This is a genomic window from Streptomyces sp. 6N223, from assembly GCF_052246635.1.
GTDB lineage: Bacteria > Actinomycetota > Actinomycetes > Streptomycetales > Streptomycetaceae > Streptomyces.
Map to the genome: position 1 here is coordinate 1 of NZ_JBQQCA010000008.1, position 112,303 is coordinate 112,303.

General features: G+C 73.9%; 103 protein-coding genes, 2 rRNA genes and 3 pseudogenes (1 of these 108 cut by a window edge). 63 read left to right on the plus strand and 45 right to left on the minus strand.

Annotated features, from left to right (window positions below; translation table 11 throughout):
• From ACTWQH_RS07685 to ACTWQH_RS07695, 3 genes are all read left to right on the plus strand, one after another.
• Positions 1-106 (plus strand): 23S ribosomal RNA (locus ACTWQH_RS07685); the annotation flags it as partial.
• A gap of 91 nt (positions 107-197) precedes the next feature.
• Positions 198-314 (plus strand): 5S ribosomal RNA (gene rrf / locus ACTWQH_RS07690).
• A gap of 365 nt (positions 315-679) precedes the next feature.
• Positions 680-1,396 (plus strand): hypothetical protein, encoded by a 717-nt coding sequence (locus ACTWQH_RS07695; protein WP_443285715.1) that lies wholly within the window; start codon positions 680-682, stop codon positions 1,394-1,396.
• On the opposite strand, the gene ACTWQH_RS07700 is transcribed toward ACTWQH_RS07695, so the two are convergent.
• Positions 1,350-2,672: a DUF1015 family protein gene (locus tag ACTWQH_RS07700; protein ID WP_443285607.1), complete on the minus strand. Its 1,323-nt coding sequence runs from the start codon at positions 2,670-2,672 to the stop codon at positions 1,350-1,352. The genes ACTWQH_RS07695 and ACTWQH_RS07700 overlap by 47 nt on opposite strands.
• Positions 2,673-2,733: 61 nt before the next feature.
• Between ACTWQH_RS07700 and ACTWQH_RS07705 the strand changes: the two genes are divergently transcribed.
• Positions 2,734-3,837 carry an HAD-IIA family hydrolase gene (locus ACTWQH_RS07705; RefSeq protein WP_443285608.1) on the plus strand — a complete coding sequence of 368 codons (1,104 nt, stop codon included), beginning with the start codon at positions 2,734-2,736 and terminating at the stop codon, positions 3,835-3,837.
• A 17-nt stretch (positions 3,838-3,854) separates the two neighbouring features.
• Here the strand turns inward: ACTWQH_RS07705 and ACTWQH_RS07710 are convergent, their stop codons facing one another.
• The 3 genes from ACTWQH_RS07710 to ACTWQH_RS07720 are packed head-to-tail and all read right to left on the minus strand — an operon-like array spanning position 3,855 to position 6,891.
• On the minus strand, positions 3,855-4,706 hold the full coding sequence (locus ACTWQH_RS07710) for a siderophore-interacting protein (protein WP_443285609.1): 852 nt from the start codon (positions 4,704-4,706) through the stop codon (positions 3,855-3,857).
• 26 nt (positions 4,707-4,732) lie between these two features.
• Positions 4,733-5,779, minus strand: coding sequence for an ABC transporter substrate-binding protein (locus ACTWQH_RS07715; protein ID WP_443285610.1), 1,047 nt, complete (start codon positions 5,777-5,779; stop codon positions 4,733-4,735).
• Positions 5,780-5,820: 41 nt separating this feature from the next.
• The gene (locus ACTWQH_RS07720) at positions 5,821-6,891 is read right to left on the minus strand and encodes an ABC transporter substrate-binding protein (protein ID WP_443285611.1); all 1,071 of its coding nucleotides are present in this window, start codon (positions 6,889-6,891) and stop codon (positions 5,821-5,823) included.
• A gap of 134 nt (positions 6,892-7,025) precedes the next feature.
• Between ACTWQH_RS07720 and ACTWQH_RS07725 the strand changes: the two genes are divergently transcribed.
• The 8 genes from ACTWQH_RS07725 (at position 7,026) to ACTWQH_RS07760 (ending at position 15,480) form a co-directional block, all read left to right on the plus strand.
• Positions 7,026-8,039, plus strand: coding sequence for a FecCD family ABC transporter permease (locus ACTWQH_RS07725; protein WP_443285716.1), 1,014 nt, complete (start codon positions 7,026-7,028; stop codon positions 8,037-8,039).
• 53 nt (positions 8,040-8,092) lie between these two features.
• Positions 8,093-9,157, plus strand: a complete 1,065-nt coding sequence (locus tag ACTWQH_RS07730) for a FecCD family ABC transporter permease (protein ID WP_443285717.1) — start codon at positions 8,093-8,095, stop codon at positions 9,155-9,157.
• A gap of 38 nt (positions 9,158-9,195) precedes the next feature.
• Entirely contained in the window at positions 9,196-10,074 is an 879-nt protein-coding gene (locus tag ACTWQH_RS07735) for an ABC transporter ATP-binding protein (protein ID WP_443285612.1), read from the plus strand.
• A gap of 10 nt (positions 10,075-10,084) precedes the next feature.
• Positions 10,085-10,510 carry a hypothetical protein gene (locus tag ACTWQH_RS07740; protein ID WP_443285613.1) on the plus strand — a complete coding sequence of 142 codons (426 nt, stop codon included), beginning with the start codon at positions 10,085-10,087 and terminating at the stop codon, positions 10,508-10,510.
• A gap of 31 nt (positions 10,511-10,541) precedes the next feature.
• Complete coding sequence (locus ACTWQH_RS07745) at positions 10,542-11,345, plus strand: TlyA family RNA methyltransferase (RefSeq protein ID WP_443285718.1); 804 nt, start codon at positions 10,542-10,544, stop codon at positions 11,343-11,345.
• Positions 11,342-12,289: an NAD kinase gene (locus ACTWQH_RS07750; RefSeq protein WP_443285614.1), complete on the plus strand. Its 948-nt coding sequence runs from the start codon at positions 11,342-11,344 to the stop codon at positions 12,287-12,289. Before ACTWQH_RS07745 ends, ACTWQH_RS07750 begins: the two co-directional genes overlap by 4 nt.
• Before the next feature lie 37 nt (positions 12,290-12,326).
• Entirely contained in the window at positions 12,327-14,141 is a 1,815-nt protein-coding gene (gene recN / locus ACTWQH_RS07755; protein ID WP_443285615.1) for a DNA repair protein RecN, read from the plus strand.
• A 172-nt stretch (positions 14,142-14,313) separates the two neighbouring features.
• Positions 14,314-15,480 carry a glycosyltransferase family 4 protein gene (locus tag ACTWQH_RS07760; protein ID WP_443285616.1) on the plus strand — a complete coding sequence of 389 codons (1,167 nt, stop codon included), beginning with the start codon at positions 14,314-14,316 and terminating at the stop codon, positions 15,478-15,480.
• A 131-nt stretch (positions 15,481-15,611) separates the two neighbouring features.
• On the opposite strand, the gene ACTWQH_RS07765 is transcribed toward ACTWQH_RS07760, so the two are convergent.
• Complete coding sequence (locus ACTWQH_RS07765) at positions 15,612-17,417, minus strand: glycoside hydrolase family 15 protein (RefSeq protein WP_443285617.1); 1,806 nt, start codon at positions 17,415-17,417, stop codon at positions 15,612-15,614.
• Between the two features lie 350 nt (positions 17,418-17,767).
• Here ACTWQH_RS07765 and ACTWQH_RS07770 point away from each other — a divergent pair, with 350 nt between their 5' ends.
• The 13 genes from ACTWQH_RS07770 (at position 17,768) to der (ending at position 33,002) form a co-directional block, all read left to right on the plus strand.
• On the plus strand, positions 17,768-19,423 hold the full coding sequence (locus tag ACTWQH_RS07770; RefSeq protein WP_443285618.1) for a CTP synthase: 1,656 nt from the start codon (positions 17,768-17,770) through the stop codon (positions 19,421-19,423).
• Positions 19,420-20,076 (plus strand): NUDIX domain-containing protein, encoded by a 657-nt coding sequence (locus tag ACTWQH_RS07775; RefSeq protein WP_443285619.1) that lies wholly within the window; start codon positions 19,420-19,422, stop codon positions 20,074-20,076. The genes ACTWQH_RS07770 and ACTWQH_RS07775 overlap by 4 nt, the downstream gene beginning before the upstream one ends.
• Positions 20,077-20,180: 104 nt before the next feature.
• Positions 20,181-22,439 carry a tetratricopeptide repeat protein gene (locus ACTWQH_RS07780; protein ID WP_443285719.1) on the plus strand — a complete coding sequence of 753 codons (2,259 nt, stop codon included), beginning with the start codon at positions 20,181-20,183 and terminating at the stop codon, positions 22,437-22,439.
• The gene (ald, locus tag ACTWQH_RS07785) at positions 22,436-23,569 is read left to right on the plus strand and encodes an alanine dehydrogenase (RefSeq protein WP_443285720.1); all 1,134 of its coding nucleotides are present in this window, start codon (positions 22,436-22,438) and stop codon (positions 23,567-23,569) included. The genes ACTWQH_RS07780 and ald overlap by 4 nt, the downstream gene beginning before the upstream one ends.
• A 456-nt stretch (positions 23,570-24,025) precedes the next feature.
• Positions 24,026-25,108 carry a ParA family protein gene (locus ACTWQH_RS07790; protein ID WP_443285721.1) on the plus strand — a complete coding sequence of 361 codons (1,083 nt, stop codon included), beginning with the start codon at positions 24,026-24,028 and terminating at the stop codon, positions 25,106-25,108.
• Positions 25,093-25,680, plus strand: coding sequence for a hypothetical protein (locus tag ACTWQH_RS07795; RefSeq protein WP_443285620.1), 588 nt, complete (start codon positions 25,093-25,095; stop codon positions 25,678-25,680). Before ACTWQH_RS07790 ends, ACTWQH_RS07795 begins: the two co-directional genes overlap by 16 nt.
• A 6-nt stretch (positions 25,681-25,686) precedes the next feature.
• A complete protein-coding gene (locus ACTWQH_RS07800; protein ID WP_443285621.1) occupies positions 25,687-27,072 on the plus strand; it encodes a segregation/condensation protein A in 1,386 nt (461 codons plus the stop codon).
• A complete protein-coding gene (gene scpB / locus ACTWQH_RS07805; protein WP_443285622.1) occupies positions 27,069-27,785 on the plus strand; it encodes an SMC-Scp complex subunit ScpB in 717 nt (238 codons plus the stop codon). Before ACTWQH_RS07800 ends, scpB begins: the two co-directional genes overlap by 4 nt.
• Before the next feature lie 23 nt (positions 27,786-27,808).
• The gene (locus ACTWQH_RS07810) at positions 27,809-28,849 is read left to right on the plus strand and encodes a pseudouridine synthase (RefSeq protein ID WP_443285623.1); all 1,041 of its coding nucleotides are present in this window, start codon (positions 27,809-27,811) and stop codon (positions 28,847-28,849) included.
• A 2-nt stretch (positions 28,850-28,851) separates the two neighbouring features.
• A complete protein-coding gene (locus ACTWQH_RS07815; RefSeq protein WP_443285624.1) occupies positions 28,852-29,937 on the plus strand; it encodes a prephenate dehydrogenase in 1,086 nt (361 codons plus the stop codon).
• Positions 29,938-30,092: 155 nt separating this feature from the next.
• Complete coding sequence (gene cmk / locus ACTWQH_RS07820; protein WP_443285625.1) at positions 30,093-30,797, plus strand: (d)CMP kinase; 705 nt, start codon at positions 30,093-30,095, stop codon at positions 30,795-30,797.
• The gene (locus tag ACTWQH_RS07825; RefSeq protein ID WP_443285626.1) at positions 30,794-31,435 is read left to right on the plus strand and encodes a lysophospholipid acyltransferase family protein; all 642 of its coding nucleotides are present in this window, start codon (positions 30,794-30,796) and stop codon (positions 31,433-31,435) included. The genes cmk and ACTWQH_RS07825 overlap by 4 nt, the downstream gene beginning before the upstream one ends.
• A gap of 91 nt (positions 31,436-31,526) precedes the next feature.
• On the plus strand, positions 31,527-33,002 hold the full coding sequence (der, locus tag ACTWQH_RS07830; RefSeq protein WP_443285722.1) for a ribosome biogenesis GTPase Der: 1,476 nt from the start codon (positions 31,527-31,529) through the stop codon (positions 33,000-33,002).
• Positions 33,003-33,020: 18 nt separating this feature from the next.
• Here the strand turns inward: der and ACTWQH_RS07835 are convergent, their stop codons facing one another.
• Both ACTWQH_RS07835 and ACTWQH_RS07840 read right to left on the minus strand, forming a co-directional pair.
• Positions 33,021-33,410 (minus strand): hypothetical protein, encoded by a 390-nt coding sequence (locus tag ACTWQH_RS07835; RefSeq protein WP_443285627.1) that lies wholly within the window; start codon positions 33,408-33,410, stop codon positions 33,021-33,023.
• A gap of 128 nt (positions 33,411-33,538) precedes the next feature.
• On the minus strand, positions 33,539-34,396 hold the full coding sequence (locus tag ACTWQH_RS07840; protein ID WP_443285628.1) for a hypothetical protein: 858 nt from the start codon (positions 34,394-34,396) through the stop codon (positions 33,539-33,541).
• A gap of 427 nt (positions 34,397-34,823) precedes the next feature.
• Between ACTWQH_RS07840 and ACTWQH_RS07845 the strand changes: the two genes are divergently transcribed.
• Positions 34,824-35,039 (plus strand): I78 family peptidase inhibitor, encoded by a 216-nt coding sequence (locus tag ACTWQH_RS07845; RefSeq protein WP_443285629.1) that lies wholly within the window; start codon positions 34,824-34,826, stop codon positions 35,037-35,039.
• 37 nt (positions 35,040-35,076) lie between these two features.
• Here ACTWQH_RS07845 and ACTWQH_RS07850 read toward each other — a convergent pair whose 3' ends face one another.
• Positions 35,077-36,060 (minus strand): phosphatase PAP2 family protein, encoded by a 984-nt coding sequence (locus ACTWQH_RS07850; RefSeq protein WP_443285630.1) that lies wholly within the window; start codon positions 36,058-36,060, stop codon positions 35,077-35,079.
• A gap of 313 nt (positions 36,061-36,373) precedes the next feature.
• On the opposite strand from ACTWQH_RS07850, the gene ACTWQH_RS07855 reads away from it, so the two are divergent.
• Together ACTWQH_RS07855 and ACTWQH_RS07860 are read left to right on the plus strand one after the other, a co-directional pair.
• Complete coding sequence (locus ACTWQH_RS07855; RefSeq protein ID WP_443285631.1) at positions 36,374-37,981, plus strand: MFS transporter; 1,608 nt, start codon at positions 36,374-36,376, stop codon at positions 37,979-37,981.
• A 61-nt stretch (positions 37,982-38,042) separates the two neighbouring features.
• Positions 38,043-39,270 (plus strand): annotated as a pseudogene (locus tag ACTWQH_RS07860) (acyl-CoA dehydrogenase family protein); the annotation flags it as partial.
• 32 nt (positions 39,271-39,302) lie between these two features.
• On the opposite strand, the gene ACTWQH_RS07865 reads toward ACTWQH_RS07860, so the two are convergent.
• On the minus strand, positions 39,303-39,746 hold the full coding sequence (locus tag ACTWQH_RS07865) for a cell division protein SepF (RefSeq protein ID WP_443285632.1): 444 nt from the start codon (positions 39,744-39,746) through the stop codon (positions 39,303-39,305).
• Between the two features lie 420 nt (positions 39,747-40,166).
• Here ACTWQH_RS07865 and ACTWQH_RS07870 point away from each other — a divergent pair, with 420 nt between their 5' ends.
• The 3 genes from ACTWQH_RS07870 (at position 40,167) to ACTWQH_RS07880 (ending at position 43,995) form a co-directional block, all read left to right on the plus strand.
• Positions 40,167-41,099: a S1 family peptidase gene (locus ACTWQH_RS07870; RefSeq protein WP_443285633.1), complete on the plus strand. Its 933-nt coding sequence runs from the start codon at positions 40,167-40,169 to the stop codon at positions 41,097-41,099.
• Positions 41,100-41,640: 541 nt separating this feature from the next.
• A complete protein-coding gene (locus ACTWQH_RS07875; protein ID WP_443285634.1) occupies positions 41,641-42,720 on the plus strand; it encodes a S1 family peptidase in 1,080 nt (359 codons plus the stop codon).
• A gap of 123 nt (positions 42,721-42,843) precedes the next feature.
• Positions 42,844-43,995, plus strand: coding sequence for a DUF5685 family protein (locus tag ACTWQH_RS07880; protein ID WP_443285635.1), 1,152 nt, complete (start codon positions 42,844-42,846; stop codon positions 43,993-43,995).
• 48 nt (positions 43,996-44,043) lie between these two features.
• Here ACTWQH_RS07880 and ACTWQH_RS07885 read toward each other — a convergent pair whose 3' ends face one another.
• Positions 44,044-45,069, minus strand: coding sequence for an aspartate-semialdehyde dehydrogenase (locus ACTWQH_RS07885; protein ID WP_443285636.1), 1,026 nt, complete (start codon positions 45,067-45,069; stop codon positions 44,044-44,046).
• A gap of 183 nt (positions 45,070-45,252) precedes the next feature.
• Between ACTWQH_RS07885 and ACTWQH_RS07890 the strand changes: the two genes are divergently transcribed.
• From ACTWQH_RS07890 to ACTWQH_RS07920, 7 genes are all read left to right on the plus strand, one after another.
• The gene (locus ACTWQH_RS07890) at positions 45,253-45,555 is read left to right on the plus strand and encodes an urease subunit gamma (RefSeq protein ID WP_443285637.1); all 303 of its coding nucleotides are present in this window, start codon (positions 45,253-45,255) and stop codon (positions 45,553-45,555) included.
• Between the two features lie 29 nt (positions 45,556-45,584).
• Positions 45,585-45,896 carry an urease subunit beta gene (locus ACTWQH_RS07895; RefSeq protein ID WP_443285638.1) on the plus strand — a complete coding sequence of 104 codons (312 nt, stop codon included), beginning with the start codon at positions 45,585-45,587 and terminating at the stop codon, positions 45,894-45,896.
• Positions 45,889-47,610, plus strand: a complete 1,722-nt coding sequence (locus ACTWQH_RS07900; protein ID WP_443285639.1) for an urease subunit alpha — start codon at positions 45,889-45,891, stop codon at positions 47,608-47,610. The genes ACTWQH_RS07895 and ACTWQH_RS07900 overlap by 8 nt, the downstream gene beginning before the upstream one ends.
• A 10-nt stretch (positions 47,611-47,620) precedes the next feature.
• On the plus strand, positions 47,621-48,313 hold the full coding sequence (locus tag ACTWQH_RS07905) for an urease accessory protein UreF (RefSeq protein WP_443285640.1): 693 nt from the start codon (positions 47,621-47,623) through the stop codon (positions 48,311-48,313).
• Positions 48,314-48,326: 13 nt separating this feature from the next.
• The gene (ureG, locus tag ACTWQH_RS07910; protein WP_443285641.1) at positions 48,327-49,031 is read left to right on the plus strand and encodes an urease accessory protein UreG; all 705 of its coding nucleotides are present in this window, start codon (positions 48,327-48,329) and stop codon (positions 49,029-49,031) included.
• A complete protein-coding gene (locus ACTWQH_RS07915; RefSeq protein ID WP_443285642.1) occupies positions 49,028-49,789 on the plus strand; it encodes an urease accessory protein UreD in 762 nt (253 codons plus the stop codon). Before ureG ends, ACTWQH_RS07915 begins: the two co-directional genes overlap by 4 nt.
• Before the next feature lie 86 nt (positions 49,790-49,875).
• Positions 49,876-52,572: a hypothetical protein gene (locus ACTWQH_RS07920; RefSeq protein WP_443285643.1), complete on the plus strand. Its 2,697-nt coding sequence runs from the start codon at positions 49,876-49,878 to the stop codon at positions 52,570-52,572.
• Here the strand turns inward: ACTWQH_RS07920 and ACTWQH_RS07925 are convergent.
• Both ACTWQH_RS07925 and ACTWQH_RS07930 read right to left on the minus strand, forming a co-directional pair.
• Positions 52,569-53,351, minus strand: a complete 783-nt coding sequence (locus ACTWQH_RS07925) for an SDR family oxidoreductase (protein WP_443285644.1) — start codon at positions 53,349-53,351, stop codon at positions 52,569-52,571. The two genes, ACTWQH_RS07920 and ACTWQH_RS07925, sit on opposite strands and share 4 nt — an antisense overlap.
• Positions 53,352-53,449: 98 nt before the next feature.
• Positions 53,450-54,814 (minus strand): RNA-guided endonuclease InsQ/TnpB family protein, encoded by a 1,365-nt coding sequence (locus ACTWQH_RS07930; protein WP_443285645.1) that lies wholly within the window; start codon positions 54,812-54,814, stop codon positions 53,450-53,452.
• Between the two features lie 28 nt (positions 54,815-54,842).
• Between ACTWQH_RS07930 and ACTWQH_RS07935 the strand changes: the two genes are divergently transcribed.
• Positions 54,843-55,046, plus strand: coding sequence for an Arc family DNA-binding protein (locus ACTWQH_RS07935; RefSeq protein WP_443285646.1), 204 nt, complete (start codon positions 54,843-54,845; stop codon positions 55,044-55,046).
• Between the two features lie 227 nt (positions 55,047-55,273).
• On the opposite strand, the gene ACTWQH_RS07940 is transcribed toward ACTWQH_RS07935, so the two are convergent.
• Positions 55,274-56,206: a helix-turn-helix domain-containing protein gene (locus tag ACTWQH_RS07940; protein ID WP_443285647.1), complete on the minus strand. Its 933-nt coding sequence runs from the start codon at positions 56,204-56,206 to the stop codon at positions 55,274-55,276.
• A gap of 35 nt (positions 56,207-56,241) precedes the next feature.
• On the opposite strand from ACTWQH_RS07940, the gene ACTWQH_RS07945 reads away from it, so the two are divergent.
• Positions 56,242-57,084 carry a phytanoyl-CoA dioxygenase family protein gene (locus ACTWQH_RS07945; protein WP_443285648.1) on the plus strand — a complete coding sequence of 281 codons (843 nt, stop codon included), beginning with the start codon at positions 56,242-56,244 and terminating at the stop codon, positions 57,082-57,084.
• A gap of 153 nt (positions 57,085-57,237) precedes the next feature.
• On the opposite strand, the gene ACTWQH_RS07950 is transcribed toward ACTWQH_RS07945, so the two are convergent.
• Complete coding sequence (locus ACTWQH_RS07950) at positions 57,238-57,885, minus strand: HAD family hydrolase (protein WP_443285649.1); 648 nt, start codon at positions 57,883-57,885, stop codon at positions 57,238-57,240.
• A gap of 22 nt (positions 57,886-57,907) precedes the next feature.
• Here ACTWQH_RS07950 and ACTWQH_RS07955 point away from each other — a divergent pair, with 22 nt between their 5' ends.
• From ACTWQH_RS07955 to ACTWQH_RS07970, 4 genes are all read left to right on the plus strand, one after another.
• Positions 57,908-58,498, plus strand: coding sequence for an AAA family ATPase (locus tag ACTWQH_RS07955; RefSeq protein ID WP_443285650.1), 591 nt, complete (start codon positions 57,908-57,910; stop codon positions 58,496-58,498).
• Positions 58,499-58,666: 168 nt separating this feature from the next.
• Positions 58,667-62,209 carry a DNA polymerase III subunit alpha gene (locus tag ACTWQH_RS07960; RefSeq protein WP_443285723.1) on the plus strand — a complete coding sequence of 1,181 codons (3,543 nt, stop codon included), beginning with the start codon at positions 58,667-58,669 and terminating at the stop codon, positions 62,207-62,209.
• Positions 62,206-63,210: a DNA polymerase Y family protein gene (locus ACTWQH_RS07965; protein WP_443285651.1), complete on the plus strand. Its 1,005-nt coding sequence runs from the start codon at positions 62,206-62,208 to the stop codon at positions 63,208-63,210. The genes ACTWQH_RS07960 and ACTWQH_RS07965 overlap by 4 nt, the downstream gene beginning before the upstream one ends.
• Positions 63,211-63,298: 88 nt before the next feature.
• On the plus strand, positions 63,299-64,147 hold the full coding sequence (locus tag ACTWQH_RS07970) for an esterase/lipase family protein (protein ID WP_443285652.1): 849 nt from the start codon (positions 63,299-63,301) through the stop codon (positions 64,145-64,147).
• Here ACTWQH_RS07970 and ACTWQH_RS07975 read toward each other — a convergent pair.
• Entirely contained in the window at positions 64,144-64,914 is a 771-nt protein-coding gene (locus ACTWQH_RS07975) for a dioxygenase family protein (RefSeq protein ID WP_443285724.1), read from the minus strand. The genes ACTWQH_RS07970 and ACTWQH_RS07975 overlap by 4 nt on opposite strands.
• A gap of 10 nt (positions 64,915-64,924) precedes the next feature.
• Complete coding sequence (locus ACTWQH_RS07980; RefSeq protein WP_443285653.1) at positions 64,925-65,482, minus strand: DoxX family protein; 558 nt, start codon at positions 65,480-65,482, stop codon at positions 64,925-64,927.
• Between the two features lie 81 nt (positions 65,483-65,563).
• Between ACTWQH_RS07980 and ACTWQH_RS07985 the strand changes: the two genes are divergently transcribed.
• The gene (locus ACTWQH_RS07985) at positions 65,564-66,064 is read left to right on the plus strand and encodes a MarR family winged helix-turn-helix transcriptional regulator (RefSeq protein ID WP_443285725.1); all 501 of its coding nucleotides are present in this window, start codon (positions 65,564-65,566) and stop codon (positions 66,062-66,064) included.
• 89 nt (positions 66,065-66,153) lie between these two features.
• The gene (locus ACTWQH_RS07990) at positions 66,154-66,519 is read left to right on the plus strand and encodes a GntR family transcriptional regulator (protein WP_443285654.1); all 366 of its coding nucleotides are present in this window, start codon (positions 66,154-66,156) and stop codon (positions 66,517-66,519) included.
• A 10-nt stretch (positions 66,520-66,529) separates the two neighbouring features.
• On the opposite strand, the gene ACTWQH_RS07995 is transcribed toward ACTWQH_RS07990, so the two are convergent.
• Positions 66,530-68,212 (minus strand): glycoside hydrolase family 13 protein, encoded by a 1,683-nt coding sequence (locus ACTWQH_RS07995; protein WP_443285655.1) that lies wholly within the window; start codon positions 68,210-68,212, stop codon positions 66,530-66,532.
• Positions 68,213-68,351: 139 nt separating this feature from the next.
• Positions 68,352-69,395: a LacI family DNA-binding transcriptional regulator gene (locus tag ACTWQH_RS08000; protein ID WP_443285656.1), complete on the minus strand. Its 1,044-nt coding sequence runs from the start codon at positions 69,393-69,395 to the stop codon at positions 68,352-68,354.
• Positions 69,396-69,873: 478 nt separating this feature from the next.
• On the opposite strand from ACTWQH_RS08000, the gene ACTWQH_RS08005 reads away from it, so the two are divergent.
• Positions 69,874-70,137, plus strand: coding sequence for a hypothetical protein (locus ACTWQH_RS08005; protein ID WP_443285657.1), 264 nt, complete (start codon positions 69,874-69,876; stop codon positions 70,135-70,137).
• Between the two features lie 126 nt (positions 70,138-70,263).
• Here ACTWQH_RS08005 and ACTWQH_RS08010 read toward each other — a convergent pair whose 3' ends face one another.
• The 6 genes from ACTWQH_RS08010 to ACTWQH_RS08035 all read right to left on the minus strand — a co-directional run bounded on the left by ACTWQH_RS08010 (position 70,264) and on the right by ACTWQH_RS08035 (position 75,810).
• A complete protein-coding gene (locus ACTWQH_RS08010) occupies positions 70,264-71,037 on the minus strand; it encodes a GntR family transcriptional regulator (protein WP_443285658.1) in 774 nt (257 codons plus the stop codon).
• 143 nt (positions 71,038-71,180) lie between these two features.
• The gene (gene hmgA, locus ACTWQH_RS08015) at positions 71,181-72,482 is read right to left on the minus strand and encodes a homogentisate 1,2-dioxygenase (RefSeq protein ID WP_443285659.1); all 1,302 of its coding nucleotides are present in this window, start codon (positions 72,480-72,482) and stop codon (positions 71,181-71,183) included.
• Between the two features lie 59 nt (positions 72,483-72,541).
• Positions 72,542-73,849: a hypothetical protein gene (locus ACTWQH_RS08020; protein WP_443285660.1), complete on the minus strand. Its 1,308-nt coding sequence runs from the start codon at positions 73,847-73,849 to the stop codon at positions 72,542-72,544.
• Positions 73,850-74,320: 471 nt separating this feature from the next.
• Complete coding sequence (locus ACTWQH_RS08025; protein WP_443285661.1) at positions 74,321-74,695, minus strand: DUF202 domain-containing protein; 375 nt, start codon at positions 74,693-74,695, stop codon at positions 74,321-74,323.
• Positions 74,688-75,083 carry a YidH family protein gene (locus ACTWQH_RS08030; protein ID WP_443285726.1) on the minus strand — a complete coding sequence of 132 codons (396 nt, stop codon included), beginning with the start codon at positions 75,081-75,083 and terminating at the stop codon, positions 74,688-74,690. The genes ACTWQH_RS08025 and ACTWQH_RS08030 overlap by 8 nt, the downstream gene beginning before the upstream one ends.
• Before the next feature lie 40 nt (positions 75,084-75,123).
• A complete protein-coding gene (locus tag ACTWQH_RS08035; protein WP_443285662.1) occupies positions 75,124-75,810 on the minus strand; it encodes a GntR family transcriptional regulator in 687 nt (228 codons plus the stop codon).
• A 182-nt stretch (positions 75,811-75,992) separates the two neighbouring features.
• On the opposite strand from ACTWQH_RS08035, the gene ACTWQH_RS08040 reads away from it, so the two are divergent.
• Positions 75,993-77,648, plus strand: a complete 1,656-nt coding sequence (locus ACTWQH_RS08040) for an FAD-binding dehydrogenase (protein ID WP_443285663.1) — start codon at positions 75,993-75,995, stop codon at positions 77,646-77,648.
• A 71-nt stretch (positions 77,649-77,719) separates the two neighbouring features.
• Here the strand turns inward: ACTWQH_RS08040 and ACTWQH_RS08045 are convergent.
• The 8 genes and pseudogenes from ACTWQH_RS08045 to gvpO form a co-directional block, all read right to left on the minus strand.
• A pseudogene (locus tag ACTWQH_RS08045) lies at positions 77,720-77,977 on the minus strand (gas vesicle protein K); the annotation flags it as partial.
• A complete protein-coding gene (locus tag ACTWQH_RS08050; RefSeq protein WP_443285664.1) occupies positions 77,970-78,170 on the minus strand; it encodes a gas vesicle protein in 201 nt (66 codons plus the stop codon). The gene ACTWQH_RS08050 and the pseudogene ACTWQH_RS08045, both read right to left, overlap by 8 nt.
• Positions 78,167-79,039, minus strand: coding sequence for a GvpL/GvpF family gas vesicle protein (locus ACTWQH_RS08055; RefSeq protein ID WP_443285665.1), 873 nt, complete (start codon positions 79,037-79,039; stop codon positions 78,167-78,169). The genes ACTWQH_RS08050 and ACTWQH_RS08055 overlap by 4 nt, the downstream gene beginning before the upstream one ends.
• Positions 79,036-79,380: a gas vesicle protein gene (locus tag ACTWQH_RS08060; protein WP_443285666.1), complete on the minus strand. Its 345-nt coding sequence runs from the start codon at positions 79,378-79,380 to the stop codon at positions 79,036-79,038. Before ACTWQH_RS08060 ends, ACTWQH_RS08055 begins: the two co-directional genes overlap by 4 nt.
• Entirely contained in the window at positions 79,377-79,643 is a 267-nt protein-coding gene (locus tag ACTWQH_RS08065) for a gas vesicle protein GvpG (protein WP_443285667.1), read from the minus strand. The genes ACTWQH_RS08060 and ACTWQH_RS08065 overlap by 4 nt, the downstream gene beginning before the upstream one ends.
• Positions 79,643-80,386 carry a GvpL/GvpF family gas vesicle protein gene (locus ACTWQH_RS08070; RefSeq protein ID WP_443285668.1) on the minus strand — a complete coding sequence of 248 codons (744 nt, stop codon included), beginning with the start codon at positions 80,384-80,386 and terminating at the stop codon, positions 79,643-79,645. Before ACTWQH_RS08070 ends, ACTWQH_RS08065 begins: the two co-directional genes overlap by 1 nt.
• Positions 80,387-80,393: 7 nt before the next feature.
• Complete coding sequence (gene gvpJ / locus ACTWQH_RS08075) at positions 80,394-80,864, minus strand: gas vesicle protein GvpJ (protein WP_443285669.1); 471 nt, start codon at positions 80,862-80,864, stop codon at positions 80,394-80,396.
• A 117-nt stretch (positions 80,865-80,981) separates the two neighbouring features.
• Positions 80,982-81,323, minus strand: coding sequence for a gas vesicle protein GvpO (gene gvpO / locus ACTWQH_RS08080; RefSeq protein ID WP_443285670.1), 342 nt, complete (start codon positions 81,321-81,323; stop codon positions 80,982-80,984).
• Between the two features lie 109 nt (positions 81,324-81,432).
• Here gvpO and ACTWQH_RS08085 point away from each other — a divergent pair, with 109 nt between their 5' ends.
• Complete coding sequence (locus ACTWQH_RS08085) at positions 81,433-82,575, plus strand: DUF2330 domain-containing protein (RefSeq protein WP_443285671.1); 1,143 nt, start codon at positions 81,433-81,435, stop codon at positions 82,573-82,575.
• Between the two features lie 64 nt (positions 82,576-82,639).
• Here the strand turns inward: ACTWQH_RS08085 and ACTWQH_RS08090 are convergent, their stop codons facing one another.
• Positions 82,640-84,328 carry a BCCT family transporter gene (locus tag ACTWQH_RS08090; protein ID WP_443285672.1) on the minus strand — a complete coding sequence of 563 codons (1,689 nt, stop codon included), beginning with the start codon at positions 84,326-84,328 and terminating at the stop codon, positions 82,640-82,642.
• A 298-nt stretch (positions 84,329-84,626) separates the two neighbouring features.
• Between ACTWQH_RS08090 and ACTWQH_RS08095 the strand changes: the two genes are divergently transcribed.
• A complete protein-coding gene (locus ACTWQH_RS08095; protein ID WP_443285673.1) occupies positions 84,627-85,193 on the plus strand; it encodes a glycoside hydrolase family 3 N-terminal domain-containing protein in 567 nt (188 codons plus the stop codon).
• A gap of 94 nt (positions 85,194-85,287) precedes the next feature.
• The gene (locus tag ACTWQH_RS08100) at positions 85,288-86,946 is read left to right on the plus strand and encodes a SpoIIE family protein phosphatase (protein ID WP_443285674.1); all 1,659 of its coding nucleotides are present in this window, start codon (positions 85,288-85,290) and stop codon (positions 86,944-86,946) included.
• A gap of 7 nt (positions 86,947-86,953) precedes the next feature.
• Here ACTWQH_RS08100 and ACTWQH_RS08105 read toward each other — a convergent pair whose 3' ends face one another.
• Positions 86,954-87,460, minus strand: a complete 507-nt coding sequence (locus tag ACTWQH_RS08105; protein WP_443285675.1) for an ATP-binding protein — start codon at positions 87,458-87,460, stop codon at positions 86,954-86,956.
• 199 nt (positions 87,461-87,659) lie between these two features.
• Between ACTWQH_RS08105 and ACTWQH_RS08110 the strand changes: the two genes are divergently transcribed.
• Both ACTWQH_RS08110 and ACTWQH_RS08115 read left to right on the plus strand, forming a co-directional pair.
• The gene (locus ACTWQH_RS08110; RefSeq protein ID WP_443285676.1) at positions 87,660-88,517 is read left to right on the plus strand and encodes a helix-turn-helix domain-containing protein; all 858 of its coding nucleotides are present in this window, start codon (positions 87,660-87,662) and stop codon (positions 88,515-88,517) included.
• Positions 88,518-88,543: 26 nt separating this feature from the next.
• Positions 88,544-88,783: a DUF397 domain-containing protein gene (locus ACTWQH_RS08115; RefSeq protein ID WP_443285677.1), complete on the plus strand. Its 240-nt coding sequence runs from the start codon at positions 88,544-88,546 to the stop codon at positions 88,781-88,783.
• Between the two features lie 187 nt (positions 88,784-88,970).
• On the opposite strand, the gene ACTWQH_RS08120 is transcribed toward ACTWQH_RS08115, so the two are convergent.
• From ACTWQH_RS08120 to ACTWQH_RS08130, 3 genes are read right to left on the minus strand one after another with little or no spacing between them, the layout of a single operon-like run.
• Positions 88,971-90,155 (minus strand): glycosyltransferase family 4 protein, encoded by a 1,185-nt coding sequence (locus ACTWQH_RS08120; RefSeq protein WP_443285678.1) that lies wholly within the window; start codon positions 90,153-90,155, stop codon positions 88,971-88,973.
• A 25-nt stretch (positions 90,156-90,180) separates the two neighbouring features.
• On the minus strand, positions 90,181-90,624 hold the full coding sequence (locus tag ACTWQH_RS08125; protein ID WP_443285679.1) for a hypothetical protein: 444 nt from the start codon (positions 90,622-90,624) through the stop codon (positions 90,181-90,183).
• Positions 90,624-91,589, minus strand: coding sequence for a sulfotransferase family protein (locus ACTWQH_RS08130; RefSeq protein ID WP_443285680.1), 966 nt, complete (start codon positions 91,587-91,589; stop codon positions 90,624-90,626). The genes ACTWQH_RS08125 and ACTWQH_RS08130 overlap by 1 nt, the downstream gene beginning before the upstream one ends.
• A 248-nt stretch (positions 91,590-91,837) precedes the next feature.
• On the opposite strand from ACTWQH_RS08130, the gene ACTWQH_RS08135 reads away from it, so the two are divergent.
• Entirely contained in the window at positions 91,838-92,791 is a 954-nt protein-coding gene (locus ACTWQH_RS08135; RefSeq protein WP_443285681.1) for a sulfotransferase family protein, read from the plus strand.
• A gap of 70 nt (positions 92,792-92,861) precedes the next feature.
• On the opposite strand, the pseudogene ACTWQH_RS08140 reads toward ACTWQH_RS08135, so the two are convergent.
• Together ACTWQH_RS08140 and pip are read right to left on the minus strand one after the other, a co-directional pair.
• Positions 92,862-93,632: pseudogene (locus tag ACTWQH_RS08140) on the minus strand (sporulation protein); the annotation flags it as partial.
• Positions 93,633-93,725: 93 nt separating this feature from the next.
• Positions 93,726-94,682, minus strand: a complete 957-nt coding sequence (pip, locus tag ACTWQH_RS08145) for a prolyl aminopeptidase (protein ID WP_443285682.1) — start codon at positions 94,680-94,682, stop codon at positions 93,726-93,728.
• Positions 94,683-94,725: 43 nt separating this feature from the next.
• Between pip and ACTWQH_RS08150 the strand changes: the two genes are divergently transcribed.
• The gene (locus ACTWQH_RS08150; protein ID WP_443285683.1) at positions 94,726-95,262 is read left to right on the plus strand and encodes a MarR family transcriptional regulator; all 537 of its coding nucleotides are present in this window, start codon (positions 94,726-94,728) and stop codon (positions 95,260-95,262) included.
• On the opposite strand, the gene ACTWQH_RS08155 is transcribed toward ACTWQH_RS08150, so the two are convergent.
• The 4 genes from ACTWQH_RS08155 to ACTWQH_RS08170 are packed head-to-tail and all read right to left on the minus strand — an operon-like array spanning position 95,249 to position 101,017.
• A complete protein-coding gene (locus ACTWQH_RS08155; RefSeq protein ID WP_443285684.1) occupies positions 95,249-97,531 on the minus strand; it encodes a dipeptide ABC transporter ATP-binding protein in 2,283 nt (760 codons plus the stop codon). The genes ACTWQH_RS08150 and ACTWQH_RS08155 overlap by 14 nt on opposite strands.
• Positions 97,528-98,427 carry an ABC transporter permease gene (locus tag ACTWQH_RS08160; RefSeq protein ID WP_443285685.1) on the minus strand — a complete coding sequence of 300 codons (900 nt, stop codon included), beginning with the start codon at positions 98,425-98,427 and terminating at the stop codon, positions 97,528-97,530. Before ACTWQH_RS08160 ends, ACTWQH_RS08155 begins: the two co-directional genes overlap by 4 nt.
• A 31-nt stretch (positions 98,428-98,458) precedes the next feature.
• On the minus strand, positions 98,459-99,406 hold the full coding sequence (locus tag ACTWQH_RS08165; protein ID WP_443285686.1) for an ABC transporter permease: 948 nt from the start codon (positions 99,404-99,406) through the stop codon (positions 98,459-98,461).
• 15 nt (positions 99,407-99,421) lie between these two features.
• Positions 99,422-101,017: an ABC transporter substrate-binding protein gene (locus ACTWQH_RS08170; RefSeq protein ID WP_443285687.1), complete on the minus strand. Its 1,596-nt coding sequence runs from the start codon at positions 101,015-101,017 to the stop codon at positions 99,422-99,424.
• A gap of 180 nt (positions 101,018-101,197) precedes the next feature.
• Between ACTWQH_RS08170 and ACTWQH_RS08175 the strand changes: the two genes are divergently transcribed.
• A complete protein-coding gene (locus ACTWQH_RS08175) occupies positions 101,198-102,019 on the plus strand; it encodes an SAM-dependent methyltransferase (RefSeq protein ID WP_443285688.1) in 822 nt (273 codons plus the stop codon).
• Between the two features lie 27 nt (positions 102,020-102,046).
• On the opposite strand, the gene ACTWQH_RS08180 is transcribed toward ACTWQH_RS08175, so the two are convergent.
• Entirely contained in the window at positions 102,047-103,108 is a 1,062-nt protein-coding gene (locus ACTWQH_RS08180; protein ID WP_443285727.1) for a LacI family DNA-binding transcriptional regulator, read from the minus strand.
• 155 nt (positions 103,109-103,263) lie between these two features.
• On the opposite strand from ACTWQH_RS08180, the gene ACTWQH_RS08185 reads away from it, so the two are divergent.
• From ACTWQH_RS08185 to ACTWQH_RS08215, 7 genes are all read left to right on the plus strand, one after another.
• A complete protein-coding gene (locus tag ACTWQH_RS08185; protein ID WP_443285689.1) occupies positions 103,264-104,190 on the plus strand; it encodes a carbohydrate ABC transporter permease in 927 nt (308 codons plus the stop codon).
• Positions 104,191-104,199: 9 nt separating this feature from the next.
• The gene (locus ACTWQH_RS08190) at positions 104,200-105,153 is read left to right on the plus strand and encodes a carbohydrate ABC transporter permease (protein WP_443285690.1); all 954 of its coding nucleotides are present in this window, start codon (positions 104,200-104,202) and stop codon (positions 105,151-105,153) included.
• A 58-nt stretch (positions 105,154-105,211) separates the two neighbouring features.
• Entirely contained in the window at positions 105,212-106,549 is a 1,338-nt protein-coding gene (locus tag ACTWQH_RS08195) for an ABC transporter substrate-binding protein (RefSeq protein WP_443285691.1), read from the plus strand.
• A 34-nt stretch (positions 106,550-106,583) separates the two neighbouring features.
• On the plus strand, positions 106,584-108,662 hold the full coding sequence (locus tag ACTWQH_RS08200) for a beta-galactosidase (RefSeq protein WP_443285692.1): 2,079 nt from the start codon (positions 106,584-106,586) through the stop codon (positions 108,660-108,662).
• 132 nt (positions 108,663-108,794) lie between these two features.
• Positions 108,795-110,033, plus strand: coding sequence for a DUF4032 domain-containing protein (locus ACTWQH_RS08205; RefSeq protein ID WP_443285693.1), 1,239 nt, complete (start codon positions 108,795-108,797; stop codon positions 110,031-110,033).
• Positions 110,034-110,109: 76 nt separating this feature from the next.
• A complete protein-coding gene (locus ACTWQH_RS08210; protein WP_443285694.1) occupies positions 110,110-111,090 on the plus strand; it encodes an ATP-binding cassette domain-containing protein in 981 nt (326 codons plus the stop codon).
• Entirely contained in the window at positions 111,087-111,902 is an 816-nt protein-coding gene (locus ACTWQH_RS08215; protein ID WP_443285695.1) for an ABC transporter permease, read from the plus strand. Before ACTWQH_RS08210 ends, ACTWQH_RS08215 begins: the two co-directional genes overlap by 4 nt.
• A 30-nt stretch (positions 111,903-111,932) precedes the next feature.
• On the opposite strand, the gene ACTWQH_RS08220 is transcribed toward ACTWQH_RS08215, so the two are convergent.
• Positions 111,933-112,303, minus strand: the final stretch of a protein-coding gene (locus ACTWQH_RS08220) for an aldo/keto reductase (RefSeq protein WP_443285696.1). 613 nt of this gene lie beyond the right edge of the window; only the last 371 of its 984 coding nucleotides appear in the window; the start codon falls outside the window, past its right edge; the stop codon is at positions 111,933-111,935.

Here is a 112,303-nt window from a genome sequence, read left to right on the forward strand (position 1 = left end):
TTTGAGGGGGTAAGGCCCCCGGGAGACGACCGGGTTGATAGGCCTGAGGTGGAAGCCCAGTGATGGGTGGAGCTGACGGGTACTAATAGGCCGAGGGCTTGTCCGCAGATGCTCGCGTCCACTATGACATTTCACCAAACGACACGTTCGAGAATTGAAGAGTGTGCTTGTTCGCTTGGTGCACTTTGACTGAGTGTGCCGGTGGTCATGGCGGGAGGGAAACGCCCGGTTACTTTCCGAACCCGGAAGCTAAGCCTCCCAGCGCCGATGGTACTGCATGGGGGACCGTGTGGGAGAGTAGGACACCGCCGGACAATTATTGAGAGACCTCGGGTCTGCCAGCGTGCATGCTGGCAGACCCGAGGTCTTTTTTTGTTTTTCATGAGCGACAGGAGTCACGTCGATGTCCGAGTCGGATTCTTCCGAGCACCACGGGGGAGAGCGTCCTCGCCGCGAGCGCGGTGAACGCCCTGATCGCGGTGGTCGCGGTGATCGCGGTGAATTTGATCGGCGGCAGCCGAGAGGCGAGCGGCCGAAGCGCAGGGAGTTCCAGGGACGCCGCGACGAGCGTGGCGGGCCGCGGGGGGGCGGCCCCCGGCGGGATGGGCGCTGGCAGCGGCGTGACGAGGGCGGGCAGCGGCGGGATCGTGACCGCGAGCGTGACCGCGATCGGGAGCCCATCAGGCGCCCGCCCATTCCGGAGGACGTGACGGGGGAGGAGATCGACGCCGAGGTGCGTCAGGAACTGAGAAGTCTGCCGAAGACCCTCGCCGCCGACGTCGCCAAGAACCTCGTCATGGTCGCGCGGCTCCTCGACGACGATCCTCAGCGGGCGTACGAGCACGCACGCACCGCGCTGCGGCTCGCCTCCCGGGTCGGGGCGGTGCGCGAGGCCGCCGGTTTCGCCGCGTACGCCGTGGAGAAGTACGGCGAGGCGCTCAGCGAGTTCCGCGCCGCCCGCAGGATGTCGGGATCCGTGCACCTGTGGCCGATCATGGCCGACTGCGAGCGTGGCCTGGGACGCCCGGAGCGGGCCCTGGCCATGGCCGGCGAGCCGGAAGTGCGCCGGCTCGACAAGGCCGGGCAGGTGGAGATGCGGCTCGTCGCCGCCGGGGCGCGGCGCGACATGGGGCAGGCCGACGCGGCCGTCGTCACCCTGCAGAGCCCTGAGCTGGCGTCCCCCACCACCCACCCGTGGACCGCCCGCCTGCGGTACGCCTACGCCGACGCGCTGCTCGCCGTCGGCCGGGAGGCCGAGGCCCGGGACTGGTTCGGCAAGGCCCTGGAGGCCGACCAGCAGGGCACCACCGACGCCTCCGACCGGCTCGCCGAGCTGGACGGCCTGGAGTTCATCGACGCGCTCGACCCGGAGTCCGAGGAGCGGGGGGAGGGCTGAGGGGCGGGTCGCCCAGGAGGCGCAGCACCAGGCCGGAGGCGGGCTTCGGGCCGAAGGACGTCGACTTGTGCGGCATGGTGACGCCCCGCTCCGCGAGCGTGCGGACCGTCTCCTCCGCGACCGGCCGCATCAGCACCGCGCAGCCTCCCGACGCCTTCGCCTGGCCGACGGCGGCGGCCGCGTCGTGCAGGTAGCCGATCCGCGACGGGGCCGCGTCCGGCAGCCGCCACACCTCGCGCAGCAGCGCGGCGTTCAGCACGGTGGCGTCCAGCTCCCGCCAGGCGCGGGGGCGGTCCCGTGGCACGGCCCGTGCCAGCAGCCCGGGCGCGGGCCGGTTCAGCAGGTACAGCTCGCCGCCCCCGGCCAGCACGAAGGCGTTGCCGGGCGTCGAGGCCAGCTCGGCCAGGGCCTTCCGCGGCGGGCCGGAGAGGCGGCGCACCCGGAAGGCCCCCGCCGCCTCGCGCAGCCGGGCCAGGGCCGTCCCAAGCGGCAGGCCGGCCAGCACCCGGTGGATGGGCTGCACCCGCAGCGGGTGCCGCGCCGTGTCGACGAGCAGGACCAGGCCCCGGTCCCAGGGCGGGCGGCCGCCGTGTTCCTGGGCGAGCCGCAGGCAGGTGGCCCACCGGTGGTGGCCGTCGGCGATCAGCGCCCGTCGGCGCGCCAGGTCGCCGGTGGCCTCGGCGATTCCGGCCGGGTCGGTCACCGCCCACAGCCGGTGGCGGATGCCGTCACCCGCCCTGAACTCCAGCAGCGGGGTACGGCCGGCCGCCGCCTCGACGACGGCGGCCGCGCCCGCGAGTCGGCCGTCGCTGCGGTAGGAGAGCAGCAGCGGCTCCAGGTTGGCGGCGGTGGACCGCATGAGCGAGGCCCGGTCGGCCACCACCTCCGGCATCACGTCCTCGTGCGGCAGCACCACGCCCTGCCGGGGCGGGGTCAGCCGCAGCGCGCCGATCAGCCCGCGCTGCACCGGCCCTCCCTCGCCGGGGCGCTGCTCGTAGACGTACAGCGCGGGCTCGGGATCCTGCGCCAGCACGCCCTCGGCCAGCCAGCGGCGCAGCGCGGCGGCGGCCCGCCGGTGGCCCTCCGCCGGGTCGTCGGCCTGCGGCAGGGTGAGGCGGACGATGTTGTACGGATCGGCGGTCTCCAGCTCGCGCAGCCCATCGGGCCTGACCACCACGTCGTAGGGCGGGGAGGTCACCGCGGCCAGGCTGCTGACGCGGGCCGGCGCGTACCGGAGGGCCCGGAAGGGCGCCAGGTCGAGACCGGAGGTACGCATCTTCGCATCGTAAGCCGGGTGGGTGAGTGGCGTTCCGGCCCATGGGGGATGATCGGGGGCGATGACGAAGCATGCTGAGAACGGCGCGCCCGTGAGCGCGCCCCGCGCGTCGGACGGCGCGCTGTGCGAGGCGTACGACACGGCGCTGCTCGACCTGGACGGCGTGGTGTACGCCGGTGGGGAGGCCGTGCCGCACGCGGTGGCGTCGCTGCGGGCGGCGCGGGAGGCCGGGATGCGGCTGGCGTACGTCACCAACAACGCCGCCCGCACCCCGCAGACCGTGGCCGAGCACCTCGTCCGGCTCGGGGTGCCCGCCGACGCCGACGAGGTCGTCACCTCCGCGCAGGCCGTGGCCCGGTTGATGGCGGAGCGGCTGCCGGCGGGCGCGCGGGTGCTGTGCGCCGGCGGCGAGGGGCTGCGGGTGGCGCTGCGGGAGCGCGGGCTGACGCCGGTCGACTCGGCCGACGACGACCCGGCGGCCGTCGTGCAGGGCTACGGCGGCCCCGGCATGGCATGGGGCGTGCTGGCCGAGGCGGCGCTCGCGGTGGGGCGGGGCGTGCCCTGGTTCGCCTCCAACACGGACCTGACGATTCCCAGCGGGCGCGGCATCATGCCGGGCAACGGCACGGCCGTGGAGGTGGTCCGGATCGCGACCGGGCGCACCCGCGAGCCGGTGGTGGCGGGCAAGCCCGCGCCGCCGATGCACCGCGAGACGATCATCCGGACCGGGGCCCGCCGCCCGCTGGTGGTCGGCGACCGGCTCGACACCGACATCGAGGGCGCGCACGCCGGGGGTGTCGACTCGCTGCTGGTACTGACGGGAGTCACGGACCCGGCGACGCTGCTCGCGGCCCGGCCCGACCACCGGCCGACGTACGTCGCCGCCGACCTGCGGGGGCTGCTGGCGCCGCAGCCCGCGGTGGCGCGCGTGGGCGAGGGCTTCGCCTGCGGCGGGTGGCACGCGGTGGCGCGGGCGGCGGAGCTGAAGCTGACCGGGCCGGGGGACGGGGAGACGGTCGGCGAGTCGGGCGGCGAGACGGGTGGGGCGGACCCGGTGGACGGGCTGCGAGCGCTGTGCGCCGCCGCCTGGGCCTGGGCCGGGGCCGGGCCGGGAGGCGGCGGCGTTCCGCAGGCGGACAAGGCGCTCGCGCGGCTGGGCTGGTGAGCGGACGGCCGACGGCGTTACGCCGCCGCCTCCGCCGCGATCGCCTGCTGGATCAGGTCGTCCTCGGTGGTGCCGCGCCGCCAGTAGCCGCAGAAGGCGATGCGGCGGCGGTCGATGCCGCGCGCGTCCACCAGGTGGCGGCGCAGGGTCTTGACGGTGCCCGCCTCGCCCGCCAGCCAGGCGTACACGGTGTCGGTGTCCCCGGGCGGCGCGGTGGCGCGGACCGCGTCGGCGAGCGGGGCGGCCGGGCGTCCGTCCATCTCGTCCAGGCACAGCCAGGTGATCTCGGCGCCGGCCTTGGTCGGCAGCTCCTGGCGGTCGGCCGCGTGCGGCACCTCGATCCAGACCTTCGCCGGGGTGCCGGGCGGGAGCCAGGCCAGGATGCCGGCCACCGCGGGGAGGGCGGTGGCGTCGGCGGCGAGGAGGATGGCCGTCGCGTCGGCGGGCGGGCGGAAGTCGACGCCCGGGTTGTCCTCCTCGACCGGGCCGAGGACGGTCACCGGGTCGCCGGGGTGGGCGGTGGCGGCCCAGCGGGAGGCCGGGCCGGTGTCGCCGTGGAGCGCGAAGTCGATGTCGAGCTCGCCGGGGTCGCGGCGCCGTTCGCGCACGGTGTAGGTGCGCATGACGGCCCGCTCGTCGGGGTCCATCCGCTGCCAGGCGGGCCACCAGTTCTCGGCGCCCTCCCCGCGGGGCACGGAGATCTCGCGAGCGCCCGGGCGCGGCAGGAACAGCTTGAAGCGCTGGTCCCGGCCGCCGCTGGCGAAGCGGGCGAGGCTCGGGCCGCCGAGGGTGACGCGGACGAAGGTGGGGGTGATGCGTGCCGTCCGCAGCACGTTCAGGTCGAAGAATTCCCAGGGTGCGGCGGTCATGGCTGTCGTTCGTCCTCTCGGCTCGGTCAGCTGAGCTTGCGGGCGTCGCGGATGGCGTCGGCGAGCTGTTCGACGACGGGGGCGTAGCCCGCGTGCGTGTAGCGCTCCTCCATCGACCACGGGACGGTCTGGCCCGCGGCCACGGCGGGGAGCCGGTTCCAGGTGGGCTTGGTGGCCAGCTCCTCGGGAGTCAGTGCCTGAGTGCGGTTGTCGATCATGATCAGGTCGGCGTGGTACGTGTCGGCGTTCTCCCAGCTCAGGAACTCCCAGAAGCCCCACTCGTCGACCTTTCTGCCCTCCACGAGCTCGACGCCGAGGTCCTTGAAGTAGTGCAGGTCGGTGTAGGAGTCGGGGACGGCGACGTACAACTGCTGGTCGTCGCCGGTGACGGCCATCACGCGCAGGCCGGGGTTGTCGCGGGCGGCCTGGCGCAGGCCCTCGGACGCCTCCTCGAAGCGGGTCCGGGCCTGGGTGACGGCGTCGGCGTTCATGTCGGCGCCCAGGGACTCGGCGAGGTCGGCGTAACGCCGCAGCGGGTCCAGGAGGGAGGTGCGGGCCCCGGCGATGCCGACGCTGGGGGCCAGGGAGAGGATCTCGTCCCGGCCCTCCTCGGGGACGAACCACAGGTCCGGCGGCGGGAACATGTTGCTGACCAGCAGGTCGGGTTCGAGGCGGGCGTAGGTCTCGATGTCGAACTCGCCCCACGCCTCGCCGAGGCTGGTCAGCCGGGACACGTCGAGGTCGCCGGCCTGCGGGTTGGGCTCGCCGTCGATGGGGCTGCTCGGGCCGAAGATGCCGGCGCACTCGATGCCGTAGTCGTGGAGGGCGGCGGCGGAGCTGACGAAGGCGACGATGTTCCGGGGGGCCTGGTCGAGGGTGACGGTCTCGCCGCGGTCGTCGGTGAACGCCCAGCCGCCGGAGTCACCGGGGCCGCCGGATTCGCCGGACGGGGACGAGCCGTCGGTCTCGTCGTCGCTGCCGCAGGCGGCGAGCAGCGCGCCGCCGCCCAGGGCGCCGCCCGCGGCGAGCAGGGCGCGGCGGGAGGGCGCGGGCAGGGCACGTCGGGGGATCAACGCGGTGGCTCCTTGTCTCAATTTGTCTCAGTTTGTCTCAGTCAGCTCAGCGGCCGGGCGGACCGGACGGCCTCGGCGAGGTCCGTCAGCAGCGGGGCGCAGCCGGCGTAGGAGTAGGTCGGCTCGGCGGTCCAGGAGGCGACCTGTCCGGCCCGCACGGCGGCGAGGTTGCGCCAGGTCGGCTTGGAGCCGTCGAGGTCGGCGGGCTGGAGGTTGCCGGTGCGGTTGTCGACCAGCAGCAGGTCGGCCGGGTAGAGATCGGCGTTCTCCCAGCTCAGGCTCTGGAAGAAGCCGCCCTCTTCGGGGTCGTCGGGGACGACGAACTCCACGCCGAGGTCCCGGTAGTAGGCCAGGTCGGAGAAGTCGCCTGGGACGCAGCACCACAGGGCGTCCTCGGTGGCGGACAGCGCCAGCACCCGCAGCCCGGCGTTGTCGCGGGCGGCCCGGCGCAGCGTCTCGGCGGCGTCGTCGAAGCCGGCCCGTGCCCGGGTGACGGCGTCGGCGTTGATGTCGGCGCCGAGGGCCTCGGCGAGCTCGGCGTACCGCTCGACCACCTCGCGCAGCAGTACCCCGGACTGGGTGAGGATGCCGATGGCGGGAGCGAGGGCGAGGATCTCGTCGGCGCTGTCCTCCGGCACGTACCACAGCTGCTCGCCGGGCGCGTGCAGGTCGCTGATCAGCAGGTCGGGTTCGAGGCGGGCGTAGTCCTCGACGCTGAACTCGCCCCAGGCGTTGCCGAGGACGGTGAGCTTGTCCACGTCGAGGCCGTCGGCCTGGATGTCGGGTCCGCCGCCCGGAAGGACCGTCGGGCCGAAGACGCCGGCGCACTCGACGCCGTAGTCGTGGAGGGCGGCGGCCGAGCCGACGTAGCCGACGACGGTGCGCGGCGTCGCGTCGAGGGTGGCGGTCTCGCCGCGGTCGTCGGTGAAGGTCCAGCCGCCGGAGCCGCCGGAACCCTCGCCGCCGCCGGTGCCGTCGGTGCCGTCGGTGGTGTCGGCGTCGCCGCCGCCGCAGGCGGTGAGCAGCGCGGCGGCGCCAAGGGCCCCGCCCGCCGCGAGCAGGGAACGGCGGGAGGGGTGCGGGACGCGGGGACGGCGGGGAGGGGTGCTCATGAGCTGCCTTGGTCTCTCAACTGTCATTTGGGAAGGTTAGGCTAACCTAAGTCCATGTCGTGTGAGAGTGCCACCGGAGGGGAAGCAGCGTGACCGTGGTGAAATCCGCCGCGCCCGCCGCTCCGCCTCCCGCGGTGGAAGAGCCCGCCACGCCCCGGCGTACGCCGCACCGCGCGGCCGGCCTGGTGGCGGCGTTCGGCGTGCTGCTGCTGGTGTCCGCCGCCAGCGTCGCCTTCGGCGCCAAGTCCCTCTCGGCGAGCGAGGTCTGGCACGGGCTGTTCGACTACGCCGGAACCGACGCCGACGTGGTCGTCCGCGACCTGCGGCTGCCGCGCACCATGCTGGGCCTGCTGGTGGGCGCGTCGCTCGGGCTGGCCGGCGCCGTGATGCAGGCGCTCACCCGCAACGCGCTGGCCGAGCCCGGCCTGCTGGGCGTCAACGCCGGGTCGGCGGCGGCCGTCGTCTCCGGCATCAGCTTCTTCGGCGTCACCTCGACCACCGGCCTGGTGTGGTTTGCCTTCGCCGGCGCCGCCGTCGTCTCGGTCGTGGTCTACAGCCTGGGCGGCGCGCGTTCGGCCACGCCGGTGCGGCTGGTGCTGGCCGGCACCGCCATGACGGCCGCGCTCTTCGGCTACATCAACGCCGTCGTGCTGCTGGACACCGCCGCGCTGGACCGGATGCGTTTCTGGACCGTCGGCTCGCTCGCGTCCGCGAACGGCGACGTGATCCGGCAGGTGCTGCCGTTCCTCGCGGTCGGCATGGTCATCGCGCTGACCCTGGCCCGGCCGTTGAACGCCATCGCGCTGGGCGACGACACCGCCCGCGCCCTCGGCGCCCACCTCACCCGCACCCGCGTGCTGGCCGCGATCGCGGTCACGCTGCTGTGCGGCGCCGCCACGGCCGCCTGCGGGCCCATCGTCTTCGTCGGGCTGATGGTGCCCCACATCGTCCGCGCCCTCACCGGGCCCGACATGCGCTGGATCCTGCCGTACGCCATGGTGCTCTCGCCGGTGCTGCTGCTCGGCTCGGACGTGATCGGGCGGCTGGTGACCCGGCCGTCGGAGCTGCAGGTCGGCATCGTCACCAGCCTCATCGGCGGGCCCGTCTTCATCTACCTCGTGCGGCGGCGAAGGATGGCCAAGCTGTGAACGCCGTGGACAAGGCCGTGGACACCGCCGTGGACAAGGCTGTGGACACCGCCGTGGACAGGCCCCTGACGCGGCGTTCTTCCGGCGGCGTGCTGGTGCTGCGTACGCCGGGCGGCCGGTCCCTGCGCGTGCGGACCCGCGCCGCCGTCGCCGGGCTGGTGCTGACGCTGCTCTCCCTCGCCATGGCGGTGGTGCTCATCGGCACCGGCGGCTACCCACTGAGCCCGGTCGAGGTGATCCGCGCCATCGCCGGAAACGGCTCCGTCGCCCAGGAGTTCATCGTCCGCGAGCTGCGGCTGCCGCGCGCGCTGCTCGCCCTGACCGTCGGCGTCGCCCTGGGAATGGGCGGCGCGGTCTTCCAGGCCGTCTCGCGCAACCCGCTGGGCAGCCCCGACATCATCGGCTTCACCCAGGGCTCGGCCGCGGGCGCGCTCACCGTCATCGTGCTGTTCACGGGCAGCAGCGGCGCGGTCGCCGCGGGCGCGCTCGTCGGCGGGCTGGCGTCCGGGCTCGCCATCTACCTGCTCGCCTGGCGGCGCGGCGTCCACGGCTACCGCCTGGTGCTGGTCGGCATCGGCGCCGCCGCGATCCTCACCGCCGTCAACGGCTACCTCCTCACCCGCGCCAACCTCGTCGACGCCGCCCGCGCCGTGCTGTGGCTCACCGGCTCCCTCAACGGCCGCGACTGGGAGCACTTCTGGCCGCTGCTGATCGCCTGCGCCGTGCTCGTGCCGCCGATTCTGGTGCTGGCCAGGCCGCTGCGGATGCTGGAGATGGGCGACGACACCGCCGGCGCGCTGGGCGTGCGCGTGGAGCGGACGCGGATGGTGCTGGTGATCACCTCGGTGCTGCTGATCGCCGCGGCCACCGCCGCTGCCGGACCCATCGCGTTCGTCGCGCTCACCGCGCCCCAGCTCGCCCGCCGCGTGACCCGCGCGACCGGCCCCAACCTGGTGTCCGCGGGCGCCATGGGCGCGCTGCTGATGGTGGCGGCCGACTTCCTCGGGCAGTGGGGGTTCTCCGACCGCGAGCTGCCGGTCGGCGCCGTGACGGGGATGCTCGGCGGCGTGTACCTGCTGTGGCTGCTCGTCACCGAACGCCGGGCGGGGCGCATATGAGTTCCGAGACGGCTTCCGAGAAGAGCCGGACGAGCCGGATGAGCCCGCGAGCCCCGAAAGATCAGGAGAAAGAGATCGTGACCGCCTCCGCCGACGGCAGCCGCCTGGCCGCCGAGTCCGTCACGCTCGCGTACGAGCAGCGGGTCATCGCCGAACGCCTCTCGGTGCGGATCCCCGACCGCTCCTTCACCGTGATCGTCGGCCCCAACGCCTGCGGCAAGTCCACACTGCTGCGCGCCCTGTCGCGCATGCTCAAGCCCGCCGAGGGCGCCGTGCTGCTCGACGGCCGGGCCATCGGCCGCATCCCCGCCAAGGTGCTGGCCCGCGTCCTCGGGCTGCTGCCGCAGTCGCCCATCGCGCCCGACGGCATCAGCGTCACCGACCTGGTCGCCCGCGGCCGCTACCCCCACCAGGGGCTGCTGCGGCAGTGGTCGCCGGAGGACGAGCGCGTCGTCAACGAGTCCATGGCCGCCACCGGCGTCGCCGAGCTGGCCGACCGCTACGTCGACGAGCTCTCCGGCGGCCAGCGGCAGCGGGTCTGGATCGCCATGGCCCTGGCCCAGCAGACCCAGCTGCTGCTGCTCGACGAGCCCACCACCTACCTCGACATCGCCCACCAGATCGAGGTGCTCGACCTGTGCGCCCGGCTCCACGAGGAGCGGGGCCGCACGCTGGTCGCGGTGCTCCACGACCTCAACCACGCCGCGCGCTACGCCACGCACCTCATCGCCCTGCGCGACGGGACGGTCGTGGCCGAGGGCGCCCCGGGCGAGATCGTCACCGCCGGGCTCGTCGAGGAGGTCTTCCGGCTGCCCTGCCGCGTGATCGAGGACCCGGAGAGCGGCACCCCCCTCGTGGTGCCGGCGGCGCGGCGCCGCTCCGCCCGGGGGACGGCCCTCGGAGCCGCCACCCGGTAGCGTCGGGCGTATGAGCGACCCCCAAGCCCACGCCGTCCCGGCATCGGCGCCGGCAGCGGCGCCCGACCCCGCGCCGCCGCCGGTGGCGGTGGCGGAGCAGGACCCCCACCCCGAGCCGCCGGAGCCGCCGAAGCCGGAGGAGCCGTCGGCACCGCCCGAGGCTTCCGAGCCGCCCGAGGCGCCCGAGCCGCTGGACGACGAACCGCGCCCCCTCGGCATCGGCGTCCAGCCCACCGGCCACGCCGGCGTCGACGCCCAGCTCGCGCGTCTGGCCGACACCGACCGCCTCCCGGTCGCCGAGCACCTGGAGGTCTACGAGGACGCCCACCGCGCGCTGCGCGACACCCTGACCACCCTGGACCAGCCGCGCCCCGGGCCGCCGTCCCCCGTTCCGTCCCCCGGTCCGACCCCCGGCCCCGTCCCCCGCAGGAGCTGAACGCCCCGTGGCAGCAGCGACCCACCGCCGCCTGGCCCGCCTCGACGCCGAGCTGGTGCGCCGGGGGCTGGCCCGCTCCCGGGAACAGGCCAGGAGCCTCATCACCGCCGGCCGGGTCACCGTCGACGGCTCGACCGCCAGCAAGCCCGCCACCCAGGTGGCCACCGGCGCCGCCCTCGTGGTCCGCGCCGAGGACGACGGCCGCCCCGACTACGTCTCGCGCGGCGGGCACAAGCTCGCCGGCGCGCTCGCGGCGTTCACCCCGCGCGGGCTGCTCGTCGCCGGGCGCCGCGCCCTGGACGCGGGCGCCTCCACCGGCGGCTTCACCGACGTGCTGCTGCGCGCCGGCGCCGCCCACGTCGTGGCCGTCGACGTCGGCTACGGCCAGCTCGCCTGGTCGCTGCGGGCCGACGAGCGGGTCACCGTCCTGGACCGCACCAACGTGCGCGACCTCACGCCCGAGATGCTCGGCGGCCCGCCCGTCGACCTGGTGACCGGCGACCTCTCCTTCATCCCCCTCGGCCTGGTGCTGCCCGCCCTCACGCGGTGCGCCACGCCCGACGCCGACCTGCTGCTCATGGTCAAGCCGCAGTTCGAGGTGGGCAGGCAGCGGCTCGGCAGCGGGGGAGTGGTGCGCAGCCCGGAGCTGCGCGCCGAGGCGGTCCACGGCGTCGCGGGCCGGGCGGCGGAGCTCGGGCTCGGCGTGCTCGGCGTCACAGCCAGCCCCCTGCCGGGACCCTCGGGCAACGTCGAATACTTTCTGTGGCTGCGCGCCGGGGCGCCTCCCCTCGACCCGGCCGAGCTTCAACGCGCCGTAACGGAAGGGCCCCAGTGACGACCAACGCCGACGCCGGCACCCGCACCGTCTTCCTGCTCGCCCACACAGGGCGCCGCGCCGCCATCCGCAGCGCCGAACTCGTCGTGCAGGGCCTGCTGGCCCACGGCATCGGGGTGCGGGTGCTCGCCCAGGAAGCCAAGGACCTGCCCCTGCCCGACCAGGTCGAGCGGGTCGAGAAGCCCGACACGCCCCAGCCGCTGGAAGCCAAGCGCGGCGTGCTGGACGGCTGCGAGCTGCTGATCGTGCTCGGCGGCGACGGCTCCCTGCTGCGCGGCGCGGAGTTCGCCCGCGCCTCCGGCGTCCCCATGCTCGGCGTCAACCTCGGCCGCGTCGGCTTCCTCGCCGAGGCCGAGCGCGACGACCTCGACCAGGTGGTGAGCCGCGTCGTCGCCCGCTCCTACGAGGTCGAGGAGCGCATGACCCTGGACGTCGTGGTCCGCGCCGACGCCGGCACCGGGCACGTCGTGCACACCGACTGGGCGCTGAACGAGGCGACGGTCGAGAAGGCCGCCAGGGAACGCATGCTGGAGGTCGTCACCGAGGTCGACGGCCGCCCGGTCTCGGCGTTCGGCTGCGACGGCGTGGTCTGCGCCACCCCCACCGGCTCCACGGCGTACGCCTTCTCCGCGGGCGGCCCGGTGGTGTGGCCGGAGGTGGCGGCGCTGCTGATGGTGCCGATCAGCGCGCACGCCCTCTTCGCCAAGCCCCTGGTGACGGCGCCCGACTCGGTGCTCGCGGTCGAGGTCAGGCGCCACACTGGGCACGGCGTGCTGTGGTGCGACGGCAGGCGCAGCATCGAACTGCCCGCCGGCGCGCGCGTCGAGGTGCGGCGCGGCGCCGTCCCCGTGCGGCTCGCGCGGCTGCACCGCGCGCCCTTCACCGACCGGCTGGTGGCGAAGTTCGCGCTGCCGGTCGCGGGTTGGCGCGGCGCCCCGCACTGACGGGGGCGGCCGGGGACAACGGACCTGTCTACCTCGTATGGTCGTATCCGTGTTGGAGGAGATGCGGATCAGGGACCTCGGCGTGATCGACGACGCCGTCGTGGAGCTGTCCTCGGGCTTCACCGCGGTGACCGGCGAGACCGGCGCGGGCAAGACCATGGTCGTCACCAGCCTGGGCCTGCTGCTGGGAGGGCGCGCGGACGCCGGCCTGGTGCGGCTGGGGGCGCCCGCCGCCGTCGTGGAGGGCCGTATCGCCGTGGAACCGGACGCCCCCGCCGCGCGCCGGGCCGAGGAGGCCGGCGCCGAGCTGGACGAGGGGGCCCTGCTCATCAGCCGCACCATCTCGGCCGAGGGCCGCTCCCGCGCCCACGTCGGCGGGCGCTCGGTGCCCGCCGGGCTGCTGGCCGAGCTCGGCGAGGAGCTGGTCGCCGTCCACGGCCAGACCGACCAGCAGGGGCTGCTGCGCCCGGCGCGGCAGCGCCAGGCCCTGGACCGGTACGCCGGCGAGGCCGTCGCCGGGCCGCTCGCGGCGTACCAGGAGACCTACGCCCGGCTGCGCGCCGTCGCCGCCGAGCTCGCCGAGCTGACCACCCGGGCGCGGGAGCGCGCCCAGGAGGCCGACCTGCTGCGCTTCGGCCTCGAGGAGATCGCCGCCGCCGAGCCCCGGCCCGGGGAGGACGCCGAGCTGGCCGCCGAGGCCGGACGCCTGGGCCACGCCGAGGCGCTGGCCGCCGCGGCCGCCGCCGCGCACGCCGCGCTGGCCGGCGACCCGGCCGACCCGGACGGCCGGGACGCCGTCACGCTGACCGGCGGCGCGCAGCGGGCGCTGGAGGCCGTGCGGGCCCACGACCCGGCGCTGGCCCAGCTCGCCGACCGGCTGACCGAGGTCGGCATCCTGCTGGCGGACGTGGCGGGCGACCTGGCCGGGTACGCCGACGGGCTGGACGCCGACCCGCTGCGGCTGGCGGCGGTCGAGGAGCGCCGCGCCGTCCTGGCCCACCTGATCCGCAAGTACGGGGACCCCGAGGGGCCGGACGGTGACGGCTGTGCCGCCGTGCTGGCCTGGTCCGAGCGGGGCGCCGCCCGCCTGGCCGAGCTGGACGGCGACGACGACCGGATCGGCGAGCTGGCCGCCGAGCGCGACGCGCTGCGCTCCCGCCTCGCCGCGCTGGCCCTGACCCTGACCGAGGCCAGGACCGAGGCCGCGAAGCGGTTCGCCGACGCGGTCACCGAGGAGCTGGTGCAGCTGGCCATGCCGCACGCCCGGATCCAGGTGGACGTGCGGCAGACCGAGGCGCCGGGCGGCGGGGACGCCGACGACGACGCCATCGACCTGGCCGGCCGCAGCGTGGCGTTCGGGCCGCACGGCGTGGACGAGATCGAGCTGCTGCTCGCCCCGCACCCCGGCGCCCCGGCCCGGCCCATCGCCAAGGGAGCCTCCGGCGGCGAACTCTCCCGCGTGATGCTGGCGGTCGAGGTCGTCTTCGCGGGCGCGGCGCCCGTCCCGACGTACCTCTTCGACGAGGTGGACGCCGGCGTCGGCGGCAAGGCGGCCGTCGAGGTCGGCCGCCGCCTGGCGCGGCTGGCGGACAGCGCGCAGGTCGTGGTCGTCACGCACCTGCCGCAGGTGGCGGCGTTCGCCGACCGGCACCTGGTGGTGGAGAAGACCAGCGAGGGGTCGGTCACCCGCAGTGGGGTGCGGTCGGTCCACGGGGAGGGCCGGGTCAGGGAGCTGTCCCGGATGCTGGCCGGACAGGAGGACTCCCGGCTCGCCCGCGCCCACGCCGAAGAACTGCTGGCCACCGCTGCGAAGCTGGGCCATGGCACCGGCGACGGCCGGGGGCCGTCATAGCCCATGCGAGTGGCGCGCGCTATCGCCAGGCATGGCACGGCTGGCATGCTGGACGGCGCGATTCCACTCCCAGCGAACAAGGAGTAGCCGTGAGCGACGCCGACAGCGCCACCGGGCGGTGCCGCGGCGAGGCGCGCACGGCGACGCGGAGTGGGGCGGACGAGGGGGTGCCGTGAGTGGTACGACGACCGTGCCCGCGCGCGGCCGTGCCCCGCTGCACGTGGTGCAGCTCCTGGGCGGCGGCGGCGCGGGCACCGGCGTGCACGTGCGGTCGCTCGCGGCCGGGCTGGTAGCCCGCGGGCTGCGCGTCACCGTGTGCGCCCCGCCGTCCGCCGAGCGGCGTTACGGCCTCTCCCGCACGGGGGCGCGTTTCGTGCCGGTCGTCGCCCGGTCCCGGCTCCAGGCGGTCGGGGCGCTGCGGGCGGTCTGCGCGGACGCGGACCTGGTGCACGCCCACGGCATGCGGGTCGGCATGCTCGCCTCGCTGGCGCTGCGCCGCCGCGACACGCCCCTCGTCGTCACCTGGCACACCCTGCCCCAGCCGGCGCCCGGGGCCGCGCGTCCCCTCGCGCTGCGGGGCGTGCGCGGGCGGATGCGCGGCCTGACGGAGAGCTGGGTGGCCCGCACGGCCTCGGTGGTGCTGGCCGCGACCTCCGACCTCGTGGAGCGGGCGCGGCGGCGCGGGGCGCGCGACGCGCGGCTGGCGCCGGTGGCGCTGCCCGCGCAGCGCACCGCGTCCGGCTCCCCGGCCCGGGAGGGCGAGACACACAAGCTGCGGGCCGAACTCGGCGCCATCGACCGGCCGCTGCTGGTCACCTCGGTCCGGCTGGAGGCCGGGCAGGACCCCCAGGCGCTGGAGACGCTGCTCGCCGCCGCCCGCGCCTGGCGCACGCTGACGCCGCAGCCGCTGCTGGTCATTGCCGGGGAGGGGCCGCAGCGGGCCGCCGTGCAGGGGCGCGTCGAGCGCGAGGAGCTGCCGGTGCGGCTGCTCGGCCGCCGGGAGGACGTGACGCGGCTGCTGCGGATCGCCGACCTCGCGGTGCTGCTGGTGCGCTGGGCGGCGCGCGCGCCGCTCGCGCAGGAGGCGCTGCGCTCCGGCGTGCCGCTGGTGGGCACCGCCGTCGGCGGGGTGCACGAACTCGTCGGCGACGCGGCGGTCCTCGTGCCGTACGGGGACCCGGGCGCGCTGGGCACGGCGGTGCGTTCGCTGCTGCGCGACCCCGCCCGGCGCGCGGCGCTGGCCGAGGCGGGCCGCGCCCGGGCCGGGAGCTGGCCGACGGAGGACACGACCGTCGCCCAGGTGCTCAGCGTGTACGACGAGCTGGCCGACGCCTGCTGAGCCGCGCCGAGCGCCGCGCGCGGCGGCGCGGCCCCGGCCACAGCCCGGCATCCCACCCCGGGGTGGCCCGGGGGGAGCGGGCCGGGTTGCCGGAAGAGGCCACGGCCCGCACGGGGCAGCGTATGACGGCCTCAGCCGCCGTACGCGCCCGACGCGGTCAGCCGCAGCGCGGTGTCGATCAGCGGCACGTGGCTGAAGGCCTGCGGGAAGTTGCCGACCTGCCGCATCCGGCGCGGGTCCCACTCCTCCGCGAGCAGGCCCAGGTCGTTGCGGAGCGCCAGCAGCTTCTCGAACAGCTTCCGCGCCTCGTCGACCCTGCCGATCATCGCCAGGTCGTCCGCCAGCCAGAACGAGCAGGCCAGGAAGGCCCCCTCGTCCCCCTCCAGGCCGTCCACGCCCGTCCGGGCGCCCGCCGTCGGGTAGCGCAGGATGAAGCCGTCCAGCGTGGACAGCTCCCGCTGGATCGCCTCGATCGTGCCGATGACCCGCTTGTCGTCCGGCGGCAGGAAGCCCATCTGCGGGATGAGCAGCAGCGAGGCGTCCAGCTCCTTGGAGCCGAAGGACTGGGTGAAGGTGTTGCGCTCCTTGTCGTAGCCCCGCTCGCACACGGTGCGGTGGATCTCGTCGCGCAGGTCGCGCCAGCGCTCCAGCGGGCCGTCCACCTCACCGGACTCGATCAGCTTCACGGTGCGGTCCACCGCCACCCAGGCCATGACCTTCGAGTGCACGAAGTGCCGCCGCGGGCCGCGCACCTCCCAGATGCCCTCGTCCGGCTCGTGCCAGTGCTCCTCCAGGTACTGGATGAGCTTGAGCTGGAGAAGATTGGCGTGATCGTTTCGGGCCAGGCCCGTCATGTGCGCCAGGTGCAGCGCCTCGGTCACCTCGCCGTAGACGTCGAGCTGGAGCTGGCCGGCGGCGCCGTTGCCGATCCGCACCGGCTGGGAGTTCTCGTAGCCCGGCAGCCAGGCCAGCTCCGCCTCGGCCAGCTCGCGCTCGCCCGCGATGCCGTACATGATCTGCAGGTTCTGCGGGTCGCCCGCGACCGCGCGCAGCAGCCACTCGCGCCAGGCCCGCGCCTCCTCGTGGTAGCCGGTGCGCAGCAGCGAGGAGAGGGTGATGGCCGCGTCCCGCAGCCAGGTGAAGCGGTAGTCCCAGTTGCGGGAGCCGCCGATCTCCTCCGGCAGCGAGGTGGTGGGCGCGGCCACGATGCCGCCGGTCGGCTCGTAGGTGAGCGCCTTCAGCGTGATCAGCGAGCGGACCACCGCCTCCCGGTACGGGCCGTGGTAGGTGCACTGCGCCACCCACTCCCGCCAGAAGTCCTCGGTCTCGGCCAGCGCCTCCTCCGGCCACGGCAGCGGCGGCTGCTGCTTGTGGGAGGGCTGCCAGGTGATGGCGAACGCCACCCGGTCGCCCGGCGCCACGGTGAAGTCGGAGTACGTCGTGAGGTTGCGGCCGTAGGTGTCGGCGTCGGTGTCCAGCCACACCGAGTCGGGCCCGGCCACCGCCACCGTGCGGTCGCCGACCTTGTGCACCCACGGCACGACCCAGCCGTAGGAGAACCGCATCCGCAGCGCCGAGCGCATCGGCACCCGGCCGCTGACGCCCTCCACGATCCGGATCAGCTGCGGGGCGTCCCGGCCGCGCGGCGGCATGAAGTCGGTCACCCTGACCGTGCCGCGCGGCGTGTCCCACTCGGACTCCAGGACCAGTGAGTCGCCCTTGTAACGCCGGCGGCTGGCCGGCGGCGGCGGCACGCCCTTGCTGTGTGCGGGGCCCAGGCGCCAGAAGCCGTGGTCCTCGGTCCCCAGCAACGCGGCGAAGATCGCATGGGAGTCGAAGCGCGGCAGACACAGCCAGTCGGCCGATCCGTCACGGCCGATGAGGCCGGCCGTCTGCATGTCTCCGACGAGTGCGTAATCCTCGATGCGCCCGGCCACTTGCTTCTCCAGTCGAACAGTGGGTCCGCCCCCGTGGGACGTGCGTTTTTCCATCGCCCATTCGAGCGTCCGAGCAGGATACGACGAGGTTTCGGGATCTGCTCGACAGTGGCATGAGATCCAGCTAAGGCGGTGGGGTTTCTTGTCGGATATTGATACTAAAGGTCGGAACTCCCGTTAGGGTGCGATTCGCCGTGCGCGCCCCCCGGCCCGGTGCCCGCTGATACCCTGGTAGCCCGTGGAGCGGAGGGCAGCGCAACCCCCGAACCTCAGCGATGGCGCCCCCTCGAAGACCCCTGACGGAGGCCGTCGCCCATCCGACCTCGCGACCACGGGAGCTCCTTTTGGCCATGCCGCCCAGCACCAAGTTCATCTTCGTCACCGGAGGAGTCGCCTCCTCACTCGGCAAGGGACTCACCGCCTCAAGCCTAGGAGCCCTCCTCAAGGCTCGTGGCCTGCGCGTCACCATGCAGAAGCTGGACCCGTATCTGAACGTCGATCCGGGCACCATGAACCCCTTCCAGCACGGTGAGGTCTTCGTCACCAACGACGGCGCGGAGACCGACCTGGACATCGGCCACTACGAGCGCTTCCTCGACGTGGACCTCGACGGCAGCGCCAACGTCACCACCGGCCAGATCTACTCCACGGTGATCGCCAAGGAGCGCCGCGGCGAGTACCTGGGCGACACCGTCCAGGTCATCCCGCACATCACCAACGAGATCAAGCACCGCGTCCGCCGCATGGCCTCCGGCGACGTCGACGTCGTCATCACCGAGGTCGGCGGCACCGTCGGCGACATCGAGTCCCAGCCCTTCCTGGAGGCCGTGCGCCAGGTGCGCCACGAGGTCGGGCGGGACAACGTCTTCGTCGTCCACATCTCCCTGCTGCCCTACATCGGCCCCTCCGGCGAGCTGAAGACCAAGCCCACCCAGCACTCGGTCGCGGCGCTGCGCAGCATCGGCATCCAGCCCGACGCCATCGTGCTGCGCGCCGACCGCGAGGTGCCCGCCGCCATAAAGCGCAAGATCTCCCTCATGTGCGACGTCGAGGAGGCCGCCGTGGTGGCCGCCATCGACGCCAAGTCGATCTACGACATCCCGAAGGTGCTGCACGGCGAGGGCCTCGACGCGTACGTGGTGCGCCGCCTGGACCTGCCGTTCCGCGACGTGAACTGGACGCGGTGGAACGACCTGCTGCGCCGCGTCCACCACCCCGAGCACGAGGTGACCGCCGCCCTGGTCGGCAAGTACATCGACCTGCCCGACGCGTACCTCTCGGTGACCGAGGCGCTGCGGGCCGGCGGCTTCGCCAACAACGCCCGGGTGCGGATCAAGTGGGTCACCTCCGACGACTGCAAGGCGCCCGGCGGCGCCGCCCGCCAGCTCGGCGACTGCGACGCGATCTGCATCCCCGGCGGCTTCGGCGAGCGCGGCGTCGAGGGCAAGATCGCCGCCATCACCTACGCCAGGGAGCACGGCGTTCCCCTGCTGGGCCTGTGCCTGGGCCTGCAGTGCATCGTGATCGAGGCCGCCAGGAACCTCGCCGGCGTCAAGGACGCGAACTCCACCGAGTTCGACCAGGGCACCGCCCACCCCGTGATCTCCACCATGGCCGAGCAGCTCGACATCGTCGCAGGCGAGGGGGACATGGGCGGCACCATGCGCCTGGGCCTGTACCCGGCGAAGCTCGCCGAGGGCTCCATCGTGCGCGAGGTCTACGGCGGCGAGCCCTACGTCGAGGAGCGCCACCGCCACCGGTACGAGGTGAACAACTCCTTCCGCGCCGAGCTGGAGAAGAAGGCCGGCCTGGTGTTCTGCGGCACCTCGCCCGACAACAAGCTGGTGGAGTACGTGGAGTACCCCCGCGACGTCCACCCCTACCTCGTCGCCACCCAGGCCCACCCGGAGCTGCGGTCGCGCCCGACGCGGCCCCACCCCCTGTTCGCCGGGCTGATCCGGGCCGCCATCGAACGCCAGGCACGGCCAGGCACACTGGGCGCATGACCGACAGCACCGCCCCCGCCCCCGCCGCGCCCCTCGCCGACACGCCCGCCAGCTGGCCCGTCGCCGCCTCCGCCACCCCCTTCACCGGCAGCAAGACGAGCGTCCGCGCCGACGAGGTGGTGATGCCCGACGGCACCACCGCCCGCCGGGACTACCAGGTGCACCCCGGCTCCGTGGCCGTCCTCGCCCTCGACGAGCACGACCGGGTGGTCGTCATCGAGCAGTACCGCCACCCGGTGCGCCACAAGCTGTGGGAGATCCCGGCGGGCCTGCTCGACGTGCCCGGCGAGAACCCGCTGCACGCCGCCCAGCGCGAGCTGTACGAGGAGGCGCACGTCAAGGCGGAGGACTGGCGGGTCCTCGCCGACGTGTACACCACCCCCGGCGGCTGCGACGAGGCGGTGCGCGTCTTCCTCGCCCGCGAGCTGTCCGAGGCCGACGGCGAGCGCTTCGAGGTCGCCGAGGAGGAGGCCGACATGCGGCTCGCCCGCGTCCCGCTGGCCGACCTCATCCAGGGCGTCCTCGCCGGCCGCCTCCACAACAACTGCCTGGCCGTCGGCGCGCTCTCCCTCGCCGCCGCCCGCGCCGGCGACGGCCTGGACGCGCTGCGCCCGGCCGACGCCCCCTGGCCCGCCCGGCCCTTCCACGCCTGACGCCTGACGCCCCTCGACCCCGCCCGGCACCGCCTGACGTGTCCTGACTCCCTATCAGGAGCGCCCTGGCATACGCTCGGGCCGTGAGCGACGAGGGCACGGTGATGGCACGGACGGCGCGGGGAGACGGGCCGGCGGACGGTCACACGGGCACCCCGGCGGGCGGCACGGCGGGGACGGCCGCGCGCGCGGCGTTCCTCGGCCGGCGCGAGGAGCTGGCCCGGCTCCGCGCCGACGTCGAGGCCGCGGGCCTCGACACCATGGCCGGGCGGCCGGCACCCCGCGCCCGCGTGCTGCTGGTGGCGGGCCGCCCCGGCAGCGGCCGGACCGCGCTGGCCGAGGAGTTCGCCCGCGAGATGCTGGCCTCGGGCCGCTACCCCGACGGGCTGCTGCGCGCCCGCCTCACCGACCCAGCCGGCAACCCCGCCCCCACCGAACGCACCGTCCGCGAGCTGCTGCGCGGCCTGGGCCTCGCCACGACCGCCGGCGCCGACGAGGACGAGCTCACCGGCGAGCTGCGCGACGCCCTCAGCCGGCGCCGCGCCGTGCTGCTGCTGGACGACGTCGGCTCCGCCGCCCAACTCGACGGGCTGATCCCCGACACGCGCCACTGCCTGGTCCTCGCGGTGGCGCGCGGCCCGCTCACCGGCGTGCCCGACGTCCGCCCCTGCACCCTCGGCGGGCTGCGCTCCTCCTCCGCCCTGCGGCTGCTGGAGCGCGGCGCCGGGGAGGTCCGCGTCACCGTCGACCCCACGGCGGCCGAACGCCTCGCCGAGGAGTGCGCCCACCTGCCCGCCGCCCTCACGCTGGCCGGCGGATGGCTGGCCGCCCACCCCGAGGCCGCCGTCGTGGACGCCGTGCGCCGTATCAACGAGCCCCTCGACGAGCCCCCCGCCGCCGACGACGACCCGTACGCGCCGCTCCCGGCCCCGGCGGGCGAGGCGGACCCCGACGACGAGCCCGAACCCGAAGCCGAGCCCGAGCACGGTCCCGATCCCGCCCCGGTCGACGACGCCCTGCGCCGGGCGTTCCTCATGGCCCACGCCGCCCTGCCCGCCCCCGCCGCCCGCCTGCTGCGGCTGCTCGCCCTCGCACCCGACGGGCTCGCCGACCCCCACACCGCCGCCGCCCTCGCCGGCTGCCCCGTCGCCACCGCGCGCACCCTCCTCGCCCACCTCGCCCTGCTCGGCCTCCTCCACCCCGTCGGCCCCCACCCCGGCCCCGGCCACCCCACGGACGCGACCGCCGCCCCGTCGGGCCCCGAGGGCGGGCTCGAACACCACTACCAGGTGCCGGGCTGCCTCCACCCCCTGATGCGGGAGCGGCTCGCCGCCCGCGAGAAGCCCGCCGACGCGCTGCTGGCCCGCGCCCGGATGCTGGAGCGCACCGTGCGCCTGCTGCGCGGCTGCGAGGCCGTCACCGAGCCCCCGGGCTCGCCCGCCCGCCAGTGGCTGGCCGAGCAGCCCGCCGCCGTCCGCTTCGCCGACCGCGCCACCGCCGCCGGCTGGCTGGAGGCCCGGCTGCCCGGGCTGCTGGCCGCCGCCCGCCTCGCCGCCGACGACGGGCAGCTCGACACACTGGCCCGGCGGCTCGTCGCGGCCCTCAGCCGGGCGTTGATCACCCACCGGGGCGCCGAGCACGCCGGGCCCGAGCTCTACCGGCTGCACGAGCTGGTGCTGCGCGTGGCCGAACGCCAGCGCCTGCCCCGCGAGAAGGCCGCGGCCCTCCTCAGCCTCGGCGACCTCGACGCCCGCGCCGGCCGCCACACCGTGGCGCTCGACCGGTACCGGGCCGCCCTGGAGGCCGCCCGCGCCCAGCGCGATCACGCCGCCGACCCGGCGGCCCTCGGCCGCGCGCTGGAATCCCTCGGCGACACCTACACCGAACTCGGCGACTGGCAGCGCGCCGCCGACTGGTACGGCCGGGCCCTGTCGCACCGCCAGTCCCGCGAGGACACCGCCGGGGCCGCCCGGCTGCACGGCAGGATCGGCACCGTCCTCGGCCGCGGCGGGGACTGGCGCGAGGCGCTGCTCGCCTGGCGTTCGGCCGCCGCCGCGCACCGGCGCCTCGGCGACACCGGCGCCCACGCCGGCGCGCTGGCGGAGGCGGCCAGGGCGCAGGAGCGGGCCGGGCGTCCGCAGGAGGCGCTGCGCACCGGCCAGGAGGCGCTGCGCCAGGCCGAGCGCGCCGGCGACCGGCGGCTGGTGGCCACCCTGCGGCTGCTGCTGGCCGACTGCGCCGAACGCCTGGGCGAGACCCAGGCCGCCGCCTCCCACCGCGCCGCCGCCGAGCGGCTGCTCGCCGACGACCGGGCGCTGGAGGAGTCAGAGGAATCCCCACCACTCCGAGTCCAAGGACCCTGATCGACGTGAAGGTCGGCATCCCCCGCGAGGTCAAGAACAACGAGTTCCGGGTGGCGCTCACCCCGGCCGGCGTGCGCGAGCTCGTCTCGGAAGGACACCAGGTGTGTGTGGAGTCCGGCGCCGGGCTCGGCTCCGCCATCAACGACGAGGAGTACGCCCGCGCGGGCGCCGCCGTCCTCGGCACCGCCGAGGAGGTGTGGGCCGCCGCCGAGCTGCTGCTGAAGGTCAAGGAGCCGCTCCCCGAGGAGTATCCGAGGCTGCGCAAGGGCCAGATCCTCTTCGCCTTCCTCCACCTGGCCGCCTCCCGCGCGTGCACCGAGGCGCTGCTGTCCTCCGGCGCGACCGCCCTCGCCTACGAGACGGTCGAGACCGCCGGGCCCGCCGGGCGCGCGCTGCCGCTGCTGGCCCCGATGTCCGAGGTGGCCGGCCGCCTCGCGCCGCAGGTCGGCGCGTACCACCTGATGCGCTCCGAGGGCGGCCGCGGCGTCCTGCCCGGCGGCGTCCCCGGCACCGCCGCGGGCCGCGCCGTCGTCATCGGCGGGGGCGTCGCCGGCTGGAACGCCACCCGCGTCGCCGTCGGCATGGGCTTCCACGTCACGCTGCTCGACAAGGACGCCGGCAAGCTGCGCGAGGCCGACCGGGTCTTCTCCACCCGCGTCCAGACCGTCGCCGCCAACGCCTTCGAGGTGGAGCGGGCCGCGCTTCAGGCCGACCTCGTCATCGGCGCGGTGCTCGTCCCCGGCGCCCGCGCGCCGAGGCTGGTGACGCGGGAGATCGTCTCCCGGATGAGGCCGGGAAGTGTCCTTGTCGACATCGCGATCGACCAGGGCGGCTGCTTCGAGGGCTCCCGCCCGACCACGCACGCCGACCCCACCTTCAGGGTCCACGACTCGATCTTCTACTGTGTCGCCAACATGCCGGGCGTGGTGCCGAACACCTCGACCCACGCGCTGACCAACGCCACGCTGCCCTACGTCGTGGCGCTGGCCCGCCACGGCTGGCCTGGTGCGCTGCGCCGTGATCCGGCGTTGGCGCGCGGGCTCAACGTGCACGACGGGCAGGTCGTGCACGGGCCGGTCGCGCAGGCCCACGGGCTGCCGCAGGCCGAGCCCCTGAGCGTGCTCGGCTGACGGCGCGACCGGCCGTCAACTGCGGGACAACGGCCGGTCAACGGCCCGGCCACCGGCGTCAACATCGCGAACATCACAGCAGGGGGACCGACTTGCCCGGCAAGGCGACCGCACGGTCGCGCGGCGCGGCGCGCCCCGCCCGCGCCAACTCGTCGCGAAGGTGGCTCTTTCAGCCGATTCGTGAGCTGCGGAATCGTCCCACTGGAGAGGCTTGTGCCCTTGACAAGTGATTGTTCGACGGCCGACACATCCATGCCGGTCCGGTGGATTGTGTTGCTGCGAACCGCCGACACGCCATAGAGTCGCCAAACGTCGGCATGGTGAACGCTGACCCTATCTAGAAGTTTCCTGGTCCCCAAGGAGGTAAGACGACTTGTGAATGAGTCGACAATTACTCCCGGGGAAGGACAACCAGGGGTCCCCGAGCGGCGTCAGAGCGCCTCGGATCTGACGGGCATCGGCTCCGTCGCTGTCCACACCTACGCAACCCACCAGAGCCCACTGAGCATGACAGCGCATCAGAGCACGGACGGCCATGAGATGAACACCATGGCACCAGACCCCAAGGGCGGCGAGACCGGCCCCTACACCGACTACGACCTCCCCGACGGGCAGTTCTTCGACCCGGACGCGGAATACGAGCCCGACCCCGAGTACGCCGCCACCATCGCGCCCGACGCCGCCCGGCAGCGCCGCGAGCGCATCGGCCCCACCGGCCGGCCACTGCCGTACTTCCCCATTCCCGGCCCGCTGACCGAGCGCGGCCCGGCCAAGATCATCGCCATGTGCAACCAGAAGGGCGGCGTCGGCAAGACGACCTCGGCCATCAACCTGGGCGCGGCCCTGGCCGAGTACGGACGCCGCGTGCTGCTGGTCGACTTCGACCCGCAGGGCGCCCTCTCCGTCGGCCTCGGCGTCAACCCCATGGAGCTCGACCTCACCATCTACAACCTGCTGATGGAGCGGGGCATGGCCCCCGACGAGGTCCTGCTGAAGACCGCGGTGGCCGGCATGGACCTGCTGCCGAGCAACATCGACCTCTCCGCCGCCGAGGTGCAGCTCGTCAGCGAGGTCGCCCGCGAGTCGACCCTCCAGCGGGCCCTGCAACCGCTGCTCGGCGACTACGACTTCATCATCATCGACTGCCAGCCCTCGCTCGGCCTGCTCACGGTGAACGCCCTCACCGCCGCGCACAAGGTGATCGTGCCGCTGGAGTGCGAGTTCTTCGCGCTGCGCGGCGTGGCGCTGCTGACCGAGACGATCGAGAAGGTGCAGGAGCGGCTCAACCCCGACCTGCGGCTCGACGGGATCCTCGCGACGATGTACGACTCCCGCACCGTCCACAGCCGGGAGGTGCTCGCCCGCGTCGTCGAGGCGTTCGACGACAACGTCTACCACACGGTCATCGGCCGCACCGTCCGGTTCCCCGAGACCACGGTCGCCGGCGAGCCCATCACCACCTACGCGTCCAACTCCGTCGGCGCCGCCGCCTACCGCCAGCTCGCCAGGGAGGTGCTCGCCCGGTGCCACGCCGAGTGAGTCTCCCGGCGGCCGACGAACTGTTCCGTAGTACCGGAGGGGCCGCCGTGCAGCCCTCGACCCCTCCCGAGCACGCGAGTGGCACCGCTGAGAACTCCGCGAACTCCGCGACCGCGAACTCCGCCAACTCCGTGAACGCCGCGCCGCGGGTGCCCGCCCCGGCGGGCGAGCGGCGCCCGGCAGGGGCGGGCCCGTCGGGCGAGGGCGGCGGTGAGGAGGAGACCGCGGCCGGAAAGCCGGGGGCGGAGCGGGCCGTGCCCGGACAGGGCAAGCGGGCGGCCGGCACCCGGGCGGCGGGCGCCAAGGGCGCGGCCGGCGCATCCGAGCCCTCCCGGCGAGGCCGCGCCGCGCGCCGCCCCAGCGGGCGGGAGCGCCACGACGAGAAGATCACCGTCTACGTCTCCGCCGAGGAGCTGATGGACCTGGAGCACGCCCGGCTCGTGCTCCGGGGCGAACACGGCCTGGCCGTGGACCGGGGCAGGATCGTCCGGGAGGCCGTCGCCGTGGTCCTCGCCGACCTCGAATCACGCGGCGAGGCGAGCATCCTCGTACGCCGCCTGCGCGGCCGCTAGGCCGCCATGAGCGGCCCCGAACCCCGCCGCCGCGCCCTGGGCCGGGGCCCCGGCACCGCCGCGCCACCTGCCCGGCCACCCGAGCCGCACCGCGCGGCGGAGACGGCCCCGTCCGCGGGTGGGGAGCCCCCGGCCGCCGATCCGGCCCCGGCCATCGAGCGGGCCGCGGCCGGCGACCCGGCCACGGGCGTTACGCCGGCTCCGCGCAGCGACTCCGCCGCGGCCGGCGACCGCGCCGCGAGCGTGGTCCAGGACACCGCGAGGGCGGCCGTCGCCACCGATTCGCCTCCGGGGTCAGTTCCCGCCCAGGCGGCGGAGGATCCGGCCCCGGCGGTTCCGGTCTCGGCCGCGGATCTCGCTCCGGACCGGGCCGGAGGGCCGGCGCACGCCGCAGACGTACCCTCCCCTCGCAGGGCCCCGGCCCCCGGCCGAGACCCCGCGGGCGGCGAGGCCACAGCGGCGGATCGCGGCGCCTTCGCCGCGGCCACCGACCCGCTGGCCACCGACCCGCCGGCCACCGGCGAGGCCGCCGCGGACGACGCGCGTTTCCGTGTCGTCCTGGAGAACTTCGAGGGCCCCTTCGACCTCCTCCTCCAGCTCATCTCCAAGCACCGGCTGGACGTCACCGAGGTCGCCCTCTCCCGGGTCACCGACGACTTCATGGCGCACATCCGCGCCATGGGGCCCGATTTCGATCTCGACCAGACCACCGAGTTCCTCGTCGTCGCCGCGACCCTGCTGGACCTGAAGGCGGCGCGGCTGCTGCCCGCCGCCGAGGTGGAGGACGAGGCCGACCTCGCGCTCCTGGAGGCCCGCGACCTGCTCTTCGCGCGCCTGCTGCAGTACCGCGCGTACAAGCGGGTCGCCGACATCTTCTCCGAACGCCTCTCCGCCGAGGCCCTCCGCCACCCGCGCACCGTCGGCCTGGAGCCGCACCACGCCCAGCTGCTGCCCGACGTCGTGATCAGCCTCGGCGCCGAGGGCTTCGCCCGCCTGGCCGTCAAGGCCATGCAGCCCAAGCCGAAGCCGCAGGTCTACGTCGACCACATCCACGCCCCCCTGGTCAGCGTCCGCGAGCAGGCCGAGGTGCTCGTCGCCCGGCTCCGCGCGAGCGGCGAGGCCCGCTTCGCCGAGCTCGTGGCGGACGCGCCCGACACCCTCACCGTGGTCGCGCGCTTCCTCGCCCTCCTGGAGCTCTACCGCGAGCGGGCCGTGGCCCTCGACCAGGAGCAGGCGCTGGGGCCGCTCACGGTCCGCTGGTGCGGCCCGGAGGAGGGGCCCACGCGGGTGACCGACGAGTTCGACCGGCAGCCCGACGCCGAAGCCGGAGAAGACGAGCCAGGAGAAGGCGAGCCAGGAGAAGGCGAGCAAGAGGTGCCGGAACGCCCATGACGCAGCAGACCGAGCAGCTGACGCAGCAGACCGAGCAGCAGACCGAGCAGGCGCCACCGCGCCCCGACGCGCCCCCCGCCGAGACCGGGGCCGCCGCGCTGGAGCTCAAGCCCGCCCTGGAGGCGGTGCTGATGGTCGTCGACGAGCCCGCCACCGAGGAGCACCTCGCCAAGGTGCTGGGCCGCCCCCGCCGGGCCGTCGCCGACGCGCTGCGCGAGCTCGCCGACGAGTACGCCCAGCAGCGGCGCGGCTTCGAGCTGCGGCTGATCGCCGGCGGCTGGCGTTTCTACACCCGCCCCGAGTACGCCGAGGCGGTCGAGAGCTTCGTGCTCGACGGCCAGCACGCCCGGCTCACCCAGGCCGCCCTGGAGACCCTGGCCGTGATCGCCTACCGCCAGCCGGTCACCCGCTCCCGCGTCTCCGCCGTGCGCGGCGTCAACTGCGACGGCGTCATCCGCACCCTGCTGCAGCGCGGGCTGGTGGAGGAGGCGGGCAGCGAACCCGAAACAGGTGCGATCCTGTATGTGACGACGAACTACTTCCTGGAGCGGATGGGCCTGCGCGGCCTCGACGAGCTTCCGGAGCTGGCTCCCTTCCTCCCCGAGGCCGACCAGGTGGAGGGCGAGAGCCAGGAGGGAGTGCCGTCGTTCGACGTTGACGCCGACGCCGATGAGGGCGGCGAGCGCGGCGGCGGCTCCACCACCGACCACTAGACCACTACACACACGGACCAGCGATGCGAAGCAGCGGCAGCGGCGGCAGGGCCGGCAGCGGCAGGAACGGCGACCGGAACCCCAGGGGGGCGGCCGGTGGCCGGAACGCCGGACGGCGGGCGACGGGGCGGCCGCGCCCCGAGGAGCGCCGCCACGGGAAGGGCGGCGCCCCCCGGCAGGCGGCGGAGCCGCCCAAACGCGGCCGCGGCGGGCGTACGCCCTCGCGCCCCGCGCCCGTGGCCCGCCCGCGCGAGTACGAGGCGCAGTTCGAGGAGCGCGGCCGCGCCCGGCAGGAGGAGTCCGCCCGGCGTACGCCCCGGCTCCCCAAGACCTTCGGCGAGCCGGAGGGCGAACGCCTGCAGAAGGTCCTGGCCCGCGCCGGGCTCGGCTCCCGCCGCGCCTGCGAGGAGCTCATCGAGTCGGCCAGGGTCGAGGTCAACGGCAAGGTCGTCACCACCCAGGGCCGCCGCGTCGATCCCGAGCGCGACGAGATCAAGGTGGACGGGCTGACCATCGCCGCCCAGAAGTACCTGTTCTTCGCCCTCAACAAGCCAGCCGGCGTGGTCTCCGCCATGGAGGACCCCGAGGGCCGCCAGTGCCTGGGCGACTACGTCACCAACCGCGAGACCCGCCTCTTCCACGTCGGGCGGCTCGACACCGAGACCGAGGGCCTCATCCTCCTCACCAACCACGGCGAGCTCGCCCACCGCCTCACCCACCCCCGGTACGGCGTCACCAAGACCTACCTCGCCGCGATCCAGGGCCCCGTCCCGCGCGACCTCGGCAAGCGGCTGAAGGAGGGCGTGCAGCTGGAGGACGGCTTCGCCAGGGCCGACCACTTCCGGGTCGTGGAGAACACCGGCCGGAACTACCTGGTCGAGGTCGCGCTGCACGAGGGCCGCAAGCACATCATCCGCCGGATGCTCGCCGAGGTGGGCTTCCCCGTCGACCGGCTGGTCCGCACCCGCTTCGGGCCCATCGCGCTGGGCGACCAGAAGTCCGGCTGGCTGCGCCGGATGACCAACACCGAGGTCGGCCGCCTGATGAAGGAGGTCGGGCTGTAGCGATGCGCACCGCACTCGTCATCGGCACCGGCCTGATCGGAACCTCCGCCGCCCTCGCGCTCACCTCGCGCGGAGTCCGCGTCCACCTGCGCGACCGTGACCCGGACGCGCCGCGCACCGCCGCCGCCCTGGGCGCGGGCACCGAGGAGCCGCCCGAGGGCCCGGTGGATCTCGCCGTCGTCGCCGTGCCGCCGGCGTACATCGCCCCGACCGTGGCCGAGTCGCAGCGGCGCGGCGACGCCCGGGCGTACGTCGACGTCGGCAGCGTCAAGGGCGGGCCGCGCCAGGACCTGGTCGCGCTCGGCGGCGACCTGTCCCGCTACCTCGGCACCCACCCGCTCTCGGGCCGCGAGCGGTCCGGGCCGCTGGCGGCCACCGCCGACCTCTTCGAGGGCAGGCCCTGGGTGCTCACGCCCACCGCCGAGACCGACACCGAGGTGCTCAACCTCGCGCTTGAGCTGATGGCGCTGTGCCGGGCCGTGCCGGTGGTGATGGACGCCGACGCGCACGACCGCGCCGTCGCCCTCGTCTCGCACACCCCGCAGCTCGTCTCCAGCCTGGTCGCCGCGCGCCTGGAGGGCGCCGAGGAGAGCGCGGTGCGGCTGGCGGGGCAGGGCATCCGCGACGTCACGCGGATCGCCGCCTCCGACCCCGCGATGTGGGTGGACATCCTCTCCGCCAACCCCGGGCACGTCGCCGAGGTGCTCGCGGAGATCGCCGCCGACCTGGACGAGACGGTGCGGGCGCTGCGCGCGCTGCAGTCCTCGGACGAGGCCAAGCGCGAGGGCGGCGTGGCGGGCATCGAGGCGGTGCTGCGGCGGGGCAACGCCGGGCGCGAGCGCGTCCCGGGCAAGCACGGCGCGGCGCCGGCGGCGTACGAGACGGTGGCGGTGCTCATCACCGACCGGCCCGGAGAGCTGGCCCGTATCTTCGCCGACGCCGGCCGGGCCGGGGTGAACGTCGAGGATGTGCGGATCGAGCACGCCACGGGGCAGCAGGCGGGTCTCGTCCAGCTCATGGTCGAGCCGACCGCCGCGCCCGTGCTGATCGCCGCCCTGCGTGAACGCGGCTGGTCGATCCGGCAGTAGCAGGCCCCGGGGTACAGGTACCCTTCTCTTCGACCAGTCGTCGACGGGCAGTCGGCGCTGGCGAGAACAACCGAGAACAACCGAGACCGCGGACAACCGCGAACGTCGAGAACGTCGACAACAGCAGAGAACCGTCGAGAAAGGTGCCCTCCGCCGTGGCCGTACCCCCCGTCATCGTCGCTATCGACGGCCCCTCCGGCACGGGCAAGTCCAGCACATCCAGGGCGGTCGCCGCGCGGCTGGGCCTCGACTACCTCGACACCGGCGCCCAGTACCGGGCGATGACCTGGTGGATGCTGAACAACGGCATCGACGTCCGCGACCGCGCCGCCGTCGCCGCCGCCTCGGTCAAGCCGTCGATCGTCTCCGGCACCGACCCCCTGGCGCCCACCATCACCGTGGACGGCACCGACGTCTCCGGCCCGATCCGGAGTCCGGAGGTCACCGCCGCCGTCAGCGCGGTCAGCGCGGTGCCGGAGGTGCGCGCCCGGATCACCGAGCTCCAGCGGTCCATCGCCGCGGGCGCGGCGGCGGGCGTGGGCATCGTCGTCGAGGGCCGTGACATCGGCACCACCGTGCTGCCCGCGGCGGACGCCAAGATCTTCCTGACCGCCTCGCCCGAGGCCAGGGCCGCGCGCCGCAGCGCTGAGCTGGCCGGCCAGGGCGGCGTGGCGGGCGCCGACGTGAGCGCCACCCGGGAAGCACTCGCCCGGCGCGACGCCGCCGACGCCGGCCGCCAGGCCTCGCCGATGGCCAAGGCCGACGACGCCACCGAGGTGGACACCACGGAGCTGACGCTGGAGCAGGTGATCGAGCGCGTGATCAGTCTGGTCGAGCAGCGGAGGCGGCGGGAGAGTTGACCAGCGCACGGGGCGCGGCGGCCGGCCGGCGCCTGGCGGCGGGCGTGCTGCGCGGCGCGTGGCGCATCCGGTCACTCGGCGACTGGCGGGTGCCCGCCACGGGGCCGGTGATCCTCGCGGTCAACCACACCCACAACGTCGACGGCCCGGTGCTGATGGCCCTGGCGCCGCGCCCGGTCCACTTCCTGGTCAAGCGGGAGGCGTTCACCGGGCCGCTGGGGCCGTTCCTGCGGGGCATCGGGCAGCTCGCGGTGGACCGCAGCAGCGCGGACCGCGCGGCGATCGCCTCGGCGCTCGCCGTCCTGGAGGCCGGCGGGGTCCTCGGCATCTTCCCCGAGGGCACCCGCACCTCGGGGGACTTCGCGGCCATCCGGTCGGGCCTGGCGTACTTCGCGCTGCGCTCGGGCGCGCCGATCGTGCCGGTGGCGATGCTGGGCAGCGGTGAACGCCGTGGCCGGGTGATACGCGCGCTGCCGCCCGCGCGGGCGCGCATCGACGCGGTCTTCGGGGAGCCGTTCCACCCGGCGTCCGACGGCGGCGGGCGGCGCACCCGGGCGGCGCTGGAGGCGGCCAGCGGGCTGATACAGGAGCGGCTGACCGCTCACCTGAAGGAGGCCCGGCGCCTCACCGGCCGCTAGGCGCAGGGCACTGGGCCGCTGCGCGAGACTGGACCCGGCGGCCGGCCACGACGAGCGGGCGCGAACCACCATGAACGAGGTACAGGACGTCATGAACCAGCAGGACCACACCGGCGGGGCCGGAGGGCACGGCGCCCTCGGCGATGCCGAGTACGCGCAGTTCATGGAGCTCGCCGCCGAGGAGGGCTTCGAGGCCGAGGAGGTCGACGGCGAACTCGCCGCCGCGACCGAGGGCCCGCTGCCCGTGCTGGCCGTCGTCGGCCGCCCCAATGTCGGCAAGTCGACACTGGTGAACCGCATTCTCGGCCGCCGCGAGGCCGTCGTCGAGGACCGCCCCGGCGTCACGCGCGACCGGGTCAGCTACGAGACCGAGTGGGCCGGGCGCCGCTTCAAGGTCGTCGACACCGGCGGCTGGGAGCGCGACGTGCTCGGCGTGCAGGCGTCCGTCGCCGCCCAGGCCGAGTTCGCCGTCGAGACCGCCGACGCGGTGGTGCTCGTCGTCGACGCCACGGTGGGCGTCACCGACACCGACGAGGAGGTGGTGAAGCTCCTGCGCCGGGCGGGCAAGCCCGTGGTGCTGTGCGCCAACAAGGTCGACGGCCCCTCGATAGAGGCCGACGCCGCCTACCTGTGGTCGCTGGGCATCGGCGAGCCGCACCCGGTCTCCGCGCTCCACGGCCGGGGCACCGGTGACATGCTCGACGCCGTTCTCGACGTGCTGCCCGAGGCGCCCGCCGAGTTCTACGCCGGGGGACCGGGCGGCCCGCGCCGCATCGCCCTCCTCGGCCGCCCCAATGTCGGCAAGTCGTCACTGCTCAACAAGGTCGCCGGCGAGGAGCGGGCCGTGGTCCACGAGGTCGCCGGCACCACGCGCGACCCGGTCGACGAGCTCATCGACCTCGGCGGGAAGACCTGGCGTTTTGTCGACACGGCCGGCATCAGGCGCCGGGTGCACCTGCAGGACGGCGCGGACTACTACGCCTCGCTGCGCACCGCCGCGGCCCTGGAGAAGGCCGAGGCCGCCGTGGTGCTGATCGACGTCACCGAGCCCATCAGCGTCCAGGACACCCGCATCATCTCGATGGCAGTGGACGCCGGCCGCGCGGTGGTGATCGCGTACAACAAGTGGGACCTGCTGGACGACGAGCGCCGGGTCTACCTGGAGCGCGAGATCGAGCAGGAGCTCGTGCAGGTGCGGTGGGCGCCGAGGGTCAACATCTCCGCGCGCACCGGACGGCACATGGAGCGGCTCGTCCCGGCCCTGGAGACGGCCCTGGAGAGCTGGGAGACCCGGGTGACCACCGGCAGGCTGAACTCCTTCCTCGGCCAGCTCGTCGCCTCGCACCCGCACCCGGTCAGGGGCGGCAAGCAGCCCCGCATCCTCTTCGGGACCCAGGCGGGCACCAAGCCGCCGCGCTTCGTGCTGTTCGCCTCCGGGTTCCTGGAGGCGAGCTACCGCCGGTACATCGAGCGCAGGCTGCGCGAGGAGTTCGGCTTCGAGGGCACGCCGGTGAAGGTGTCGGTCCGGGTGCGCGGGAAACAGGGCAGCAGGGGCGGGCGGGAGTAGGCGAGCAGGGGCCCGGGTTCACCGGGCGGGCGGCAGCGCCGCGGGCAGCGCCCGGCTCTGGCCGCCGTAGCCGTAGTGGCCGGCGTAGCCGGGGTGGGGGTGGTGGCCCGGCATGCTGGTGTGGGCTCCGTGGCCGCCGTGCGCGCCGTGCGCGTGGCCGGCGAAGGCGGAGGCCGGTGCGGTCGCGGTCGCGGAGGCCTCGAAGTGGCGGACGTAGCCCTGCCAGCCGCCCGCGCCGCCGACGGTCGCCCCGCCCCCGCCGTGCGCCGGCTCGAATCCCGTGAACCGCAGCTCCTCCTCGCCCGTGCGGTCGCCGGGCAGCGCCCGGAACAGCCGACGGTACTCGGCGTACAGGGAGTCGTAGATCGGCGTCGCCGATCCGGTGGGCTGCTCGTAGGAGGTACGCATGCCGGGAATGCCGGTGGACTGCGGTCGGGATGGTTCGTAAGGCTGCACGTCCGTCCAACGATCGGCCGGTCCGGCGGATGCGGGGCGACACGCGGGTGTACCTGAACGACTCACCTGTACCTCGGTGCCTAGGTCCCGGCCAGCGGCATGGCCGCCGCGACCAGGAGCCCGCTCGCGGCGGCCTTCTCCAGGGCCTCGCGCAGCAGGTCCTCGCGCGGCTGCTGCCCGATGGAGCCGGCCGGGGCGGCGTAGACGAACACGGTCTGGTGCTTGCTGGCGCTGGCCCGCCATCCCTCGGTCACCGGCAGCGGCTGGTGCGCCTGCCACCACGCCGTCGGCTGGGCGTCGCCCGGCGCCGACTGCAGCACGGCGTGCAGCTTGCCCATCGCCAGCAGCACCGACCAGCCCGGCAGCCGGGCGGGGGCGCCCGCGACGTCGGTGACCGGCATGAAGCCCGCCTCGATGAGCAGCGGCAGGAAGTCGTCGCCCGGCCCCTGGGAACCGGGCCGCAGGACGGGGCTGGTGGGCTCCACCACGATCGCCGGGTGGAGCTCCGCGTCGATCAGGATCTGGCCGCAGGTGACGCCGAGCACGGCCTGGCCGGGGGCGGGTTCGAGGCCCTCCGCGCCCGGCTGCGGAACGCCTGCCCGCGGAACGCCGGGCCGCTGGGCGCCGGCCACGGCGTCGGGCTCCGGCGCCGGCGCCGGGCCGTCGCCCGTGATGGATCGCACGGCGCCGCGCAGCTGCTCCTCGGAGACGGAGACGACCTGCGAGGGGATGCAGGAGGCGTGGGCGAAGGCGAGCACCGCCGTCTCCTCGCCGACGAACAGCACGGTGCTGGTGCGCTCCTGGCGGGTGTTGCCGGGGGTGCGGCACGAGGTGCAGTCGTAGCTGTCCGGGGCGTTCTCGCCGGTGAGCAGGCGTTCGGCTTCGTCGTCGCCGATCTCGGCGCGTACGTCGTCGCTGACGTCGAGCAGGGGGGACACTGTCGCTCCTCGGTTCGGGATCCCCGCCGGGGCCGGCGGGGTGCCCCGTGCTCAACGGGCGGGGTGGCGGGCTGGTCACGCCCGGCGTGGCGCGAATCGCCTCATCGGGCCCCGCCGCCGGGGCGTCCGGCGGAGCCGCGAGCCCGCCGTCCGGGCGGCCGTCCCGCACCCGCCATAAACCTTCCGTTCACCCGGTTCATCTGGCGTGTGAATTCGAGGGGTCCGATGGTGTCACCCGGCAACGCCGGTAAATCCGGCCCCGAATTGCGCCCGGCCGTGGCGAACGCGAATTCGGGAAGGGCTGCAATTACAGATCGTGCACGATGTGGGTACGGCTGCCGGACCGGGCGCGTCGTGACACAAGCGTGACAGTTCCCGGATCCGGGTGGTACTTCCGGGTGCTTGAGCGAGGCCGTACGGTGGCGCCATGGCACCGCTTCCTCCTCGGCCGCAGACGCCCGACGACTCGCCCGACGCCTACGTGGGGCTGGCCGCCGACGACGCCGAACGCCGGGCCCGGGAGCGGGGCTGGCGCACCGTCCGCCGCCTCGCACCCGACGCCGTCATCACCATGGAGTACATGGCCGGGCGGCTGAACCTCGCCGTCAAGGACGACGAGGTCGTCCGCTGCTGGCACGGCTGAGACGCGCGCACGGGAGGGACCGAGGCGGTCAGAGGCGTCAGCGGCTGCCGACCGGCGGGCGGACGGGATGCTCCGGCCGCCCCGGGTGGCCGCCGTTCTGGTGGCCGGAGGTCCCCGGGTGGCCGGGGGGATGGGCGCGCCCCGACGGCCGCAGCCGCACCTGCGTCACCCGGCCCGCCCCGGCCACGGCGGGCTCGCCCTGCGGCACCGGCTCCTCGCCGGGCAGCGCCGCGCCCGCCGCCAGGGGCACGGCGGCCACCGCGGCCGCGGGCGGCGCGTCCGGGCCGCGCAGGCGCCGCAGCCGGTTCCGCAGCGTCAGCAGCGTGCGTTCGGTCCGGGCGATCGCCGGCTCGCACCAGGGCAGGGCCAGCAGCACCAGCAGCCCGGCCGCCCAGCCCAGCACCACGTCGCTCACCCAGTGCGTACCGAGATAGACCGTGGTGGCGCCCACGCTCAGGGCGAAGACGGCGGCGATGACCGACAGGGTCCGCCGCGCGCCCGGGGTGGTCGCCAGATAGGCCAGGATTCCCCAGGTGACGACGGCGTTGGCGGTGTGGCCGGAGGGAAATATATCTCCGCTGCCCCACATCTCGTTCGAGCCGATGACGTTCGCGTAGTGCGGCCCCTCGCGCGCCATGCCGAGCTTGGCGGCGCCCACCGTGACGTTCAGCAGCAGCAGGGCGGTGACCAGCACCAGCAGCGGGCGCAGCGTGCGCTGCCGCCAGCAACGCCAGCTCAGCCACGCGGCGATGAGCACCGCCGTGGGACCGCGCTGCCCGAGCACCACGAAATAGTCGAGGAACGCGTGCAGCTCAGGCCACTGTTTGTACGGCCGGTACAGCATCACCTGCCAGTCGAGGCGGACCAGCCATGAAGTGCTCAGCACGGCCGCGACACTGACCGCGTAGAACCCCAGCGTGGCCCACAGGAGCATGATCCGGGTCCGGCTCATTTGGGGAGTCGGCACCTCGGGTGGCTTCTGCTCCTGCTCAAGGCGGGCGAAGAATCGGTCGGTACGCACGCTGTCAGATTACCGGCAGTGATAGCGGGCTTCCGTCTCCGGCCCGCGTTCGTGACGGCTATGTGATGTATGGTCCATCTATTCGAGGCTCCGATATCCGGGCTTTACCAAAAGCTTCGGCCCATGATTTGCCGGCGGCGCTCTTTTCCGGCGGCTGTTTAAGAAGGTTTTCCGTTCGTCGGCCGCAGGTGAACGGCGGCCCGGCGGGCGGGGGGCGCTGGGGCCCGCCCGGCTGTCGTAGTCTGTCTGACCATCTGCCCTGGACGGGCCCCAAGAGCAGCGCGAGCAGCAGAAGGAGAGGTGCGGAGAACAGATGCAGCCCGGGCCGCGCGGACGGTGGACGGTCCTCGTCGTGCTCTGCGTCAGCCTGCTGCTCGTCGCCGTCGACGCCACCGTCCTGCACGTGGCCGTGCCCGCCGTCACCAAGGACCTCAGGCCCGACGGCATCGAGCTGCTGTGGATCGTCGACGCCTACCCCCTGGTCTGCGCCTCGCTGCTGATCCTCTTCGGCACCCTCGGCGACCGGGTGGGCCGCCGCCGCGTGCTGCTGCTGGGCTACGCCTGCTTCGGCCTCGCCTCCGCCCTCGCCGCCTACGCCGCCAGCCCGGCAATGCTCATCGTGGCCCGCGGCCTGCTCGGCGTCGGCGGCGCCATGATCATGCCCGCGACGCTGTCGATCCTGCGTCAGGTCTTCCCCGACCGGCGCGAGCGGGCGCTGGCCGTCGGGATCTGGAGCGCCGTCGCCGCCGTGGGCGCCGCCATCGGGCCGCTCGTCGGCGGGGTGCTGCTGGAGCACTTCTGGTGGGGGTCGGTCTTCCTGATCAACATCCCCCTGATGGCGGTGTGCCTGCCCGCCGGGCGCTGGCTGCTGCCGGAGTCCAGCGGCGACGGCGCCGGGCCGTGGGACGTGACCGGCGCGCTGATGGCCGCGGCCGGGCTGTTCGCCCTCATCCTCGCCCTCAAACGCGCCGGCGGGGGCGACGCTTTCACGGCCGGCACGGTGCTCGCCGCCGGGATCGGCGTCGGCCTGCTGTCGCTCTTCGTACGCCGCCAGCTGCGCCGCGGCAGCCCGCTGGTGGACCTGGCGGCGTTCACCCGGCCCGCCTTCGGCACCTCGGTGGGCTGCATCGTGCTCACCGTGCTCGCCCTCGTCGGCCTCGCGCTGGTGGCCGCGCAGTACCTGCAGCTGGTGCTCGGGCTCTCGCCGCTCCAGACAGGGCTGCGGCTGCTGCCGCTGAGCCTGGCCGCGATCGCCGCCGGGCTGGCGGGCTCCCGGCTGCTGCACCGGATCGGGCCGCGCGCCATGGTCGCGACGGGCTTCGTGATCACCGCCCTGGCCGTGCTGACGCTCCTCTTCCTCGACCAGCACGACCGGCCCGTGGTGATGACGATCGGCTTCGTGCTGCTCGGGTTCGGCCTGGAGACGACGCTGTTCGGCGCGTACGAGGCGATGCTCAGCGACTGCCCGGCCCGCGAGGCCGGGGGAGCGGCGGCGATCGGCGAGACGGCGTACCAGTTCGGCGCCGGCATCGGGATCGCGCTGCTGGGCAGCGTCATGAACGCCACGTACGCCCCCGAGGTGAGCGGCGCCAGCCGGCTGAGCGGCGTGGCGGAGGCGGACGCCGAGGCCGCCAGCCACTCGCTGGGGGAGGCGTACGCGGTGGCCTCCCGCATCGGCGGCGAGAGCGGCCGGGCGCTGCGGGACGCCGCCAGCGAGGCGTTCGTCCACGGCATGCACCTCACGCTGGTGGCCAGCGCCGCCATGCTGCTGCTCGGCGCGCTGGCCGCGCTGCGCCTGCCGGCGTCGCTGGACGTCCCGCCCTGCCACGACGGCAAGGCTCCACGGGACCGGGCGTGGGCGCCGGCCCAGGCGGGCGAGCGCGACCGCTCGCCGCTGTCGCTCGGCGGCCGGCGGCCGTAGCGTCCCCCGCATCCCTCGCGTATCCCCTCCCGTATCCCTCACCAGAGAGGCCGCACCCCGCATGTCCGCCGCCGACCCGGCCGAGGCCCTGCCGCCCTTCGACCCCGCCGACCCGCTCGGCCTCGACGAGCTGCTGAGCGCGGAGGACCGGGCGGTGCGGGACACCGTGCGCCGGTGGGCGGAGGAGCGGGTGCTGCCCGGCATCGCCGAGTGGTTCGAGCGCGGGGAGCTGCCCGGCGTTCGGGAGCTGGCACGCGAGCTGGGCGCGCTCGGGGCGCTCGGCATGACCCTGGAGGGCTACGGCTGCGCCGGGCCTCGTCCGTGCAGTACGGCCTGGCCTGCCTCGAACTGGAGGCGGCCGACTCCGCGCTGCGCTCCCTGGTCTCGGCGCAGGGCTCGCTGGCGATGTACGCCATCCACCGCCTCGGCTCCGAGGAGCAGCGCGAGCGCTGGCTGCCGGCCATGGCCGCCGGCGAGGTCATCGGCTGCTTCGCGCTGACCGAGCCCGGCCACGGCTCGGACCCGGCGGGGATGCGCACCCGGGCGCGGCGGGACGGCCCGGACTGGGTGCTGACCGGCCGGAAGGCGTGGATCACCAATGGGTCGCTGGCCGGCGTGGCCGTCGTCTGGGCGCGGGCGGAGGACGGCGTTCGCGGCTTCCTCGTGCCCGCCGACCGGCCCGGCTTCGCCGCCACGGAGATCCGGCACAAGGTCTCGCTGCGGGCCTCGGTCACCTGGGGGTACCTCCCAGGCCCCCAGGGCCTGGGGGAGAACTCGTGCTGGACGAGGTGCGGCTGCCCGCCGGCGCCGCGCTGCCCGGCGGCCAGGGGCTGCGCGCGGCGCTGTCCTGCCTGAGCCACGCCCGGTACGGCATCGTGTGGGGCGCGATGGGGGCGGCCCGCGCCTGCTTCGAGGCGGCGCTCGACTACGCCGTGAGGCGCGAGCAGTTCGGCAGGCCGATCGGCGGGTTCCAGCTCACCCAGGCCAAGCTGGCCGACATGGCGGTCGAGCTGCACAAGGGCGTGCTGCTCGCCCACCACCTGGGGCGGCGCATGGACGCCGGGCGGCTGCGGCCCGAGCAGGTGAGCCTCGGCAAGCTGAACAACGTGCGCGAGGCGCTGCGGATCTGCCGGACGGCCAGGACCGTCCTGGGGGCGAACGGAATTTCGCTGGAGTACCCGGTGATGCGGCACATGGCGAACCTGGAGTCGGTCCTGACCTACGAGGGCACCAGCGAGATGCACCAGCTCGTGCTGGGGAAGGCGCTCACCGGTCTTGACGCCTTCCGCGGGCCGTGTGTGCCGCTGTGTGCCGCCGTGTGTCAGCTCTGGTTGAAGAAGCCGCCCTCCGACGCCCGGCGGGTGTCGCCGCTGACCACCTGGTAGTCCGCGGGGGTCAGCAGGAACACGCGGTTGGCCACCCGGTCGATGGAGCCGCGCAGGCCGAAGATGAGGCCGGCCGCGAAGTCCACGACCCGCTTGGCGTCGGCGGCGTCCATGGCCGTGAGGTTCACCACGACGGGAACGCCGTCGCGGAACAGCTCGCCGATGCGGCGGGCGTCCCGGAAGCTGTCCGGGGAGACCGTCGCGATCCGACCGCCCTGCTCGTGCGCGGCCTCGGCCGCGACGCGGACGCGCGGGTCGGTGGTCCACGGCTCCGCGGTGTCGCCCGGCTCCGGCCCTTCGGCGTACTCGTCGTCGTAGTAACGCATTTCGCGGTCATCGACGAGGCCCAGCCAGGCACTCGCCCTTCGCACGGATCCCATGGATGCCTCCTCTCCTCGCGCGGCCCGTTCGTACATTCCTAGTCCGCTTCCCTATGGTCGTCCATGATGCGGATGGTGTGCCAAGCGGATTGCGCCTGGTACCGGGTTTCGTGACGGTTCTGGTGCATACGATATGGCGGTCCATCAGAGGTGCGACGGGTACTTCGCTGACGGACAGTCGGTGAAATACTGACGGAGCGTAAGGCTCATCCCGTCCGTCCAGCCGGGTGAGCCGCGGCCCGCGCCGGTGTCCTCTCCTGGCCGAAAGACGTTCTTGGCAACAGGGCTGGTGGTGAGAACACTCAGGACAGCGCTTGTCAGGGGCATGTCTTGCCGATCTCTTACCGACAGCTCCTGGCCACGCCTCACGGGATCCGTACACCAGAGCGTATCCCCTCATTCCTTACATGGAGGAAGTAAGTGAGATCCAAGCGCACCAAATCCCACAGAACCTCGCGGAGCCGCTCCGGCAGACGGCTGCGGATGCTGGCGGCGGTCTCCGGGCTGCTCGCCGCCGTCGCCGCGATCCTCGCTCCGCAGGCCGCGCAGGCCGAGCCGGTTCAGACCTTCAGCACCTCCCAGCTCAGGGCCGCGAGCGACGCCGTGCTCGCCGCGGACGTGGGCGGGACGGCCTGGACGGTCGACCAGGAGACGAACGGCGTCGTCGTCTCCGTCGACGAGACCGTCTCCCAGGCGGAGATCCGGCGGATCACCAGCCGCGCGGGCTCCCTCGCCGACGCCATCACCATCGAGCGCACCGACGGCGTGCTGCGGCGCTACATCGCGGGCGGCGACGCCATCTATGCGAGTAGCTGGCGATGCTCCCTCGGCTTCAACGTGCGCAGCGGCAGCACGTACTACCTGGTGACCGCCGGGCACTGCACCGACGGCGCGGGAACCTGGTGGACCAACTCCTCCCAGAGCACGACGATCGGCCCCACCGCCGGTTCCAGCTTCCCCACCAACGACTACGGCCTGGTGCGGTACAGCAACACCTCCCTGGCGCACCCGGGCACGGTCAACCTCTACAACGGGAGCACCCGTGACATCACCGGTGCCGCCAACCCGACCAACGGCCAGTCCGTGCAGCGCAGCGGCAGCACCACCGGCCTGCACAGCGGCTCGGTGACCGGGCTCAACTACACGGTCAACTACGGCGGCGGCGACATCGTCTACGGGATGATCCGCACCAACGTCTGCGCCGAGCCGGGCGACAGCGGCGGCGCGCTGTTCTCCGGCAACACGGCGCTGGGTCTCACCTCCGGCGGCAGTGGCAACTGCACCACCGGCGGGACGACGTACTTCCAGCCCGTGGTGGAGGCCCTCAACGCCTACGGCGTGAACGTCTTCTGACCGCCCCGGGCGCCCGGCGCCCCGCGCGTTCGGCGTCCGGCTCCTCCGCACGCGCACCCGCGCTTCCGTGCTTCCGTACGCACGCATGCCGCCGCTGCCCTCACCCGCCCGCCGCGGGTGGGGGCAGCGGCCTGTCTGGGGCCGCCCGGACGCCCCCCCGGGCGGCCGGGGGGCACGATTTCCGAACGCCGCGGGGCGAAGAACGAACTCCAGGCGGTGGTTTTCGGACAGGTCTAGTCCGTTCGCTCCGCCATACGTGATGGCTCAGGGGTGACCGCCGACCGCGCAGGGTGCGCCGGTTCGCGGGATCACTGTGGCTTCTCTCGGAGTGTTGTGGATACTTCGCGTTGATTTCCTGCAATGGTGTGTTGATATGGCTGGGGCGCGAACTCGTTCTTGTGCGCGCCCCGGTTGGCTCGCAATACTCGCCAGACCGCTTGGCATGGACGTGACCAATGGGCGACCGGCGCGACACCCGCTCGTACCCGCGTCCGTGCTCTCTCCGGAGCTGCGGCTCCAACCCCCACAGGAGGCAACGAGCGTGACACACCGACGCAAGTCAACGCGGCGCCTGGCGATCGCGGCGACCGGCATCGCGGCCATGGTCGCCGGATCGTTCGCCGTCGCACAGGCGAACGCCACCCCCACGTCCGACACCACCGAGCTGAAGGTCCTGTCCTCACCGGAGGCGGGCGAGCTGGCGGCCACCCTCACCGACCGGCTCGGCTCCGCGACCGCGGGCAGCTACTACGACGCCGAGACCGGCAAGCTCGTGGTCAACGTCGTGGACTCCTCGGCGGCCGACTCCGTGCGGGCCGCGGGCGCCGAGGCCAGGATGGTGGACCACACCATGGCCGAGCTGAACGAGGTCAAGGCCGAGGTCGACGAGTTCGCCGTCCCCGGCACGTCCTGGTCCGTGGACCCCATGAGCAACTCGGTCCAGGTGAAGGTGGACAGCACCGTCACCGGCGAGGAGTACCGGCAGGTGGCGGACGCCGTCGACGCGCTGGGCGACATGGCGTCGATCGAGCGTGTCGAGGGCGAGTACCAGCCGTTCATCGAGGGCGGCGACCCCATCTACGCCGCGGGCGCGCGTTGCTCGCTCGGGTTCAACGTCACCCTCTCGGACGGCAGCGCCGGCTTCCTGACCGCCGGCCACTGCGGCAACATCGCCGCCAGCTGGACCGACGAGTCCGGCGCGGAGATCGGCCAGATCGTGGACAGCGTCTTCCCCGGCTCGGACTACGCGCTGGCGCAGTACACCGCCGACATCGACCACCCCAGCGCGGTCGACCTGTACGACGGCACCTTCCAGGACATCACCGAGGCCGGTGAGGCCGTCGTCGGCCAGGAGGTCACGCGCAGCGGCAGCACCACCGGCGTGTTCGGCGGCCAGGTCACCGCGCTCGACGTCTCCGTGCAGTACGCGGAGGGCACCGTGGACGGCACCATCGAGACCACCGTCTGCGCCGAGCCCGGCGACAGCGGCGGCGCTCTGTTCGCCGGCACCACCGCGCTCGGCCTGACCTCGGGCGGCAGCGGTGACTGCACGGCGGGCGGCGTCACGTTCTTCCAGCCCGTGGCGGACGCCCTCGCGGCGACCGGCGCGAGCCTCCCGTGAGGACATGACTTTGCCGTGAGTTGACGCCAGCGCCCCGGCGCGAATGGCAGACTGCTCAAAGCCCCCGGCCGCGTGCCGGGGGCTTTCCGCACGACACCACCGGGGAGAACGGGGGGAAAGACCATGTTCGGGATCATCCGGCCGTGTCAGCACCGGCTGTCGGAAGGGCTCCGCAGGGAGTGGATGGCCCACCTGTGCGGCCTGTGCCTGGCGCTGCGCGGCACCCACGGCCAGTCCGCCAGGATCGCCACCAACTACGACGGGCTGCTGATATCCGTGCTGCACGACGCGCAGACGGAGCGCGCCGCCGGCGAGCTGCGGCGCAAGGCCGGGCCGTGCCCGCTGCGCGGCATGCGCCCCGCATCCGTGGCGCACGGGGAGGGCGCCCGGCTGGCCGCCGCCGTCTCCCTGGTGCTGGCCTCGGCCAAGGTCCGCGACCACGTCCTGGACGGCGACGGGCTGCTGGCCCGGCGTTCCATGGCCGCCGCGGCCCGGCGGGTGGTGCGCGGCTGGGACCGGGCCGCCGCGCGCAGTGGCGCCGAACTCGGCTTCGAGGTGGCCGTGCTGGTCGAGGCGGTCGACCGGCAGCAGGGCGTCGAGGCGCTGGCGGGCCCGGGCACCCCGCTGCTGGCGGTCACCGAGCCGACGGAGACGGCCACCGGGGCGGCGTTCGCCCACACCGCCCACCTCGCCGGACGGCCGGGCAACGCCGCGCCGCTGGAGGAGGCGGGGCGGCTCTTCGGGCGGCTGGCCCACCTGCTCGACGCCGTGGAGGACCTGGAGTCCGACGAGGCGTCGGGCGCCTGGAACCCGATCGCCGCCACCGGCACCCCGCTGGAGGAGGCGCGGCGGCTGTGCGACGACGCGGCGTACGGCGTGCGGCTGGCGCTGCGCGAGGCCGAGTTCGCCGACGAACGCCTAGTCCACGCGCTGCTCGTCCACGAGCTGCGGCAGGCCGTCGACCGCACCTTCGGCACCACCTGCTCGCACGTGCCGCCGGGCGCGCCGCCCGGCTTCGGCCCGCCCGGCCCGCCTCCTGGCGGCGCCCCGCCCCGGCCGCCGCGGCACCGCGGCCTGATCGCGGGCTGCGCGGTGTGGACCGCGCTGTGCTGCACCGCTCAGATCTGCTGCCGCGACCCCTACCACGACCCGTGGACCGGCGAGCCGCGCGAGGGCCTGTGCCACAAGTGCTCGGACTGCTGTGACTGCTGTGACTGCTGCAGCAACTGCTCCGACTCGTGCTGCTGCGACTGCGACTGCGGTTGCGACTGCTGATCCGGAGCCCCGGGGGCACCCGGGCCCCGGGGCCCGCTTCGGCGGCGTTTACGCGCCCGCCGCCACCAGCTCGGCGACCTGCACCGCGTTGAGCGCCGCGCCCTTGCGGAGGTTGTCGCCCGAGACGAAGAGGGCCAGGCCGTTGTCCACGGTCTCGTCGCGGCGGATGCGGCCGACGAAGCTGTCGTCGCGGCCCGCGGCCTGGAGCGGCGTGGGGATCTCCGACAGCCGCACGCCCTCGGCCGCCGCGAGCAGCTCGTGGGCGCGCTCGGGGGAGAGGGGGCGGGCGAAGCGGGCGTTGATCTGCAGCGAGTGGCCGGTGAAGACGGGCACGCGCACGCAGGTGCCGGAGACCTTCAGGTCCGGGATTTCCAGGATCTTGCGGCTCTCGTTGCGGAGCTTCTGCTCCTCGTCCGTCTCGGCCAGGCCGTCGTCGACGATCGAACCGGCCAGCGGCAGCACGTTGAACGCGATGGTGCGGGCGTAGGCGGAGGGCGCGGGGAGGTCGAGGGCCCCGCCGTCGGAGGTGAGGCGGGCGGCGTCCTGGGCGACGGCGGCGCGGGCCTGCTCGTCCAGCTCGCTGACGCCGGCGCCACCGCTGCCGGAGACCGCCTGATAGGTGGCGACGACCAGCGCCGTGAGCCCGGCCTCGGCGTGCAGCGGGCGGAGCACCGGCATGGCGGCCATGGTGGTGCAGTTGGGGTTGGCGACGATGCCCTTGGGGCGGTCGGCCAGGGCGTGCGGGTTGACCTCGGAGACGATCAGCGGGACCTCGGGGTCCATGCGCCAGGCCGAGGAGTTGTCGATCACCACCGCGCCCGCCGCGGCGACCTTCTCCGCGAGGGCCCTGGAGGTGGCCTTGCCCGCCGAGAAGAGCACGATGTCAAGGCCCGAGAAGTCGGCGGTGGCGGCGTCCTCGACGGTGACCTCGCCGTCCTGCCACGGCAGCGTGCGGCCGGCGGACCGCGCCGAGGCGAACAGCCGCATCCTCTCGACCGGGAACTTCCGCTCGGCGAGAATCGCGCGCATGACCCCGCCGACCTGGCCGGTCGCTCCGACGATCCCGATCTTCATGAGGCTCCCTCGTCTCTCTCGTCCCTTTTGTCACTGGTCGACTGTGCGCTCCTAGCCTGCCTTGCCCGGGGCCGCACCGGCCAATCCTTTCGTTGTCGTCACTCTCTGTTACTGTGAGGATAGTAACGCCCCCGTAACGAGGCCGAACTAACCTCCGGGGGACGACGACGGAGAGGTGATCGGGTGCGACTCACCCCGCACGAGCAGGAGCGGCTGCTGATCCACGTGGCCGCCGACGTCGCCGCCAGGCGGCGCGCCCGCGGGCTGCGGCTCAACCACCCCGAGGCCGTGGCGCTGATCACGGCCCACGTGCTGGAGGGCGCGCGCGACGGGCGCACCGTCGCCGAGCTGATGGACTCCGGCCGCCGGGTCCTCGGCCGCGACGACGTGATGGAAGGCGTCGCGGAGATGATCCACGACGTGCAGGTGGAGGCCACCTTCCCGGACGGCACCAAGCTGGTCACCGTCCACGAGCCCATTTCCTGACGGCATTCCTCACGAAGGGGGCACCCGCCGTGATTCCCGGAGAGATTCTGTACGCCGACACCCCGGTGCCGCTCAACGAGGGCGCGCCGGTCACGCGGCTCACCGTGCGGAACGTCGCGGACCGGCCCATCCAGGTGGGCTCGCACTACCACTTCGCCGAGGCCAACCCCGGCCTCGACTTCGACCGCGCCGCCGCCCGCGGCCGGCGCCTGGCCATCGCCTCGGGCACCGCCGTCCGCTTCGAGCCCGGCATCCCCGTCGAGGTCGAGCTGGTCCCGCTGGCCGGGCGCCGCGTGGTCTGGGGCCTGAGGGGCGAGGTCGGAGGGCCGCTCGATGGCTGAGCTCTCGCGCGCCGCGTACGCCGACCTGTTCGGGCCGACGGTGGGGGACCGGCTGCGGCTGGCCGACACCGGGCTGCTCATCGAGATCGAGGAGGACCTGGCCGGCGGGCCCGGGCGGGCCGGCGACGAGGCGGTCTTCGGCGGCGGCAAGGTCATCAGGGAGTCGATGGGCGTCTCCCGCGTCACCCGCGCCGACGGCGCCCCCGACACGGTGATCACGGGCGCGGTGGTGCTGGACCACGCCGGCGTCGTCAAGGCCGACATCGGCATCAGGGACGGCCGCGTCACCGCCCTCGGCAAGGCGGGGAACCCCGACACCATGGACGGCGTCCATCCCGAGCTCGTGATCGGCCCCGAGACCGAGATCATCGCGGGGAACGGCCGGATCCTCACCGCCGGCGGCATCGACGCCCACGTCCACTTCATCTCTCCGACCATCGTCGCCGAGGCCCTGAGCTCGGGCGTCACCACGCTCGTGGGCGGTGGCACCGGACCGGCCGAGGGCTCCAAGGCCACCACCATCACGCCCGGGCCGTGGCACCTGGCCCGGATGCTGGAGGCGATGGACGGCATGCCGATCAACCTCGGGCTGCTGGCCAAGGGCAACACCGTCTCCCGCGAGGCGATGCTGAGCCAGCTGCGCGGCGGCGCCGTGGCGTTCAAGATCCACGAGGACTGGGGCGCCACCCCGGCCGTCATCGACGCCTGCCTGAGCGTGTGCGAGGAGACCGGCGCCCAGCTCGCCATCCACACCGACACGCTCAACGAGGCCGGCTTCGTCGCCGACACGCTGGCCGCGATCGCCGGGCGCTCGATCCACGCCTACCACACCGAGGGCGCGGGCGGCGGCCACGCCCCCGACATCATCACCGTGGTCTCCGAGCCGCACGTGCTGCCGTCCTCCACCAACCCCACCCGGCCGCACACCGTCAACACCGTCGACGAGCACCTCGACATGCTGATGGTCTGCCACCACCTCAACCCGGCCGTCCCCGAGGACCTGGCGTTCGCCGAGTCCCGCATCCGGCCCTCCACCATCGCCGCCGAGGACGTGCTGCACGACCTGGGCGCCATCTCGATCATCTCCTCCGACTCCCAGGCCATGGGCCGGGTCGGCGAGGTCGTGCTGCGCACCTGGCAGACCGCGCACGTGATGAAGCAGCGGCGCGGCGCGCTGCCCGGCGACGGTGCGGCCGACAACCTCCGGGCCCGTCGCTATGTCGCCAAATACACCATCAACCCGGCGGTGGCTCAGGGCCTGGACCGCGAGATCGGCTCCGTCGAGCCCGGCAAGCTCGCCGACCTGGTGCTGTGGGAGCCGGCGTTCTTCGGCGTCAAGCCGCTGCTGGTGATCAAGGGCGGCCAGATCGCGTACGCCCAGATGGGCGACGCCAACGCCTCCATACCGACGCCGCAGCCCGTGCTGCCCCGCCCCATGTTCGGCGCCCACGGCCGGGCCGCGGCGGCGGGCTCGGTCACCTTCGTCAGCCCGCTGGCGCTGGACGACGGGCTTCAGGAGCGGCTCGGCCTCGCCAAGCGGTTCGTCGCCGCGGGCGACACCCGGCGCGTCGGCAAGGCCGACATGCGGCTGAACGACGCGCTCCCCGACGTGAGGGTCGACCCCGACACCTTCAGCGTCACCATCGACGGCGAGCCCGTCACCCCCGCCCCCGCGGCGGAGCTTCCCATGGCCCAGCGGTACTTCCTCTTCTAGGGCGGGGGTGGTGAGCGTGCCGGCCACGAGCGGCGCCCGGGCAGCCCTCCTGCTCCTCGCGGACGGCCGGTTCCCGGCCGGGGGCCACGCCCACTCGGGCGGGGCCGAGGCCGCCGTCCGCGCGGGGCGGGTCACCTCGCCCGCCACGCTCGCGGCGTTCTGCCGGGGCCGGCTGCACACCGCCGGCCTGGTCGCCGCGTCCCTGGCCGCCGCCGCCTGCGGCGGGCACGACCGGGAGGAGCTGGACGCCGCCGCCGACGCCCGCACGCCCTCGCCCGCCCTGCGCGCCACCTCCCGCAGGCTCGGCCGCCAGCTGCTGCGCGCCGCCCGCGCCGCCTGGCCCGGCCCGGAGCTCGACGCGCTCGCCGCCCTCCGGCCGGGGCCCCACCAGCCCGTGGCCCTGGGCCTGGCCGCCCGCGCCGCCGGCCTCGCCCCGCACGACGCGGCCCAGGCCGCGGCGTACGAGTCGGTCAGCTCGCCCGCCACCGCCGCCGTGCGGCTGCTGAGCCTGGACCCCTTCGACGCCACGAGGGTGCTCGCCTCCCTGACCGCCGAGCTCGACGCCGTCGCCGAGCGGGCCGCCGCCCACGCGGCCGCCGCGGCCCGCAACGGCACCGTCGCCCTCCCGGCCGCCTCCGCACCCCTGCTCGACATCTCCGCAGAACAGCACGCCGCCTGGCCCGTGCGGCTGTTCGCCTCCTGACGGGAGCCCTCCGATGCACCTGGACCACCCCGAGACCTTCCCCCGACGCCACACCCACGGCCGCACCCACGGCCACGGCGCCGCCGCCACGCTGCCCGACGGCCGCCGCCGCGCCCTGCGCATCGGCCTGGGCGGCCCGGTCGGCTCCGGCAAGACCGCCACCGTCGCCGCGCTGTGCCGCGCCCTGCGCGACGAACTGGCCATCGCCGTCGTCACCAACGACATCTACACCCGCGAGGACGCCGACTTCCTGCTGCGCGAGGCCGTGCTGCCCGCCGAGCGCATCACCGCCGTGGAGACCGGGGCCTGCCCCCACACCGCCATCCGCGACGACATCTCCGCCAACCTCGACGCCGTGGAGGAGCTGGAGGAGCGCACCGGCCCGCTCGACCTGGTCCTCGTCGAGTCCGGCGGCGACAACCTCACCGCCACCTTCTCCACCGGCCTGGTCGACGCCCAGATCTTCGTCATCGACGTGGCCGCCGGCGACGACATCCCCCGCAAGGGCGGCCCCGGCGTCACCACCGCCGACCTGCTCGTCGTCAACAAGACCGACCTCGCCCCGTACGTCGGCTCCGACCTGGCGGCCATGGCCCGCGACGCCAAGGCCCAACGCGGCGACCTGCCCGTCGCCTTCACCTCCCTGAAGGCCGGGGACGGCGTCCGGCCCGTCACCGACTGGGTGCGGGAGCGGCTCGCCGCCTGGGCCCGCGCATGACGCCCCGGCGTGCGGCCGTCCACGCCCACGCCCGCGTCACCGCCGCACCCGGCGGCGCCCTGCCGGTGCTGCGCGGCGACGGCCCGCTCGCGCTGCGCCGCACCCGCGCGGCCGGTCCCTACGCGCAGGTCACCCTCGTCGGCGCGATGAGCGGGCCGCTGGGCGGCGACCGGCTGCGGCTGACCGCCGTGGCCGAGCCCGGCGCCGCGCTGCGCGTCACCTCCGCCGCCGCCACCGTGGCCCTGCCGGGCCCCGGCCCCGACCCGCTCCCGGCGACCTACGACACCGCCCTCACCGTCGCCGACGGCGCCGAGCTGCACTGGCTGCCCGAGCCGCTGATCTCCGCGCGCGGCAGCGACCTCGCCATGACCACCCGGATCGAGCTGGCCGCCACCGCCCGCCTCGTCCACCGCGAACAGCAGGTCCTCGGCCGCGCCGGCGAGGAGCCCGGCCGCCTCACCACCCGCCTGACCGTCCACCGCGCCGGCCGGCCGCTGCTCGACCAGGAGCTGTCCTACGGCCCCGGCGCCGCCCCCGGCTGGGACGGCGGCGCGGTCCTCGCCGGCCACCGCGCCGCGGGCCAGCTGCTGATGGTCGACCCAGCGTTCGAGGACAAGCCCGCCGACACTGCCGTCCTCGGCGACACCGCCGTCCTCACCCCCCTGGCGGGCCCCGCCGTCCTGATCACGGCCGTGGCCCCGGACGCGCTGGCCCTGCGCCGCCTGCTGGACGAGGGCGCGGCCCGGCTCGGCGCCTGAGCATGCCCCGGGAGGGGTCCCCGGGGGTGTGCGCAGACTCGACGGTGGGACAGAGGCAAGCGACGACGAGCTGAGGGAAGACAACGATGTCTTGGCACACCTTGGTTGACGCGTTCCGGTACGCCGCCGCGCCGGCGCGCGAGAACGGCAGCCCGGATCGGAAGACGAAGGCGCGGGTCCTGCTGCCGCCCGTCGTGGTGCGCGCCGCCGGAGACACGAGGCGGGCGGCGGAGACCCTGGCGGGCGTTCTGAACGACGGCGGCGGCCGGTGCGTCGCCCACGTGAGCCTCACCGTGCGCCCGGCGGCGGCCTCGCCGCACGAGGGCGTGGCGTCGCTGTGCGACCTCATCACGCCGATGGAGCTGCGGCGTGCCGTCGTGGAGCAGACGGGGCGGTTACGGCTGCCGAACTACTCGCTCATGTGCGACATCGTCGAGTGGCTGCGCAGGCCCTCCGAGCCCGAACGCCCGCTGCGCGACTTCTGCTTCGAGCGCAAGCGGGAGCGGCGGCCCTTCCTGGGCGGGCTGTGGAAGCTGGGAGGAGCGCCGGCCGACGGCTTCGCGCTGGCCGGCGTGTGGAACATGCTGGGCGGCCCGTTCTTCCAGCTCGCTCCCCGGTGGCAGTGGGCGCGCGGGCTCACCCGCCACCTGCTGCGGTCGAACCGGCAGCGGCACGGCTGGTACCGGTCCGCCGTGGGCGAGGGCGCCCCGGTCTTCGGCGTGGACTTCTTCGAGCATGTCGAGCCGCACGTGAAGGCGCTCCTGGAGGGCGGCGACGCGCACGACGGGTCGGTGGCGGAGCGGCAGCGGGAGCTGGACCGGCTCCTGGTGCACGCGCTGCTGGCCGACCTGGCGCGCTGGGCGCGGCCGACGCGCGTCGCGCCGTGGCGGCGCCGGCGGGTGACCCGCTTCGTGTTTCTCGTGCACCTGCCCGACGAGGGGATAGCGGAGGGCAACCGCTGGGAGCACTTCTTCGAGGAGTGCGGCTCGGCCGTCCAGGAGACCAGGTGCGGCGCCGCGCTGTGGGTCGCCGTCGGCCCGCGGGACGCGGCGATAGCGGGCGTCGACGGCACGCTCGCCGACGCGGCCGACGTGCTCAGGTCGGGGCACGGCGACATCCGGGACGACATCCGTCCCCTGCGGGTGCCGCTGCCGGCGGAGGCGGACCATCCCAGGCGCCGCCCGGCCCGGCGGAGCATCAGGCCCACCCCGGGGCCGCGGCTCTGGGCCACCGTCGGGTCCATGGGTGCGGTGGCGATCCTGCTTCTCTTCGCCTCGGGCATCGAGAAGGCCCTGCCCGATGCCGAGCCCGACCCGGCCTGCCTCGGCGGCTCGTCGCCCGATCGGGTCGCCCCGTCTCTCAGGGACCCGGCGGAGAAGGATCTGCGGGGCCTGTACCGCGATGCCTGGGAGATGATCGAAGAGGAGAACGCGCGGGCGGATCAGGAGGCGGCACAGGAACAGGGCAGGACGGTCCGGACGATCGCCTACATGGCCGTGCCCGTCAACGGCGACTGGGACGAGGATCAGCAGCGGTCCGACGGCGCCGTGCCGGAGCTGCGCGGCATCGCCCTCGCCCAGCGGGCGCTGAACGACGAGGCGCGCAGCAACGACCTGAAGGTCTGGCTGCGCGTGAAGTTCTTCAACGCCGGGGAGGGATACCGGGACGCGCCCGATGCCGCACGCGACATCGTGGACTGGGCCGAGGCCGCCCCGGACGAGCTGATCGGCGTGGTGGGCATCGCGCAGAGCTGGGACACCACCCGGGAGGCCGTACAGATCCTCAGCGCGGCGCAGATCCCCACGATCGCCACCAACGCCACGGCGGACGAGATGCAGTCCGGCGTCTATTTCCACCAGATAGCGCCCCCCAGCAGCCGCGAGGCGGAGATCGCCACCGCGTTCACGCGCCAGGCCGGCATCGTCCGGGATGCCTCGGGCGGCTGCGCTCCCGCCCGGGCGGCGGTGGTCGTCCAGGACCCGAACGACCTGTACAGCATGTCCCTCGGGACCAGCTTCAGCCGGCAGTTCGCGAGTGACGGCGGGCGCGGCAGCGTGCGCAGGCTGTGGTATTCCCCCGACGCCGGCTCGCCCAGGCCGATGCCGCCGGAGGGCGCCTCGTGGGAGGAGAGCGTGCGCGGCGTGGCCGTCTCGGTGTGCGAGCGGATCCGCCGCGACCCGGACACGCCCACCGTCGTCTACTGGGCGTCCAGGGCGCGCGAGTTCGACGCCTTCCTGGACGACTTCGGGGACTCGACCCCCTGCGCGGGCGAGGCCCTCACGGTGGTGGGCGGCAACGGGCTCACCAACCCCGCTCTCTCGGGCACATACGAGAACCACCCCTGGCTGCGCCTGTACCACGCCGCGCACGTGCTGCCCGTCGGGCAGTCGCTCAGCCACGTCGCCGTGGGCTTCAACGCCGCGTACGCCCAGTTCGGCACGGACGACCCCTGGCGCAACGACGGGCACGCGGCCCTGGCGTACGACACGATGCAGGTGATGGCGGAGGCCGCGAACGAGGCGTACGCCAGCACCGGCGGGCAGAGCGTCAACCGCGAGAGCGTGCAGGTCGTGCTGAACCGCGGCGTCGAGAGGGCGGGAGCCAGCGGCGCCATCGACTTTCCCGCCGGGGAACCGGTCTCGCGCGACAAGCCGCTGGTCATCCTCCACCACACCGACGAGGGCTCGGAACCGGTCCTGTCCTGCGGGACGTTCGCGCCGAACGCCGGCTCGGTCACCGAGTGGGGCCCGGGCGGGGCGTTCGACTGCCCGCGCGACGACTAGGCCCTGTCCTGGCCCGGCCCCGGCTGGGAGGCGGCCTTGCGCTGCTCCGCGAGCCACTCGTCGAAGGTGGTCGGCGCGATGCGGGCGTCCTCGCCCGGCAGCATCACGTCGCCCGCCATCGACGGGCCGAAGAGCCCCGACCACGTCGGCACGAGCCTCACCGTGCGGCCGCGGGCCTCGAAGGTGCGCCGCGCCATGTCCACCAGGTCCTGCGGCTCGGGCCCGGCGACGTCGCGGTAACGCCCCCGCGGCTCGCCCGTCGCGATCTCGGCGAGGACGGCGGCCACGTCCGCCGGGGCGATCGGCTGCACCAGCAGCGGCGCGATGGTGGCGACGCCCTCCCGCTCGGTCCAGCCGGCGACCATGGCGGCGAAGTCGTGGAACTGCGTGGCCGGCACGGTCGTCCACGGCACCGGGCCCTCCGCCACGAGGCGCTCCTGCTCCCGCTTGCCGGCGTAGTGCGCGTTGCCCTCGACGCGGGTCAGCGCGGCGATCGACAGCAGCACGTGGTGGCGGACCCCGGCCCGCTCCTCGGCGGCGAGCAGGTTGCGCGTGGCGGTCCCGAAGTACGCCACCGTCTCGGCCCGGTCGGTCGAGGGCCCGTTGGTGGCGTCGACGACCGCCTCCACGCCGGCCAGCGCGGCGTCGAGCCCCTCGCCTGTCGACAGGTCGACACCCTGCGAGCGGCTGATGCCCACGACCTCGTGCCCCTCGCGTTCCAGGGCGGCGACGGTGAGGCTCCCTATGTTCCCGCTCGCACCGGCAACTGCGATCCGCATGGCGGTCTCTCTCCTCAACTCACGCTCGACTCATGCCGACTCGCCCCCCGGCGTTCTCCGCCGGACCGTATCTCGGACTAAATAGATCCGCAACATCTTTATATATCTTTATATGCTCGGGGCATGAAGCTGCCTGTGAGCACCGATTGACATCCTCCCCCTCTTAATATGAGGGGGATTCCAACCCGGGTGGGTCGAGGTTCACGGGCGCTCGAACGGCTGGTGGCCGCTGTCGCCCCTCCGGCACCGGCTGTTCGCCGGGGGCGGGGGATCCCGCCCTGTCCTGCCGCGACATTGACCGCTGAGTTGGTGTCCGCGTTGCAGGTGAACCCGCAGGAGACGCAGGAGAACTCGGCTTGGCTCTTGCGCGAGTTCTTCTCGATCCATCCGCAGGCGCTGCATCGCAGACTCGTGTACGGGGCGGGGACGTCCTCCACCCGGCCGGGGGCCTTGTCTTGTGTGCGTCGGCGGAGCAGGCCCCAGCCCTGGGCGAGGATCGCCCGGTTCAACCCGGCCTTCTGTTTCACGCGTTTGCCAGGCTGCTCGATGGTCCCCTTCGCCGAGCGGGTCATGTTCCTGATGTTCAGCTTCTCAAACCGCACCAGGTCATAGGTCCGGGCGAGCATCGTTGAGGTCTTCTCGCACCAGTCCTTGCGGATGTTCGCCTTGCGGGCCTTGAGTCTGGCCACCTTCGCGTACTCGGCCGCCTTGGCCTTGCTGCCCTTGGGAGCGCGGGCAGCCCGCCGCTGGTGTTTGCAGATCCGGGCCCGCTCTCTGCCGGTGAGCTGCGGGCAGTTCAGCTTTCGGCCGTCGGAGAGGGCCGCGGTGATGGCCACACCCCGGTCGATGCCGATAACCTCGCCCGTCCCGGGCGCCTCGACGGGTTCGGGGATGACCGCGAACGCGATGTGCCACTGGCCGTTGCGGAAGGTGACGCGGAATGTCTTCGCCGATGGCAGCTCGGCGCCCTTGCCCTTGCGGCTGAGGCGGAAGCGGACCCAGCCGCAGCCGGGCACCTTGACCTGGGCCCAGCGCCTGTTGAGCTTGTGCACCACCACCAAGCGGCCCATGACCTGCTTGCCCTCGGCGTTCAGCTTCGCAGACCCGTCCACTTCGAACTCTGGTACCCGGTCGGTACCGATGACCCGGAAGCCCTCATGCACGAACTTCTTGCGCCAAGTCGGCTTCCCGAACCCAGAGGTGAAGCGCGCCTGCTTGGCTTTGGCGAAGTCCTTGAGCGCCTGCTGCTGCACATCCGCGTTCCCGGCCCGAAGCCACTCGTTGTCGTGCCGGGCCTCGGTGAGCTGACGGCACTGCTCGGCGAAGCCAGGCGGAGACTTCCGGCCCTGCTTCCAGTGCGCGTGCTGCTCGACAGCGAGGTTCCACACGTACCGGGCATGCGCGCAGTGCAGGAGCATCTGCTCTTCCTGCGCACGCGTCGGGTCCATCCGGAACTTCGCCATGGGTTGGTTATGGGTCTAGATTGGGTGCATGGTCAACTTCAACCTTCGCCTTCCCGACGACGTGCACGAGGCCGTCAAGGCCGCGGCAGCTCGCGAGGGGCGCTCTCAGCATGGACAGATCCTGTGGTACTTGCGTCTTGCGACCGGCCTGAGCGAGACACCGAATCGCCCTGACGGCGATTCGGCTGCTTCTGCACCGCTACGCGGGAGCGGGCATTCCCCCACCGCCTGAAGGCGGTGGTCCCCTGCCCGGAGAGACCGGTGGAGGGCTCCCTTGCAGCGGAGCATCCAGGCGTTCCTTCTGGGACCGGCGAGGGCCCCGGCGAGATGGGGATCTCCAGCAGTGCGGCCTGTGACCTGTCGCAGTGGCGGGACTGGCAGACCCCGACCCTCACCCGGTAGTCCGGAATTCTGACGAGAGTTCCGGAGCCCGGCGTGCGAACGCCGGGCTCCGGCCCGTCACAGGCCCCCGGGCCGGTCGCGGTACGCCCCCGGCGGCACGCCGTAGCGCCGGCGGAAGAGGCGGCTGAAGTGGAACGGGCTGGCGAAGCCGGAGGCGGCGGCCACCCGGGACACGGGGAGCGGGGTGGCCTCCAGCAGGCGCGCGGCGTGCCGCAGCCGGGCGTCGCGCAGCGCGCGCATGGGCGTGTGGCCGAGCTGCTCGGCGAAGAGGTGCGCCAGCCGGGAGGGGGAGAGGGACACCGCCGCCGCCAGGGAGGCGACCGTGTGCGGGGCGCCGGGGTCGGCCGCGATGAGCGCCTCCACCCGGCGTACCCGGGGGTCGACGCCCGCCCGCCTCCCGGCCGTAGCGGCAGCCGTTGCCGTAGCCGTCGCCAGCAGGACGATCTCCTCGACGCGGCCCAGCACCAGCTCCCGGGCGCGCCAGCCGTGCGCCACGGCGACCCGGCCCGGCTCCGGCTCCTGCCCCTGCTCCGGCGGGTGGGGATCGCCCGCCCAGCGGGCGTCGGCGTGCATGCGCCGGAACGCCGCCGCCACGCGCGCCCCGAGGCCCGGCGGCACGGGCGAGACCGCGTGCAGGCCGTCTCCGGTGCCGAAGGGCCGCAGCCAGGCGCCCCAGGACGGCCGGGCCTGGCAGTGCACCCACCAGAACGCCCACCGGCCGGCGTCCGCGTCGGCGGCGTACCGGTGCGGCACGCCGGGGCCGAGCACCACCAGGTCGCCCGGGCCGGCCACCGCGGCGGCCCCGCCCTGCCGCAGCCGGCCGCGCCCGGCGGTGGTCCAGGTGAACAGCCAGCTGTCGGCGCCGCGCGGCCGGTGCACGGCGTAGCCGGGACGCTCGTCGAAGTAGCCCACGGTCACCAGGCCCGGGGGCGGCGACGGCGCGGCGGGGAACGCAGCAGTTTCCGGCAGATCCTCAGCATCCACGGGCATCCTCACCACCGCTCGCTCGGCCTAGCGTCGGCTCCATGACGGCCACGACGACGCGGACGACGACGCAGACGACGACGCAGATACTGACAGACGAGGACCACCGGCGTTTTCAGGACGAGGGCTTCGCGGTGGTGCGGCGCCTCTTCGGCCGGGAGGAGGTCGAGGAGCTGCGCGGGGAGTTCATGGCGCTGAGGGAGGCCGGCCCGATCCCCGGGCACTTCGAGCCGCGCGCGACGGAGTCCGGCGGCCCGGCCGACCCGCTGCACGCCTACCCCCGGGTGATGCACCCGCACGAGGTCAACGAGCTGGCGCTGCGCTACCTCACCGACCCCCGGCTGGGCACGGTGCTGGAGCGGCTGCTGGGGGAGGAGGCGCTGGCGGCGCAGAGCATGTTCTACTTCAAGCCGCCGGGCGCCCGGGGCCAGGCGCTCCACCAGGACAACTTCTACCTGCGGGTGGAGCCGGGCACCTGCGTGGCCGCGTGGGTGGCGTGCGACGTGATCGACCAGGAGAACGGCGGGCTCGAGGTCGTCCCGGGCACGCACCGGATGGACCTGTTCTGCCCGGAGGAGGCCGACGCGGAGACCTCCTTCGCCCGCGAGTACGTCCCGCCGCCGCCGGGACTGGCCGCCGTGCCGGTCGACATGGAGCCGGGCGACGTGCTGTTCTTCAACGGCAGCCTGGTGCACGGCTCCCAGCCCAACCGCAGCGCCGACCGGTTCCGCCGCTCCTTCATCTGCCACTACGTCGGCCGCTCGACGGAGCGGATCGGTACCTGGTACCGCACGATCTCCCTGCGCGGGGAACGGGTGCCCCTCCCGGAGAGCGAGGGCGCGGGCCCCTGCGGCACGGAGTTCGAACCGGCCGGCCCGCACTGAGCCCTGGCCGGGCGGGCTCGGCGGCGCCGCGCGGCCGGGCGCGCGCGTCCGCGCCCGACCGGGCGCCCCGGGCGGCGTGCCCGACCCCTTCGGAGAACCGGGCTCGCGCATGCACCGCACCGGCGACGTGGTGCGGCCGCGCGCCGCGTCGGATCAGCCGCCCAGCAACGCCGGGAGCTTGCGCATGTCGTCGAAGACGACCGTGCCCTCGCCCGCCAGCCACTCCGCCGGGGTCAGGCCGCCCGCGTAGCCGAAGGAGCGCATCCCGGCGGCGCGGGCGGCCCGGACGCCGTACTGGCTGTCCTCGACCACCGCGCAGCGCCCCGGCTCCACGCCCATCCGCGCCGCCGCGTACAGGAAGAGGTCCGGCTCGGGCTTGCCGCGCGCCACCTCGCTGGAGCTGAAGATGCGGCCCGCGAAGCGCTCGTACAGGCCGGTGCGGCCCAGCGTGCGCCGCATCTTGTCGTGGCGCCCGCTGGAGGCGACGCAGGTGGGGAGGGCGATGGCGTCCAGCGCCTCGCTGATGCCGTCGACCTCGGTCAGCTCCGCGTCGATGGCCCTCGCCAGCCGCCGCTGGTACTCCTCTGACCAGCGCCCGGCCGCATCCTCGCCGAGCCGCTCGGCGATCTGCGCGCTCACCGCCCGCTCCGAGCGGCCGAGGAAGCGGTCGACGATCTCCCCCTCGGTGAGGGGCCAGCCCAGCTCCGCGCCCAGCGCGACGCACACCCGCAGCGCCAGGGGCTCGGTGTCCACCAGCACCCCGTCGCAGTCGAAGATCACCACATCGATCGGGAGAGTCACCCGGGCACCTTAACCTTCCGGAATGACCACATCGACATCGCACGAGAACGTCGCGGCCGGGAACGGGGAGATCCTCGTGCTGAGCGGGCCGCCGGGCGCCGGGAAGACCACGGTGGCCCGGCTGCTGGCGGAGGAGCGGCTGGCCTCGCCCAGCGTCCACCTCTACACCGACGACTTCTGGGCCTTCATCCGGCAGGGGGCCATCTCACCGCTCGAGCCCGGGTCCCGCCGGCAGAACGAGATCGTCGTCGGCGTCATCGCCCAGGCGGCCACGGGCTACGCGGCCGGCGGCTATCACGTGGTGGTGGACGGCGTGGTCGGCCCGTGGTTCGTCGACGAGTTCCGCCGGCCCGCCCGCGCGGCTGGCGTTCCCCTCCACTACGCCGTCCTCCGCCCGGACGAGCCCACGACGCTGGCCCGCGGCACCTCGCGCCCCGGCCACCTGCTGACCGAGCCCGGCCCCATCCGCTCGATGCACGAGCAGTTCCGCGAACTGGGCCCGTACGAGAACCACGTCCTCGACACCACCGGGCTGTCCCCGGAGGCCACCGCGGACGCGGTGATGGCGGCGCTCGCGTCGGGGGACCTCCGGCTGGTGCCCGAGCCGGACTGAGGGCGGACATTTCCGGCCACGCCAGGCCGCGCCACATCCCCCCAAGATCCACTGTGACCTGCTGATACTCCATCATCGAACATCAGTGCGATGGCTGGTTTATGGTGGAACCAGAAAGCGGCGGGACAGGGGGGCCGGATGTGACGGGAGGTGCGTGTGGCTGGCGCGCTGTCCGGCTTCGTGCATCTGCACGTGGCGTCCGGATTCTCCGCGCGGTACGGCGCCTCGCATCCCGAGGTGCTCGCCGAGCGGGCGGCCGAGCGCGGCATGAGCGCGCTCGCGCTGACCGACCGGGACACCCTCGCCGGGGCCGTCCGCTTCAGCCGGGCCTGCGCGCAGGCCGGGGTGCGCCCGGTGTACGGGGTCGAGCTGGCCGCCGCGACGCCGCCGGAGGAGAGCGGCGGGGGCGGGCGTGCCACCCGCCGGCGCAGGACGCCGGTCCGGGGCGGTGCCTTTGTCGATGAATCGGCACCACGGGTGGTCTTCCTCGCCCGGGACGGCGCGGCCGGCTGGGCGGAGCTGTGCCGGCTGGTCACCGCCGCCCACGCCCACCCCCACGGCGCCGCCGCCTCCGGCAGCCGCGACGACCACCCCCTGCTGCCGTGGCACGAGACCCACGGGGACGGGCTGATCGTGCTGCTCGGCCCCGACTCCGAGCCCGGCCGGGCCCTGACCGCCGGCCGGCCCGACCGCGCCGCCCGGCTGCTCGCCCCCTGGCGCGAGGTCTTCGGCGACGCCCTGCGCCTGGAGGTCAGCGCCAGCGCCCCCACCCGCACCGCCGCACGCACCCTCGGCCTCGCCGCCGAGCAGGGCGTTTCCCCCGTGCTGACCAACGCCGTGCGCTACGCCGACGCCGGCCAGGGCCCGGTCGCCGACGTGCTGGACGCCGCCCGCCGCCTGACCCCCATCGACCCGCGCCAGGGGCTGGACTCCGGCGAACGCTGGCTGAAGGACCCCGACGCGATGACCCGCGCCGCCCGGCGCGTCGCCGAGGCGGCGGGCTACGGCCGTTCCGCCGCCCACCGCCTGCTGGAGCTGACCGAGGAGACCGCCCACGCCTGCCGGGTCGATCCGGAGGACGACCTGGGCATCGGCAGCGTCCACTTCCCCGAGCCGCACCTGGTCGGCGCCCGGTCCCGCACCGCCGAGCGCGTGCTGCGCTCCCGCTGCGCGGCCGGCATGATCGCCCGCCGCCACGAGCGGGACGAGGCCCGCTGGCGGCGCCTGGAGGAGGAGCTGCGGATCATCGAACGCCTCGGCTACGCCTCCTACTTCCTCACCGTCGCCCAGGTGGTGGCCGACATCCGGGCGCTGGGCATCCGGGTCACCGCCCGCGGCTCCGGAGCCGGGTCCTTCGTCAACCACCTCCTCGGCATCGCCCACGCCGACCCGGTCGAGCACGGCCTGCTGATGGAGCGCTTCCTCTCGCCGCGCCGTGCCGTGCTGCCCGACATCGACGTCGACGTGGAGTCGGCCCGCCGCCTGGAGGCGTACCGGGCCATCTTCGAGCGCTTCGGCGAGGAGCGGGTGGCGACCGTGGCGATGCCCGAGACCTACCGGGTGCGGCACGCCATCCGCGACGTCGGCCTCGCGCTCGGCATGGACCCGGAGGAGACCGGCCGGCTGGCCAAGGCGTTCCCGCACATCCGGGCGCGCGACGCCCGCGCGGCGCTGGAGGAGCTGCCCGAGCTGGCGGGCATCGACGCCCACGCCGTGGAGGCGAAGGCGCCCGGGCTGTGGCGGCTGGTGGAGGCGCTGGACGCGCTGCCGCGCGGCGTCGCCATGCACCCGTGCGGGGTGCTGCTCTCCGACGCCTCGCTGCGGCGGCGCACGCCCGTGGTGCCCACCAGCGGCGAGGGCTTCGCCATGTCACAGTTCGACAAGGACGACGTGGAGGACCTCGGGCTGCTCAAGCTCGACGTGCTGGGGGTGCGGATGCAGTCCGCGATGGCGCACGCCCTCGCCGAGACCGAGCGGGCCACGGGCGAACGCCCCGACGTGGACGCCGCGTCCGCGCGCCCCACGGACGAGGCGACCTATCGACTCATCCGCTCCGCCGAGACGCTCGGCTGCTTCCAGATCGAGTCGCCCGGGCAGCGCGACCTCATCTCCCGGCTCCAGCCGAGCACCTTCCACGACCTCGTCGTCGACATATCGCTCTTCCGCCCCGGGCCGGTCGCCGCCGACATGGTGCGGCCGTTCATCGAGGCCCGGCACGGCAGGAGGCCGCCGCGCTACCCCCACCCCGACCTGGAGCCGGTGCTGCGCGAGACCCACGGCGTGGTCGTCTTCCACGAGCAGATCATCCGGATCCTCGCCGTCATGACCGGCTGCGACCGGGCGAGGGCCGACGAGGCCCGGCGCGCGCTGTCGGACCGCGAGCGGGTCGGGCGGGTGCACGCCTGGTTCGCCGAGGAGACCGCCCGGCGGGGTTACGCCACCGAGGTCATCGCCCGCACCTGGGAGATCGTCGAGGCGTTCGGCTCCTACGGCTTCTGCAAGGCGCACGCCGTCGCCTTCGCCGTGCCCACCTACCAGTCGGCCTGGCTCAAGGCCCACCACCCGGCCGCCTTCTACGCCGGGCTGCTCACCCACGACCCCGGCATGTACCCCAAGCGGCTGCTGCTGGCCGACGCCCGGCGGCGCGGCGTACCGATCCTGCCGCTGGACGTGAACCACTCCGACGCCGCCTATCGAATCGAACTGGAGTCTGAATCCGGTCGCTGGGGCGTGCGGTTGGCGCTCAGCGAGGTGCGGGGCATCTCCCAGGCCGAGGCGGAACGCATCGCCGCCGGGCGGCCGTACGCCTCCCTGTCCGAGCTGCTCGGCCGGGCCGCGCCCTCCCTCCCGGTCGCCGAACGACTCGCCCGCGTCGGGGCGCTGGACGCCTTCGGCGCCAACCGCCGGGACCTGCTGCTGCACATCGCCGAGCTGCACCGGCAGCGGCACGGCGGCGGGAGGAGCGCGAGGGGCCGTCAGCTCCCCCTCGGCGAGGGCGAGGGCGAGGACGGGGGCGAGACGGGCCCGTACGCCGACCGGGTGCCGCCCGCCGGGCTGCCGGACCTGGACGCGGACGAACGCCTCGGCGCCGAGCTCGGCGTGCTCGGCCTGGACGCCTCCCGCCACCTGATGGCCGACCACCGCGCCTTCCTCGGCGAGCTGGGCGTCACCCCCGCCCGGCGGCTGCGCGAGGCCGGCAGCGGCGAGACGGTCCTGGTCGCCGGGGCCAAGGTGGCCACCCAGACCCCGCCGATCCGGTCCGGCCGCCGCGTCATCTTCGCCACCCTCGACGACACCACCGGCCTGGTCGACCTCGCCTTCTTCGACGACTCCCACGCCGCCTGCGCCCACACCGTCTTCCACTCCTGGCTGCTGCTGGTGCGCGGCACGGTGCAGCGGCGCGGCCCGCGCGCGCTCAGCGTGGTCGGGCAGGCCGCCTGGGACCTCGCCGAGCTCGCCGCCCTGCGCGAGACGGGCGGCCTCGACGCGGTCGCAGCGGCGCTCGCCGAGGGCGGAGCCGGCGAAGCCGGGGGAGCTGGCGAAGCTGGCGGCCAACGCGACCAACATGTCGACGAATCGACCAAGCGCCACATCGAGCTGTCCACCGGCTACACCCTCCACCCCTGGGCCGACCTCAGGCCCGCCGGGGAATCCCCCAAGTCCGCCAAGTCCGCCAAGTTGTGGCACTCCAGCCCCGGGAGCGCGGGATGAACGGCCGCCAGGTGCTGTACGTGCGCTTCCTCGGCCTCGGCGAGAAGCGGGCCGAGGAGCGGTACGCCGCGCTGCTGCGGCTGCTCGACGGCATCACCCCCGTCGTCCAGGCCGTGCCGCCCGACGCCGCCTTCGCCGACGTGAGGGGCGCGGCGCGCTACTTCGGCCTCGACGCCGTGCGGCTGGCCCGCCTGGTGAGGGTCAGGGCGCTGGCCCTGCACGGCACCGACTGCGCCATCGGCGTCGCCGTCAACCCGCTGCTCGCCCGCATGGCCGCCGCCCAGCACGGCGGCGCCCGTCCCGGGGTGTTCGCCGTCCCCGGCTCCCAGGCCGCCATCGCCGGCTTCCTGGCCCCCAAGCCGCCCGCCGCCCTGCACGGTGTGGGCCCCGCCACCGCCGGCGCCCTGCGCGCCTACGGCCTCGACACCGTCGGCAAGATCGCGGCCACGCCGCCCGCCACCCTCCAGCGCATCCTCGGCGCCACCCAGGCCCGCCGGGTCCACGCCCTCGCCCACGGCATCGACCCCACCCCTGTCACCCCCGCCGCCCCGCCCCGCTCGGCCGGCGCCGAACTCCGCTTCGGCCACGACGAGCTGGACCCCGACGCCCGCCGCCGCGCCCTGCTCACCCTCGCCGACAAGCTCGGCTTCCGGCTGCGCTGCGAGGGCCAGGTCGCCCGCGCCCTCACCCTCACCGTCCGCTACGCCGACCACACCGCCACCACCCGCACCCGCGCCCTGGCCGAACCGACCGCCCACACCCCGGCGTTGGTGGACACGGCCTACGCCCTGCACGCCGCGCTCGGCCTGCAGCGCGCCCGCGTCCGCGGCCTCGCGCTGCGCGCCGAGGACCTCACCGACGCGGGCGACGCCCCGCACCAGCTCTCCCTCGACCCGGCGGACGAGCGCCGCCGCCGCGCCGAGGCGGCGGCCGACCGCGCCCGCCGCCGCTTCGGCCGCGGGGCGGCAGGACCCGCGGCCGCGCATCTGGACGCGGCGTGAACTCGTCGGTAACGTGACTCATCGGTAATCGTGGTCCGGATCACACCGTCCGGGTGAGCCCGAGTGAGCTCAGCGAGGAGACCACGCCATGCGCACACAACGACTCTGCCTCGGCGCCGCGTTCGCGCTGGCGCTGACGCTGGTACCCACCGCCACGGCCAACGGGGCCGCGGAGCACGGCGGCTGGAACGACGCGGGCTGCGTCCCCGCGCCCGCCCACCCGCGCCCCGTCGTCCTCGTCCACGGCACCGGCGCCAACGGGTGGGACAACTGGCTCGGCCTCGCCCCCTACCTGGCGGACCGCGGGTGGTGCGTCTACTCCGATGACTTCGGGGAGCTGCCCGGCGTGCCCCTCCTCGCCGGCCTCGGCCCCATCGAGGACTCCGCCGGCGAGCTCGCGGCGTTCGTCGACGAGGTGCTGGCGACGACCGGCGCCGGCGAGGTCGACCTCGTCGGCCACTCGCAGGGCGGCATGATGCCGCGCTACTACCTGAAGCACGACCCCACCGGCGCCGGGAAGGTGAACGCCCTGGTCGCCATCGCGCCCAGCACCAACGGCACCACCCTGTCGGGCCTCGCCGCCCTGCTCGACAGCATCCCCGGCCTTCGGGAGGCGATCGACGGCAGCGCCCCGGCGCTGACCCAGCAGGTGGTGGGCTCGGACTTCCTCACCGAGCTGAACGCCGGCGGGTACACCGTGCCCGGGGTGGACTACACCGTGATCGCCACCCGGTACGACGAGATCGTCACCCCGTACGAGAGCCAGTTCATCCACGAGCCCGGGGTGAAGAACGTCCTCGTCCAGGACCTGTGCCCGCTGGACGTCTCCGAGCACGCCACCATCGGCCTGGCCGACCCGGTGGCCTGGCACGAGGTCGCCAACGCCCTCGACCCGGCCAACGCCGAGCCGACCACCTGCCTGAACCAGGCCCCCTAGCCGAGCTGGACGGAGCGCTTGGCCAGGCCGGCCCAGAAGCCGTCGATCACGCTGCGCGGGCTCCCGGTCAGCTCCGACTCGCCCGCGCCGAGCGCCACGAACAGCGGCGCGAAGTGCTCGGTGCGCGGGTGGGCGCGGCGGCCCGCCGGGGAGGCGTGCTCGAAGTCGAGCAGGGCGTCCACGTCCGCCCGCTCCAGGGCCTCCCGGCCCCAGGCGTCGAACTCCTTCGACCAGCCGGGCGCCTCATCGGGCCCCGTGCCCCAGGTCAACTCGGACAGGTTGTGGGTGAAGAAACCGCTGCCGACGATCAGCACGCCCTCCTCGCGCAGCGGGGCCAGCCGCCGCCCGAGCGCCAGCAGCCGCTCCGGCTCCAGGGTGGGCATGGAGAGCTGGAGCACGGGGATGTCGGCCTCGGGGTACATCTCGGCCAGCGGCACGTACGCCCCGTGGTCGAGCCCGCGCTCCGGCGCGTCGTGCACCGGCGTGCCCGGGCCGCCGAGCCGGGCGCGCACGCGCGCGGCCAGCCCGGGGGCGCCGGGGGCGGGGTAGCGCACCCGGTAGTAGCGCTCCGGGAAGCCCCAGAAGTCGTACACCAGCGGCACGGTGCGGGTCGCCCCCAGCGTGACGGGGGCGGACTCCCAGTGCGCGGAGACGATCAGGATGGCCGTCGGCCGCGGCAGCCCGGCGGACCAGCCGGCGAGCTGGGAGGTCCACAGGGCGTCGTCGGCCAGCGGCGGTGCCCCGTGGCTCAGGTACAGCACGGGCATGCGGTTCACGTCAGTTCCTCATCAGCAGCACGGCGCTCGCCGTGGCCACGGCGAGCGCCAGGGCGGCCAGGCCGTACTCCAGCCGGTGCGCGCGCAGCGCGGGCACGGGCAGGTGCGGGTCGGCGGCGTAACGCCCGGGGCCGGTCAGCGCCAGGGCGGCGGCGACGAGGCCGAGCAGCATGGGGAACTCGAAGCCGTCGGGGGCGAAGAACCCGGCCTCCCAGTGCACGGCGACGACCGCGTTGAGCATGGTGCCCACCACGGCGGCCGCGGCCAGCGGGGTGAACAGGCCCAGCGCCAGGCCGAGGCCGCCCGCGAACTCCGACAGCCCGGCGATCAGGGCCATGGTCCTGCCCGACGGGTAGCCCATCGCCTCGAAGCCCATGCCGGTGCCGGTCAGGCCGAAGCCGTCGAACCAGCCGAACAGCTTCTGGCTGCCGTGGACGGCGATCGTCAGGCCCACGGCGAGCCGGAGCAGCAGCAGGCCGGCGTCGTGGCCGCGGGCGGCGCCGGCGGTCGCGGTGGCGCGGGTGGTGGCGACGGGGGAGAGGGAGGTGAGCGACGACATGAGGTGATTGCTCCTGTGGGGTGGGGGCGCCTTGCAGTCGTTCGAATTTGAACGAAACCGTACCATGAAGACATGGCGACAATGGCGGCGACCACGACGACGGCAACCACGGCAACGACAGCGACCACGGCACCCCGATGGCTGGACGAGCAGGAAATGACGGCGTGGGTCGCGTTCCTGGAGTCCACCCACCGCGTCATGCGCGCGGTGGAGCGGCAGCTGCGCGACGATGCCGGGCTCTCCCACACGCAGTACGAGATCCTCGTCTACCTCTCGGCCGCCGGCCCGGACGGCCTGCGGATGACCGAGCTGGCCGAGTCCCTCATCACCTCCAAGAGCGGCCTGACCTACCAGGTCGGCCAGCTCGAGAAGCGCGGCCTGGTCACCCGCGGTGCCTGCCCCACTGACGTGCGGGGGGTGACCGCCCACCTCACCGAGGAGGGCCGCGCGGCGCTGGTGGAGGCGGCGCCCGGCCACGTGGCGCGGGTGCGGGAGGCGCTGATCGACGTGCTGAGCCGGGAACAGCTCGCCGTGCTCGCCGACGCGCTCACCGCCGTCGGCGACCGCCTCCGCGGGCAGTGACGCCGACAGCGAGGCACGTGGGACGCGGTGACGCGGGCGGTGACGCGGTCCTCGGCCCGTCCCGCCCGCTCCTCCGGCAGAATCGACCCGTGAAGGTCACCATCGATCCCCGCTCGCCGGTCGCGCCCTACGAGCAGCTGCGCGCCCAGATCGCCGGGCAGGCCCGGGCCGGGACGCTGCCCGTCGGCCACCGGCTGCCGACCGTGCGCGCGCTCGCCGGCGAGCTGGGGCTGGCCCCGAACACCGTGGCCAAGGCGTACCGCGTGCTCGAGGCCGACGGCGTGGTGGAGACCCGCGGCCGCAACGGCACCTTCGTCGCCGCGGCCGGGGACGCCGCCGCACGCGAGGCAGCGGCGGCGGCCCAGGCGTACGCCCAGCGCGTGCACCGGCTCGGCCTGGACCGTGGCGCGGCCCTGGCGGCCGTGGAGGACGCGCTGCGCGCCGCCTATCCGTGACGGGCTGACCTCAGGCCCGCGCGCCGCCGCCCCACAGCCACACCGTGGTGTCGGGCGGCAGCTTGCCGCCGTCGAGCCGGTCGCTGGCCAGCAGCACGCCCCAGTTCCTCGGCAGCGTGAACGGCTTGCCGGAGAGGTTCACCGCGCAGCGCAGCTCCGGCCCCCGCTCGAACGCCAGCACCCCCTCGACGCCCGCGTCCAGCCACCGCATCGTCTCGCCCGCGAACCCCGGCTGCTCCCGCCGCAGCCGCAGCGCCGAGCGGTACAGCTCCAGCGTCGAGCCCGGCGTTCCCGACTGGTGCTGCGCCGTCAGGTGCCGCCACTCCGGCGGCTGCGGCAGCCACGGCTTGCTGCCGCGCGGCCCGAAGCCGAAGGGGGTCTCCACGCCCGACCACGGGATCGGCACCCGGCAGCCGTCCCGGCCCCGGACGCCGTGGTTGGACCGCTCCCAGGTCGGGTCCCGCAGCAGCTCCTGCGGGATGTCCTCGACCTCCCACAGGCCCAGCTCCTCGCCCTGGTAGAGGTAGGCGCTGCCCGGCAGCGCGAGCATCAGCAGCGTCGCCGCCCGCGCCCTGCGGGTGCCGAGCTCGACGTCACACGGGCCGGCGTCGACGTCGTGCTCTCCCGTGCCGGTGTCGCGGCGGCCGTAGCGGGTGACGTGCCGGGGCACGTCGTGGTTGGACAGCACCCAGGTGGTGGGCGCGCCGACCGAGCCGAGCGCGGAGACGCTGCCGTCGATCACCTCGCGCAGCGCCGCCGGCTCCCAGGCCGACTTCAGGAAGGCGAAGTTGAACGCCGTGTGCAGCTCGTCGGGCCGCAGGTAGTGCGGCAGCCGGTCGGGGCGGACGTGCGCCTCGGCGACGAAGACCCGGTCGCCGGCGTAGGAGTCGGCTATCTTCCGCCAGGTCTGGTAGATCTCGTGCACCGCGTCCTGGTCCCAGTGCGGGTGGTTCTCGCGGTGCCGCTCGTCGTCGAACAGCAGGTCGTCGGGGATGCCGAGGTCCGGCAGCGCCGGGTCCTTGGCCAGGCCGTGGGCGACGTCGATGCGGAAGCCGTCCACCCCCCGGTCGAACCAGAAGCGCAGGATCGACTCGAACTCCGCCCGCACCTCCCGGCTGCCCCAGTTCAGGTCCGGCTGCTCGGGCGCGAACAGGTGCAGGTACCACTGCCCTGGCTTGCCGTCGGGCCCCGTGGTGCGGGTCCAGGCACGGCCGCCGAAGCGGCTGCGCCAGTCGTTGGGCGGCAGCATCCCGCCCGGGCCCTTGCCGTCGCGGAAGACGAAGCGTTCGCGCTCGGGGGAGCCGGGCGGCGCGGCGAGCGCCTCGGCGAACCACGGGTGCTGGCTGGAGGTGTGGTTGGGGACGATGTCGAGGATGACGCGCAGGCCCAGCGCGTGCGCCTCCGCGATCATCTCCTCGGCCTCCGGCAGCGTGCCGAAGCCCGGATCGATGCCGCGGTAGTCGGCGACGTCGTAGCCGCCGTCGGCCATGGGCGAGGGATACCACGGGTTGATCCAGACGGCGTCGATGCCCAGCTCCTTCAGGTAGGGGAGGCGGGCCCGCAGGCCGGCGATGTCGCCGACGCCGTCGCCGTTGCCGTCGGCGAAACTGCGGATGTAGACCTGGTAGATGACGGCGGTGCGCCACCAGGGTGTGTGCGGGTTGTCGTCGGTGCGGGTGTGGGTGCGGGGCACGTGTCTTCCACTCCTCTTGAGAGTTGACCCTGCGAGACGTGACGGCGCGGTCGAGTGCGGCTGGCCGCGCGCGAGTGCGTTTTTTGAGGATTGGCTCGGTCCGGGCCCGGCGGCTCGGCGCGCCGGTGCCCGCGGGTCGTCACAGGGGTTCGGGGCCTGGCTTCCCCCGGGGCCTGGTCACCCGGGCCGTGCCGGTGGTGCCGCGGACCCTCAGGCGCGTGGGCAGCACCACCCGGGTCGGCTCCTCGCTCGCCCCCGACAGTGCGTCGAGGATCTGGCGGGCGAGCAACTCCCCCTGGTACATCACGGGTTGAGAAATGGTCGTGAGATCGAGCAGCTCGGCCGTCTCGTGGTCGTCAAACCCGATGACCGAGACATCGTCGGGGGCCGAAAGGCCCATGCGGTTCAGCGTCCGCAGCGCGCCGAACGCCATCTGGTCGGACTCGGCGAAGACCGCGGTCGGCGGGTCGGGGAGGCTCAGCAGCTTCGCCATCGCCGAGGCGCCCTCGTCGATGTCGAAGCCGCCGGCGGCCTCCAGCTCCGGGTCGTAGGCGATGCCCGCCTGCGCCAGCACCGAGCGGTAGGCGTGCTGGCGGACGATCGGAGTGGTGAAGCCGCGGGGGTCGTTCAGGGCGCCGGTGATCATGCCGATACGCCGGTGACCGAGGTTGATCAGGTGCCGCACGGCGGTGCTGGCGCCCTCGGCGTTGTCGATGGAGACGTGCCAGCAGCCGGGGATGCGGGTGCCCAGCACGGCGATCGGCACCTCCATCGACACCAGCGTCTCGGCCTCCTTCTTCGACAGCGGCAGGTTGAGCACGATCACGGCGTCCACGCGGCGGCGCAGCGGCATGCGCTCGAAGAACCGCTCGTGGACGCGGGCGTCGCCGAGGTTGTACAGCAGCAGGTCGAGGTCGTTGGCCCGTAACACCGAGTCGATGCCGGCCAGCACACGGCTGTAGAACCAGCGGTTGACGAAGGGCAGCACCACGCCGACGGTGCCGGTGCGGCCGGAGGCGAGGCTGGCCGCGTGCGGAGAGACGGCGTACGACAGCTCCTCGGCGGCCCGCAGCACGCGCTCGCGCGTCGCCTCGGAGACGTTGGGCAGTCCGCGCAGGGCGCGTGAGACGGTGGCGGTCGAAACCCCCGCCAGGCGGGCGACATCGATGATGCTGGCGGCCATGCCCCTCCGATCAACGTTCCGTTGACGGTAGTCCGGGGCGAACGTACTGCTGCGGCGCGGTGAGTGCAATCGTTTACATGAAAAGATCTTGCGTTTGCGCCAGATTGGGGCTGCGGGCGATCAGTCTGGCTGAAGAGTCCCAGGTGAAGGGGCTGGAAGCCTGATGTAAACGCGTACATCCCACCTTGGCGGGAAGCGGGCGGTAACCGGCCGACAACGCCCTCTCGCGGGTGTGCGCGGTATGCGCGATTCCTCCTTGTGGGTGGATGGCCGCCCCGGCGCCCGCGGCGCACGCCGTCCATGATCCGGCACGCACTCCCCTGGCGCACCGGGATTCCCCGGGTGAACGGGGCGGTGAGGTGTTCGTCAACCCCCCTGCCGGGAAAGGTGAATCATGGGGCCGGGATACCCACGGGTGCTCGTGTGGCGTTAGGGTTACCCTGCCCGGACTGGGTGCCCTCGTACGGGTGGGAGAGTCATGAAGCAGATAACAGCGCGCAGCAGGCCGCGCGTTCCGGCCATCGACTGCGGGAGCAACGCCAGCGGCGCGCGTCTGGAGCGCCATCTGAGTGTGCTCTCCGGTCCCGCCGTGCCGCATGGCGAGGCCGAGGAGGCGACCTCGCTCATGCGGGAGCTGACGACGCGGGACGCGAAGCGTTCCCGGAACAACCGCGGCGCGCGCGTGCAGCTGCTGGCGCCGCTGCGCCGGCTGCGCCGCTCGCTCTTCGGCGGACGCAGCTGACCCCCGGACCCACGCCGGCCCAGGCCGTCTCCTCCGGATCTTCGCGGGCCCGCGAAGACCGGGAAGAGACGGTCTGGTGAGGCCGCGCGGGCCCGGGGGCCCGGCATCCCACCGCCGGAGGCCGCCTCACCCAGAACCGGCGGCGTGCTCGTCCGTGCCCTCGCTGTCCGTGCCGTCGCCGGGGGAGGAGTCCACGGTCACCGCGAAGGAGAACCGGTCGCCCCGGTAGTGGATGCGCGCCACGTCCACGGCCCGCTCCCACTCGTCGTACTCCACGCCCGTGATGTGCAGGATCGGGCTGAGCAGCGGCACCTCCAGAAGCCGCGCCGTCGGAGGGTCGGCGAGCCGGGCCTGCACCGTGTTGGTGATGCGTCCCACCCGCACGCCGGCCACGTCCCGCAGCACCCTCGTCATCGGCCAGCGCTCCAGCGCCGCCGGATCGATCCGGTCGGCCACCTCCGGGTGGACCAGGTTCTCCGCCCAGTTGGCCGGCTCGCCGCTCGCGCGGTCCCGCCGCAGCCGCCGGTAGCGCACCACCTCGCCCAGCCCCGGGAAGTGGTCGGCGAGCTCGGCGGGCACCGGCACCGGGCCGTGGTCGAGCAGCGTCGTGGTCTCGCCCGACTGCTGCGCCACGATGGCGTCGATCGAGCCCAGCAGCCGCACCGGCGCGCCCGTCGCCGCCCGCGGCTCGATGAAGGTGCCCCGCCGCCGGTGCCGGCTGATCAGCCCTTCGGTCTCCAGCTCCTTCAGGGCCTGGCGCATCGTCAGCACGCTCACCCCGTAGTGCCCGGCCAGCTGCTCCTCGGTCGGCAGCCGCAGCGGCTCGGCGCGGGAGCGGCCGAGTATGGAGGCCCGCAGCGACTGCGAGACCTGGTACCACAGCGGCAGCTTGCGGTTCACTTCGAGTGGGTCGGGGGTAAAGACGGAAACGCGGCTCACGGAGCGGCTCACTGACGGGTCGCTTTCGGCATCGGCGGCGTGGGAGGCGGGGACGGGGCGGAGGCTCCCGGGGGCCCGGGGCCGGGGGTCCGGGAGGTGCGGCCTCACGCGGGGAAGTTCCGCCCAAGACCCTGCCACACCGCGTCGTAGTCGCGCTGGAGGGCCGGGGTGGCCAGCGCCTGCGCGGTGGGGATCACCGGCCACCGGGTCTCGACCATGAACGCCAGCCCGTCGTCGACGCGCTGCGGCGCGAGCTCCGCCTCGCTGGCCCTCCGGAAGGTCTCCGCGTCCGGCCCGTGCGCGGACATCATGTTGTGCAGCGAGCCGCCGCCGGGCAGGAAGCCGGACGCCTTGGCGTCGTAGGCGCCCTCGATCAGCCCCATGTACTCGCTCATCACGTTGCGGTGGAAGTACGGCGGCCGGAAGGTGTCCTCGCCCACCAGCCAGCGCGGCGCGAAGACCGCGAAGTCCAGCGCGCCGGGGGAGGTGAGCACGGTGAAGATCGACGGGTCGGGGTGGTCGAAGCTGATCGAGCCGAGCGCGTTGAAGCGGCGCAGGTCGTACAGGTACGGCACGTGGTTGCCGTGCCAGGCGACCACGTCGAGCGGCGAGTGGTCCAGGGCGGCCGCCCACAGGGTGCCGCAGAACTTGCTCACCAGCTCGACGGGCCGGTCGCAGTCCTCCTCGAAGGCGGCCTCGGGCGCCAGGAAGTCCCGGGGGTTGGCCAGGCCGTTGGCGCCGATCGGGCCCAGCTCGGGCAGGGTGAGGGGGGTGCCGTAGTTCTCGCACACGTAGCCCGCGGCCGGGCCGTCCGCCGGCTCGGCCGGCTCGGCGGCGAAGCGCACGCCGCGCGGGATCAACGCCACCTGGCCGGGGCCCGCGCGCAGCGGCCCGAACTCGGTGCGCAGCAGCAGCGTGCCGCGCTGCGGCACGATCAGCAGCTCGCCGTCGGCGTCCCCGAACACCCGGTCGGTCATGGGCGCGTCGCAGCGGTAGAGGTGGATCGCCAGGCCCGTCCGCCGCCGGGCGTCGCCGTTGCCGCCCAGCGTCCACAGCCCGGCGACGAAGTCCGTGCCCGGCTCGGGCCCGGGCAGCGGGTCCCAGCGCAGCCGGTTCGGCTCGGGCACGGTCTCGTCGAAGGGGGCCGAACGCAGCGAGCCGCCCGAGATCCGGCGGAACGGCGGGTGGGCGGCCGAGGGCCGGACGCGGTACAGCCAGGAGCGGCGGTTGGCGGCCCGCGGCTCGGTGAAGGCGGTGCCGCTCAGCTGCTCGGCGTAGAGCCCCAGCGGCGCGCGCTGCGGCGAGTTGCGCCCGATGGGCAGCGCGCCGGGCACCGCCTCGCTGCTGTGCTGGTTGCCGAATCCCGGCGCGTACCGCTCCGCGCCCGCCTTCTCGGTGTGCTCCATCGCACGCCTCCCGCCGGTCGATTCCTTTTCTCGACCGTAGGAATCGGCGGCCCGCCGCGTCAACGTTCCTGCGCCGTGCGGGCGAGCAGCTCCGCGGCCCGCCACCGGTTGCGGTGCGGCCGCAGCGCCTGCCGCATCAGCTTGAGCGCCCGCTCCGCCTCCCCGGAGCGCAGCCGCTCCCGCGCCGCCAGGAAGCTCTCCCACGCCGCGCACGCCTCGTCCAGGCGGCCGGTGCGCAGCAGCAGCTGGCCCGCCCTGGCCTGGGTGAGGGCGTGCCCCCGCACGTCCGTGGCGGCCCGCTCGGCCGTCGCCCGCCGCAGCGCCGTCAGCGCCCCGGCGAGGTCGCCGAGCCCCTCCAGCACGGCCGAGGTCTGGAAGAGCAGCGCGGCCCGGGGGTAGCGGTCGAAGGGCGTCGGGCCGCTGCTCGCGCGGTCCGCCGCCCGTTCCGCCCGCAGCAGCGCGGCCAGCGCCCCGCGCCGGTCGCCGCTGGCCCCCAGGACCACCGCCAGCTGGGCCTGCACGTACGACTGGTGGGCCGAGGGCGCGGCGTGCGCGCCGCCCGCAGCGGCCTCGGCGAGCTGGAGCGCGGCCGACAGGTGGCCGAGCCGCTGCGCCTGGGCGCTCATCGCCCGCAGCACCACGCTCCAGGAGGTGCGGTCGCCCGACTCGGCCGCCAGCCAGTGCGCGAAGGTGTAGTAGCGCTGGGCCACCCCGTGCCGCTGGCCGTCCTCGTACATCCGGGCCTGGAGGAACGCCAGCCGCGAGGCGGCCACGAGCACCTCCCGCCGCTGCCGGGCGGGCCGGCTGGCCGTCAGCAGCGGCGTCACGTCGTCGGCGAGGTACGCCGCGAGCGCGCTGCGCGCGTGCCGCCCGCCGTGGGTGTCGATGGAGGCGGCGAAGAAGGCGACCGCGTCGTGCAGCGCGGTGGTCTCGGCGGTGCGCGAGCCGAGCGGACGCGGCGGCTCGGGCCCGAGCGGCGGGCGTGGCGCCACCGCGTCCGCCACCCGGTAGGGGCGCTGCCGCAGCCCCGAACGCCGCCCGGCGTCCGCGTCGGCGCGGCACAGCGAGACGAAGCCGGTCACCGGGTCGGGCGGCGCCTGCTCCCCGGGCCCCGGCGGGAATCCCGCCTCCTCCGGCGTGATCCGCCTGCCGAGCCGCCGGGTCAGCGCCTCGGCGGTGAGCTGCGGCACGGGGTGGCGCGGCCGGGTGCCGACGAGCCAGTGGGCGACGGCGGTGCGGTCGTAGCACAGGTCGGCGCCGATCTCGGCGCCCAGCGCGTTCACGGCCCGGGCCAGCGCTCCCTGCGTCCAGCCGGCCTCCTCGAGCAGCGTCCGCAGCTGCTGATTGGGTGCGCGCCCCTGTGTCATCACATCTCCTTGGCCCCGCGGAGCGCCGCGTCGTCGCTTCGGATGGCCGGGCAGGAGACGGGCAGGCGGTGGGCCCTCAACGGGCCCCATCTCCCGGCGGCGGGCTTCGTCTTCTTCCTCTCACACGGGGAGGAAGAGGCGGCAGGGCGCACGGAGGCACGGCTTGGGCCGACGACGGGCCGACCTGCATCTTGATCACACTATCGGGTTGCTTTCGCGGCAGGTGGTCGTACCTGGGGCGCCGCTGCCGGCCCGCCTGCCGATGGTGGCCTCATGAACGATCCGGAGCTGTATGCAGCCGTCCGCCCGCCGCATCCCGCCGCTCCGGCGGAGCGTCCCCCCGTCCCGCCTGGTTGCGCCGCGGACGCCTCCCCGCCCGGCCCGGACCGGGTCCGCGCCGTGACTCCCGGATAGCGCCGGGGGACCGGAGGACCGAAGCCAGAGAACCGAAGACCGAGAACCGAAGAAACGTCACGCCTCGGCGGCGAGCAGCACCATCCCCAGCGCCGAGGCCAGCACGATCAGGCCGGCCGCCCACAGCATCGTGGCCTCGCCCGCGGCGGGCGGCCGGCTCCCGCTCGTGAGCGCGCGGATGCGCCGGTGGGCCAGCACCAGGAAGCCCACCCACGCCAGGGCGTCCAGCGCGACCGCGATGAACGCCACCCCCGCCCGGTCGTTCGGCGTCACCACCAGCTCGCGCACCGCCAGCACCACCACCAGCGCGAACGTCAGCGTCGTACGCCGCCACGCCAGCCGCGTGCGTTCCGGCTGTGCCCCCCGGTCGTGCGTCTCCTCCACCCCGCGCGCGGCGTCCATGCCGTGCCCCGCTTCGCCGGGCTCAGTCACCGGCCTGACCCAGGAGCACGGCGACGATCACTATCACCGAGGCGACCACCGTGAACACCGCGAGCACGGCGGGGAAACGACTCTGCGGGAGATCCTCCCCGCGCCGCATCGCCCGCTCCGACATCGCCCAGTGGTTCACCGCGCGGATCGCGCACAGCGCGCCGGCGACCAGCAGCAGCAGCGCGATCGTGGTACGGATGCCCCAGCGCAGGTCGGTGAGGAACTGGTCCACGGCGATGCCGCCGGCCACCAGCGCCAGCGCGGTGCGCAGCCACGCCAGGAAGGTGCGCTCGTTGGCGAGCGAGAAGCGGTAGTCGGGCGTCGCTCCCTCCGCCCGCACGCGCTGCGGCGAGAACCACAGCCGTATCGCTCCCCACGCCTGACGCATCATGTCATCGAGCCTAAGCCCCCCGGGCGGACGCGGCAGATCAGCCCATCTGCCGGGCGTACGCCGCCGACAGCTGCCCGAGGGAGTCCTCCAGATAGGAGGCGAGCAGCTCCTCCGCGCCGCGCGCGTCGCCCTCGGCGAGGGCCCGCAGGATCCGGGCGTTGCGCGACAGGTAGGGCTCGTAGAACCGGCGGGGGTCGTCCATGACGTGGAAGACCAGGCGCAGCTCCGCCAGCACGCCCCGCATCAGCTCGTCGGTGCGCGGGCTGCCCGCCAGCGCGACCAGCTCCTGGTGGAAGCGGATGTTGGCGGTGGACAGCTCCCGCCAGTTCTCCTCGCGCTGGGCCTTCTCGCCCGCCGCGACCGCCTCGGCCATGGCGTCGAGGGGGTAGGGCGGCTCGCCCAGGCCCCGCAGCACCGCGCACTCCACGAGCCGGCGCACGCGGTAGATGTCGGTCAGATCCCCGACGCTCACGACGCGCACGAAGACGCCGCGGTTGAGCTCGTGGACGAGCAGCCGCTCGTGGGTGAGCAGCCGGAACGCCTCCCGCAGGGTGTTGCGCGAGACGCCGAGCGCGCCGCCGATGCTGTCCTCCGACAGCCGGGTGCCGGGCGGGAAGTACCCCTGCGCGATGCGGGCGCGCAGGATGTCCGCGACCCGGTCGGCGGTGCTGGTGCGCCCCAGCAGCGCCCGGTCGCCCGCCAGCGCTTCCTCGCTGCTCCCCACGGCTGCCTCTCTCCTTCTCTCCTCGCCTGCTGCGCTGGGCAGTCAACCCCAGAAACCCGAAGGAGACAACATGAGGATCGCAGGATCGTTGAACACTCTGCGGACGGTCGTGTTGACGCCGCGATCACCGGGGCAGAGGATCGACGCCACCGGCACCCAGCGGACGGGAGGGCGTTGCGACCATGGCCTACGACGCCGACGTGATCGTCATCGGGGCCGGGCTCGCCGGCCTCGTCGCCACCGCCGAACTCGCCGCGGCCGGGCGGCGGGTCATCCTGCTCGACCAGGAGCCTGCGGCGTCCCTCGGCGGCCAGGCCCACTGGTCGCTCGGCGGCCTCTTCCTCGTCGGCTCCCCCGAGCAGCGCCGCCTGCGGGTGCGCGACAGCCGCGACCTCGCGTGGCAGGACTGGCTCGGCACCGCAGGCTTCGACCGACCCGAGGACCACTGGCCGCGCCGCTGGGCCGAGGCGTACGTGGACTTCGCCGCGGGCGAGAAACGCGCCTGGCTGCGCTCCCTCGGCATCGGCTTCTTCCCCGTCGTCGGCTGGGCCGAGCGCGGCGGCCACGGCGCGAGGGGCCACGGCAACTCCGTCCCCCGCTTCCACGTCACCTGGGGCACCGGGCCCGGCGTCGTCGAGCCCTTCGAACGCCGGGTGCGGCAGGCCGCCGCCCGCGGCCGCGTCGAGCTGCGCTTCCGCCACCGCGTCACCGGCCTGTCCGCCAGCGCGGGCGCCGTCGACACCGTCACGGGCGAGCTGCTGGCCCCCTCCGCCGCCCGGCGCGGCACCGCCAGCAACCGCCAGGTCACCGGCGCGTTCGAGCTGCGCGCCCAGGCCGTGATCATCACCTCCGGCGGCATCGGCGGCAACCACGACCTCATCCGCGCCCACTGGCCCGAACGCCTCGGCACGCCGCCGGAACGCCTGCTCACCGGCGTCCCCGCCCACGTCGACGGCCTGATGCTCGGCGTCGCCGAACGCGCCGGGGCCCGCCTGATCAACCGCGACCGGATGTGGCACTACACCGAGGGCGTCGCCAACTGGGACCCCATCTGGTCCGGCCACGGCATCCGCATCCTGCCCGGCCCCTCGTCCCTCTGGCTCGACGCCACCGGCCGCCGCCTGCCCGTGCCGCTCTTCCCGGGCTTCGACACCCTCGCCACCCTGGAGCACATCGCCCGCACCGGGCACGACCACACCTGGTTCGTGCTCAACCGCCGCATCGTGGCGAAGGAGTTCGCGCTCTCCGGCTCGGAGCAGAACCCCGACATGACCGGCCGCAGCGTCCGCCGGCTCCTGGCCGGCCGCGCCCGCTCCGGGCCGCCGGTCCCGGTCCAGGCGTTCCTCGACCACGGCCCCGACTTCGTCGTCGAGCGCGACCCGGCCGGCCTGGCGCGCGGCATGAACGAGCTCGCCGGCGAGGAGCTGATCGACGCCGGCGAGCTGCGGCGCGAGATCGAGGCGCGCGACCGGGGGGTCGGCAACCCCTTCGCCAAGGACCTCCAGATCACCGCCATCCGCGGCGCCCGCGCGTACATCGGCGACCGGCTCACGCGCGTGGCCGCGCCGCACCGCATCCTCGACCCTGCCGCGGGTCCCCTGATCGCGGTGCGGCTCGGCATCCTCACCCGCAAGTCGCTCGGCGGCCTGGAGACCGACCTTTCCGGGCGGGTGCTGACCGAGGGCGGCGAGCCGCTGCCCGGCGTCTACGCCGCGGGCGAGGCCGCGGGCTTCGGCGGGGGCGGCATGCACGGCTACCGCTCCCTGGAGGGCACCTTCCTCGGCGGCTGCATCTTCTCCGGCCGCGTGGCGGGGCGTTCGGCGTCGGCCGCGCTGTGAGGGCTGCGAGGGCTGCGAGGGCGGTGAGGGCTGCGAGGGCTGCGAGGGCGGTGAGGGCTGTGGGGGCGCGGCGGCAGCAGCGGGCCCAGGGGCCCGAGGTCGAGGTTGAGCTCGTGCGGCGCGACCCCGTACCGGTCGCACAGCTCGTCCATCCGCTCCGCCAGCAGCATCAGCGTCAGCCCGATCCGCTCCTCCTGCTCCGGCGTCAGGTCGCCCAGGTCCACCCGGCGCAGCGCCTGGCGTTCCATCAGCTGGCGCAGCAGCTCGACCACGGTCAGCACCAGCCGCATCAGGTCGTGCTCGACGGCGTCCCGGTCCGGCTCAGCCATCCCGGCGCGGCCCTTCGCACGCTTCGCAGGCGGTGATCAGCGCCCGCAGGTCGATGCGGACGAGGTCGACGTCGGCGATCCGCAGCGTCAGCTGGCCGGCGAGGACCACGCCGCCCGCCAGCAGCCGGTCCAGCAGGTCCACCACGCCGGCCTGGCGCGGCGCGAGCACGCCCGCGGGCAGCGGCTCGGTCACGGCGGGTCCTCCTCGGGCGTGGTGAACGAGTACGGCGCCCAGGGGCCGGTGACGCTGATCCGCTGCCCGCTGAGCCGGCCCGCCAGCCGCCCGGCCAGCGCCGCGAACTCCCGTCCCCGCTCGTTCGGCACGAGATACGCGGAGTTCAGCACGGGGTGCCCCGGCTCGCCGGTCAGCCGGGCGTCCCGCGGCGGGCGCAGGCGGAACCGCTCCGCGGCGCCGACGAGCGTGGCGTGCACCTGGCGCGCGGCGTCCTCGGCCTCGCGCCACGCGGCGTCCGCGGCGCGGCGCTCCTGCCGGCGCCGCCGCAGGTAGTCACGCCCGGACCCCGGCCCCGGCCCGGACCCCGGCCCGGACCCCGGCCCCGGCACCGGCCCTGACCCGGAGCCCGGCGCCGCCTCGGCGGGCGGGGCGGCGGGCGAGGGCAGGTCGGCGTAGACCTTGACGCCCCACTCGGCGCGCCCGTCCAGCCGCCCGATCGCCGACTCGAAGCGCTCCCGGTTCGCCGCCAGCAGCCGGCGCACCCCCGGCTCGTCCTGGCAGACCGTGGCCAGCCGCAGCGGCAGCACGCAGCCGCCCGGCAGCAGGGCGTCCACCACGGCCTGGTGAGCGCGGGCCGTCCGCTCCAGCCACGCCAGGTCCTCCAGGTGCGCCGCCAGCGGCCCGGCCGCGAAGTTCTGCGCCGGGACCTGGCTCACCACGGCGGCCAGCCCGGCGTGCGGCACGGCCAGCGGCACCCCGCCCGCCACCCCGCGCAGCTCCTCCGGCAGCGGCGGCCGGGCGGCGCGGGTGACGGCGTAGACGTACCACAGCGGCTCCGGCTGTCCACGCTGTCCACGTTGTCCATGCTGTCCGTGGGTCTGGGTCACGTGATCTCCTCTGGCCGTTCGAGTTCCGCGATGCGCTCGCGCAGCCGCTCGTTCTCCTCGGCCAGCTCCGGGCGCCGGGCACCCGAGCTGAGCGCGGGGTCGTGCTCCCACCAGTCGATGCCCATCTCCCTGGCCTTGTCGACGGAGGCGACGAGCAGCCGCAGCTTGATGGTCAGCAGCTCGATGTCGAGCAGGTTGATCCGGATGTCTCCCGCGATGACCAGGCCCTTGTCCAGCACCCGCTCCAGGATGTCCGCGAGCGTGGCCCCGCCGCCGGGCGGGCCGTAGAGCCCCGGCATGCCGGGGGTGCCGGGGGCCGGGGTGGCGGCCGGGTGGGTCATGGCGCGATCCCCTCGGTGTCGTAGGTCCCGGTGTGCGGCCGGGTGTGCGCCAGGCGGTCGAGCAGCTCGTCCTCCCGGCGGTCGAACTCGGCCTCGTCGATCCGGCCGGCGACCAGCTCCGCCTCCAGCGCGGCCAGCTCCCGCCGCACCACCGCCGGGTCGTAGAACTGCCGCTCCGCCTCCGCGACCACCTGGCGCAGCACCCAGCCGACGCCGCGCGCCGGGGCGAGCGGCAGCCGCAGGAGCCCGCCGAGCAGGCCCATCACGCCTCCCCCGGGGCGGTCCACACGAAGCTGTAGGGCGGCAGCGGCCCGCTGACCCGGAGGTCGAGGTGCGGACGCGCCTCCCGCAGCCCTTCCACGGCCGCCAGGAAGTCGCCCGCAGCGCCGTCCTCCACCAGGAACGACAGGTTCGTCACCAGTGCCGCGGCCCCCGGCCCGCGGTGGACGCGCTCGGCGTGCGGCGCGAGCGCCGCTTCCAGCGCGGCGGCGTCCGACGCCTCGTGGTTCCGCACGGCCTGGGCGACCAGCGCGCCGAGCCGCAGCCGCCGCTGGTGGGCGCCGGCCGGGCCCGTGCGGGTCGCCTCGTTCAGGGCCCGGATCTCCGGGTCGCCGGCCAGGACCAGCCGCAGCACCTCGGTCTGCCGGTGCCCGGCCTTGACGTTGTACTCCGCCCTTCCCGCCACGGCGCGCAACTGCTCGCTGTACTGGTCGGCGTGCGCGTCGATCGCGGCGCGGACGGTGGTGTCGTCGGGGGAGACGCTGCCGAAGCGCAGCGGCAGCACGGGGCCCAGATCGGTGGCGGCCGCCAGCACCCGCTGGTGGGCGAAGAGGTCGCGCCGCTTGGGCCGCAGCCCGGACGGGCAGTCGCTGACGATGGCCGCCGTGTCGTGCCCGTCGCGCGCGCTGATCACGCGCACGGGGCGGGGCGGGTCGCCGATCCCCGCCAGCCCTTCCGGCAGGTGGCGGGCCGCGGCGCCCGCGATCCCGTAGACGTAGGTGGACATGGCCGCGTCACTCCGAGTCCTTGCCAGCGGCGGCCTTGGTGGTGCGGCGGGCCGGCTTGCGCGACTCGGGGGCGGGCGGGGCGGGCTCCTTCTCGTCCTCCTCCGCCGAGCCGCCCCGGCCGCCCTTGAAGGCGCCCGCGATCGTCTCGGCGGCCCCGGACAGCGCGCCCTTGGTCTTGCCGCGCGCACCCGACTCGATGGCCGAGCCCGCCAGCTCGGGCACGCCCGGGTCGTTCCGCGGCCCGGCCTCCAGGTCGAGGCGGTTGCACGCCTCCGCGAACCGCAGATACGTGTCGACGCTCGCGACGACCACCCGCACGTCCACCTTCAGGATCTCGATCCCGACGAGGGACACCCGGACGAACACGTCGATCACCAGGCCGCGATCGAGGATCAGTTCCAGAACGTCGTAGAGAGTGCTGCTGCGGGCGCCGCCGCCCGTCGTGGTCGACGGCTGCGGCGGTGCGACTGTGGTCATGGCTGATCCCTCTTCTCCCTCTTCCTCTCCGGTTCTCCGGTTCTCCGGTGTTCCGGTGCTCCGGTTGCTCTTCCTCACCCGGTCCTCACCCGGTCCCTCACCCGGCCGGCGCGGGCCTCAGCGGCCGTCGGCCCGGCCGCGCTCCCGACGGCTGACCCGCCGGAACCCGGTGACGTGTCCGTCCCGGTCGGCGGCGAGCTCGTAGACGGCGATCAGGCTCATGGTGTCCGGGACCCGGGTCAGCTCGGTGACCTCGGCCTCCAGCACCCAGCCGGTGCCGCCGTCCGCCCGCTCGCAGCGGATCACCCGCTCCGGCCGCAGGCCGCTGAGTTCGGTGAACTCCCCGCTCGCCGTGCGCATCACGTCCAGCGCCCGGCGCGGCCCGCCCGCCTCGCCCGTGCCGCTCCGGTCGCCTTCGTCCGCTCGGTGGGCTTCGTCTGCTTCTGCTTCCTCAGCCATGGCGCATCCCGGGTTCCTTGGCGAAGCACGGGGCAAACGTCCCGCTCCGGAACCGCGCCGGCCCTCCACGCCGTCGGAGAGGAGGACAACGACCAACCGAGGGGGGTGGATGAGCGTGCGCAGGACCCTGACCGTCGTGCTGGCGCTGCTCTTCGCGCAGTTGACCGCGTTGGCCTGGCCGGCGTACGCCTGCGGCTGCGGCGGCATGGTGGTGGACGGGCGGGACGACATCTTCGTCGAGCAGGAGACCTCGGCCGTGCGGTGGGACGGCACGCGCGAGGACATCGTCATGAGCCTGACCGTCGGCGGCGACGCCGCCGAGGCGGCCTGGATCATGCCGGTGCCGAGCCGCGCCGAGGTCGGACTCGGCGACGACGTGCTCTTCGACCAGCTCGACGACGCCACCCGCCCCGAGGAGCGCGAGCGCACCTACTTCTGGCCGCGCGAGGGCGACTGGCCCTTGAGCTCCTCCGACGGCGACGGCGAGGCCGGCGCGGCCCCGCCCGGGGACGGCGCGGTCGGGGCGCCGCCCGTCGACGTCATCAGCCGCGACCGCCTGGGCCCCTTCGACGTCGCCCGCCTGACCGCCACCGACCCCGACGCGCTGGAGCGCTGGCTCGACGAGGAGGGCTTCGAGCTCCCCGGCCGGCTCTCCCGGGCGCTGGTGCCCTACGTCGAGCAGGAGTGGGAGTACGTGGCGGTCCGCCTGGCACCGGCCGAGGCGGAGGAGGCCGGCGAGGATGTGGTGCTGGGCGGCACCCTCGACCCGCTGCACCTGAGCTTCGAGTCCGAGGAACTGGTCTATCCCATGCGGCTGTCACGCCTGGCGGAGGTCGACCAGTCGCTGCGGCTGTACGTCCTCGCCCCGCACCGGATGGAGCCGGCCGGCACGATCGGCGGCGACGAGCCCGAGGTGAGCTACGCCGCCCGCCTGAACGCCGACGAGCTGTCCGGGGGTCCGCTGCGGGAGCTCGCCGGCGGCGGCACCTTCCTGACCCTGCTGGAGCAGGAGTTCCCCGAGCCGGAGCGGATCAACGGCGACCACGTGCTGCGCCGCGCGGCCACGGACGCGGAGGAGATCCCCGTGGTCTACACCGACCGCCTGATGACGTGGGCCGGCGTCCCGGCGTGGCTCGTCACGGTGACGGGCGCGCTCGCGCTCGCCGCGCTGGGGGTCTGGCAGGCCGTCCGCCTGGGCGCCCGCAGGCGCCGCTTCGACGACCTCGTCGGCGTCCACCGCGCGACGGGCTGACGCGCCGCCGCGCGGGTGGTGGGGGGCGAGGGACCCCGCGCCCTCGCCCCCCGAGGCGGCCCTCTCAGACCGGGGTCTCGGGCCGGTCGCCCGGGACCGGCGCCGGGGTCCCGCCCCTGCCCTCGCCGTTGCCGTCGCCCTCGCCGTTTCCGTTGCCGTTTCCGTTGCCGTTGCCCGGAGCGATCGCGATCTCGAAGTCGCCGTTGAACCGCTCGTGCCCGCTGATCACCGCGGCCTCCACGACCTCCTCCCCCTTCTCGCCCCGCAGGATCAGCGGATCCCGCCGCAGGTCCCGCATGAGCGCCGCGCACATCCCGATCATCACCAGGGCGAACGGCACCGCCGCCAGGATCGTCAGGTTCCGCAGGCCGGTGAGCGCCGTGTCCTCGCCATCGCCGACCAGCAGCATGATCGCGGCGACGCCGCCGGTCAGCACGCCCCAGAAGACGACGACGATCCGGTCCGGCTCCAGCGTGCCGCGCTGCGAGAGCGTGCCCATCACGATCGAGGCCGCGTCGGCGCCGGAGACGAAGAAGATGCCGACCAGGATCATCACCACCAGCGAGGTGACGCTCGCGATCGGGTAGTCCCGGAGCACCGCGAACAGCTGACCCTCCGTGGTGTGCTCCATGAGTTTCGCGCCCTGCTCCTCCTGCCGCATGGCCGCACCGCCGAAGACCGCGAACCACACCAGGCTCACCGTGCTCGGCACGAGGATCACGCCCCCGACGAACTGGCGGATCGTCCTGCCCCGGCTGATGCGGGCGATGAACATGCCGACGAACGGCGTCCAGGAGATCCACCAGGCCCAGTAGAAGACCGTCCAGCCGCTCAGCCATCCGGCCACGTCCCCGCCGCCGCTGGCCTCGGTACGCGCGGCCATCTCCGGCAGGTCGCCGAGGAAGGCGCCGACCGAGGTCGGCAGCAGGTCGAGCGCCAGCACCGTGGGGCCGGCCACGAAGACGAACGCCACCAGCGCCACCGCCAGCACCATGTTGATGTTGGACAGCCACTGGATGCCCTTGGCCACCCCCGAGACGGCCGAGAGCACGAACGCCGCGGTCAGCACCGCGATGACGACCACCAGCAGCCCCGTCCCGACGTCGCTCATCCAGTCCAGCTCCTCGACGCCGCTGCCGATCTGCAGCGCGCCGAGACCCAGCGAGGCGGCGGAGCCGAAGAGCGTGGCGAAGATCGCCAGGATGTCGATGACGCGGCCCGCCGTGCCGTTCGCGTTCCGCTCGCCGATCAGCGGCGTGAAGACCGCGCTGATGGTCTGCCGCCGGCCGCGCCGGAACGCGCTGTAGGCGATCGCCATGCCGACCACGGCGTACATCGCCCACGGGTGCAGCGTCCAGTGGAAGAGCGTCGTGGCCATCGACGTCGTCATCGCCTCGCCGGAGTCCTCCGGCGCGGTGCCCGGCGGTGGCGTCGTGTAGTGGTTGAGCGGCTCGCTCACCCCCCAGAACATGAGGCCGATGCCCATGCCGGCGCTGAACATCATCGCGATCCAGGAGATGGTGCGGAACTCCGGTTCCTCGCCCTCCCGGCCCAGCGTGATCCGGCCGTACCGGCTGGCGGCCAGCCACAGCGCGAAGACGACGAACGCCGAGGCGGCGAGGACGAAGCCCCACCCGGCGTTGTGCATGACGTCCGCGAGCAGGTCGCTGGAGACGTCGGAGAGCGAGTCGGTCGCCACCGCCCCCCAGATGACGAAGCCGAGCGTCAGCGCCGCGGTCACCCCGAAAACCACTGGATCGGTGCGCGGACTTCTCCCTCTCAACACCGATGTCACAGACTGCTTATCCGCTGGCACGCTTTCCACCCAATCTTTCCTTGCTGTCGTTCACTTTCTTGCTGGGGGTGCGACTACCCGGCATTTCTTCGCACATGCTTAGTAATTCCTTGCACGTTCCGTGGCGAGATGTCCAATCCATCCGGGTGGGAATCTGCTTGTACGACCCCCGGTAACGCGGCTACTGAATTGCGTAAACAAACGCCTGAGCGGGGGCGTGACACGGTCGGCGCCGCCCACCGGAAGGACGACTGACGTGAACGGCCCCGTGACGCATCCCACACGGCGCGGGCAGCGCCGCCCGCGACGACCGCTCGCCACCGCCAAGCAGTACGTCGGCGACGGCGGCACCACCGGCGGCGACGACCAGGGCGACACCCAGGTCAGCGAGGAGGAGCTGCGCGCCGTCCACCCGCCGCCCTTCGAGGAGGCCGTGGCCCGGGGCGTCGGCGCCGTCATGATCTCCTGCGGCAGCTTCAACGGCGACAAGCTGCACGGCCACGACTGCCTGATCAACGACGTCCTCAAGGGCGAGCTCGGCTTCGACGGATTCGTCGTCTCCGACTGGGCGCGCGTCGACCAGCTCGTACGGCGCCGAGGGCTTCACCGCGGAGGAGGTCCGCACCTCTACGGCGACCACGCCCCGACGGGCACCCTGCCGATGAGCTGGATGGCCTCGGCCGACCAGCGGCCGGTCAACGCCGGCGACGGCAAGGAGCCGCTCTTTCCCTGCGGCTTCGGGCTGACGTACCGACCGTTCACCCGCCGATCGGCCGGACCGCCCGGAAGAAGTCGTGCGAGCGCTACGGAGGTGACAAAGTAGATCCATTATGGGCGAAAGAGACACAACGTCGGCACCGGCGCCGGCGCCGCAGGACTGGCCGGTCCCTCCGGAGGTAAGCCTGGCCCTCAACGGCATGGGCAGCTTCGACTGGGACCTCGACAGCGGCCGGATGCACCTGGACCGGTCGGCGCTGGAGGTGTTCGGCCTGCGGCCCGAGGAGTACGACCGCCGGCCCGCGACCCTCGCCCGCCGCGTGCCGGACGCCGAGATCGCCCGGATCGAGGCCCTGCTCGGCGCGGCTCTGCGAGACGGCCGCACCACCCACCACGGCGCGTACTTCCACGTGCGCCGGCGTGACGGCGCCGCCGTGCGCTGGGCCCATACCCAGGGCCACATCCAGCGGCACCCCGACGGCCGCGCCCGCCGCGTCATCGGCATCGTCCGCGACGCCACCGCCGAACTCGGCGACCCCGCCCGCCAGGCCTCCGCGGACCAGGCCTCCGCGGACCAGGAGGTGGACCAGGAGGTGGACCAGGAGTGGGAACGCCGCGCCGGCCTGGTGAAGGAGACCACCGACGCCCTCGCCCAGGCCTGGACCGTGCACGACGTGCGCGAGGCGCTCGCGGGCCACCGCGGCCTGGGGCGCCTCGGCGCGGCCAGCATGGTCCTCGGCCTGGTCGAGGCCGGGCGCATCCACACCCTCCGCGTCGACCCCAACAGCCCCCTGATCTCGCGCCTGGAGTACACCCGCCTCGGCCACGAGCTGCCGATAGCCCAGACGGTCCGCACCCAGACGGCGTGCTTCGTCACCTCCCGGCGGGAGTTCGCCGAGCGGTACCCGAGGCTGTGGCGGTACTTCGAGCCGCTGGGCATCGGCTCGGCCGCGTACCTGCCGCTGACCGCACAGGCGCGCCCGCTCGGCGCGCTGGGGCTCCTCTTCCACGAGGAACGCCCCTTCCGGCCCGAGGAGCGCACCCTGCTGATGGCCCTCGCCGCCGGCATCGCGCAGAGCCTGCAGCGGGCGATGCTGCTGGAGCAGGAGCACGAACTCGCCGAGAACCTGCAGCAGGCCATGCTGCCGCGCCGCATCCCGCACGTGCCGGGCGCCCAGATCGCCGTCCGCTACCGCCCGGCCGGCCTGGGCCGGGACATCGGCGGCGACTGGTACGACGTGATCCCGCTGCCCGGCGGCCGGGTCGCGGCGGTCATCGGCGACGTGGAGGGCCACGACACCCACGCGACGGCGGTCATGGGCCAGCTGCGGATCGTGCTGAGCGCCTACGCCGCCGAGGGGCACCCGGCGACCGTCGTCATGGCCCGCGCCTCGGCGTTCCTCCACGACCTGGACACCGACCGCTTCGCCACCTGCCTGTACGCCGAGCACGACCCCGCCACCGGCCGGCTGCGGCTGGTGCGGGCCGGGCACCTGGCGCCCCTGCTGCGGCGGGCTGACGGCACCGCCGGGCCGCTGGCCGTGCCCGGCACGCTGCCGCTGGGCATCACCGCCCCGCCGGCGGCGCCGGAGTGGCCGGTCAGCGACCTGCTGCTGGGGCCGGGCGAGACGCTGCTGATGTGCACCGACGGCCTGGTCGAGCGGCACCGCGGCGACCTGGACGAGGGCATCGGGCGGGTCGTCGAGGCGCTGCGCGAGGGGCCGGAGGAGCTGGAGAAGCTCGCCGACTGGGTGGGCGAGGCCGGCGGCACAGGGCTGGCCCTGGACGACGTGGCCCTGGTGCTGCTGCGCCGCACGGGAACGGATCCGGAGCGGCGTCCGGCCGCCCGAGGACGCTGACGCGGCGTCAGTACGCCGGGTACTGCGAGCCGTACTCCGGCTCGTACTCGGCCTCGATCTCGGCCCAGACGGTGCAGCCCGCGCGCCGGTCGGCCGTGATGACGCCCCAGGACTCGGTCAGCGCGTCCACCAGCATCAGTCCGCGCCCGTTCTCCGCCTCGACGTCCTCGGCCTTTCCGGGAATGCCGCACTCCTCCGGCGTCTCGTCGAGCCCGAGCCCCTGGTCGGCCACCTCGAGGCGCAGCCGGCCGCCGCTGGCCTCGATCCGGCAGACGACCTGTCCGCTGTCGGTGTGCAGCACGGCGTTGGTGAACAGCTCCGACACCACGAGCCTGGCCGTCTCGCGCGGCTCCTCCGGCACACCCCACACGCGCAGCCAACGGGCCACGATCCGCCGCGCGATGGCGACGGAGTCGGCCTGGGCCGGAAGGGTGAACCGCTCTGCCGGTGGGTGGGCCGGAGAGCGCGCCGGACGGGGGAGCGGCAGGGGCGTCGTGCCGTGAGCTGAGGACACGGGAGGTTCCGCCTTCCGTGGTGCCGAAGCGGTCGTGAGCCGGGTCACGCGTTAACTATGCGGGTTGTTGTGCGCAGAGCGCAAGGGGAGTTCTGCAATTCGCAGAGCGTCAAAGGATCTATGCCGCTGGCGTTTCGTGTATGGCACACTTCTGCCCAGGTTCGGCGAAAGCAAGGGGCACAGCCATGAGGGAGGCGCCGTGGCCGAAGCGCGATCAGGGCCGACCGTTGGGCAGATCGTCCTGGGCCTGAGGCTGCGTGACCTGCGCCAGCGAGCCGGCTGCTCCTTCGCCGACGCCGCCGCCGTGCTGAGCGTCAACACCACGACGGTGCGTCGCATGGAGAAGGCCGAGGTGGGCCTGCGGCCGCTGTACGTCAAGGCGTTGCTGGAACGGTACGGCGTGGCCGCGGAGGAGATCGACTCCTTCCTCGCCCTCGTCGACGAGGCCAACAGGCCCGGCTGGTGGCACCGCTACCGCGACGTGCTGCCCGACTGGTTCAGCCTGTACGTGAGCCTGGAGGGCGAGGCCAGCCTCATCCGGGCGTACGAACCCCACTGCGTCCCCGGTCTGCTGCAGACCGAGGATTACGCGCGCGTGCTGCTGCGGACCGGCTTCCCTGGCGCCACCAAGGAGGAGCTGGACCGCCGCGTCGCGCTGCGTATGGCGCGGCAGGAACTCCTCAGCCGCCCCCAGGCGCCCTTGCTGTGGGCGGTGGTCGAGGAGCACGTGCTGCGCCGCCGTGTCGGCGGCCCCTCGGTGATGCGGGGCCAGATCGACCGGCTGGTCGAGGCGACGGCACTGCCCAACGTCACGTTGCAGATCATGCCGTTCAACGCCGGTCCCCATCCCGGCATGTTCGGGCCGTTCCAGCTCTTCCGTTTCGAGATTCCGGAGCTGCCCGACATCGTCTACGCCGAGAGCCTGACCGGCGCCGTCTACCTCGAGGAACGCCCCGACACGGCGGTCTACCGCGAGGTGCTCGACCGCATGAGTGCGCAAGCCGCACCCGTACAGGACACCGGGGCCATACTCGGTGAGATTCGCAAGGAGCTGTAAGACACATGGGCCATGACAAACGTGGCATGACCGGTCGCGTCTACAACGGGATGCCGGCCAACGAGCTCGGCACCGAGGGCTGGCACAAGCCGTGGAGCGGCACCAACGGCGGCAACTGCGTCGAGGCGATGAAGCTCGCCGACGGCCGGGTGGCGCTGCGGCAGTCCACCGACCCGGACGGTCCCGCCCTGATCTACACCCATCGCGAGATGGAGACCTTCATACGCGGCGCCAAGCGCGGCGACGCGGACTTCCTGCTGAGCTGACCCCCCGACCCCGACCCCCCACGCATCCGACCCTCCGTTACCCCCATCCCCCCACGACCCCTCACCCCCACGACTCCCGCCGGCGGCCGTGCCCATCGTGTCCGTCGGCGGCCCCTCTCGCTTCAGGTTCAAACGCCCCCGGCCGCGAGGCGGCCGGGGGCGTGGAACGCTCGGGGCGACGGGGCGGTCAGCGGGACTTCTCGGCCAGCAACTCCTCGAAGAGCTCGGTCCACTGGGCGTGGATCGCCTCGGGGGAGTAGTTCTGGACCGTCATCAGGGCGGCGTCGCCCATCTCGGCCCGCAGGCCCTCGTCCGCCATCAGCCGGGACATCGCCCGCGCCAGGCCGTCGATGTCCTTCGGCGGCACCAGCAGACCCTCCTTGCCGTCGGTCAGGACATCGGCCGGGCCGGTCGGGCAGTCGAAGCTGACCACCGGCAGGGCGTGCGACATGGCCTCGATCATCACCATCGGCAGGCCCTCGAACCGGGAGCTGAGCACGTACATGGACGCCTTGGACAGCTCCTCGTCGAGCTGGTCGGTCAGCCCCATCAGGAAGATGTGGTTGTACATGTGGTGCTCGTTGATCAGCTCCCGCAGCTGCTTGCGCCGCTCGCCGTCGCCGAAGATCCGCAGCTGCCAGTCGGGGTGCTCCTCGACCGCCCTCGCCCACGCGGGGATCAGCATGTCGAAGCCCTTCTGGCCGCGGAACCGGCCCGCCGCGACGGCGATCCTGCTGGAGCAGGTGGACGGCTTCTGCTTCAGCGAGTGCACGGCGTTGGGAACCCGCACCACCCGGGCGCCGGGGGCGACGCGCTCGTAGTCCTCCCGGTCGCGGTTGGTGAGGACCGCAACCGCCTCGCAGCGCGGGTAGAGCCGGGCGATCGCCTCCTGCACGTCCTTGCGGTGGGTGGGCAGGTTCATGTGCTCCTGCGCCACCCGGATGACGCCCTCGGTGGCGAACAGCGCGGCGAGGATGTTCAGCGCCGGGCGGGTGGTGACGAGGATGCCGTCCCTCAGCCCCCGCATGTACTCCGTGCAGGCGAGCTCTATGCGCCGGTCGAAGTTGCTGTGACCGAATTCGCCCTCGGGGATGTGCTCCGGTGGCTGGCCCGAGAGCTCGGCCGAGCGCTTCGCCCGGCGGCGGGCGATCGGGCCGCGCGGGATCGGCGGCGGACGCCCGTCGCGCTGGTCGGTCAGCGACCACACCCGGACCCGCTCGTCGTAGGGGAAGCGCGGGCGGTCAACCCGCCGCAGCACGCTCACCACCTCGACGTCGTGCCCGGCCGCGGCCATGGAGCTGGCCTGGGTGAAGACGGTACGGATCGTGCCACCGGTACCGTACGCGTGCATGATCATATAGCGGATCTTCATCGGGCGGTCGCACCTTCGTCGACTCTCAGGACTCTTGTGGCAGGCACTCGACCGAGAGGTTGTCGTGCACCGTGTAGTACGGCTTCACCAGTGCCTTTCCCGCACGGGCGGAGACCGGCTGTGCGGGAAAGACCATGATCTTCTTCTTGTTCTCGATGTCGTCCAGCAGCCGGGCCAGGCGGAGCTTCTTCGCCGGTCTGGACCCGCCGCCGGTCAGGTAGAGATCCCACTGGGCGGGCACCGGAAGCCCGTCGGCGACGAGGTCCTCCACGGGGAGCGAGACGTCGAAGCCCTCCCCGTCGAGCGGGGCAGCGTAGCGCAGCCGCCGCTTCTCCTCGTCGCCCCGCAGCACCAGCAGCAGGCGCCAGTCCTCCGCCTGCCCGGGCGCGGGCCCCTCGCCGTGGAGGCGGCCGACGAACCGCAGGCGCCCGTCGCGCGGCCACACCTGGGCGATCTCCGCGTGTGCCATTACGAGGTCCGCCTGTCTCCGACGAGTCCGGCGGTGTAGCCCCAGGCGGCGGAGATGCCGCGCAGCACCTCGGGGATGTCCTCGGGCCTGCTGGGCAGCTTGCGGCCGGGCTGGATCGTGCCGCTGCGGATCTTGTCCTTCCAGTCGCCGAGGCCCTTCTGGAGCTTGTCGTCGTTGCGGGCGCCGTACTCCAGCATCTCCGGCTCGAACTCGATCTCCAGGAAGGAGCAGATGTCCTTCAGCGCGCCGGCCGGGTCGTCCGTGAGGTCCTCGTAGCGCACGACGTGGCCCGTCAGGCCCTTGCGGGCCCGCTCGGCGGCGTTCATGTACCGCAGGGCGTCGAGGGCCGCCTCCTCGGCGTTGCGCTTCTTGGGGTCGGCCTCGTGCCAGGAGGAGGCGACGGAGACCGGGTGGCGCTGGAGGAAGATGAAGCGTGCGTCCGGCCAGCAGGCGGCGATGCGCTTGTAGACGAAGGCGTTGCTCGGCGTCTTCTCGACGATGAACTCCTTGCCGGACCTCACCAGTTCGCGGTGGAGGAGCCGGTCCCACATGAGGTGTTCGAGGTCACCCCGGTCGAGGTCGAGCGCGGACATCGACCGCTCGGCCAGGGCCGTGGAGGCGCGGACCTCCAGGCGGCGGAAGTGGAGCTCGTGCGGGGCGTGGAGCTGGGAGTGGCTGTTGAGCAGCATCCGCAGCAGCGTGGAGCCGGAGCGTACCGGGGCGATGATGAAGACCGGCCGCCTCAGCAGGCGGTCGAGCCCGGGATCGGTGGGCGGCCGGTACTCCACGGCCTGCGGCTTGGGGGGCTTGGGCTTGGGGGCGGTCTTGGCCTTGCCCGCCGCCGCGGCGGCGGGTGTCGTCTTGGCGGCGGAGGCGGAGGCGGAGCTCCGGGGCCGGGCTGCCCGGCGCACCTCGAAGCCCGTGGACTTGGCGAGCGCCGTGTTGAGTCGTTGAAGGAGGGTCATGGCGTACGAGGCTAAACACCAACCGGGAGAAGAACAACGGATGTCTATTCAGGGCCGTTCATACATCAGAAATACACGCGACGGCCATCAAGCGATGCTACCCAGCGTAGCGCGGCGTGAGCCCCTCGAGGCGCCGGACGCACCCGTCCGGCGGCGGAAGGAAATGGTCGGTTAATACGCGGGGGATGCGGAGCCCGGCCGTCCGCTGAGTGAGGCAGACCCGACGGGCTCTTGCTAGCCTCACGGCCATGCAGTGGAAGCGCAAAGCCAGTACCGTACGCGAACGGGCCCTGGGCCCACGCGCCGCTCGTGCCCAGGACGGCACCGGCCCCGGGCAGCAGTCTGGGGCCGCTTCCTCCTCGTCCCCCGGCGCCGCCAAGCGCGCCAAGCCCAAAGACGTCTCCCCGCCCCCGGCGCAGGTCGCCGCCTCGGCCCGGCCGCCCTCCGAGCCCGGCGACCGCCTGCTCAAGGCGCCGATCATGGTCCTCTCCGCCCCCCGCTCCGGCTCCACGCTGCTGCGCGTGGTGCTCAACAGCCACCCGCAGCTGCACGCCCCGCACGAGACCCACGTGCGCCGCCTGGCCGTGAAGCTCACCACACCGCCGGTGGCGCACGCCATGGAGGGATTCGGCCACAACCTGGCCGACATCGAGCACATCCTCTGGGACCGGATGCTCCACCGCGAGCTGATGCGCAGCGGCAAGGAGACCGTCGTCGAGAAGACGCCGAGCAACGTCTTCGTCTGGAAGCGGCTGGCCACCTGCTGGCCGGACGCCCGCTTCATCTTCCTCATGCGGCACCCGATGTCGATCGCCACCTCCTGGCACGAGGGCGACCCCGGCAAACGCCCCATGGACAAGGCCGTGCCGCACACCCTGAAGTACATGACGGCCCTGGAGCAGGCGCGGGACGGGCTGCCCGGCCTGACCCTGCGCTACGAGGACCTGACCAGCGACCCGGAGGGCCAGACCCGGCGCATCTGCGAGTTCCTCGACATCCCCTGGGAGCCCGGCATGATCAGCTACGGGCAGAAGGACCACGGCCCGTACGTGAAGGGCATCGGGGACTGGAAGGAAAAGATCAAGACCGGCGCCATCCAGCGGGGCCGCCCCCTGCCGAAGCCGGAGGAGATCGCCCCGGAGCTGCGCGAGATGTGCCGCACCTGGGAGTACCTGCCGGCGGACGCCCCCACCCACGGCTGACGGCCGCGCGCGGGCGCGCCCCCGCCCGGGGGCACACCCACGCGGCGCGCCGGGTGCACGGGCGGTGTCAGCGCCGCCCGACGAGTTGCTGGACCCAGGAGCCGACCACGGCGTTCCAGTCCTGCCGCGCCGCGTCCTGGTGGCTGATGGTGAAGCGGTTGACGACGTCGCGCCCCTCGGAGAACAGCCCGCCGCGCTTGTCGGCCTCCAGCACCACCTCGACGCCGGCGGGCGAGGCGAGGAAGGTCACCTCGATCTGCTGCAGGGCGTTCGCGAACTGCGGCGCGGGGGAGAGCTCGATCTCCTGGTAGAACGGCAGCGTCTGGCCGGTGCCCCGGATGCGCCCGCGCTCCAGGTCGGCGGAGCGGAAGCCGAAGCCGAGCTGCCCGAACGCCTCGAGCACCGCCTCCTGCGCCGGCAGCGGGCGCACGGTCAGCGGGTCCATGTCGCCCTTGTCGACCGCCCCGGCCACGGCCAGCTCGGTCCGCACCCCCAGCGGTATCCCCAGCGGCTGCCCGTACACCTCGGTGATCGGCGTCTCCCACGGCACGGGCAGGCTGAACGGCAGGCTGTACTCCTGCTCCTGCGGCAGATGGAAGCCGCCGCTGACCCGCTGCTGGTGGAAGGCGATCGTGGCGTCGTACTCCGCGTCGTCGCTCTCCACCTCCACCCGCGCCACCAGGTCGAGCGTGACGTGTGCGATCTCTACATCCATCGTGCCGCCGCGCATCAGGATCCGGCCACTCAGGGGTGAACCGGGCTGCACGGCGCCACCGTCCAGGACCGTGTCAACGGACGGACCGCCCACCCCGAGTGCTCCGAGCAGCTTCTTGAACACCATCTCGGCGCTCTCCTTCGAGTCGTCGTGTTGTCGTGTCGGCGGCGCCGGCCCGGCCGCGTCAACCGCCGCGTCGGGCCGCGCCGTTCCCACAACCTACCGCCCGGCGAAACGGCCGGTGGCGCCGACCAGAGCCTTGGCCATGCCGGGGTCGCCGAGGCCGTGGGCCGCCTCGTCCACCAGCACCAGCTCGCTGCCCGGCCAGGCGTGGGCCAGCTCCCAGGGGGTGCCCACCAGGTTGCCCGGGTCGAGGCTGCCCTGGACGAGGACGCCCGGGATGCCCGCCAGGCGCCCCGCCTCGCGCAGCACGATCCCCTCCTCCAGCCACGAGCCGTGGCGCCAGTAGTGGGTCACGATGCGGGCGAACGCCATCCGGAAGACGGGGTCGTCGTACCGCGAGGGCCCGGAGGAGGGGGCGGTCACGTCGATGGCCTCCTCCCAGTCGCACCAGTCCCGCGCGGCCCGCCCGCGCACCGCCGGGTCGGGGTCCTCCAGCAGCCGGTTGTACGCCGCGGCGAGGTCGCCGTCGCGCTCGGCCGCCGGGACGCCGGCGCGGAAGCGTTCCCACGCCTGGGGGAAGTACCGCCCGAGCCCGCGGGTGAGCAGGTCGGTCTCGGCGCGGCGGCCGGTGGCCAGGAGCAGCAGCACCAGCTCCGAGACGCGCTCGGGGTGGCGTTCGGCGTAGACCAGGCTCAGCACGCAGCCCCAGGAGCCGCCGAAGACCAGCCAGCGGTCGATCCCCAGGTGGCGGCGGAGCGCCTCGATGTCGCCGACCAGGTGGTCGGTGGTGTTGACGCTCATGTCGGTGGCCGGATCGGCGGCGTGGGGCGTGCTGCGCCCGCAGCCGCGCTGGTCGAACAGCACGAGCCGGTAGGCGGCCGGGTCGAAGAAGCGCCGGACGCCCGGCGTGCTGCCGGAGCCGGGCCCGCCGTGCAGCGCGACGGCGGGCTTGCCCGCCGGGTTGCCGCAGACCTCCCAGTAGATCCGGTTGCCGTCGCCGACGTCGAGCATCCCCGTGTCGTACGGCTCGGTGGGCGGGTAGAGCGCGGTCATCTGTCCTCCTCCATAGGTATGAAAGCGCTGTTATATTAGCGCTGTGACATCGAGCCCTGGAGCCGGGTCCGCGCCGGAGATCTCCGGTCTCGGGACCCGCATGCGGACGCTGCTGGAGCTGCTGGAGAGCGACATCGCCACGCTCTACCCCGCGCTGGGCCTGGACGGCTACCGGCCGCGCTTCACGCCCGTGGTCCGCGCGCTCACCGCGCACGGGCCCCTGCCCATCCGCGACCTCGCGCGCGCCATGGGCGTCACCCACTCAGCGGCCAGCCAGACCGTCGGCCAGATGAGCCGGCGCGGCCTGGTCGCCCTGGCCGTCGGCGAGGACGCGCGGCGGCGCATCGTGCGGCTGACGGAGCGGGGCCGCGCGCTGGTGCCGGCGCTGGACGCGGAGTGGGCGGCGGTCCAGGCGGCCAAGGCCGAGCTGGAGGCCGAACTGCCCTACCCGCTGGAGGAGCTGGTCCTGGCCACGCTGCGGGCGCTGGAGCGGCGCCCGTTCCGCGAACGCATCGCGGACGCGGCGCGCGAGCTGCCCGAGCTGCCCGAGCTGCCGGATCCGCCCGTCACGCCGGCGTAGCGCCCTCGGCCCGCTCCCCGGCCAGCAGCTCCTCGGCGAAGTGGCAGGCGGAGTGCCGGCCGGGCCCGACCTCCCGCAGCGGGGGCGGCTCGGTGACGCAGCGCTCGCGGCCCTCCGCCTTCCGGTCGCGGAACGCCGGGCCGATCGGGCAGCGCGGGTGGAAGCGGCAGCCGCCGGGCGGGTCGAGCGGGCTGGGCAGCTCCCCGGCCAGCACCGGGGCGGGCTCCGAGCGGCGTACCGCGGTCTCGGCGTTCGGCTCGGGCACCGAGTCGATGAGGCTGCGGGTGTACGGGTGCAGCGGCGCGTCCAGCACGGGCAGCGTCGGCCCGGTCTCCACCATCGTGCCCAGGTACATGACGCCCACCCGGTCGGTGAAGTACCGCACCAGCGACACGTCGTGGGAGATGAAGACGTACGCGAGCCCGCGGTCCGCCTGCAACTCGTCCAGCAGGTTCACCACCTGGGCCTGGAGCGAGACGTCCAGCGAGGAGACCGGCTCGTCGCAGATCAGCACCTCGGGGTCGACGGCCAGCGCCCGCGCGATGGCGATCCGCTGGAGCTGCCCGCCGGAGAACTGGCGCGGGCGCCGGTCCAGGATGTCCGTGGGCAGGCCCACCGCCCGCAGCAGCTCGGCGCAGCGCGCGCGGCGCGCCGCGCGGTCGGGCTCCAGGCCGTGGATGATCAGGGGCTCCTCCAGCAGCGCGCCGATGGTCAGGCGCGGATTGAGGGAGGCCAGCGGGTCCTGGAAGATCATCTGGACCGAGCGGCGGAACCGCGCGAGCTGCCGTCCCGACAGGTTGGTCACGTCCTCGCTCTCGGCCACCACCCGGCCCGCGGTGGGCTCGTCGGCCCGGACGAGCAGCCGCGCCAGCGAGGACTTGCCGCAGCCGGACTCCCCGACGATGCCCAGCGACTCGCCGCGCGCGACGTGCACGTCCACGCCGTCCACGGACCGCACGACCCCGGCGGACGCCCCGCGCAGCAGGCCCCCGCGCACCCGGTGGTGGCGCGTCAGTCCGCTGCCGCTGAGGACGGGCGGCGCGGCCGCGGCACCACCCGGCCGCGCCCGCCGGGCACGCGGCGGCGTGGCGCCACGGGCGGCGTCGCCTTCGCCGGAGGCGAGCGTCCCCGCCGGACCGTCGGCTCCCGGCAGGCTGTTCGCGTCGTCCTGACGTCCCGGAGGTGACAGGGTCGCGCCCACCGCGTCGCCATCGGCGCCGGGAGGCCCTCCCACGCCGCCGCCGAAGGCGGCGACGGCCCCGGCGGGGGGCGGCGTCCTGCCTGCCGGTTCGGGCTCCCTCGCGGCGGCTGCGGCGTCGCCCCCTGCGGCGCTCCCGGTGGGCGAGCCGACACCGTCCGCCCCGCCGCCCGCGTGGGGCTCCGCCTCCGCCGCAAGGGCCTCCGCGTCGATGACCGGCAGGCGCCGGTCCAGCGGGGTGGTCATGCTCGGCACGCAGGCGATCAGGCCGCGCGTGTACGGGTGGCGGGCGTCGGTGAAGACCTCCGGCACGCCCGCGCGTTCCACGATGCGGCCGCCATACATCACCACCACCCGGTCACACAGCCGCGCCACCACCCCGAAGTTGTGCGTCACGAGCACGATCGCGGTGCCCAGCTCCCGGTTGAGCCGCGCGAAGACCTCCAGCACCTGGGCCTGCACGGTCACGTCCAGCGCCGTCGTCGGCTCGTCGGCGACCAGCACCTCGGGGTCGCCGCTCATCGCCAGCGCGATCATCATCCGCTGCCGCATCCCGCCGGAGAACGCGAAGGGGTGGTCGTGGAAGCGGCGTTCGGGGCCCGGGATGCCGACCAGGCGCATCAGGTCGAGCGCCCGCTCGCGGACCTCGCGGCGGGCGAGGCCCGGCCGGTGCAGCCGGATCGTCTCCTCCAGCTGCCGGCCGACCTTCATCACCGGGTCCAGGGAGTTCATCGGGTCCTGGAAGACCATGGAGATCTTCGCGCCCCGCAGCGCCGCGCGCTCCGCCTCGGCCATGGCGAACAGCTCGCGTCCCCGGAAGCGCACGCCGCCGGACTCCACACGGCCGGGGCGGCGAACCTCGCCGAGCAGCGACAGCGCCGTCACGGTCTTGCCCGAGCCCGACTCGCCGACGATGCCCAGCGTCTCGCCCGCGCGCACGTCCAGGTCGACGCCGCGCACCGCGCGGACGTGGCCAGAGGGGGTCCGGAACCCGACGTGCAGCCCGCGCACCTCGATGATCGTCTGGGGTGTGGTCGTGGTCGTGGTCGTGTTCTCGGTCTTGGTCGTCATCGTCGCTCCGCGAGCTCGCGGTTGAGCGCGTCGGCCAGCAGCGTGAAGCAGAGCACCAGCGCGCTGATCACCACCAGCGGCCCGATGGCGTAGAACGGGGAGGAGGTCAGGAAGGTGAGGCTGGCGTTCAGCAGGCTGCCGAGCGAGGCGTCGGGCGGCGGCACGCCGAGGCCCAGGAAGCTCAGGCCGCCCTCCAGGAAGACGGCGGTGGAGCAGGCCAGCGCGGTCTGCACCAGCAGCACGTCGAAGCAGTTGGGCAGGATGTGCCGCAGGTACAGGCGCGGGGTGCTCGCGCCGAGCACCCGCTCGGAGAGCACGTAGTCGCGGGCGGCCTGGGAGCGTACGGCGCCGCGCAGCACGCGCCCGAACATCGGCGTGGTGGAGACGGCCACCGTCACGATGACCGCGCCGACGCCGACGCCCATCATCGCGGCGAAGGCCAGGCCCAGGATGAGCGCGGGGAACGCCAGCACCACGTCGAACAGCCGCTGCACCGGCGTGTCGGTCCACCGGCCCGCCGAGGAGAACAGGCCGAGCAGCCCGCCCACGACGAGTGAGACGGGCACGGCGGCCACGATCACGAGCAGGCTCACCCGCACCCCCGCCAGCAGCCGGGCCAGCAGGTCGCGGCCCAGCTCGTCGGTGCCCAGGGGATGGTCGGGCGAGGGCCCCGCCAGCGCCTCGGGCGAGGCCAGCTCGTTCGGCCCGTGCGGCAGGAACGGCGGCACCACCAGGCTGGCCAGCGCTATCGCGGCGATGACGGCGAGGCTGATGCCGATGGCGGGGCGGCGCAGCAGCGCGGTCGCCCCGGCGGCGCGGCGCGCGCCCGCGCCGGGCTCCACCGGCAGCGGCGCCGCCGGCTCGGCGGCCAGGCTGCCCGGCTGGGGTTCGGTCACGGCAGCACCTCCGGCTTCGATGGGGATTCGCTCACGTCCGCTCCCTCACGCGCGGGTCGATCAGGGCGTAGACCACGTCGCTGAGCAGCTGCAGCACGATGAAGACCGCGACCGCCAGCAGGAGCAGGGCCTGCACCACGGGGTAGTCCTGCGCCTCGGACGCCCGGACCATCGCCTGGCCCAGGCCCGGCCAGGCGAAGACGCCCTCGACGATGACCGCGCCGCCCAGCAGGTTGCCGATCTGGATGCCGAGGACGGTGACGACCGGGCCCACGGAGTTGGGCAGCCCGTGCCGGACCAGCAGCCGCCGCCCCGTCAGGCCCCGCATACGCGCCGCGAAGTAGTACTCCTCGGTGACGGCCCGCTGCAGCGAGGCGGTCAGGAAGCGGGCCAGCACGGCGGCGGCGGGCAGCGCCAGGCAGATGCTGGGCAGGATCAGGAACTGGACGGACTCCACCGGGTCGTCGAAGAAGGAGACGTAGCCGCCGGAGGGCAGGAGCCTGAGGCCCACCGCGAAGACCAGGACCAGCACCACCCCGGTGACGTACGTCGGCACGGCGAGCATCAGCACGTTGACCGAGGCGAGCAGCGTACGCAGCCAGCCGCGCCGGACCACGGCACCGGCGATGCCGAGGGGGAAGGCCAGCAGCAACGCCAGCACCAGCGCGGACAGCGCCAGCATCCCCGTGTTGCCGATGCCGCGCGAGACGATCTCGGACACCTCGGCGCCGTTGACGAAGGATGTCGACAGGTCGCCGCGCACCACGCCGCCGATCCAGTCGCCGTACTGCTCCACCAGCGGCCGGTCCAGGCCCAGCTCGTGCCGCGCCGCCTCCACCGCCTCCGGCGGCGCGTCGGGTCCGGCGAGGGTGGCCGCCGGGTCGCCGGGGGACAGGCGCAGCACCAGGAAGATCGGCACGGTCGCCAGCAGCAGGACCAGGACGCCGGTGGGCAGCTTGCGCAGCAGGTAGCGGAGCATCGCCTCACTCCTCCTTCAGGCCAGGTAGGCGTCGTCGAGGTCCAGGTTGTTGAACATCGTGTAGCCGATGTCCCGCAGCGCGTCGCTGGTGACGAAGGACTGCGAGCTGCTCACCAGGTCGATGACGAACTGCTCCTCCAGCAGCAGCCGCGTGACCTCGGCGTAGACCTCCGCCGCCTCCGCCCGGTCGGTGGTCTTCCAGGCGCGGTCGGCCAGCGTGCGGTAGCGGTCGCTGTCGAAGTTCGAGGCGTTGGCGGTGGCGTTGAAGGGGAACGCCCCGTTGAGCAGGGTGGCCGGGTTGAGCTGTCCGAAGCCGTGCCCGGCGACCCACAGGCCCGGCAGGTTCGAGGTGGAGAGCCGCGCCTGGAAGTCGGCGGGCTGGTAGACGACGATCTCCACGTCGAGGCCGACCGCGCGCAGCCCGTCCTGCACGACCTCGGCGGTGGAGCGGTCGCCGCCCGGCTCGCTGGAGCGGATCGCGAGGTCGAGGGAGGCGCCGACCACGCCCGCCTCGCGCAGCAGCGCCCGGGCCCGGCCGGGGTCGTGGTGGTAGTGCCGGGCGGCCCGCCGGTCGTACGCCGGGTTGGTGGGCGTCCAGGGGCTGGAGGCGGTGCGGCCCACCTCGTCCACCACCATGCGCAGCACCTTGTCGCGGTCGACGGCGTACGCGATGGCCTGCCGCACCCGGCGGTCGCTCAGCGGGTCGACGGTGACGTTGCAGCCCAGGTAGTGGCCGTAGTCGTTGGTGTCCAGCTCGTGGACGGCGAGCCGGTCATCGGCCCGCACGTTGTGCAGGTGGTTGCCGTTGAGCTGGAAGCCGAGGTGGGTCTGGCCGCTCTGCAGCGCGGCGACGATGGCCTGCTGTTCGCCCACGATGCGCAGCTCGACCTCGTCGAGGAAGGGGCGTCCGGGCCTGAAGTAGTCAGGGTTGCGCCGGAAGCTCAGCGAGACACCGGGGGAGTAGTCGGTGAAGAGGAACGGGCCGGTGCCGTTCAGCTCCGCGCCGGTCTGGAGCCCGTCGAGCGTCTCGTGGTCGGCGATGAACATGATCTCGCACAGGTCGAAGAAGTTGCTCACGCCGTGGGCCAGACGCAGCGTTACCTCGTGCGGCCCGCCGGCCTCGGCGTCGGTGACGGCCGCGGCGGTGGAGCGCAGCTGCCCGGGGGCGCCCTCCTCGCTGGCCTGCCAGCGGACGTTCTCGATGACGTCGTCGGGGCCGAAGGGCCGCCCGGTGTGGAAGCGCACGTCGTCGCGGAGCCGGAGGGTGATGGTGCGCCCGCCGTCGCCCACCTCCCAGTCGGTGGCGAGGGAGGGGCGGGGGGTGAGCGTGGCGTGGTCGTACGCCGTGAGGGTGTTGAAGACGAGCCGCTGCCAGGTGGCGTTCGGGGTGTTCTGCTGCCGGAAGGTGGGGAAGTTCGCGTCGTCGACCTGGGAGAGCACCACGGAGCCGCCCCGCCGCCGCCCGCCGCCGGAGTCGCCGACCTCGCGCGCCACCGGGGTGCAGCCGCCCGTCGTCCCCGCCGCCCCGGCGACCACGGCCGCCGCTCCCGTCAGACCCAGGTGCTTGAGCAGCGTGCGCCGTCCCACCGGCGAACCGGGAGTGGCAGACATCGGTGTCCTCTCGGCGAGCTCCACATGATCGGGATATGAATATCACCTAATCAGCGCGTTGCGGCCGCATCAAGGGATCTGGCGAGAAAACGGCCATCGCGTCGCGGTATCGAGGGGGGCCGCTCGCGACGACCGCGCGGTTTCGTTTACGGTGCCACGGACGACAGGAGGAGACCACTCGTGCCCGATGCCGCGCCCGAAACGGAGATCGACACCTCCACTCCGGACCCCGCTCGCATGTACGACTGGTATCTGGGAGGCAAGACCCACTACCTGGTCGACGAGGAGGCCGGCCGCCGGGTCGTGGCGATCTGGCCGGGCATCAGAACCGCGGCCCGCGCCAACCGGGACTTCGTGATCCGGTCCACCCGCTTCCTGGCCCGCGAGGCCGGCATCCGGCAGTTCCTCGACATCGGAACCGGCATTCCCACCCCGCCCAACCTCCACGAGGTCGCCCAGGCCGAGGCCCCCGACTGCCGCGTCGTCTACACGGACAACCGCATCATCGTGCTGCGCTACGCCCAGGCGTTACTGCGCAGCTCCCCCGAGGGCCGCACCGCCTACGTGCACGCGGACGTCACCGACCCCGACAGCGTCCTGAACGCCCCCGATCTGCGGGAGACGCTCGACCTCTCCCGCCCGGTGGCGCTGTGCCTCAACGCGCTGCTGCACTACGTCACCGACAAGCAGGGCCCGTACGAGATCGTCTCGCGCCTGGTGGAGGCGCTGCCCTCCGGCAGCTACGTGACCCTCACCCACCTCACCGCCGACCTGGACCCGGCGACGTTCGAGCAGCTGCGCGGGCTGCGCGACAGCTGGCGCGGCCCGGACGGACAGTGGCGCAGCCGGGAGGAGATCGAGCGCTTCTTCGAGGGCCTGGAGATCGTGGACCCCGGGCTGGTGGTGCCCCACCGCTGGCGGCCCGATCCCGCCAAGCCGGCTCCCCCCGAGTTCACCGACGCGTCGGTCTCGATGTACGCCGGGGTCGCCCGCGTGCCGTAACGCCCCGCCCGGCGGGCGGGGCGCGCGTCACCGTAACGCCGTGGGCGGCGGCGCCGTGCTGTCGCGGATCACCATGTGGGTCGGCACCAGCGTGGTGCCGCGCTCGGCGGAGTCGGTGCGCACCTGCCGCAGCACGCCCTCGACCAGCAGGCGGCCGACCTCGGCGAAGTCCTGGTGCACGGTCGTCAGCGGCGGGGAGAACGACGCGGCCCCCGGGATGTCGTCGAAGCCCACCACGCTGATGTCCTCCGGCACCGCCCGGCCGTGCTCGCGCAGCGCGCGCAGCAGGCCCAGCGCCATGTGGTCGTTGGCGGCGAAGATGGCCGTGCAGCCGGGCTCGCGCGCCAGCCGCAGCCCGGCGCGGTAGCCCGACTCCGCCGACCAGTCACCGCGCACCAGCGGCGGCACCGGCCGCCCGGCCTCGGTCAGCGTGGCGCGCCACGCCTCGACCCGCCGCCCCGCCGCGAAGGACTTCTCGGGCCCGGCCAGGTGCCAGACGGTTTCGTGCCCCAGGCCGAGCAGGTGCTCGACGGCCTGGCGTGCCCCGCCCGCCTGGTCGGCGTCGACCACGCAGTAGCGGTCGCCGGCGTCGGAGTCCGCCACCGCCACCAGCACGCCCGGCGGCAGCGAGACCGTGGCGGAGTCCAGCATGTGGACGTCCATGATCACGATGATGGCGTCGACCGCGAGTTCGCCAAGACGCGTGAACGCGCCGTGCACCCTGCCCTTGGTGGGGGCGGCCACGGGCAGCAGCGTCACGGCGTACCCCTGCGTGGCCGCGGAGTTCGCGATCGCCTCCAGGGTGCGGACGTTGCCCGTGGTCGAGAGGGTGAAGACGATCACGCCGATCGTGCGGAACTCGCCCCGCTTCAGCGCCCGGGCCGCGCTGTTGGGCCGGTACCCCAGCTCCTCCATTGCGGCGAGCACCCTCCGGCGCGTCGCCTCGACGACGCCGGGATGGCCGTTGGCCACGCGCGAGACGGTCTGCGAGGACACACCCGACCGCCGGGCCACGTCCGCCATCGACACCCGCCGTCTGCGGCGCGGCGCTGGGATATCCGCGAGTTCCTCCACCTTCGCCCTTCCCATCGTCACCTGATCACCGAAGCGTTCGACGGTGGCCCTTGACGACCACCATCGAGCAGTGTAAGCATCACGCTAATCAATGTTTACGCAAACATCACCTATATCAATCATTTTCCACCAGGCAATGGTTCCGTGACCTGCACCGCGAGGAAGTGAACATGACAGCGTTGTCACCGCCGGTGGCCAAGGGGCGCCCCGCCCGGGCGCGCCGGGGCGCCGGCCGCCGCCGGAGCTGGGCAGGGTGGGGCTTCATCGGGCCGTTCATGGCGGTCTTCTCCCTGGTGTTCCTGGCCCCGATCGCCTACTCGGTCTACCTCAGCCTCTACCGCGACCAGCTCATCGGCGGCACCTCGTACGTCGGCCTGGAGAACTACCAGGACGTGCTGGACGACGCGAAGTTCTGGGAGGGCCTGACCCGCGTCGGGCTCTTCCTCTGCGTCCAGGTCCCCATCATGCTGGGCATCGCGATGCTCGTCGCCCTGGCCATCGACTCCGGGCGGCTGTACGGCAAGAGCTTCTTCCGCATCACGATCTTCCTGCCCTACGCCGTGCCCGCCGTCGTCGCCACCCTCATGTGGGGCTTCATGTACGGCGACCGCTTCGGCCTGATCGCCAACATCAACGACACCTTCAACGCCGACCTGCCCGACCCGCTCTCCTCCAGCCTGGTGCTCGCCTCCATCGGCAACATCGTGACCTGGGAGTTCGTCGGCTACAACATGCTGATCTTCTACTCCGCGCTGCGCGTGATACCCCACTCCCTCTACGAGGCCGCGGAGATCGACGGCGCCAGCCAGCTGCGCGTCATCACCGCCATCAAGCTCCCCGCGCTGCGCGGCGCCATCGTGGTCGCCACGATCTTCTCGATCATCGGCAGCTTCCAGCTCTTCAACGAGCCGAGCATCATGCAGAACCTGGCGCCCAACGCCATCACCACCGACTTCACCCCCAACCTCTACGCCTACTCGCTGGCGTTCAACGGCCAGCAGCAGAACTACTCGGCCACGGTCGCGATCGTCATGGGGGTCGTCACCATGATCATCGCCTACATCGTGCAGCTCCGCGGCATGCGAAAGGACGCGTGACTTCCAGCGATGAGCACCTCGACCGCGGCTTCCTCCCGCTCCGGCTCGCCACGACCCCGCCACCGCCCCGCCTCCCCGCTGCGCACCCCGCGCCGCGCACCGCGCCTGCACACCGTGTCCCGGCCGCGCCGCAGCATCACGCTCACCCTGCTGACCGGCCTGGTCCTGGTCTACACGGTGGTGCCGCTGCTGTGGCTGTTCATCAACTCCACCAAGACGCAGGCCAGCCTGATGGACTCCTTCGGGCTGTGGTTCAGCGGCGACTTCGCGTTCTTCACCAACATCGGCGACACCCTGACCTACGACGACGGCGTGTTCGTGCGCTGGCTGCTCAACACCCTGCTGTACGTGATCCTCGGCGCCGGCGGCGCGACGATGCTGGCCGTGCTCGGCGGCTACGCGCTGGCCAAGTTCGACTTCCCCGGCAAGCGCGCGGTCTTCGCCATCGTCGTCGGCGGCGTCGCCGTGCCCGGCACGGCCCTGGCCGTGCCGACGTTCCTGATGTTCAGCGAGATGGGCCTGACCAACACCCCCTGGGCGGTCATCATCCCGTCCCTCATCTCGTGCTTCGGTCTCTACCTGATGTGGGCCTTCGCCGCGGAGGCGATCCCCACGGAGCTGATGGAGGCCGCGCGCATCGACGGCGCGGGCGAGCTGCGCACCTTCGTCAGCGTCAGCCTGCCGCTGTTGGCGCCGGGCATGGTCACCGTGCTGTTGTTCAACGTGGTCCACACCTGGAACAACTACTTCCTGCCGCTGATCATGATCAAGGACCCGAACTGGTACCCGCTGACGGTGGGCCTGAACTCCTGGAAGGACCAGGCGTTCACCGCCGGCGGCGAGGCCGTCTTCAACCTCATCATCACCGGCTCCCTGCTGACGATCATCCCGCTGATCGTGGCCTTCCTCCTCCTCCAGCGCTACTGGCAGTCGGGCCTGTCCGCCGGCAGCGTCAAGGAATAGGCGAAGCCTCCCCCACACCCTCCACCCACCTCTCGACAATGAAGTGAGAACACCCACCATGAGGATCACGAGATTCACCACGACCGCGGCCGCGGCATGCGCTCTCGCCCTGACGCTCGCCGCCTGCGGCTCGGACGACGACTCCGGCGGCGACGCCGGCTCGCCCGACGACGTCAAGGCGGCTCTGGAGGAGGGCGGCAAGCTCACCGTCTGGGCCTGGAGCAGCACCATCCGCGAGGCCGCCGAGGCGTTCGACAAGGCACACGACAACATCACCGTCAACCTGGTCAACGCCGGCACCAACCAGGACCAGTACACCGCTCTGCAGAACGCCATCGACGCCGGCAAGGGAGTGCCGGACGTGGCGCAGATCGAGTACTACGCCCTGCCGCAGTACGCCATCGCCGAGTCCGTCACCGACCTGAGCTCCTTCGGCGCCAACGAGCTTGAGAGCACCTTCACCACCGGCACCTGGAACTCCGTCCACCCCGGCGGCAGCGAGGGCATCTACGGCCTGCCCGTGGACTCCGGTCCGATGGCGATGTTCTACAACAAGAAGGTCTTCGACGAGGCCGGCATCGAGGTTCCCGCCACCTGGGACGAGTACGTGCAGGCCGCCCGCGACCTCCACGAGGCCAACCCCGACTCCTACATCGCCGGCGACGTCGGCGACGCCGGCTTCACCACCAGCATGATCTGGGCGGCCGGCGGCACGCCGTACCAGGTCGACGGCACCAACGTCACCGTCGACTTCTCCCAGGAGCCGACCCAGCGCTTCGCGGACACCTGGCAGCAGCTCATCGACGACGAGCTCCTGGCCGACATCCCCGGCTGGTCCGACGAGTGGTACCAGGCCCTCGGCGACGGAACCATCGCGACGCTCGTCACCGGCGCCTGGATGCCCCCCAACTTCGAGTCCGGCGTGGCCAACGCCTCCGGCGACTGGCGCGTTGCCCCCATGCCCCAGTGGGAGGAGGGCGGCGAGTTCGCCACCGCCGAGAACGGCGGCAGCTCGCTGGCCATCCTGGAGGCCAGCGAGAAGGACGCCCTGGCCTACGCCTTCATCGAGTACATGACGACCGGCGAGGGCTCGCAGCTCATGCACGACCTCGGCTCCTTCCCCGCCGACACCGCCACCCTGGAGTCCGAGGAGTTCCTCAACAGGGAGTTCGAGTACTTCGGCGGCCAGAAGGCCAACGAGATCCTCTCCGAGGCCGCGGCCGGCGTCAGGCAGGGCTGGTCGTACCTGCCCTACCAGGTCTACGCCAACTCCATCTTCAACGACACGGTCGGCCAGGCGTACGTCTCCGGCACCACCCTGGCCGAGGGCCTCAAGGACTGGGAGGACCAGTCCGTGACGTACGGCAACGACCAGGGCTTCACCGTCAACCAGTAACCGCACACCGCACGCAAGGAGAGTAAGGAGTCCGATGTCCCCCGCCCCCTCGCCCGGCCGCTGGCTGCGCTGGCCCGACGGCGCCACAACGCCCAGGTTCGCCTACGGCGCCGACTACAACCCGGAGCAGTGGCCGCGCGAGGTGTGGCGGGAGGACATCGCCCTGATGCGCGAGGCGGGCGTCAACATCGTCTCCCTCGCCATCTTCTCCTGGGCCCGCCTCCAGCCCGCCGAAGACGCCTGGGACTTCGGCTGGCTGGACGAGGCCATGGACCTCCTCCACGCCGGCGGCATCGCCGTCGACCTGGCCACCGCCACCGCCTCGCCCCCGCCGTGGCTCACCACCGCCCACCCCGAGATCCTGCCGGTCACCGCCACCGGCGAGACCGTCTGGCCCGGCGCCCGCCAGCACTGGCGGCCCACCTCGCCCGTCTTCCGCGAGCACGCGCTGCGCCTGGTCACCGCGCTGGCCGAGCGGTACGCCGGCCACCCCGCGCTCGCCGCCTGGCACGTCAGCAACGAGCTGGGCTGCCACAACATCTACGACTACTCCGACGACGCCGCCCGCGCCTTCCGCGCCTGGCTGCGCGCCCGCTACGAGACCCTCGACGCGCTCAACCACGCCTGGGGGACGGCGTTCTGGTCCCAGCGCTACACCGACTTCGAGCAGATACTCCCGCCCCGGCTGGCCGCCTCCCACCCCAACCCCACCCAGCAGCTCGACTTCAAGCGCTTCTCCTCCGACGCCCTCAAGGACTACCTGCGGGCCGAGCGCGAGGTGCTGCGCCGCGCCACCCCCGAGGTGCCGGTCACCACCAACTTCATGGTGATGGGCGAGACCAAGGGCATGAACTACGCCGACTGGGCCGCCGAGGTCGACTTCGTCGCCAACGACCACTACGTGGTGCCGGGGCCGCAGGCCGTCGACGAGCTGTCGTTCTCCGCCAACCTCACCGGCAACCTCGCCGGCGGGCGCCCCTGGTTCCTGATGGAGCACTCCACCTCGGCCGTCAACTGGCAGCCGGTCAACCGCGCCAAGCGCCCCGGCGAGCTGGCGCGCGACTCCCTGCTGCACGTCGCCCACGGCGCCGACGCCGTCTGCTTCTTCCAGTGGCGCCAGTCGGCCGCCGGGGCCGAGAAGTACCACTCCGCGATGGTGCCGCACGCCGGCGCCGACAGCGAGGTCTTCCGCTCCGTCACCCGCCTCGGGCGGCTGCTGGCGGACGACCTCGCCCCTGCGGCCGGCTCGGCGCGCCAGCCCGCCCGCGCCGCCGTCCTCTTCGACTGGGAGTCGTGGTGGGCCAGCGAGCAGGACTCCCACCCCACCTCCCTGCTGCGCTACCGCCAGGAGGCGCTCGACTGGTACTCGGCGTTCCTCGCCCTCGGCGTCCGCGCCGACGTGATCCCGGCCGGCGCCGGACCGGACGGCTACGACCTCGTCGTCGCGCCCGTCCTCCACCTCGTGACCAGCGCGCTGGCCAAGGAGCTCACCCGCTACGCCGAGGGCGGCGGCCACCTGGTCGCCACCTACTTCTCCGGCATCGTCGACGAGCACGACCACGCCTGGCTCGGCGGCTACCCCGGCGCGCTGCGCGAGCTGCTCGGCGTCCGCGTCGAGGAGTTCGCCCCGCTGCCGGACGGCGAGTCCGTCGCGCTGGACAACGGCACCACCGGCACGCTGTGGACCGACCGCGTCGAGGTGATTGACCCCGCCACCGAGATGCTGGCCCGCTACGCCTCCGGGGACCTCGCCGGGCGGCCCGCCGTCACCCGCCGCCCGGCCGGCGCGGGCTCCGCGGCGTACGTGTCGACGCGCCTGGGACCGGGGGGACTCCAGCCCGTGCTGGCCCGGCTCCTCGACGCGGCCGGCGTCGGCAGCGAGCTGCCCGCCCCGGCGCGCGGGCGGGTCGAACTCGCGGTGCGCGTGGGCGCGGACGGCGCGGCGTACTGGTTCCTCGTCAACCGCACCGACGAGCCGGTCGAGGTGCCCGGCGTCGCCGGCGAGCTGCTGACCGGATCCCGTGTTGGCGAGGCCGGGGCGGATGGGGCGGCCCCGGTCCTCCTCGAAGCCCGCGGCGTCGCGGTACTGCGCCGCGACCAAGCCATGGGCTGACGGACCAGACTCTTTGCCCCACACTGGTCCCCGTGACTCCGCTCCCCCACCCGAAGGAGGGGGCTTCCAACCCGCAGGTTGCGGTCCAGCCCGAACCGGCCCCATTCAGAGCAGGCATAGACTACCAAACCGATGGATCTTCAGATCACCGCCACCGACCCGGCGCACCCGGCGACCATGCTGGACCTGCCCTGGGACGTGCCGCTCGAGGAGTGGCCCGAGAAGCACCTGGTCGCCCTGCCCCGGGGCATCTCCCGGCACGTCGTGCGCTTCGCCCGTGCCGGGAGCGAGGTCTTCGCGCTCAAGGAGGTGGGGGAGTACGCCGCGGTGCGCGAGTACGGGCTGCTGCGGGACCTGGACCGGCTTGCGGTGCCGGCCGTCGACCCGGTGGCGGTGGTGACCGGCCGCTACGACGCGCAGGGCGAGGCGCTGGAGCCGGTGCTCATCACGCGGCAGCTGAAGGGCTCGCTGCCCTACCGCTCGATGTTCGAGACGACGATGCGGCCCTCCACCATCAAGCGGCTGCTGGACGCCCTGGCCGTGCTGCTGGTCCGGCTCCACCTCAGCGGCTTCGCCTGGGGCGACTGCTCGCTGTCCAACACCCTCTTCCGCCGGGACGCCGGCGCCTACGCCGCGTACCTGGTGGACGCCGAGACCGGGCAGATCCAGCCGAAGCTCACGCGGGGGCAGCGGGACTACGACCTGGAGGTGGCGCAGGTCAACATCATCGGCGAGCTGATGGACCTGGAGGCGGGCGGCTCCCTCCACCCGGCCGTCGACCCCGTGCAGTTCGGCGAGGAGATCGTCGCCCGCTACGGCGAGCTGTGGCACGAGCTGACCCGCACCTCGGTCTACCCCAAGGACAAGCGTCACTACATCGACCGCCGCATCCGCCGCCTGAACGACCTCGGCTTCGACGTCGCGGAGATGCAGATCCAGCGCTCGCCGGGCGGCGACACCGTCACCTTCCTGCCGAAGGTGGTGGACGCCGGGCACCACCAGCGGCAGCTGCTGCGGCTGACGGGCCTGGACGCGGAGGAGAACCAGGCGCGCAGCCTGCTGAACGACCTGGAGACCTGGATGGCGACCCAGGAGGACTACGCCCCGGGCGACCCTCTCGGCGCCCGGCCCGAGGTGCTGGCCCACCGCTGGGTGCGCGACGTCTTCCGCCCGGCGGTCCGCGCCGTGCCCCTGGAACTGCGCGAGGGCATGGACACCGCGCAGATCTACCACGAGCTGCTGGAGCACCGCTGGTACCTCTCGGAGCGGGCCCAGCGCGACATCGGGATGGACTCCGCCGCCGAGGACTACGTGCGCACCATCCTGCCGCGCCGCAGCCACCCCGTGCCGATCGACCCGGAGGACGTCTGAGAGGGGTCCGGGGGCGTCCGGGCCCCGGTGGTGATCGCGGATCGCGGCTGTCAGTGGCGGCGGCCATAGTGGAGGAATGGGACACACGATCTGGGCCGAGGGGCTGGTCAAGCGCTTCGGCGAGACCACGGCACTGGCCGGCGTCGACTTCCGCGCCCCGCCCGGCTCGGTGCTCGGCCTGCTGGGGCCGAACGGCGCGGGAAAGACCACGGCGGTGCGGGTCCTGGCCACGCTGCTGCGGCCCGACGCGGGCCGCGCCAGCGTCGGCGGGCACGACGTGGTGCGCGAGGCGCACCGGGTGCGGCAGCTCATCGGCCTGACCGGGCAGTACGCCTCCGTCGACGAGCAGCTCACCGGCGTGGAGAACCTGCTGCTGATCGGCAGGCTGCTGGGCATGAGCCGGGCGGAGGCCCGGCGGCGGGCGCGGGAGCTGCTGGAGCGGTTCGGCCTGGCCGAGGCGGGCGGCAGGGCCGTCGGCACGTACTCGGGCGGCATGCGGCGCCGCCTGGACCTGGCGGCGAGCCTGGTGGGCAGGCCGCCGGTGCTCTTCCTCGACGAGCCGACCACCGGCCTGGACCCGCGGGCTCGCAGCGAGCTGTGGCAGCTGATCCGGCGTCTGGTCGCCGAGGGCGCCACGGTGCTGCTGACCACGCAGTACCTGGACGAGGCCGACGAGCTGGCCGACGAGATCGTGGTGATCGACCACGGCCAGGTGATCGCCACCGGCACCCCCGAGGAGCTCAAGCGCACCACGGGCGGGCGGACCCTGGCCGTGCAGCCCATGGAGGCCGACCGGCTGCCGCTGGTGCGGGGCGTGGTGGCGGAGCTGACCGGCGCCGAGCCGCAGGTGAAGGGGCAGCGGGTGACCGCACCCGCGGCCGACCCGGCGGTGCTGCCCGCCGTGGTGCGGCGGCTGGACGAGGCCGGGGTGCTCGTCACCGAGCTGGAGCTGCGGCTGTCCAGCCTGAACGAGGTGTTCCTCACTCTCACGGGCCGCCCCGCCGAGTCATCCGCCGAGGCGTCGGAACCCGAGGAGGCGAAGGAGGCGAGGACATGAGCACGGAGACGAGCGCCGCGCCGGCCGGGGAGCTGGCGCCGCGGGTGAGCCTGGGCCAGGGCGTGCGGCAGAGCCTCACCCTGGCCTGGCGCACCGTCGTCCAGGTGCGGCACAACCCGTTCGAGCTGAGCGACTTCAGCATCCAGCCCATCATGTTCGTGCTGCTGTTCACGTACGTCTTCGGCGGCGCGATCGCGGGCTCCGTCAGCGACTACCTGACGTTCATGCTCCCCGGCATGATCGTGATGAACATGCTGTTCGTCACGCTCTACGTCGGGCAGGGCCTCAACACCGACCTCAACAAGGGCGTCTTCGACCGGCTGCGCTCGCTGCCGATAGCCCGGTGGGCGCCGCTGGCCGGGCGCATCGCGGCCGACCAGGTGAAGCAGGCGTGGTCGATCGTGCTGGTGCTCGGCGTCGGGCTCATCCTCGGCTTCCGGCTCGGCTCGCCCGGGCCGCTGGGCATGCTGGGCGCGGGCGTGCTGCTGCTGGCGTTCGCGCTCGCCTTCTCCTGGGTCGCGGTGCTGGTGGGCCTGCTGGCCAAGGACGCGGAGCGGGTGCAGATCTTCGGCTTCACCGCCCTGTTCCCCGTCACTTTCGTCAGCAACGTCTTCGTGCCCGCCGACACCATGCCCGGCTGGCTCCAGGCGTGGGTCGACGTCAACCCCGTCAGCATCCTCGCCGAGGCGTGCCGCGGCCTGATGCTCGGCGGCCCGGTGGCCACGCCCGTCCTCCAGTCGCTGGCCTGGGCCGTGGCGATCGCCGCCGTCTTCGCGCCGCTGTCGGTGATGGTCTTCAAGCGGAAGGTGTAGGCGGAGGTGGGGGGTCGGCGCCGCCGGCGGCTACCAGCGGGCGTGGACCTGCTCGCGGATGCGCCGGTCGTACAGCTCGCGCACCGCCGCCAGCGTCGCCTCCGGCAGCGGCGGCAGCGCGGCGGCCGCGGCGTTGGCCCGCGCCTGCTCCGGCGAGCGGGCGCCGGGGATGACGGTGGTCACGCCGGGCTGCTGGATGATCCACCGCAGCGCGGTCTGCGCCGGGGTGGCCCCCTCGGGCGCCAGCGCCGCGAACTCGGCGGCCGCCTCGACGCCGGTGGGGAAGTCCACGCCCGAGAAGGTCTCGCCCTGGTCGAACGCCTCGCCGTGCCGGTTGAAGGTGCGGTGGTCGTCGGCGGCGAAGACCGTCTCCTTCGTGTAGCGGCCCGACAGCAGGCCGG

What these genes read in the sequence shown, in the direction of transcription:
- ACTWQH_RS08215 (WP_443285695.1), top strand. Translation starts at nt 111,087, where the DNA reads ATGAGCACGGAGACGAGCGCCGCGCCGGCCGGGGAGCTGGCGCCGCGG.
- ACTWQH_RS08060 (WP_443285666.1), bottom strand. Translation starts at nt 79,380, where the DNA reads ATGACCCACCCGGCCGCCACCCCGGCCCCCGGCACCCCCGGCATGCCG.
- ureG (WP_443285641.1), top strand. Translation starts at nt 48,327, where the DNA reads ATGCACCTGGACCACCCCGAGACCTTCCCCCGACGCCACACCCACGGC.
- gvpO (WP_443285670.1), bottom strand. Translation starts at nt 81,323, where the DNA reads ATGGCTGAGGAAGCAGAAGCAGACGAAGCCCACCGAGCGGACGAAGGC.
- ACTWQH_RS07935 (WP_443285646.1), top strand. Translation starts at nt 54,843, where the DNA reads ATGGTCAACTTCAACCTTCGCCTTCCCGACGACGTGCACGAGGCCGTC.
- ACTWQH_RS07835 (WP_443285627.1), bottom strand. Translation starts at nt 33,410, where the DNA reads ATGCGTACCTCCTACGAGCAGCCCACCGGATCGGCGACGCCGATCTAC.
- ACTWQH_RS08195 (WP_443285691.1), top strand. Translation starts at nt 105,212, where the DNA reads ATGAGGATCACGAGATTCACCACGACCGCGGCCGCGGCATGCGCTCTC.
- ACTWQH_RS08130 (WP_443285680.1), bottom strand. Translation starts at nt 91,589, where the DNA reads ATGACCCTCCTTCAACGACTCAACACGGCGCTCGCCAAGTCCACGGGC.
- der (WP_443285722.1), top strand. Translation starts at nt 31,527, where the DNA reads ATGAACCAGCAGGACCACACCGGCGGGGCCGGAGGGCACGGCGCCCTC.
- ACTWQH_RS07780 (WP_443285719.1), top strand. Translation starts at nt 20,181, where the DNA reads ATGGCACGGACGGCGCGGGGAGACGGGCCGGCGGACGGTCACACGGGC.
- ACTWQH_RS07900 (WP_443285639.1), top strand. Translation starts at nt 45,889, where the DNA reads ATGGCTGAGCTCTCGCGCGCCGCGTACGCCGACCTGTTCGGGCCGACG.
- ACTWQH_RS07940 (WP_443285647.1), bottom strand. Translation starts at nt 56,206, where the DNA reads ATGCCCGTGGATGCTGAGGATCTGCCGGAAACTGCTGCGTTCCCCGCC.
- ACTWQH_RS08005 (WP_443285657.1), top strand. Translation starts at nt 69,874, where the DNA reads ATGAAGCAGATAACAGCGCGCAGCAGGCCGCGCGTTCCGGCCATCGAC.
- hmgA (WP_443285659.1), bottom strand. Translation starts at nt 72,482, where the DNA reads ATGGAGCACACCGAGAAGGCGGGCGCGGAGCGGTACGCGCCGGGATTC.
- ACTWQH_RS07925 (WP_443285644.1), bottom strand. Translation starts at nt 53,351, where the DNA reads ATGCGGATCGCAGTTGCCGGTGCGAGCGGGAACATAGGGAGCCTCACC.
- ACTWQH_RS08115 (WP_443285677.1), top strand. Translation starts at nt 88,544, where the DNA reads ATGACCGGTCGCGTCTACAACGGGATGCCGGCCAACGAGCTCGGCACC.
- ACTWQH_RS07710 (WP_443285609.1), bottom strand. Translation starts at nt 4,706, where the DNA reads ATGACCGCCGCACCCTGGGAATTCTTCGACCTGAACGTGCTGCGGACG.
- ACTWQH_RS08135 (WP_443285681.1), top strand. Translation starts at nt 91,838, where the DNA reads ATGCAGTGGAAGCGCAAAGCCAGTACCGTACGCGAACGGGCCCTGGGC.
- ACTWQH_RS07845 (WP_443285629.1), top strand. Translation starts at nt 34,824, where the DNA reads ATGGCACCGCTTCCTCCTCGGCCGCAGACGCCCGACGACTCGCCCGAC.
- ACTWQH_RS07955 (WP_443285650.1), top strand. Translation starts at nt 57,908, where the DNA reads ATGACCACATCGACATCGCACGAGAACGTCGCGGCCGGGAACGGGGAG.
- pip (WP_443285682.1), bottom strand. Translation starts at nt 94,682, where the DNA reads ATGACCGCGCTCTACCCGCCCACCGAGCCGTACGACACGGGGATGCTC.
- ACTWQH_RS07930 (WP_443285645.1), bottom strand. Translation starts at nt 54,814, where the DNA reads ATGGCGAAGTTCCGGATGGACCCGACGCGTGCGCAGGAAGAGCAGATG.
- ACTWQH_RS08030 (WP_443285726.1), bottom strand. Translation starts at nt 75,083, where the DNA reads ATGCGTCAGGCGTGGGGAGCGATACGGCTGTGGTTCTCGCCGCAGCGC.
- ACTWQH_RS07970 (WP_443285652.1), top strand. Translation starts at nt 63,299, where the DNA reads ATGCGCACACAACGACTCTGCCTCGGCGCCGCGTTCGCGCTGGCGCTG.
- ACTWQH_RS08085 (WP_443285671.1), top strand. Translation starts at nt 81,433, where the DNA reads ATGAGCGTGCGCAGGACCCTGACCGTCGTGCTGGCGCTGCTCTTCGCG.
- ACTWQH_RS07865 (WP_443285632.1), bottom strand. Translation starts at nt 39,746, where the DNA reads ATGGGATCCGTGCGAAGGGCGAGTGCCTGGCTGGGCCTCGTCGATGAC.
- ACTWQH_RS07920 (WP_443285643.1), top strand. Translation starts at nt 49,876, where the DNA reads ATGTCTTGGCACACCTTGGTTGACGCGTTCCGGTACGCCGCCGCGCCG.
- ACTWQH_RS07705 (WP_443285608.1), top strand. Translation starts at nt 2,734, where the DNA reads ATGACGAAGCATGCTGAGAACGGCGCGCCCGTGAGCGCGCCCCGCGCG.
- ACTWQH_RS07965 (WP_443285651.1), top strand. Translation starts at nt 62,206, where the DNA reads ATGAACGGCCGCCAGGTGCTGTACGTGCGCTTCCTCGGCCTCGGCGAG.
- ACTWQH_RS07800 (WP_443285621.1), top strand. Translation starts at nt 25,687, where the DNA reads ATGAGCGGCCCCGAACCCCGCCGCCGCGCCCTGGGCCGGGGCCCCGGC.
- ACTWQH_RS08155 (WP_443285684.1), bottom strand. Translation starts at nt 97,531, where the DNA reads ATGACGACCAAGACCGAGAACACGACCACGACCACGACCACACCCCAG.
- ACTWQH_RS08125 (WP_443285679.1), bottom strand. Translation starts at nt 90,624, where the DNA reads ATGGCACACGCGGAGATCGCCCAGGTGTGGCCGCGCGACGGGCGCCTG.
- ACTWQH_RS08185 (WP_443285689.1), top strand. Translation starts at nt 103,264, where the DNA reads ATGACAGCGTTGTCACCGCCGGTGGCCAAGGGGCGCCCCGCCCGGGCG.
- ACTWQH_RS08040 (WP_443285663.1), top strand. Translation starts at nt 75,993, where the DNA reads ATGGCCTACGACGCCGACGTGATCGTCATCGGGGCCGGGCTCGCCGGC.
- ACTWQH_RS08205 (WP_443285693.1), top strand. Translation starts at nt 108,795, where the DNA reads ATGGATCTTCAGATCACCGCCACCGACCCGGCGCACCCGGCGACCATG.
- scpB (WP_443285622.1), top strand. Translation starts at nt 27,069, where the DNA reads ATGACGCAGCAGACCGAGCAGCTGACGCAGCAGACCGAGCAGCAGACC.
- ACTWQH_RS08120 (WP_443285678.1), bottom strand. Translation starts at nt 90,155, where the DNA reads ATGAAGATCCGCTATATGATCATGCACGCGTACGGTACCGGTGGCACG.
- ACTWQH_RS07775 (WP_443285619.1), top strand. Translation starts at nt 19,420, where the DNA reads ATGACCGACAGCACCGCCCCCGCCCCCGCCGCGCCCCTCGCCGACACG.
- ACTWQH_RS07855 (WP_443285631.1), top strand. Translation starts at nt 36,374, where the DNA reads ATGCAGCCCGGGCCGCGCGGACGGTGGACGGTCCTCGTCGTGCTCTGC.
- ACTWQH_RS08000 (WP_443285656.1), bottom strand. Translation starts at nt 69,395, where the DNA reads ATGGCCGCCAGCATCATCGATGTCGCCCGCCTGGCGGGGGTTTCGACC.
- ACTWQH_RS07735 (WP_443285612.1), top strand. Translation starts at nt 9,196, where the DNA reads ATGAGCCCGCGAGCCCCGAAAGATCAGGAGAAAGAGATCGTGACCGCC.
- ACTWQH_RS08070 (WP_443285668.1), bottom strand. Translation starts at nt 80,386, where the DNA reads ATGTCCACCTACGTCTACGGGATCGCGGGCGCCGCGGCCCGCCACCTG.
- ACTWQH_RS07880 (WP_443285635.1), top strand. Translation starts at nt 42,844, where the DNA reads ATGTTCGGGATCATCCGGCCGTGTCAGCACCGGCTGTCGGAAGGGCTC.
- ACTWQH_RS07885 (WP_443285636.1), bottom strand. Translation starts at nt 45,069, where the DNA reads ATGAAGATCGGGATCGTCGGAGCGACCGGCCAGGTCGGCGGGGTCATG.
- ACTWQH_RS08210 (WP_443285694.1), top strand. Translation starts at nt 110,110, where the DNA reads ATGGGACACACGATCTGGGCCGAGGGGCTGGTCAAGCGCTTCGGCGAG.
- ACTWQH_RS07815 (WP_443285624.1), top strand. Translation starts at nt 28,852, where the DNA reads ATGCGCACCGCACTCGTCATCGGCACCGGCCTGATCGGAACCTCCGCC.
- ACTWQH_RS07980 (WP_443285653.1), bottom strand. Translation starts at nt 65,482, where the DNA reads ATGTCGTCGCTCACCTCCCTCTCCCCCGTCGCCACCACCCGCGCCACC.
- ACTWQH_RS08165 (WP_443285686.1), bottom strand. Translation starts at nt 99,406, where the DNA reads ATGCTCCGCTACCTGCTGCGCAAGCTGCCCACCGGCGTCCTGGTCCTG.
- ACTWQH_RS07915 (WP_443285642.1), top strand. Translation starts at nt 49,028, where the DNA reads ATGACGCCCCGGCGTGCGGCCGTCCACGCCCACGCCCGCGTCACCGCC.
- ACTWQH_RS08180 (WP_443285727.1), bottom strand. Translation starts at nt 103,108, where the DNA reads ATGGGAAGGGCGAAGGTGGAGGAACTCGCGGATATCCCAGCGCCGCGC.
- ACTWQH_RS08190 (WP_443285690.1), top strand. Translation starts at nt 104,200, where the DNA reads ATGAGCACCTCGACCGCGGCTTCCTCCCGCTCCGGCTCGCCACGACCC.
- ACTWQH_RS08170 (WP_443285687.1), bottom strand. Translation starts at nt 101,017, where the DNA reads ATGTCTGCCACTCCCGGTTCGCCGGTGGGACGGCGCACGCTGCTCAAG.
- ACTWQH_RS07945 (WP_443285648.1), top strand. Translation starts at nt 56,242, where the DNA reads ATGACGGCCACGACGACGCGGACGACGACGCAGACGACGACGCAGATA.
- ACTWQH_RS08020 (WP_443285660.1), bottom strand. Translation starts at nt 73,849, where the DNA reads ATGACACAGGGGCGCGCACCCAATCAGCAGCTGCGGACGCTGCTCGAG.
- ACTWQH_RS08200 (WP_443285692.1), top strand. Translation starts at nt 106,584, where the DNA reads ATGTCCCCCGCCCCCTCGCCCGGCCGCTGGCTGCGCTGGCCCGACGGC.
- ACTWQH_RS07770 (WP_443285618.1), top strand. Translation starts at nt 17,768, where the DNA reads ATGCCGCCCAGCACCAAGTTCATCTTCGTCACCGGAGGAGTCGCCTCC.
- gvpJ (WP_443285669.1), bottom strand. Translation starts at nt 80,864, where the DNA reads ATGACCACAGTCGCACCGCCGCAGCCGTCGACCACGACGGGCGGCGGC.
- ACTWQH_RS07700 (WP_443285607.1), bottom strand. Translation starts at nt 2,672, where the DNA reads ATGCGTACCTCCGGTCTCGACCTGGCGCCCTTCCGGGCCCTCCGGTAC.
- ACTWQH_RS07810 (WP_443285623.1), top strand. Translation starts at nt 27,809, where the DNA reads ATGCGAAGCAGCGGCAGCGGCGGCAGGGCCGGCAGCGGCAGGAACGGC.
- ACTWQH_RS07720 (WP_443285611.1), bottom strand. Translation starts at nt 6,891, where the DNA reads ATGAGCACCCCTCCCCGCCGTCCCCGCGTCCCGCACCCCTCCCGCCGT.
- ACTWQH_RS08065 (WP_443285667.1), bottom strand. Translation starts at nt 79,643, where the DNA reads ATGGGCCTGCTCGGCGGGCTCCTGCGGCTGCCGCTCGCCCCGGCGCGC.
- ACTWQH_RS08100 (WP_443285674.1), top strand. Translation starts at nt 85,288, where the DNA reads ATGGGCAGCTTCGACTGGGACCTCGACAGCGGCCGGATGCACCTGGAC.
- ACTWQH_RS07975 (WP_443285724.1), bottom strand. Translation starts at nt 64,914, where the DNA reads ATGCCCGTGCTGTACCTGAGCCACGGGGCACCGCCGCTGGCCGACGAC.
- ACTWQH_RS07985 (WP_443285725.1), top strand. Translation starts at nt 65,564, where the DNA reads ATGGCGGCGACCACGACGACGGCAACCACGGCAACGACAGCGACCACG.
- recN (WP_443285615.1), top strand. Translation starts at nt 12,327, where the DNA reads ATGGTCGTATCCGTGTTGGAGGAGATGCGGATCAGGGACCTCGGCGTG.
- ACTWQH_RS07740 (WP_443285613.1), top strand. Translation starts at nt 10,085, where the DNA reads ATGAGCGACCCCCAAGCCCACGCCGTCCCGGCATCGGCGCCGGCAGCG.